Annotated in this window: 111 protein-coding genes, 1 tRNA gene, 1 pseudogene and 1 riboswitch (2 of these 114 running past the window's edge); of the genes and pseudogenes, 60 read left to right on the top strand and 53 right to left on the bottom strand. The window is 71.2% G+C overall.

The genetic code is table 11. The features are described from left to right. On the bottom strand, positions 1-157 hold the beginning of the coding sequence (locus OG329_RS31420) for a TetR family transcriptional regulator (RefSeq protein ID WP_405799762.1). 527 nt of this gene lie to the left of the window's left edge; only the first 157 of its 684 coding nucleotides appear in the window; its start codon is at positions 155-157; the stop codon falls past the left edge of the window. Between the two features lie 56 nt (positions 158-213). Between OG329_RS31420 and OG329_RS31415 the strand changes: the two genes are divergently transcribed. After that, positions 214-1,149: an SDR family NAD(P)-dependent oxidoreductase gene (locus OG329_RS31415; protein ID WP_405799761.1), complete on the top strand. Its 936-nt coding sequence runs from the start codon at positions 214-216 to the stop codon at positions 1,147-1,149. Here OG329_RS31415 and OG329_RS31410 read toward each other — a convergent pair. The 5 genes from OG329_RS31410 to OG329_RS31390 all read right to left on the bottom strand — a co-directional run bounded on the left by OG329_RS31410 (position 1,142) and on the right by OG329_RS31390 (position 5,981). Further along, positions 1,142-1,987: a GNAT family N-acetyltransferase gene (locus tag OG329_RS31410; RefSeq protein ID WP_405799760.1), complete on the bottom strand. Its 846-nt coding sequence runs from the start codon at positions 1,985-1,987 to the stop codon at positions 1,142-1,144. The two genes, OG329_RS31415 and OG329_RS31410, sit on opposite strands and share 8 nt — an antisense overlap. Before the next feature lie 38 nt (positions 1,988-2,025). Further along, positions 2,026-3,258: a bifunctional RNase H/acid phosphatase gene (locus tag OG329_RS31405; protein ID WP_405799759.1), complete on the bottom strand. Its 1,233-nt coding sequence runs from the start codon at positions 3,256-3,258 to the stop codon at positions 2,026-2,028. Beyond that, the gene (locus tag OG329_RS31400; RefSeq protein ID WP_405802119.1) at positions 3,259-4,002 is read right to left on the bottom strand and encodes a zinc ribbon domain-containing protein; all 744 of its coding nucleotides are present in this window, start codon (positions 4,000-4,002) and stop codon (positions 3,259-3,261) included. Further along, positions 3,999-4,835 (bottom strand): Nif3-like dinuclear metal center hexameric protein, encoded by an 837-nt coding sequence (locus tag OG329_RS31395; protein WP_405799758.1) that lies wholly within the window; start codon positions 4,833-4,835, stop codon positions 3,999-4,001. The genes OG329_RS31400 and OG329_RS31395 overlap by 4 nt, the downstream gene beginning before the upstream one ends. Before the next feature lie 111 nt (positions 4,836-4,946). Further along, positions 4,947-5,981 carry an ABC transporter substrate-binding protein gene (locus OG329_RS31390; protein ID WP_405799757.1) on the bottom strand — a complete coding sequence of 345 codons (1,035 nt, stop codon included), beginning with the start codon at positions 5,979-5,981 and terminating at the stop codon, positions 4,947-4,949. A gap of 429 nt (positions 5,982-6,410) precedes the next feature. Between OG329_RS31390 and OG329_RS31385 the strand changes: the two genes are divergently transcribed. The 3 genes from OG329_RS31385 (at position 6,411) to OG329_RS31375 (ending at position 8,297) form a co-directional block, all read left to right on the top strand. Continuing rightward, positions 6,411-7,664: a helix-turn-helix domain-containing protein gene (locus OG329_RS31385; RefSeq protein WP_405802118.1), complete on the top strand. Its 1,254-nt coding sequence runs from the start codon at positions 6,411-6,413 to the stop codon at positions 7,662-7,664. Between the two features lie 88 nt (positions 7,665-7,752). Then, complete coding sequence (locus tag OG329_RS31380; protein WP_405799756.1) at positions 7,753-7,968, top strand: hypothetical protein; 216 nt, start codon at positions 7,753-7,755, stop codon at positions 7,966-7,968. Beyond that, complete coding sequence (locus OG329_RS31375; protein ID WP_405799755.1) at positions 7,965-8,297, top strand: hypothetical protein; 333 nt, start codon at positions 7,965-7,967, stop codon at positions 8,295-8,297. The genes OG329_RS31380 and OG329_RS31375 overlap by 4 nt, the downstream gene beginning before the upstream one ends. A gap of 7 nt (positions 8,298-8,304) precedes the next feature. Here OG329_RS31375 and OG329_RS31370 read toward each other — a convergent pair whose 3' ends face one another. Continuing rightward, the gene (locus OG329_RS31370) at positions 8,305-9,180 is read right to left on the bottom strand and encodes an NAD(P)-dependent oxidoreductase (protein WP_405799754.1); all 876 of its coding nucleotides are present in this window, start codon (positions 9,178-9,180) and stop codon (positions 8,305-8,307) included. Between the two features lie 248 nt (positions 9,181-9,428). Here OG329_RS31370 and OG329_RS31365 point away from each other — a divergent pair, with 248 nt between their 5' ends. The 6 genes from OG329_RS31365 (at position 9,429) to OG329_RS31340 (ending at position 14,601) form a co-directional block, all read left to right on the top strand. Then, a complete protein-coding gene (locus tag OG329_RS31365) occupies positions 9,429-10,670 on the top strand; it encodes a hypothetical protein (RefSeq protein WP_405799753.1) in 1,242 nt (413 codons plus the stop codon). A 112-nt stretch (positions 10,671-10,782) separates the two neighbouring features. Then, positions 10,783-10,953, top strand: coding sequence for a hypothetical protein (locus OG329_RS31360; protein WP_405799752.1), 171 nt, complete (start codon positions 10,783-10,785; stop codon positions 10,951-10,953). A 168-nt stretch (positions 10,954-11,121) separates the two neighbouring features. Then, the gene (locus OG329_RS31355) at positions 11,122-12,051 is read left to right on the top strand and encodes an ABC transporter ATP-binding protein (protein ID WP_405799751.1); all 930 of its coding nucleotides are present in this window, start codon (positions 11,122-11,124) and stop codon (positions 12,049-12,051) included. Further along, positions 12,051-12,779 carry an ABC transporter permease gene (locus tag OG329_RS31350; RefSeq protein ID WP_405799750.1) on the top strand — a complete coding sequence of 243 codons (729 nt, stop codon included), beginning with the start codon at positions 12,051-12,053 and terminating at the stop codon, positions 12,777-12,779. Before OG329_RS31355 ends, OG329_RS31350 begins: the two co-directional genes overlap by 1 nt. A gap of 11 nt (positions 12,780-12,790) precedes the next feature. Continuing rightward, a complete protein-coding gene (locus OG329_RS31345; RefSeq protein WP_405799749.1) occupies positions 12,791-13,999 on the top strand; it encodes a sensor histidine kinase in 1,209 nt (402 codons plus the stop codon). Next, positions 13,996-14,601 carry a response regulator gene (locus OG329_RS31340; RefSeq protein WP_405799748.1) on the top strand — a complete coding sequence of 202 codons (606 nt, stop codon included), beginning with the start codon at positions 13,996-13,998 and terminating at the stop codon, positions 14,599-14,601. Before OG329_RS31345 ends, OG329_RS31340 begins: the two co-directional genes overlap by 4 nt. 21 nt (positions 14,602-14,622) lie before the next feature. Here the strand turns inward: OG329_RS31340 and OG329_RS31335 are convergent, their stop codons facing one another. Next, positions 14,623-16,098 (bottom strand): MFS transporter, encoded by a 1,476-nt coding sequence (locus OG329_RS31335; protein ID WP_405799747.1) that lies wholly within the window; start codon positions 16,096-16,098, stop codon positions 14,623-14,625. Positions 16,099-16,298: 200 nt separating this feature from the next. On the opposite strand from OG329_RS31335, the gene OG329_RS31330 reads away from it, so the two are divergent. The 5 genes from OG329_RS31330 to OG329_RS31310 all read left to right on the top strand — a co-directional run bounded on the left by OG329_RS31330 (position 16,299) and on the right by OG329_RS31310 (position 21,491). Then, a complete protein-coding gene (locus tag OG329_RS31330; RefSeq protein WP_405799746.1) occupies positions 16,299-18,101 on the top strand; it encodes an MFS transporter in 1,803 nt (600 codons plus the stop codon). A gap of 104 nt (positions 18,102-18,205) precedes the next feature. Continuing rightward, positions 18,206-18,895 (top strand): class I SAM-dependent methyltransferase, encoded by a 690-nt coding sequence (locus tag OG329_RS31325; protein ID WP_405799745.1) that lies wholly within the window; start codon positions 18,206-18,208, stop codon positions 18,893-18,895. Positions 18,896-18,926: 31 nt separating this feature from the next. Continuing rightward, positions 18,927-19,922 (top strand): N-acetylmuramoyl-L-alanine amidase, encoded by a 996-nt coding sequence (locus OG329_RS31320; RefSeq protein WP_405799744.1) that lies wholly within the window; start codon positions 18,927-18,929, stop codon positions 19,920-19,922. A gap of 280 nt (positions 19,923-20,202) precedes the next feature. Beyond that, entirely contained in the window at positions 20,203-21,060 is an 858-nt protein-coding gene (locus OG329_RS31315) for a hypothetical protein (protein ID WP_405799743.1), read from the top strand. A gap of 137 nt (positions 21,061-21,197) precedes the next feature. Beyond that, positions 21,198-21,491 carry a hypothetical protein gene (locus OG329_RS31310; protein ID WP_405799742.1) on the top strand — a complete coding sequence of 98 codons (294 nt, stop codon included), beginning with the start codon at positions 21,198-21,200 and terminating at the stop codon, positions 21,489-21,491. A 45-nt stretch (positions 21,492-21,536) separates the two neighbouring features. Here OG329_RS31310 and OG329_RS31305 read toward each other — a convergent pair whose 3' ends face one another. From OG329_RS31305 to OG329_RS31295, 3 genes are all read right to left on the bottom strand, one after another. After that, positions 21,537-22,625, bottom strand: coding sequence for a prenyltransferase (locus OG329_RS31305; RefSeq protein WP_405802117.1), 1,089 nt, complete (start codon positions 22,623-22,625; stop codon positions 21,537-21,539). A gap of 2 nt (positions 22,626-22,627) precedes the next feature. Next, positions 22,628-23,362 carry a class I SAM-dependent methyltransferase gene (locus OG329_RS31300; protein ID WP_405799741.1) on the bottom strand — a complete coding sequence of 245 codons (735 nt, stop codon included), beginning with the start codon at positions 23,360-23,362 and terminating at the stop codon, positions 22,628-22,630. Between the two features lie 152 nt (positions 23,363-23,514). Next, entirely contained in the window at positions 23,515-24,831 is a 1,317-nt protein-coding gene (locus tag OG329_RS31295; RefSeq protein ID WP_405799740.1) for a glycosyltransferase family 4 protein, read from the bottom strand. 306 nt (positions 24,832-25,137) lie between these two features. Then, positions 25,138-25,210: riboswitch (cobalamin riboswitch) on the top strand. Positions 25,211-25,381: 171 nt separating this feature from the next. Here OG329_RS31295 and OG329_RS31290 point away from each other — a divergent pair. The 5 genes from OG329_RS31290 to OG329_RS31270 all read left to right on the top strand — a co-directional run bounded on the left by OG329_RS31290 (position 25,382) and on the right by OG329_RS31270 (position 31,421). After that, positions 25,382-26,695 (top strand): prenyltransferase/squalene oxidase repeat-containing protein, encoded by a 1,314-nt coding sequence (locus tag OG329_RS31290; RefSeq protein ID WP_405799739.1) that lies wholly within the window; start codon positions 25,382-25,384, stop codon positions 26,693-26,695. Next, positions 26,692-27,372 (top strand): SCO2322 family protein, encoded by a 681-nt coding sequence (locus tag OG329_RS31285; protein WP_405799738.1) that lies wholly within the window; start codon positions 26,692-26,694, stop codon positions 27,370-27,372. The genes OG329_RS31290 and OG329_RS31285 overlap by 4 nt, the downstream gene beginning before the upstream one ends. A 343-nt stretch (positions 27,373-27,715) precedes the next feature. Further along, entirely contained in the window at positions 27,716-28,870 is a 1,155-nt protein-coding gene (locus tag OG329_RS31280; protein WP_405802116.1) for an energy-coupling factor transporter transmembrane protein EcfT, read from the top strand. Then, on the top strand, positions 28,867-30,582 hold the full coding sequence (locus OG329_RS31275; protein ID WP_405799737.1) for an ABC transporter ATP-binding protein: 1,716 nt from the start codon (positions 28,867-28,869) through the stop codon (positions 30,580-30,582). Before OG329_RS31280 ends, OG329_RS31275 begins: the two co-directional genes overlap by 4 nt. Continuing rightward, complete coding sequence (locus OG329_RS31270) at positions 30,579-31,421, top strand: ECF transporter S component (protein ID WP_405799736.1); 843 nt, start codon at positions 30,579-30,581, stop codon at positions 31,419-31,421. The genes OG329_RS31275 and OG329_RS31270 overlap by 4 nt, the downstream gene beginning before the upstream one ends. 26 nt (positions 31,422-31,447) lie before the next feature. On the opposite strand, the gene OG329_RS31265 is transcribed toward OG329_RS31270, so the two are convergent. Both OG329_RS31265 and OG329_RS31260 read right to left on the bottom strand, forming a co-directional pair. Next, the gene (locus OG329_RS31265; protein ID WP_405799735.1) at positions 31,448-31,918 is read right to left on the bottom strand and encodes a GNAT family N-acetyltransferase; all 471 of its coding nucleotides are present in this window, start codon (positions 31,916-31,918) and stop codon (positions 31,448-31,450) included. A gap of 31 nt (positions 31,919-31,949) precedes the next feature. Continuing rightward, positions 31,950-34,019, bottom strand: coding sequence for a bifunctional glycosyltransferase 87/phosphatase PAP2 family protein (locus OG329_RS31260; RefSeq protein WP_405799734.1), 2,070 nt, complete (start codon positions 34,017-34,019; stop codon positions 31,950-31,952). Positions 34,020-34,303: 284 nt separating this feature from the next. Here OG329_RS31260 and OG329_RS31255 point away from each other — a divergent pair, with 284 nt between their 5' ends. Both OG329_RS31255 and cpt read left to right on the top strand, forming a co-directional pair. After that, the gene (locus tag OG329_RS31255) at positions 34,304-35,416 is read left to right on the top strand and encodes a DUF2330 domain-containing protein (protein ID WP_405799733.1); all 1,113 of its coding nucleotides are present in this window, start codon (positions 34,304-34,306) and stop codon (positions 35,414-35,416) included. A 35-nt stretch (positions 35,417-35,451) separates the two neighbouring features. Beyond that, positions 35,452-36,003, top strand: coding sequence for a chloramphenicol phosphotransferase CPT (gene cpt / locus OG329_RS31250; protein ID WP_405799732.1), 552 nt, complete (start codon positions 35,452-35,454; stop codon positions 36,001-36,003). Positions 36,004-36,010: 7 nt separating this feature from the next. Here cpt and OG329_RS31245 read toward each other — a convergent pair whose 3' ends face one another. After that, positions 36,011-37,468, bottom strand: coding sequence for an FAD/NAD(P)-binding protein (locus tag OG329_RS31245; RefSeq protein WP_405799731.1), 1,458 nt, complete (start codon positions 37,466-37,468; stop codon positions 36,011-36,013). A gap of 156 nt (positions 37,469-37,624) precedes the next feature. Here OG329_RS31245 and OG329_RS31240 point away from each other — a divergent pair, with 156 nt between their 5' ends. Then, positions 37,625-38,701, top strand: coding sequence for a response regulator transcription factor (locus OG329_RS31240; RefSeq protein WP_405799730.1), 1,077 nt, complete (start codon positions 37,625-37,627; stop codon positions 38,699-38,701). 46 nt (positions 38,702-38,747) lie between these two features. On the opposite strand, the gene OG329_RS31235 is transcribed toward OG329_RS31240, so the two are convergent. From OG329_RS31235 to OG329_RS31215, 5 genes are read right to left on the bottom strand one after another with little or no spacing between them, the layout of a single operon-like run. Continuing rightward, entirely contained in the window at positions 38,748-39,545 is a 798-nt protein-coding gene (locus OG329_RS31235; RefSeq protein WP_405799729.1) for a hypothetical protein, read from the bottom strand. A 39-nt stretch (positions 39,546-39,584) separates the two neighbouring features. Next, positions 39,585-39,779: a DUF397 domain-containing protein gene (locus OG329_RS31230; protein WP_405799728.1), complete on the bottom strand. Its 195-nt coding sequence runs from the start codon at positions 39,777-39,779 to the stop codon at positions 39,585-39,587. Continuing rightward, positions 39,776-39,973 carry a DUF397 domain-containing protein gene (locus tag OG329_RS31225; protein WP_405799727.1) on the bottom strand — a complete coding sequence of 66 codons (198 nt, stop codon included), beginning with the start codon at positions 39,971-39,973 and terminating at the stop codon, positions 39,776-39,778. The genes OG329_RS31230 and OG329_RS31225 overlap by 4 nt, the downstream gene beginning before the upstream one ends. Next, on the bottom strand, positions 39,970-40,167 hold the full coding sequence (locus tag OG329_RS31220; protein WP_405799726.1) for a DUF397 domain-containing protein: 198 nt from the start codon (positions 40,165-40,167) through the stop codon (positions 39,970-39,972). Before OG329_RS31220 ends, OG329_RS31225 begins: the two co-directional genes overlap by 4 nt. Beyond that, on the bottom strand, positions 40,164-40,967 hold the full coding sequence (locus OG329_RS31215; RefSeq protein ID WP_405799725.1) for a Scr1 family TA system antitoxin-like transcriptional regulator: 804 nt from the start codon (positions 40,965-40,967) through the stop codon (positions 40,164-40,166). Before OG329_RS31215 ends, OG329_RS31220 begins: the two co-directional genes overlap by 4 nt. Positions 40,968-41,189: 222 nt before the next feature. On the opposite strand from OG329_RS31215, the gene OG329_RS31210 reads away from it, so the two are divergent. Both OG329_RS31210 and OG329_RS31205 read left to right on the top strand, forming a co-directional pair. After that, positions 41,190-41,357 (top strand): hypothetical protein, encoded by a 168-nt coding sequence (locus OG329_RS31210; protein WP_405799724.1) that lies wholly within the window; start codon positions 41,190-41,192, stop codon positions 41,355-41,357. Next, positions 41,354-41,608 carry a hypothetical protein gene (locus tag OG329_RS31205; protein WP_405799723.1) on the top strand — a complete coding sequence of 85 codons (255 nt, stop codon included), beginning with the start codon at positions 41,354-41,356 and terminating at the stop codon, positions 41,606-41,608. Before OG329_RS31210 ends, OG329_RS31205 begins: the two co-directional genes overlap by 4 nt. Here the strand turns inward: OG329_RS31205 and OG329_RS31200 are convergent. Together OG329_RS31200 and OG329_RS31195 are read right to left on the bottom strand one after the other, a co-directional pair. Beyond that, positions 41,583-42,470, bottom strand: coding sequence for an NAD-dependent epimerase/dehydratase family protein (locus OG329_RS31200; protein WP_405802115.1), 888 nt, complete (start codon positions 42,468-42,470; stop codon positions 41,583-41,585). The two genes, OG329_RS31205 and OG329_RS31200, sit on opposite strands and share 26 nt — an antisense overlap. Further along, positions 42,401-43,807, bottom strand: a complete 1,407-nt coding sequence (locus tag OG329_RS31195; protein WP_405802113.1) for a GDSL-type esterase/lipase family protein — start codon at positions 43,805-43,807, stop codon at positions 42,401-42,403. Before OG329_RS31195 ends, OG329_RS31200 begins: the two co-directional genes overlap by 70 nt. A 38-nt stretch (positions 43,808-43,845) precedes the next feature. On the opposite strand from OG329_RS31195, the gene OG329_RS31190 reads away from it, so the two are divergent. After that, on the top strand, positions 43,846-43,980 hold the full coding sequence (locus OG329_RS31190) for a hypothetical protein (RefSeq protein ID WP_405799722.1): 135 nt from the start codon (positions 43,846-43,848) through the stop codon (positions 43,978-43,980). A gap of 26 nt (positions 43,981-44,006) precedes the next feature. Further along, positions 44,007-44,936 carry a cupin domain-containing protein gene (locus OG329_RS31185; RefSeq protein WP_405799721.1) on the top strand — a complete coding sequence of 310 codons (930 nt, stop codon included), beginning with the start codon at positions 44,007-44,009 and terminating at the stop codon, positions 44,934-44,936. On the opposite strand, the gene OG329_RS31180 is transcribed toward OG329_RS31185, so the two are convergent. Both OG329_RS31180 and OG329_RS31175 read right to left on the bottom strand, forming a co-directional pair. After that, positions 44,923-45,651 carry an SDR family NAD(P)-dependent oxidoreductase gene (locus OG329_RS31180; RefSeq protein ID WP_405799720.1) on the bottom strand — a complete coding sequence of 243 codons (729 nt, stop codon included), beginning with the start codon at positions 45,649-45,651 and terminating at the stop codon, positions 44,923-44,925. The two genes, OG329_RS31185 and OG329_RS31180, sit on opposite strands and share 14 nt — an antisense overlap. 22 nt (positions 45,652-45,673) lie before the next feature. After that, entirely contained in the window at positions 45,674-46,339 is a 666-nt protein-coding gene (locus OG329_RS31175) for an FMN-dependent NADH-azoreductase (RefSeq protein WP_405799719.1), read from the bottom strand. A gap of 190 nt (positions 46,340-46,529) precedes the next feature. Between OG329_RS31175 and OG329_RS31170 the strand changes: the two genes are divergently transcribed. Next, a complete protein-coding gene (locus OG329_RS31170) occupies positions 46,530-46,952 on the top strand; it encodes a winged helix-turn-helix transcriptional regulator (RefSeq protein WP_405799718.1) in 423 nt (140 codons plus the stop codon). A gap of 58 nt (positions 46,953-47,010) precedes the next feature. On the opposite strand, the gene OG329_RS31165 is transcribed toward OG329_RS31170, so the two are convergent. Further along, positions 47,011-47,229 carry a hypothetical protein gene (locus OG329_RS31165; RefSeq protein ID WP_405799717.1) on the bottom strand — a complete coding sequence of 73 codons (219 nt, stop codon included), beginning with the start codon at positions 47,227-47,229 and terminating at the stop codon, positions 47,011-47,013. A 99-nt stretch (positions 47,230-47,328) separates the two neighbouring features. Beyond that, positions 47,329-48,027 carry an alpha/beta fold hydrolase gene (locus tag OG329_RS31160; protein WP_405799716.1) on the bottom strand — a complete coding sequence of 233 codons (699 nt, stop codon included), beginning with the start codon at positions 48,025-48,027 and terminating at the stop codon, positions 47,329-47,331. A 32-nt stretch (positions 48,028-48,059) separates the two neighbouring features. Between OG329_RS31160 and OG329_RS31155 the strand changes: the two genes are divergently transcribed. Continuing rightward, positions 48,060-48,428, top strand: a complete 369-nt coding sequence (locus OG329_RS31155) for an ArsR/SmtB family transcription factor (RefSeq protein ID WP_405799715.1) — start codon at positions 48,060-48,062, stop codon at positions 48,426-48,428. 24 nt (positions 48,429-48,452) lie between these two features. On the opposite strand, the gene OG329_RS31150 is transcribed toward OG329_RS31155, so the two are convergent. From OG329_RS31150 to OG329_RS31135, 4 genes are all read right to left on the bottom strand, one after another. After that, positions 48,453-48,743 (bottom strand): serpin family protein, encoded by a 291-nt coding sequence (locus OG329_RS31150; RefSeq protein ID WP_405799714.1) that lies wholly within the window; start codon positions 48,741-48,743, stop codon positions 48,453-48,455. Beyond that, positions 48,715-49,611, bottom strand: a complete 897-nt coding sequence (locus tag OG329_RS31145) for a serpin family protein (protein WP_405799713.1) — start codon at positions 49,609-49,611, stop codon at positions 48,715-48,717. Before OG329_RS31145 ends, OG329_RS31150 begins: the two co-directional genes overlap by 29 nt. 52 nt (positions 49,612-49,663) lie before the next feature. Then, positions 49,664-53,389 (bottom strand): hypothetical protein, encoded by a 3,726-nt coding sequence (locus OG329_RS31140; RefSeq protein WP_405799712.1) that lies wholly within the window; start codon positions 53,387-53,389, stop codon positions 49,664-49,666. 162 nt (positions 53,390-53,551) lie between these two features. Continuing rightward, positions 53,552-55,600, bottom strand: coding sequence for a DHA2 family efflux MFS transporter permease subunit (locus OG329_RS31135; protein ID WP_405799711.1), 2,049 nt, complete (start codon positions 55,598-55,600; stop codon positions 53,552-53,554). Positions 55,601-55,800: 200 nt separating this feature from the next. Between OG329_RS31135 and OG329_RS31130 the strand changes: the two genes are divergently transcribed. The 3 genes from OG329_RS31130 (at position 55,801) to OG329_RS31120 (ending at position 58,822) form a co-directional block, all read left to right on the top strand. After that, a complete protein-coding gene (locus tag OG329_RS31130) occupies positions 55,801-56,805 on the top strand; it encodes a peptidoglycan-binding protein (RefSeq protein ID WP_405799710.1) in 1,005 nt (334 codons plus the stop codon). A gap of 174 nt (positions 56,806-56,979) precedes the next feature. Continuing rightward, entirely contained in the window at positions 56,980-57,669 is a 690-nt protein-coding gene (locus tag OG329_RS31125) for an HAD-IA family hydrolase (RefSeq protein ID WP_405799709.1), read from the top strand. Positions 57,670-57,820: 151 nt separating this feature from the next. Beyond that, positions 57,821-58,822 (top strand): aldo/keto reductase, encoded by a 1,002-nt coding sequence (locus OG329_RS31120; RefSeq protein WP_405799708.1) that lies wholly within the window; start codon positions 57,821-57,823, stop codon positions 58,820-58,822. Positions 58,823-58,922: 100 nt separating this feature from the next. Here OG329_RS31120 and OG329_RS31115 read toward each other — a convergent pair whose 3' ends face one another. Both OG329_RS31115 and OG329_RS31110 read right to left on the bottom strand, forming a co-directional pair. Continuing rightward, on the bottom strand, positions 58,923-59,954 hold the full coding sequence (locus tag OG329_RS31115) for a hypothetical protein (RefSeq protein ID WP_405799707.1): 1,032 nt from the start codon (positions 59,952-59,954) through the stop codon (positions 58,923-58,925). 131 nt (positions 59,955-60,085) lie between these two features. After that, entirely contained in the window at positions 60,086-60,826 is a 741-nt protein-coding gene (locus OG329_RS31110) for an ABC transporter permease (protein WP_405802112.1), read from the bottom strand. Positions 60,827-61,113: 287 nt separating this feature from the next. Between OG329_RS31110 and OG329_RS31105 the strand changes: the two genes are divergently transcribed. From OG329_RS31105 to OG329_RS31090, 4 genes are all read left to right on the top strand, one after another. Then, complete coding sequence (locus OG329_RS31105) at positions 61,114-61,776, top strand: HNH endonuclease family protein (protein WP_405799706.1); 663 nt, start codon at positions 61,114-61,116, stop codon at positions 61,774-61,776. A gap of 142 nt (positions 61,777-61,918) precedes the next feature. Beyond that, entirely contained in the window at positions 61,919-63,652 is a 1,734-nt protein-coding gene (locus OG329_RS31100; protein ID WP_405799705.1) for an alkaline phosphatase D family protein, read from the top strand. Between the two features lie 299 nt (positions 63,653-63,951). Then, positions 63,952-64,389 (top strand): DoxX family protein, encoded by a 438-nt coding sequence (locus tag OG329_RS31095; protein ID WP_405799704.1) that lies wholly within the window; start codon positions 63,952-63,954, stop codon positions 64,387-64,389. Positions 64,390-64,805: 416 nt separating this feature from the next. Next, the gene (locus OG329_RS31090; RefSeq protein ID WP_405799703.1) at positions 64,806-65,519 is read left to right on the top strand and encodes a DedA family protein; all 714 of its coding nucleotides are present in this window, start codon (positions 64,806-64,808) and stop codon (positions 65,517-65,519) included. Positions 65,520-65,588: 69 nt separating this feature from the next. Here OG329_RS31090 and OG329_RS31085 read toward each other — a convergent pair whose 3' ends face one another. Then, complete coding sequence (locus tag OG329_RS31085) at positions 65,589-65,813, bottom strand: DUF2277 domain-containing protein (RefSeq protein ID WP_405799702.1); 225 nt, start codon at positions 65,811-65,813, stop codon at positions 65,589-65,591. 64 nt (positions 65,814-65,877) lie between these two features. Between OG329_RS31085 and OG329_RS31080 the strand changes: the two genes are divergently transcribed. After that, a complete protein-coding gene (locus tag OG329_RS31080; RefSeq protein WP_405799701.1) occupies positions 65,878-66,342 on the top strand; it encodes a PaaI family thioesterase in 465 nt (154 codons plus the stop codon). Here the strand turns inward: OG329_RS31080 and OG329_RS31075 are convergent. Then, positions 66,339-66,890, bottom strand: coding sequence for a winged helix-turn-helix transcriptional regulator (locus OG329_RS31075; protein WP_405799700.1), 552 nt, complete (start codon positions 66,888-66,890; stop codon positions 66,339-66,341). The genes OG329_RS31080 and OG329_RS31075 overlap by 4 nt on opposite strands. 133 nt (positions 66,891-67,023) lie before the next feature. On the opposite strand from OG329_RS31075, the gene OG329_RS31070 reads away from it, so the two are divergent. Continuing rightward, positions 67,024-67,884: a hypothetical protein gene (locus OG329_RS31070; RefSeq protein WP_405799699.1), complete on the top strand. Its 861-nt coding sequence runs from the start codon at positions 67,024-67,026 to the stop codon at positions 67,882-67,884. Here OG329_RS31070 and OG329_RS31065 read toward each other — a convergent pair. Next, positions 67,881-69,206, bottom strand: a complete 1,326-nt coding sequence (locus OG329_RS31065) for a hypothetical protein (protein ID WP_405799698.1) — start codon at positions 69,204-69,206, stop codon at positions 67,881-67,883. The genes OG329_RS31070 and OG329_RS31065 overlap by 4 nt on opposite strands. Before the next feature lie 393 nt (positions 69,207-69,599). Further along, a tRNA-Val gene (locus OG329_RS31060) sits at positions 69,600-69,674 on the bottom strand. A 294-nt stretch (positions 69,675-69,968) separates the two neighbouring features. On the opposite strand from OG329_RS31060, the gene OG329_RS31055 reads away from it, so the two are divergent. From OG329_RS31055 to OG329_RS31040, 4 genes are all read left to right on the top strand, one after another. Next, a complete protein-coding gene (locus OG329_RS31055; protein WP_405802111.1) occupies positions 69,969-70,691 on the top strand; it encodes a DUF4097 family beta strand repeat-containing protein in 723 nt (240 codons plus the stop codon). Positions 70,692-70,763: 72 nt separating this feature from the next. Further along, positions 70,764-72,128, top strand: a complete 1,365-nt coding sequence (locus OG329_RS31050; protein WP_405799697.1) for a hypothetical protein — start codon at positions 70,764-70,766, stop codon at positions 72,126-72,128. Between the two features lie 122 nt (positions 72,129-72,250). Beyond that, the gene (locus OG329_RS31045; RefSeq protein ID WP_405799696.1) at positions 72,251-72,868 is read left to right on the top strand and encodes a DUF4383 domain-containing protein; all 618 of its coding nucleotides are present in this window, start codon (positions 72,251-72,253) and stop codon (positions 72,866-72,868) included. Between the two features lie 9 nt (positions 72,869-72,877). Next, entirely contained in the window at positions 72,878-73,102 is a 225-nt protein-coding gene (locus tag OG329_RS31040; protein ID WP_405799695.1) for a zinc ribbon domain-containing protein, read from the top strand. A gap of 41 nt (positions 73,103-73,143) precedes the next feature. Here the strand turns inward: OG329_RS31040 and OG329_RS31035 are convergent. After that, positions 73,144-73,330: pseudogene (locus tag OG329_RS31035) on the bottom strand (DNA-binding response regulator); the annotation flags it as partial. Positions 73,331-73,408: 78 nt separating this feature from the next. Between OG329_RS31035 and OG329_RS31030 the strand changes: the two are divergent. After that, positions 73,409-74,050, top strand: coding sequence for a DedA family protein (locus OG329_RS31030; RefSeq protein ID WP_405799694.1), 642 nt, complete (start codon positions 73,409-73,411; stop codon positions 74,048-74,050). On the opposite strand, the gene OG329_RS31025 is transcribed toward OG329_RS31030, so the two are convergent. From OG329_RS31025 to OG329_RS31015, 3 genes are all read right to left on the bottom strand, one after another. Next, positions 74,004-74,852 carry an HAD family hydrolase gene (locus OG329_RS31025; RefSeq protein WP_405799693.1) on the bottom strand — a complete coding sequence of 283 codons (849 nt, stop codon included), beginning with the start codon at positions 74,850-74,852 and terminating at the stop codon, positions 74,004-74,006. The genes OG329_RS31030 and OG329_RS31025 overlap by 47 nt on opposite strands. After that, a complete protein-coding gene (locus tag OG329_RS31020) occupies positions 74,849-77,377 on the bottom strand; it encodes a phosphoribosyltransferase (RefSeq protein ID WP_405799692.1) in 2,529 nt (842 codons plus the stop codon). Before OG329_RS31020 ends, OG329_RS31025 begins: the two co-directional genes overlap by 4 nt. 98 nt (positions 77,378-77,475) lie before the next feature. Further along, positions 77,476-78,639 carry an HpcH/HpaI aldolase/citrate lyase family protein gene (locus OG329_RS31015; RefSeq protein ID WP_405799691.1) on the bottom strand — a complete coding sequence of 388 codons (1,164 nt, stop codon included), beginning with the start codon at positions 78,637-78,639 and terminating at the stop codon, positions 77,476-77,478. Positions 78,640-78,838: 199 nt separating this feature from the next. On the opposite strand from OG329_RS31015, the gene OG329_RS31010 reads away from it, so the two are divergent. Continuing rightward, positions 78,839-79,792 (top strand): TerD family protein, encoded by a 954-nt coding sequence (locus OG329_RS31010; RefSeq protein ID WP_405799690.1) that lies wholly within the window; start codon positions 78,839-78,841, stop codon positions 79,790-79,792. Between the two features lie 97 nt (positions 79,793-79,889). On the opposite strand, the gene OG329_RS31005 is transcribed toward OG329_RS31010, so the two are convergent. The 6 genes from OG329_RS31005 to OG329_RS30980 form a co-directional block, all read right to left on the bottom strand. Further along, positions 79,890-80,627, bottom strand: coding sequence for a Tellurium resistance (locus OG329_RS31005; RefSeq protein WP_405799689.1), 738 nt, complete (start codon positions 80,625-80,627; stop codon positions 79,890-79,892). Positions 80,628-80,789: 162 nt separating this feature from the next. After that, complete coding sequence (locus OG329_RS31000; protein ID WP_405799688.1) at positions 80,790-81,923, bottom strand: DUF475 domain-containing protein; 1,134 nt, start codon at positions 81,921-81,923, stop codon at positions 80,790-80,792. A 51-nt stretch (positions 81,924-81,974) separates the two neighbouring features. Further along, complete coding sequence (locus OG329_RS30995) at positions 81,975-82,550, bottom strand: TerD family protein (protein WP_023542054.1); 576 nt, start codon at positions 82,548-82,550, stop codon at positions 81,975-81,977. A 198-nt stretch (positions 82,551-82,748) separates the two neighbouring features. Further along, entirely contained in the window at positions 82,749-83,324 is a 576-nt protein-coding gene (locus OG329_RS30990; RefSeq protein ID WP_405799687.1) for a TerD family protein, read from the bottom strand. Between the two features lie 216 nt (positions 83,325-83,540). After that, positions 83,541-84,047 carry a peroxiredoxin gene (locus tag OG329_RS30985; protein WP_405799686.1) on the bottom strand — a complete coding sequence of 169 codons (507 nt, stop codon included), beginning with the start codon at positions 84,045-84,047 and terminating at the stop codon, positions 83,541-83,543. Between the two features lie 172 nt (positions 84,048-84,219). Then, complete coding sequence (locus OG329_RS30980) at positions 84,220-84,657, bottom strand: DUF3052 domain-containing protein (protein ID WP_405799685.1); 438 nt, start codon at positions 84,655-84,657, stop codon at positions 84,220-84,222. Between the two features lie 624 nt (positions 84,658-85,281). Here OG329_RS30980 and aceE point away from each other — a divergent pair. Continuing rightward, entirely contained in the window at positions 85,282-88,026 is a 2,745-nt protein-coding gene (gene aceE / locus OG329_RS30975) for a pyruvate dehydrogenase (acetyl-transferring), homodimeric type (RefSeq protein WP_405799684.1), read from the top strand. Between the two features lie 115 nt (positions 88,027-88,141). On the opposite strand, the gene OG329_RS30970 is transcribed toward aceE, so the two are convergent. Both OG329_RS30970 and OG329_RS30965 read right to left on the bottom strand, forming a co-directional pair. After that, positions 88,142-88,528 carry a peptidase inhibitor family I36 protein gene (locus OG329_RS30970; protein ID WP_405799683.1) on the bottom strand — a complete coding sequence of 129 codons (387 nt, stop codon included), beginning with the start codon at positions 88,526-88,528 and terminating at the stop codon, positions 88,142-88,144. Positions 88,529-88,712: 184 nt separating this feature from the next. Then, positions 88,713-90,206 carry an MFS transporter gene (locus tag OG329_RS30965; RefSeq protein ID WP_405802110.1) on the bottom strand — a complete coding sequence of 498 codons (1,494 nt, stop codon included), beginning with the start codon at positions 90,204-90,206 and terminating at the stop codon, positions 88,713-88,715. Positions 90,207-90,471: 265 nt separating this feature from the next. Between OG329_RS30965 and OG329_RS30960 the strand changes: the two genes are divergently transcribed. From OG329_RS30960 to OG329_RS30930, 7 genes are all read left to right on the top strand, one after another. After that, positions 90,472-91,158 carry a TetR family transcriptional regulator gene (locus OG329_RS30960; RefSeq protein WP_405799682.1) on the top strand — a complete coding sequence of 229 codons (687 nt, stop codon included), beginning with the start codon at positions 90,472-90,474 and terminating at the stop codon, positions 91,156-91,158. A 216-nt stretch (positions 91,159-91,374) separates the two neighbouring features. Then, positions 91,375-92,586: an alpha/beta hydrolase gene (locus OG329_RS30955; RefSeq protein WP_405799681.1), complete on the top strand. Its 1,212-nt coding sequence runs from the start codon at positions 91,375-91,377 to the stop codon at positions 92,584-92,586. A 75-nt stretch (positions 92,587-92,661) separates the two neighbouring features. Further along, positions 92,662-93,552, top strand: coding sequence for a DUF4429 domain-containing protein (locus tag OG329_RS30950; RefSeq protein ID WP_405799680.1), 891 nt, complete (start codon positions 92,662-92,664; stop codon positions 93,550-93,552). A 120-nt stretch (positions 93,553-93,672) separates the two neighbouring features. After that, entirely contained in the window at positions 93,673-95,016 is a 1,344-nt protein-coding gene (locus OG329_RS30945) for a sensor histidine kinase (protein WP_405799679.1), read from the top strand. Beyond that, entirely contained in the window at positions 95,013-95,687 is a 675-nt protein-coding gene (locus tag OG329_RS30940; RefSeq protein WP_405799678.1) for a response regulator, read from the top strand. The genes OG329_RS30945 and OG329_RS30940 overlap by 4 nt, the downstream gene beginning before the upstream one ends. Positions 95,688-96,425: 738 nt before the next feature. Continuing rightward, on the top strand, positions 96,426-97,466 hold the full coding sequence (locus tag OG329_RS30935) for an alpha/beta hydrolase (RefSeq protein WP_405799677.1): 1,041 nt from the start codon (positions 96,426-96,428) through the stop codon (positions 97,464-97,466). Then, entirely contained in the window at positions 97,463-98,656 is a 1,194-nt protein-coding gene (locus OG329_RS30930; protein WP_405799676.1) for an acyltransferase, read from the top strand. The genes OG329_RS30935 and OG329_RS30930 overlap by 4 nt, the downstream gene beginning before the upstream one ends. 17 nt (positions 98,657-98,673) lie before the next feature. On the opposite strand, the gene OG329_RS30925 is transcribed toward OG329_RS30930, so the two are convergent. Further along, the gene (locus OG329_RS30925; protein WP_405799675.1) at positions 98,674-99,690 is read right to left on the bottom strand and encodes an aldo/keto reductase; all 1,017 of its coding nucleotides are present in this window, start codon (positions 99,688-99,690) and stop codon (positions 98,674-98,676) included. Next, entirely contained in the window at positions 99,690-100,157 is a 468-nt protein-coding gene (locus OG329_RS30920) for a MerR family transcriptional regulator (RefSeq protein WP_405799674.1), read from the bottom strand. The genes OG329_RS30925 and OG329_RS30920 overlap by 1 nt, the downstream gene beginning before the upstream one ends. A gap of 119 nt (positions 100,158-100,276) precedes the next feature. Between OG329_RS30920 and OG329_RS30915 the strand changes: the two genes are divergently transcribed. Beyond that, the gene (locus tag OG329_RS30915) at positions 100,277-101,092 is read left to right on the top strand and encodes a serine hydrolase domain-containing protein (protein WP_405799673.1); all 816 of its coding nucleotides are present in this window, start codon (positions 100,277-100,279) and stop codon (positions 101,090-101,092) included. A 250-nt stretch (positions 101,093-101,342) separates the two neighbouring features. Here the strand turns inward: OG329_RS30915 and OG329_RS30910 are convergent, their stop codons facing one another. Next, on the bottom strand, positions 101,343-102,014 hold the full coding sequence (locus tag OG329_RS30910; protein WP_405802108.1) for a pirin family protein: 672 nt from the start codon (positions 102,012-102,014) through the stop codon (positions 101,343-101,345). 60 nt (positions 102,015-102,074) lie between these two features. Between OG329_RS30910 and OG329_RS30905 the strand changes: the two genes are divergently transcribed. The 5 genes from OG329_RS30905 (at position 102,075) to fabF (ending at position 107,000) form a co-directional block, all read left to right on the top strand. Next, positions 102,075-103,256, top strand: a complete 1,182-nt coding sequence (locus OG329_RS30905; RefSeq protein WP_405799672.1) for a PucR family transcriptional regulator — start codon at positions 102,075-102,077, stop codon at positions 103,254-103,256. 89 nt (positions 103,257-103,345) lie between these two features. Continuing rightward, the gene (locus OG329_RS30900) at positions 103,346-104,275 is read left to right on the top strand and encodes an ACP S-malonyltransferase (protein ID WP_405802106.1); all 930 of its coding nucleotides are present in this window, start codon (positions 103,346-103,348) and stop codon (positions 104,273-104,275) included. A 16-nt stretch (positions 104,276-104,291) separates the two neighbouring features. Beyond that, complete coding sequence (locus OG329_RS30895) at positions 104,292-105,293, top strand: ketoacyl-ACP synthase III (RefSeq protein WP_405799671.1); 1,002 nt, start codon at positions 104,292-104,294, stop codon at positions 105,291-105,293. Positions 105,294-105,403: 110 nt separating this feature from the next. Beyond that, entirely contained in the window at positions 105,404-105,652 is a 249-nt protein-coding gene (locus OG329_RS30890) for an acyl carrier protein (protein ID WP_356593394.1), read from the top strand. A gap of 85 nt (positions 105,653-105,737) precedes the next feature. Further along, positions 105,738-107,000 carry a beta-ketoacyl-ACP synthase II gene (fabF, locus tag OG329_RS30885; protein ID WP_405799670.1) on the top strand — a complete coding sequence of 421 codons (1,263 nt, stop codon included), beginning with the start codon at positions 105,738-105,740 and terminating at the stop codon, positions 106,998-107,000. A gap of 155 nt (positions 107,001-107,155) precedes the next feature. Here fabF and OG329_RS30880 read toward each other — a convergent pair whose 3' ends face one another. Further along, complete coding sequence (locus OG329_RS30880) at positions 107,156-108,031, bottom strand: NAD(P)-dependent oxidoreductase (RefSeq protein WP_405799669.1); 876 nt, start codon at positions 108,029-108,031, stop codon at positions 107,156-107,158. A 43-nt stretch (positions 108,032-108,074) separates the two neighbouring features. Further along, on the bottom strand, positions 108,075-108,569 hold the full coding sequence (locus OG329_RS30875; RefSeq protein WP_405799668.1) for a DUF3145 domain-containing protein: 495 nt from the start codon (positions 108,567-108,569) through the stop codon (positions 108,075-108,077). Positions 108,570-108,851: 282 nt separating this feature from the next. On the opposite strand from OG329_RS30875, the gene OG329_RS30870 reads away from it, so the two are divergent. Continuing rightward, positions 108,852-109,805: a GDSL-type esterase/lipase family protein gene (locus tag OG329_RS30870; RefSeq protein WP_405799667.1), complete on the top strand. Its 954-nt coding sequence runs from the start codon at positions 108,852-108,854 to the stop codon at positions 109,803-109,805. A gap of 11 nt (positions 109,806-109,816) precedes the next feature. Beyond that, entirely contained in the window at positions 109,817-110,803 is a 987-nt protein-coding gene (locus OG329_RS30865) for an aldose epimerase family protein (protein WP_405799666.1), read from the top strand. Here OG329_RS30865 and OG329_RS30860 read toward each other — a convergent pair. Further along, a protein-coding gene (locus OG329_RS30860; protein ID WP_405799665.1) for a beta-glucosidase crosses the window boundary here: on the bottom strand, positions 110,800-112,466 show its 3' portion. 832 nt of this gene lie beyond the right edge of the window; 1,667 of the gene's 2,499 nt are visible here — the last part of the coding sequence; its start codon lies off the right edge, out of view — the gene reads right to left on this strand; its stop codon occupies positions 110,800-110,802. The two genes, OG329_RS30865 and OG329_RS30860, sit on opposite strands and share 4 nt — an antisense overlap.

Here is a 112,466-nt window from a genome sequence, read left to right as displayed (position 1 = left end):
TCTCGTCGTAGCCGCGCTCGACGAACATCCCCAGGGCCAGCTCGGTCAACTCCGCCTGCATCGCGCGCCTGGCGCGCGCCCGCAGTCCGCCGTCGTTCTCGCCACTCGCGCCCGCACTACCACTCGCACTCGCACTCGCACTCGCACTCGCACTCATGCACCCGAGTCTACTTTGCATCACCGGCTGCCTATAATGTCACCAGGTGACACGACATGAATGCGACGGGAGAGGCAGCCATGACGCCCACCACGACCACGGCCACGACCATGCTCGGCAGGACGGTCCTGGTCACCGGGAGCACCGGTGGCATCGGCAAGGAGACCGCGCGCGGTCTGGCGAGACTCGGCGCACGCGTCGTACTCGTCGGCCGCGACCCCGCACGTGCCCAATCGGCGGCGGCGGAGATCAACCACGACATCGGCACCGACCGCGCGGAGTCGGTCGCGGTGGATCTGACCGTACGGCGGGGCCTGCGCCAACTGGTGGACACCGTCGCCGAACGGCACACCAGCCTGGACGTCCTGATCAACAACTTCGGCATGAATCCAGCGGCGCGCCAACTCACTTCGGACGGCGTCGAGTTGGCCTTCGCCGCGAACGTACTCGCGCCGTACACCCTCACCCTGCTCCTCGAACCCCTGCTGCGCGCGGCGCCCTCGGCCCGCGTCGTCAACATCACCGGCGGCATCCCCGGCGGACCGGTCGACCCGGACAACCTCCAGGCCGAGAAGGGTTACGTCGGCTGGACGTTCAGCCAGTACAACCACACCAAGGCGGCCTTGATGGCGGTCAGTTACGACCTGGCGCGACGCCTGACGGGGAACACGGAAGGCACAGCCCCCGGCGTCACCCTCAACGTGGCCTATCCGGGGCACGCGTACACACCGGGCAACAGGGCCATGGCGCCCAGCGCCTTCCCCCTGGTGTACCGGCCGCTCGCGCCCCTGCTGCGGGTGCTCGGCCCCGTACTGCTGTCCGACCTGGCCAAGCCCGCCCGGTCCAGCATCCTTCTGGCGGCCGGCCCCGAGGTCGAGGGGGTGACCGGTGCCTACTTCAACACCAAGGGGAAGCGGGTGCCCTGGCCCGCCTTCGTGCGCGACGAGCGGATACGCACGGCGGTGGGTGACCTGTGCGCGCGGCTCATGTGAAGGTCATGACCTGACTGTCCGTCAGCGGCCGGTATCCCAGCCGCCGGTAGAGCGCGTTGCTCGTCGGATTCGCCAAGTCCGTGAAAAGCACCACCTGTTCGGCCCCGGCCTGCCGCGCCGCCCCGCTGATCGCCGCAGTGACCGCGCCCCCGTAGCCGCGTCCGCGCAACCGCAACGGTGTGTAGACGGGTGCCACCCGCGCCTGGCCCGCGACGACCGGCGAGACCGACGCCATCGATACGGGAGCGCCCGCGACGTCCCACACCCAGAGCCGCCCCGCGGCGACGCGCTCCGCCGTGGCCCGCGCGTGGTCCCCGCCCGACTGGCCGGTGTCGGCGGCGAAGGCGCTCATCCACTCGGTGACGAGCGGCAGATCGCCGTGGGTGGCGAGCCGGGCCCGGCCGGCCGGGGCGGGGTCCGGCGGGGTGAGTTCGCCGAGGCGCAGCAGCCGTACCCGGTGCGAGACTTGCCAGCCGTCCGCCCGCCCGGTCCACTCGGCGGCGAACGCCCGCGCACTCGCGTTCTCGCCGTGCACGGAGTTCAACTCCGGGTCGACGGCGCGCAGTACGGGAACGAGTTCACGCGCCGCCCGGTCCGGCATCGGACCGAGCAGCGGGCGCAGGGGCGGCGTCTGGACGAAGCAGGCACGGACCGGGGCGCGGGCGTCCTCGGTCTCGGTCTCGCGCCAGTAGCCGAACCGCGCGGGAGGCGTGGCCCCGTTGGTACGCAGCGACTCGCTGATCGTCAGCAGCAGCGTCGAACGGGCGGGCTCCCGCGCGAGACACGCGTCGGCCGCCGTACGGAACTCCTCGACGTCCTCGGTCAGTTGCCAGCCCACCGGACCACTCCCCCGCTCACCCCGCTCACCCCGTCCGCTCAGCGCAGATGCGACGTGTCGTTCAGCAGACGCAACGACGCGTTGCCGTCCGCGTAGTAGGCGACCGCCGACAGCGACGCCGCCGACAGTTCCATCCGGAACAAGGACTCCGGCGGCGCGCCCAGCGCCAGTCTCACCAGGGTCTTCACCGGCGTCACATGCGTGACGACCAGCACCGTACGGCCCGCGTACCGCGCCAGCAGCGTGTCACGCGTGGCGGCGACGCGCCTCGCGACCGAGTCGAAGCTCTCGCCGCCGCCCGTGGGCGCCACGTCCGGCGAGGCCAGCCAGGCGCTCAGATCGTCCGCGTACCGCTCCCTGACCTCGGTGAACGTCAGCCCTTCCCAGGCGCCGAAGTCCGTCTCGCGCAGCCCGTCCTCGACGCTCACGTCCAGTCCGAGCCGGCCGGCGACGGCGCCCGCCGTCTCGCGGCAGCGCAGCAGCGGCGAGGAGACGACGGCCTGGATCGTGCCGCGCGCGGCGAGCGCCGTCGCGACGGCGTCCGCCTGCCGGCGGCCGACCGCCGACAGCTCCGGGTCGCCGCCACCGCTGCCCGAGAAGCGCTTCTCGGGGGTGAGGGCGGTCTCGCCGTGCCGCAGCAGGACGAACGTGGCGGGCGCGGCGAGGTCGGCGGCGCCCCAGCCGACGGGCGGCGCGGCCTGCTCGGGGACGGCGGCGGACAGCTCGTACGAGGCGGCCAGCGCCGCGCGCGCCTTGGCCGCGCCGGCCGCCGCGTCGCCGGGCGGCCCCTCGGGGGCGGGAGCGGCCGGGCGCGCTTTCGCGCTCAGCTCCGCCGTCGACCGCGACGGCTCCCACTGCTTGCCCTTCTTGCCCGCGTCCATCGCCTCGTTGGCGAGCCGGTCGGCGTGCTTGTTCTTCTCGCGCGGGATCCACTCGTAGCGGACCTGCCCGGTGGGCAGGATCCGGCCTGCCTCGGCGGCCAGCGGCTTCATGTCCGGGTGCTTGATCTTCCAGCGGCCCGACATCTGCTCCACGACGAGCTTGGAGTCCATGCGGACGTGTACGTCCGCGCCCGGGTCGAGCGCCTTCGCGGCCTTCAGCCCGGCGATCAGACCCTTGTACTCGGCGACGTTGTTCGTGGCGACGCCGATGTACTCGGCGGCCTCGGCCAGCGTCTCGCCGGTCACCGCGTCGATGACGACGGCGCCGTAACCCGCCGGGCCCGGGTTGCCCCGTGACCCGCCGTCCGCCTCGACGACGAATTTCGGCATCTACAGACCCGATTCGGCGGTACGGATGAGGATGCGGCGGCAGTTCTCGCACCGCAGCACGGTGCTGGGGCTCGCCGCCTTGACCTCGTTGACCTCGGTGATGTTCAGCTCCAGCCGGCAGCCCTCGCAGCGGCGCTGGTAGAGGCGCGCGGCGCCGACGCCGCCCTGCTGCACGCGCAGCTTCTCGTACAGCTTGAGGAGGTCGGCGGGGATCGTCGCCGAGACGCTCTCGCGCTCCTTGGTCGCCGTCGACTCCTCGGCGGCAAGCTTCTCGGCGGCGGCGTCGCGGCGCGCGACCGCGTCGTCCGACTTGGCCTGGACGGAGGAGACGCGTTCGGTCAGCTCGGCGGCGCGCTCCTGCGCGGCCTCGCGGCGCTCCATGACTTCGAGGACGACGTCCTCCAGGTCACCCTGGCGCTTGGCGAGCGAGACGATCTCGCGCTGAAGGCTTTCGAGGTCCTTCGGCGAGGTGACGGCGCCCGAGTCGAGGCGCTGCTGGTCGCGTACGGAGCGCTGGCGGACCTGGTCGACGTCCTGCTCCGCCTTCGTCTGCTCGCGCGCGGTGTCGCTCTCCTCGGTCTGCGAGGCGACCAGCAGGTCGCGCAGTTGCGTGAGGTCCTTGTTCAGAGACTCGATCTCGGCGTGCTCGGGCAGCGAGTCGCGCCGGTGGGCGATCTGCGTCAGCCGCAGATCGAGGGCCTGGACGTCGAGGAGTCGGATCTGGTCGGCGGGTTCGGCGTTCAGTTGGGGGCTCCTGAGGAATGGTGGGAGGACCAGGGGTCGGTGACCGTCTTCGAGACATGGACCCGCAGGTCCCAGCCGTGGCGGTCGGAGATCTCGTCGAGCTGGGTGGCCGCCAGTTCGCACCAGGGCCACTCGGTGGCCCAGTGCGCGGCGTCGACCAGCGCCAGCGGTGAGTGCTGCGTGGCCTCGGAGACCGGGTGGTGGCGCAGGTCGGCGGTGAGGAAGACGTCCACGCCCGCAGCCCGTACGTGGTCGAAGAGGCTGTCGCCGGATCCGCCGCTCACGGCGACGGTACGCACGACGGTGTCGGGGTCGCCGGCCACGCGGATGCCCTGCGCGGTGGCGGGCAGCCGGTGCGCGGCGCGTGCGGCGAAGTCGCGCAGGGTGGCGGGGCGGTCGAGTTCACAGATCCGGCCGAGACCCCGGCGGCCCGCCGGGTCGGTCGGGTCGGGCACGAGGGGCCGTACGACACGCAGGTCGAGCGCGCCGGCGAGGGCGTCGGAGACGCCCGGGTCGGCGCTGTCGGCGTTGGTGTGCGCGACGTGCAGGGCGATGTCGTGCTTGATGAGCGTGTGCACGACGCGGCCCTTGAAGGTGCCGGCAAAGACCGTCGTCGTCCCGCGCAGATAGAGCGGGTGGTGGGTGAGGATCAGGTCGGCGCCCAGCTCCAGGGCCTCGTCCACGACGGGCCGCACGGGGTCGACGGCGATCAGGACACGGGTCACCGGGGCGTCGGGATCGCCGCAGACGGTGCCGACGGCGTCCCACTGTTCGGCCCGCTCGGGCGGCCAGAGGGCGTCGAACTGGGCGAGGACTTCGGACAGGCGGGGCACGGGGCAAAGGCTACCTGCCGCTCATGGTGCTCCCACCATGGCCGGTCGGCCCCGGCGAAGGCCGTGCGCCCGCGCCCCAGCCCCCTGCCCCGCCCCGTGCCCCGCCCCGCGTCACTTCGCGAGATACCCGCGCAGGTCGTCCAGCACCAGCTCGGCCGCCGTGACGCCCAGGCCCAGGTACCAGGTCTCGTCCGGTACGTCGACGGCCTGGCCCGACTCGACGGCCTTGAGGTTCTTCCACAGCGGGTTCGAACGCGCGGTGTCCCGCTTGGTGGCCTTGGGGTCGCCGTACACACCGGTGAAGATCCAGTCGGCGTCCGCCTCGTCGATCTTCTCGGGGCTGACCTCGACGGCGAGATCGTTGATCTGCTGGTTCGCGGGGCGTGGCAGACCGGCGTCGTCGAGGATCGTGCCGACGAAGGACGCCTTGGCGTACAGACGGATCTTGCCCGGCATGTAGCGCACCATCGAGACGGTCGGCTTGTCGGCGCCGATGTCGGCGGACAGCGCCTTGGCCTTCGTGCCGTACGCGTTGAGCGCCTTCTCGGCCGCCGCGTCGCGGTCGAGCGCGGCGGCGTTGAGCCGGAAGTTCTCCTTCCAGGTGAAGCCGGGGCGGATGGAGAACACGGTGGGCGCGATCTTCGACAGCTCGTCGTACTTGTCGGCGGCACGGAGCTGGCTGCCGAGGATGAGATCGGGCTCGAGCGCCGCGATGGCCTCCAGGTTGAGCCCGTTGATGGTGCCGACGTTCTTCGGGCTGCCCGCGCCCTTCTTCAGATAGCCGGGTATGCCCTCGTCGCCCTCGGTGGGCGCGTAGCCGACGGGCTCGACACCGAGGGAGACGACGTTGTCGAACTCGCCGACGTCGAGGACGATGACGCGCTCGGGACGCGCCTCGAGGACGGTCTCGCCCATGGCGTGGGTGACGGTACGGGGGAACTCACCCGGCTTGGCGTCGGTGCCGTAGCCCGCGGTCTTGGTGGCCGCCTCGGCGAAGTCCTCACCACCCTGCGCGACGGCCTTCTTGTCGGCGCCGGCGCCGGGGGACGACTTCTGGTCCGATCCACCGTCGCTTCCACAGGCCGCGAGTGAGAGGGCGGCGGCGAGGGCCACCAGTGCGGCGGTGCCGCGACGTCGAACGGACATCTACGCTCCAAGCGTCTTACTTAGGGGTGCCTTACTTGCGATCCACAGGAAACTAACAGGTCAGGCCCGCGTCGCGACAACCGGTCCCTGCGCGTACCGGTCCCTGCGCGTACCGGGGGCGGGGCGGCGCGGAGCGCTCCGGACCCGCCCGCCGTCACGTCAACCGGAGAGAACATCGGTCCGCGTCTCGTGGCGTTCGGCGCGCGATCACACCCACGCGCCGGGGAGCAACGCCCGAACCGACCGGCAGCGGAGACGGAAGCGGCCCGCGTCGCCAAGTGGCCTGCTGGTGACGGCAGTCGCATGGTCGGCGTCTTGCGTCCGTCGTCGGTCCGTATGTGAGCGCGTCCGTCTCACAGCACCACGGCAGAAGGGCCCTGGCCCCTACTCTGGCTGTGACGTAGCTGCGCGAGGAGAGGCAAGGCCGTGATGTCTCCAGATGCCACCCCTGACCCCTACACCGACCCGTTGGTCTTCGGCCGGCGCCTTCAGATCCTGCGCACGCGTAAGGGCGTGACCCGTGACCAGCTCGGGGGGTTGCTCGGGCGCACCGGATCGTGGGTCAAGGGTGTGGAGAGCGGACGGCTCAAGACGCCCAAGCTCGCGGTGATTCTGCGGATCGCCGAGGTCCTGCGGGTGCGGGAACTGTCCGAGCTCACCGGGGACGAGAGCGTCCGGATAGATCTGTTCGCCGGTCCGGGGCACCCACGGCTCGCCGCCGTCAGGGCGGCCGTGGACGCGTACCCCTTCGCCGTGCCACAGGCGCAGGCACCGCCTACCGCGCACCTTCACGCACGGCTCGCCCGCGCGTGGGCGGCACGGCACTCGGCGCCCAACCACCGGGACGTGGTGGGGGCTCTGCTGCCCGACCTGATCCGGGACGCACAGTCGGGCGTCCGGCAGGCCGAGCGGGCAGTGGACCGGCGCGCGGCGCAGGCCGTGCTGTCCGAGGTCTACTCGCTGGCGCAGTTCTTCGTCGCGTACCAGCCGGACGCGCCCCTGTTGTGGCGGGTCGCCGAACGCGGCCTGGTCGCCGCGCAGGAGTCCGAGGATCCGCGCGCCATCGGCGTAGCCGCATGGCTCGCCGCACAGGCGCACCGGGACTCGGGTCCCGCGCACTTCGACGCGGCCGACGCGGTGAATCTGGAGAGTCTGCGGTATCTGCAACCCCTGCTGCCGGACGCACCGGACCCCGTGCTGGCCATCGCGGGAGCGCTCACCTTCGAAGCCGGATACACGGCCGCACGGCGGGGTGAGACGGGTACCGCATGGCGCTACTGGGACCAGGCACGGGACATGGCTGCGCGTCTGCCGGCCGACTACTTCGACCCGGTCACGTCCTTCTCCCAGTCGATCATGGGCGCCCACGCGGTGACTGTCGCCGTGGAACTTCACGCGGGGGGCGAGTCCGTACGGCAGGCTGCGGCGACCGACGCCGCGACCATTCCGTCCCGCCCGCGCAGGGCACGGCACCGTATCGAGGAAGCGCGCGGCTACCACCTCGACCGGCAGCCTGACGTCGCACTGGCCACACTCGACAAGGCGCACGAGGCGGCACCCGAGACGATCAAGTACAACGGCTACGCGAAGCGGATCGTGTTGGAGGAGGCGGAGTCGAAGAGCCCTGCCCGCAGGCGCCGTGCGTCCGCGCTCGCCGTGAAGATGGGTCTGCTCGCCGCGTGAGCGAGGGGGCACGATCTGTGCCTCCGTCAAGTCCTGGCGCTCCTAACGTCGTTGGCCCGAAGCCGCCGCGACAGCAGGAGTGATCGACGTGTACGACACCCACCTCGTCTCACGTGACCACGAGTCACGCACGCCTCTGCCACCCCCGCTCCAACCACCCCTCACCGGCAGTGAGCTGATGGTGGTGCATCGCGGGTTCTTCTGGGAGCGCGAGGTACCGCCGTGGGTGCCGAACACCTACGCCGTGCCGACGCCCGGGATCCTGCGGTCCGTCGAGGCCGCTCTCCGCCGGATGCCGACGTGACCGCCGGGACGTTCAGCCCGTACGACCAACTGGCCGCGCTGCGAGCCGTCGGCGAACAGGCGCTCACGGACTACGTGAACCACTCGCAGAGGTGCCCGCACTGCCGCACCCCCGGAGTGGTCTGCCTGACGGCCGAGAGCATCCGCGCCGCCTGGCTGGACTCCAAGCGCGCCGCCGACGCCTTCGCCTGGACCGGGTTCCTCTCCCATACCCAGAAGTGCGCCGTCTGCCGGGCCACCGGCACGCTTTGCGAGATCGCCACCGAGTGGAAGGAGACCGTCCGCGTGACGCAGAAAGCGGTGGAGGCAGTGGCGGCGGCGGACGGTTGAACGACCGTCACCCCGGCTGCTTGATGCTTTCGATGATCCGGGCGAAGCCCTCCTCGCCGTGGCCCGCGTCGATCTGGCGTTGGATCAGCCTCTGGACCATCGCGACCACCTCGGTGCTGATGCCCTGGTCCGAGCTGGCGGCCAGCAGGTCGTCCAGGCTGGAGAACTCAAGGCTCTGCTGCCCCTCGACGGTGTAGTCCCCGCCGTCGACGACCGCGGCGAGCCCCTGGAAGGCGCCGGTCATCGCCGTCAGCCACGGTGCGGCCCGCTGGGCGAACTCGCCCGCCGTCACGCCGGCCGGGGCGACCATCGCGGCGCCGTGCAGGAAGCCGGCGAACATGACGTACATGCCCGCGAGCAGGGCCAGGTCGTACAGGGACGCCAGCCCCGGGTCCTCGCCGAAGTACGTACTGGTTCCCCACACATCGAGCAGCGGCTTGTGCTGCTGGAAGACATCGGCCGAACCGCTGTAGAGGATCGAGGACTCAGGCCGGCCGATCATGGTCGGTACGGCCATGATGCCGCCGTCCAGATACGCGACCCCGGCACGGGCGGCCCAGTCGGCGAACTCCCGTGAATGCGCCGGTGATGTCGTCGTCACGTTGATCAACGTGCGTCCGGCCAGTTCGCCGGCGAGCGGGTCCAGCACCTCGTGGACCGACGCGTGGTCCAGCAGGCACGCGATCACCAGTGGGCTCGCCCGCACCGCGTCGCCGGCCGTGGCGGCGGCCTTCGCGCCCTGCGCGACGAGGTCGTCCGCCTTCCCCGCCGAGCGGTTCCAGACCGTTGTCGCGTACCCGGACTTCACGAGGGCGCTCGCGAGAGCGCCACCCATCGCGCCCAGCCCGAGAACGCTCACCTGAACTCCGCTGTTGTCTGTCACTTTCGGGTCCCTCTCCTGAAGTCCGCATGTCGTCGTCCCGCTGAATCCTCCTTGCCACCAGTGGAGTTGACCAGTACCGACTAATTTGTCAGGTACTCACTTGCGGGTAAGCACCCCGCCGCCGTGCACACCCGCCCCCTCCCCCACAGCCGAACCCTCGACCGGCCACCCGTACGTGTGAAGCGGGTGGTCACCTGTTGTTCGGCAGCGAGTGCGAACCTAGCGTCGTCGCCGGAGGTGACGGAGCGATGACAGCCTGTGTCATTGAGAGCGTGCAGAGCGGGCCGGGCGTGGACGGCGTCGCGGCGGACGGGGGCGTCCCGCGTGCGGGGCTCGTGGTCGCGGCGGACGGTTCGTACGCGGCTCGGCTGACCCTCGGGAACGGCCCTTCGCACGGTGCCGGGGCTGCGGCGTGGTTCCCCGAGCGGTGGACGCTCGACGGGCCCGAGCCGTACGCCGTACCGCTTCCGCTCGACCAGCCCGAGGAGCCCGACGCCGGTGTGCTGCCGCTGGTCGACGGGCGGGTGTTGATCCATCGGCGGGTGGCGGACCGGCAGGCGTTCTCGCTGCTGTATCCGACCGGGCCGAGGACCGGCGAGCTGCCGCTCGGCGCGGTCGAGTGCCCGGAGCTGACGCTCCTGCCGCCGTCGCCGGACGGCACGAGGGCCTACGCGCTGGCGCCCGGCGAACACGGCACGACCGTCTGGCTGGTGGCGGGCGGCGCCTTCGGCCCGGAGCCGGTCGCGACCGTGCGCGGGCGCTGCTCGGGCGGCGTCTGGCTCGACGGTACGGGGCGGCTGCTCGCCGTCGACCGCGAACTGGACGGCGTGGTCAAGGCCGTCGCCGTCGACCTGGAACGGGGCGGCGAGGTGAGCCCGTTGCTCCAGATCGCGGAGGGCAGCAACGACCGGCTGCTGCTGGCCGACGCCGACAGCGGTCTGCTGCTGATCCGTTCGGACGCGCCGGGCCACGACCGCCTCGGCTGGGGTGTGCTGGGCAGCGCGCGGCCGGTGCGCTTCCCGGAGTGTCTGCGGCCGGCCGGCCGGTCGGTCACGCCCTTCGCCGTCCAGCCGGGACAGGTGCTGATGCCGGAGAGCTGCGCGGTCGCGCTGCGCGTCGACGGGCCGGCTGGTACATGGGTGGGGACATGGCGCCCTTCGGGCCGGCGGCTGCACCAACACGCGGCGCCGGAGGGCTGGTTGGCCGGTACGGGACTGTGGTCGCGGGACGGGGTGCTCCAACTGCCGTACGCGACAGGCGCGATGCCGTGCGGCGTCGCCCAACTGGAGGTGCCGCGCGACGTCCCGCAGGACGTACCGATGGACACCTGGCACGCGGCGCCGCAGGACGTACGGCCCGAATTGCCCACAGAACCCGCACAAGTGGAAGCCGCAGGTGGGGATGGGTCCGTGCGGCGTCCAACTCGCCCCGTGTGCAAGCCCGTTCCGTTGCAGCAGGCGCCTCTCACCGGGCGTACGGCCGCCGGATAGGGCTGGTTAGTATTTTGCCGCGGGTCCGGTCGGTCGGTACGGGGACGGCCGACACCCGTGCGCAGAGCACATACGCAAGCGATAGCAGCGATTCATCGGGGTGACTTCCCACATGTCTGAAAGCCGAACAGACACGGCCAAGGACCGTCCGCACCAGGCGGCCGGCGACCGGGACGACACCGGCCACGGAAAACACCGGGGCGGGGCCGCCGCGACGGACGACTCGCAGTCGTCGGCCCACGGACGCCACCGCCGTCCCGGGGAGGACATCGAGATGGCCTGACTTCCTCCCTCCGAGCCGCCGGACGGGGCCCGGACAGCCCCTCCGGCGGCCGGGGCAGGACACCCGGGCAGGACACCGGGGCAGGACACCGGGGCAGGACATTTGTCCCGGCCGAGTCCGTACATCCGCATCTGCCGCGGCCCGCGAAGCCTCCGTAGCGTCGTCGGCATGACACATCTCGCAACCGAGCACGAGCCTGAGCCCGCGCCCGAGCACGCCGTACGCGTCGAAGGCGTCGTCAAGTCCTTCGGCGCCGTACGCGCGGTGGCCGGCGTCGATCTCGACATCGCACGCGGCGAGACCATCGCCCTCCTCGGCCGTAACGGCGCGGGTAAATCCACCACCATCAGCCTGCTGCTCGGCCTCGACGAGCCCGACAGCGGACGCGTCCGCCTCTTCGGCGACACCCCCGAGCGCGCGGTCGCCTCGGGGCGCGTCGGCGCGATGCTCCAGGAGGGCGGGCCGGTCCGCCGTACGACGGTGCGCGAGCTGGTGTCGTTCGTCGCGAGCACCTACCCGCGCCCGCTGCCCCTCGCCGAGGCCCTGGACCTCGCCGGGCTCACCGAACTCGCCGGGCGCCGCGTCGACAAGCTCTCCGGCGGCCAGTGGCAGCGCGTCCGCTTCGCGATCGCCCTCGCCGGCAGCCCCGAACTGATCGTCCTGGACGAGCCGACGGCCGCGCTCGACGTCGAGGCCAGACGCGCGTTCTGGACGTCCATGCGGGCCTACGCCCGCCGGGGCAACACCGTGGTGTTCTCCACGCACTACATGCAGGAGGCGGACGACAACGCCGACCGGATCGTCGTCATCGACCACGGCCGTATCGTCGCGGACGGCAGCGGCGAACGGATCAAGCGCGCGGTCGGCGGCCATCTCGTCGCCTTCGACCTCGCGGGGCGCGGCACGCGAGGGCTCGGCACGCTGCCGGGCGTCGTGTCGGTGGAGATACGGGGCGACCGGGCCCACCTGCGTACGGACGACTCCGACGCGACCGTCATGGCGCTGTTCGGCCTCGGCAGGGTCAGCGGCCTGGAGGTCGCCCCCGCCACGCTGGAGGACGCCTTCCTCGCGCTCACCGGTACGCGGGAGATGGTGTGATGCTGAACTACGTCAGGCTCGAAGTACGGCGCACACTGCGCGAACCCGGCTTCGTGATCTTCAGCGCCGGGATGCCCGTGGTGATGTATCTGCTGTTCACCAACCTCGGCGCCGCCGACGACGGCGGCGGCAGCGCCTGGAAGACGACCGCCATGGTCGGCATGGCCGCCTACGGCGCGCTCGGCGCCGCCGTCAGCGTCGGCACGGGCATCGCCGAGGACCGTTCGCTGGGCTGGCTGCGCCAGTTGCGCATCACCCCCATGCCGCCCCGCCAGGTGGTACTCGGCCGCGCCGTCGCCGGCTCGGTGACCGTCCTGCCCGCGATCCTGACGGTCCTCACGGCCGGTGCCGTGTCCAACGGCGTACGGCTCGACGCGTGGCAGTGGGCCGTGCTGGTCCTGCTGCTGTGGGCGGGCACGCTGCCGTTCACGCTGCTCGGGATCGGCAACGGCTACCGGCTCTCCCCGCAGACCGCCGGAGTGATCAACACGGGCGCCCTGATGGGGCTGGCGGTGGTCGGCGGGCTCTGGTTCCCGATCGAGGCGTTCCCCGGCTGGCTGCGGACCGCCGCCGAGTACACACCCGCGCACGGCTTCGCCGAACTCGGCTGGGCCACGACGGACGGCCGCGCTCCCGGACTCGGGGCGGTCGCGGTGCTCGTCGGCTGGCTGACGGTGTTCGGTACGTACGCTGTGCTGTCCTACCGCACGTCTGCGAGGACGGTATGACCGAGGACGGTATGACCAACAAAGCGACCAAGGCGCGATGCGGGCGGCGGCAGCGGCAGCGACCGGGCCCGGCCTCGGGCTTCGCCATGCTGCCGTGGCTGCTGCTGGGACTGGGCTCGCTCTCCAATCTCGTCCGGGGCGAGACTCCCAACCCCTGGCTCGGCGGCGCCGGTCTGTTCGTCTTCAACTCCCTTTACATCTATGTGGTGTTCCGCGCCTTCCACCCGGTGGCCCGGCGCAGCCGGAGCACCGGGTGGGCGCTCGCCGGGATGGCCGTGCTGACGTTCGGTCTCGGCGCCGCCTACGGCGGCAGTTGGCTGCTGTTCTTCCCGCTGTTCGGACTGGCCTGCGGCACCGTGCTGCGCGGCCGGGCCCTCGCCCTGGTCGGCGCTCCGCTGACGGCGGCGGTCGCGGTGATCGCCGCCGTCCACGACGGCTGGGGCGCGGTGGCGGTCGCGTACGGCACCGCCATCTCGATGCTGGTGACGGCGGCGATCCTCGCCCTGTCCGAGACGGTCGTACAGCTCCGCGCCACCCGGCAGGAGCTGGCGCGCTCGGCGGTCGAGGAGGAACGGCTGCGCTTCTCGCGCGACCTGCACGATCTGCTCGGCCACACCCTGTCGGTGATCGTGGTGAAGTCGGAGGCGGCGCGCAGGCTCGCGCCGCGCGACATGGACGCGGCGCTCGGGCAGATCACCGACATCGAGTCTGTCGGCCGGCAGGCGCTGACCGAGATCCGCGAGGCCGTCACCGGCTACCGCGACACCAGCCTCTCGAACGAACTGGACCGGGCGCGCTCGGCGCTGACCGCCGCCGGGATCGAGCCGGTCGTACGGCAGTCGGGGCCGCCGCCGGGGCCGCGTGCGGAGGCGCTGCTCGGCTGGGTCGTACGCGAGTGCGTCACCAACGCCGTACGGCACAGCGGGGCGAACCGGTGCGAGATCACGGTGGACGGCGCGCCGGAGCGGATCCGGCTCGTGATCGCGGACGACGGTCGCGGCGTACGCTCTGGACCGGCCGACGAGGTGGGCACCTACTTCGCGGGCACCGGCCTCACGGGACTCACCGAGCGGCTGGCCGTGGCGGGCGGTTCACTCGAAGCGGGCCCGGTGGGCTCGGCGGGACGCGGCTTCCGGGTGACGGCCGTACTCCCGGTGGCCACGGAAACGGAGCCGCAAACGGAGCCGGAAACGGAAACGGAAACGGAGCGAACCGCATGATCAGAGTCCTTCTCGCCGAGGACCAGAACATGATGCGCGGCGCCCTCGCGCTGCTGCTCGGCATGGAGCGGGACATCGACGTGGTCGCCCAGGTGTCCACCGGTGACACCATCGTGTCGACCGCCCTCACCGCGCGCCCCGACGTGGCGCTGCTCGACATCGAACTCCCCGGCCGCAGCGGTCTGGACGCCGCCGCCGACCTGCGCGACGAGGTCCCCGACTGCCGGGTGCTGATCCTCACCACCTTCGGCAGGCCGGGCTATCTGCGCCGCGCCATGGAGGCGGGGGCCGCCGGGTTCCTGGTGAAGGACGGGCCGGTGGAGGAGTTGGCCGAGGCGATCCGGCGGGTGCTCGCGGGCGAGACCGTGGTCGATCCGGCGCTGGCAGCCGCCGCGCTGAGCGCGGGTCCGAGCCCGCTGACCGCCCGCGAGCGGGACGCGTTGAACGCCTCCGTGGACGGGGCGACCGTCGCCGACATGGCGGCGAAGCTGAGCCTGTCCGAGTCGACCGTACGGAACTATCTCTCGTCCGCGATCGGCAAGACCGGCACCCGTAACCGCATGGAGGCGGTGCGGGCGGCCCGTCAGCAGGGCTGGCTCTGAAGCCCGTACCCCGCGCCGCCGTTACGTCTGCGAGTCGCGCGGCAGCCAGAAGAACATCAGCACCGCCGCCACGAGCAGCAGCCCCGCCCCGGTCCGGAAGGCCAGCGCGTACCCCTCGGTGAGCGCCGCCGGACCGCTCCCGTGGGACGTACGCGCCGCCGCGACCGTCGACAGGACCGCGAGGCCGATGGCCCCGCCCATGGTCCGTGAGGTGTTGACGAGGCCGGAGACCAGACCGTCCTCGCCGGGTGCCGCGCTCGCCGTCGCGAGGGCGGCGAGCGGTGTGATGGTCAGTCCGGCGCCGACCATCATCAGGATGCCGGGGCCCAGGATCGTCCGCAGGAAGGTGCCGTCGGCGGTCATCATCGACTGCCAGCCGAATCCCGCGGCGCCCACGAGGGCGCCGAGGACCACGACATGCCGGGCGCCGACGCGTCGCATCAGCACGGGCGCCAGCTTGGAGCCGATGACCACGGCCAGCGAACTCGGTATGAGCGCGAGGCCCGCTTCGAGGGGCGAGTAGCCGAGGACGTTCTGCGCGTAGACGGTCATGAAGAACCACATCGCGAACGACGCCGAACCGGTCACCACCATCCCGGCGTTGGCCGCCGACACCGCCCGTACGCGGAAGAGTCTCAGCGGCATCAGCGGCAGCTTCGTGCGTGCCTCCACCAGAAGAAAGACCGCGAGCAGCAGCAGTCCGCCGAGCAGTGGCACCAGGGTCGCCGCGGCTGTCCAGCCCGCCTGTTCGGTCTGCACGATGCCGTACGCGACGACGGCGAGGCCGCCGGTGACGAGTACCGCGCCCGGCAGATCCAGCTTGCGCCGCGCCTCCTTCGCCCGGCCCTCCGTCAGCCACAGCACGGCGGCGAGAAGGACCAGCGCCCCGGCGGGCACGTTGATCAGCAGCACCCAGCGCCACGACAGCACGTCGGTCAGGATGCCGCCGACGAGCCCGCCCGCCGCGCCACCGCCCGCGCCGACCGCCGCCCAGGTGGCTATGGCCCGGGTCCGCGCCGGTCCGGCGGGGACGGCGGCGGCCAGGATGGTGAGCGTCGCGGGAGCCAGTACGGCGGCGCCGAGACCCTGCACACCACGGGCGGCGAGCAGTTGCCAGCCCTCCTGCGCGAGACCGCCGGCGAGGGACGCGGCGGTGAAGACACCGAGCCCGGTGAGGAACATCCGCTTGCGGCCGAAGATGTCGGCGGCCCGGCCACCGAGGAGCATGAACCCGGCGAAAGCGATCGTGTAGGCGTTGAGCACCCATTGGAGACCGATGGTGCTGAGACCGAGGTCGGTACGCATCGACGGCAGGGCGACGTTCACCACCGAGACGTCGAGTACGACGAGGAACTGCCCGGCACACGCGGCGAAGATGACGGCCCAGGTGCGGGCCGACCGCGCGGCGTCGGCGCGCCCGAAGGCGGGTTCGCGGCTGGTTTCCGCTTCGGTTTCCGCTTCGGTTTCTGCTTCGGTGACTGCCGGGACGTGGGACATGGCGGTAATGGTCGCAGCCGTACCCCTGTCCGTACATCGGGATATCGATGTACGGGGCACCAGCCACCGGACCTAGGACGTATCGCGAACCCACGGCCGATCCGGCGCGCGCTCCCGGAATACCGGGGCCACCCCAAAGCGTTTACCCTCAGCGCGGCCCACCGCCCTGCCCACCCTTCCCCTGCCCGGAGGCTCCACCTATGCCACAAGCGACACCCGACCAGTACGCCCGATCCGGATCCGGCCCCCTCCCCGGGGCCGTTTCGCGTAAGCGGCAAACGGGCGGCGTCGTCCCGGTGCTCGCGTTCGCCGGTATCACCGTCGCCGTCATGCAGACCCTGCTCGTCCCGATCATCAAGGACCTGCCGGCGCTGCTGCGTACCTCGCCCGACAACGCGACGTGGGTCATCACGGCCACGCTCCTCGCCGGTGCGGTGTCCACGCCGATCATGGGCCGGCTCGGCGATCTGTACGGCAAGCGCCGGATGTTGCTCGCGAGTCTGGCCGTCATGGTCGTCGGCTCGCTGGTCTGCGCGTTCACCGACAATCTGACGGTGATGATCGCCGGTCGCGCCCTCCAGGGCTTCGCGATGGGCGCGATCCCCCTGGGCATCGGCATCATGCGCGACGAGCTGCCCCGCGAGAAGCTCGGCTCGGCGATGGCGCTGATGAGTTCGTCCATCGGGGTCGGCGGCGGACTCGCCCTGCCCGGCGCCGCGTTGGTCGCCCAGCACGCCGACTGGCACACCCTGTTCTTCGGCTCCGCCGGGCTCGGCGTGCTGTCGATGGTGCTGACGGTCCTGATGGTGCCGGAGAGTTCGGTACGTGCGGGCGGCCGGTTCGACTGGTTCGGCGCGCTCGGACTCTCCACCGGCCTCGTCGCCCTGCTGCTGCCGATCACCAAGGGCAGCACCTGGGGCTGGACGTCGCCCATGACGCTCACTCTCTTCGGGGTGGCCGTCGTCGTCCTCGGGCTGTGGGGCTGGATGGAGCTGCGCCTCAAGGCCCCGCTGGTCGACCTGCGTACGAGCGCGCGCCGCGAGGTGCTGCTCACCAACCTCGTCTCGATGATGGTCGGCGTCGCGTTCTACGCGGTGTCGCTGATCCTGCCGCAACTGCTCCAGCTCCCCACCTCGACCGGTTACGGCCTCGGTCAGTCGATGGTCGTCGCGGGTCTGTGCGTCGCCCCGCTGGGTCTGACGATGATGCTCGTCGCTCCCGTCTACGCCCGGATATCCGCGCGGCGCGGCCCCAAGGTCTCGCTGATCATCGGCATGGCGGTCATCGCGGTCGGTTACGGCGCCGGGCTGTTCATGATGAGCGCCGCCTGGCAGACCGTCGTCATGTCGATGGTCCTCGGCGCGGGCATCGGGCTGGCGTACTCCTCGCTGCCCGCCCTGATCGTCGGAGCCGTGGACCCGACGGAGACCGGTGCGGCCAACGGGCTGAACACACTGGCCCGTTCGATCGGTACGTCGGTGTCCAGCGCCGTCATCGGCATGGTGCTGGCGCGTACGGCGATCGGTACGGGTCCCACGGCGGTGCCCAGCCTGCACGGCTTCCGCCTGTCGTTCATGATCGCCACCGCCGCCGTGCTCGCCGGACTGGCGCTGGCGGCCTTCCTGCCGGCCCACAAGACCTCGACCCGTACCGAGTTGCGGGCGAGCAGCGAGGACGACGCGCGGTCCACCGCCCTCCCCGCAGCCCTCCCCGGCGCCCTCCCCGCCGTCCGGGGCTTCCGCGGCCGGGTGCTGGACGCCGACGGGGCGCCCGTCACACGGGCGAACGTCACGCTGCTCGACTCCGGCGGCCGTCAGGCGGGCCTCACCACGACGGACGACGAGGGCCGGTACGCGCTCGCGGCCCCGGCCGCCGGCCGGTACGTCCTCGCGGGCTCGGCCACGGGCCACGCCCCGTACGCCCACCCGGCGACGTATCTCGGCGGAGCCCTGTCGGTGGACGTCGATCTGGTGCTGGCCCGCCGGGCGGCGGTCCGGTCGTAGGACGGCGTACGGCAGCATGGCCCCACCGCACACGCGCGGCACGCAGCACGCAGCACGTCGCCCGCAACACGCAGCACGCAGCCCGCAGCACGCAGGAGGAACAAATGACCGCCGGGACCGCCCCGTACGAACCGACCCCGGCTGCCGTCCCCTCCCTCACCCCCACCCCCGACGTCCTCGCCGCCTTCGAGCGCGCCAAGGGCTTCATGCCGACCGGTGAGGGCCTTGCCCTGTACGCCGCCGCCACCGAAGCCGCCGCCCTCGGGCTGCCGCTGCTCGAAGTCGGCACGTACTGCGGCCGTTCCACGCTCCTGCTCGCCGACGCCGCCCGCGCCGCCGGTGTCACCGCGCTCACCGTCGACCACCACCGCGGCAGCGAGGAGCAGCAGCCGGGCTGGGAGTATCACGATCCGACGCTCGTCGACCCCGAGGTCGGCCAACTGGACACGCTGCCGTCCTTCCGCCGCACGCTCCACGCGGCCGGTCTGGAGGACCATGTCGTGGCGGTCGTCGGCCGCTCCCCGCAGGTGGCGGCGCTCTGGGGCGGCCCGCTGGGCCTGGTGTTCATCGACGGCGGCCACACCGACGAGCACGCGAACGCCGACTACGAGGGCTGGGCACCGCATCTCGCCGACGGCGGACTGCTGGTCGTGCACGACGTGTTCCCCGACCCGGCGGACGGCGGCCGGGCCCCGTACCGGGTGTGGCGGCGCGCGCTGGCGTCCGGCGCGTTCGCCGAGGTCTCGGCGTACGACTCGCTGCGCGTCCTGCGACGTACCGGCGCAGGAACCTGACGCTCCGGCCCGCACCAACTAGCATCGCCGGGTGTCGTACGACGAAAGCCACCCCGCCGCCCGCCGCCGGACCTCGCGCCGCACGCTCACCATCGCCCTCGCGGCGCTGGTGCCGGGCGCCTTCGCCGGGTGGCTGATCTGGCAGGCCACCGGTGGGTCCGCCGACGGGGGTCCGGCCGGTCTCCCCGCGCCGGGCGCGAGCACGTCCGCCACCGCCGGCGCGGCCGACCGGCCCGCGTCGTCGGGTCCCGAGCCGAGGCAGTCCGTCTCGAAGTCACCGTCGGCATCGGCGTCGAAGTCCGCGCCGGACGACGACGCCGCTCCGGGGGACGCGCGGCCCGCTCCCGGTGACGGGCCGCTCGCGGGACGGATCGTCGTCATCGACCCCGGGCACAACCCGGGCAACTTCAAACACACCGCCGAGATCAACAAGCTGGTGGACATCGGAACCAATCGCAAGGAATGCGACACCACGGGCACCGCCGGCAACTCCGGTTACACCGAGGCCGAATTCACCGCCGATGTTTCACAGCGTCTGCGCACTCTCCTGCGTAAAGAGGGAGCGACGGTGAAACTCACCCATGAGAACGACCGCCCATGGGGACCGTGTGTGGACGAACGCGCGGAAATCGGCAACAAGGCCGGAGCCGATGCCGTGATCTCCATCCACGCGGACGGTTCGGCCGCAGGCAACCGCGGCTTCCATGTCATCCTCCCCGCCCTGGTGAAGTCGGGCGGTGCCGACACCTCGAAGATCGTGGCTCCCTCGCGCGATCTCGGCGAACGCGTCGCGGGCAAATTCGTACGCGCGACCGGAAGCGCTCCGTCCAATTATCTCGGCGGGGGCACGGGACTTGATGTGCGTGACGATCTCGGCGGGCTCAATCTCTCGACCGTGCCGAAGGTGTTCATCGAGTGCGGCAACATGCGTGACACGAAGGACATCGCCCTGCTGACGAGCGCCGAGTGGCGGCAGAAGGCGGCGCAGGGAATGGCGGACGGCATCAGCAGTTTCCTGAACCGATAGCCACACGCGGCAGGGGAACCCTCTGCGAACAGCCGCGAATGGCAACGGAATCACAACGAAAACACCGCGATCCATTCTTCGTCGCGCACTCCCGCAACCGTTGGGGGTCCGGTCGTGGTCCCCTCATCAGGCGGCCCGCAACCAAGGAGACGCCCGGCTCGGGCAGACGATAGATTTATCCGTACGATAGGGAGCCGCCCCCGAGCTTCGCACTTCGCGCCGTCGCCCTCCGCGCCGGTGGCGACCGCCCCGACGAGACGATCTACGAAGGACTTTTCACGTGAACATCCGCTCCCTCACACGAGGCGATGGCGTGGTGATCGGAGCAGCGGTGGTGCTGTTCATCGCCTCGTTCCTCGGCCTGTCCAGCATCGACTGCCCGTCAGGGGTGGACTGTTCGGGCTTCGACAGCCCGAACGCCTGGGACGTGCTCGGCCTGGTGATGAGCATGTTCATCACCGGCATCATCGGCGCCGGGCTGATCGCCGTCGGCCGGGGCATGCCGGGCCGCAAGGTGGTCGGCCTCGACATCGGCCAGTTCGGTGTCGCCCTGACCGTCTTCGCGCTGTGGACCGCGTTCTGGACCATCATCGACGCGGACAACGTGGGCGCCGGCATGATTCTCGGCCTGCTCTCCACCATCGTGCTCGCCGCGGGCGCTCTCGCCACCCCGCTCGTTCCCGCGCTCAAGGCGCCCCTCGTCGGCGCCCCGAAGCCGCAGGTCGCGTCGCCGTACGGCCAGCCGGGCCAGCCCGGCCAGGGTTACGGCTACCCGGGCGCCCAGCAGCCGCCGTACGGTGGCGGCCAGCCGGGCCAGCCCCAGCCGGGGGCGTACGGCGGTGTCCAGCCCGGTCAGCCGGGTCAGCCCGGTCCGGGTCAGCCCTCGCAGGGCGGGCAGCCGGGGGCGCCGGGTGCGAAGCAGGACGGCGCGCCCGCCGGGAACTTCGAGCCGTTCTGGTTCGCCGTGCCGGTGGCCCGTCCCCTGTTCGGCGAGGACGGCTCGCCGTCCCCGATCGCCGAACTCGCTCCGGGTACTTGGTACTTGGCCGTCGAGCAGCGCGGTCCGGGCCTGATCGCCCAGACGCAGGACGGCCGTCGCGGTCTGCTCCAGGACACGTCGGGCATCCAGCGAGGCTGAGCGGCGCGCACGGACACCAGCACGGAGATCAACAGCGGCCCCTCGCCCTTCCCGGGCGGGGGGCCGCTGACGTGCACCGGACCCAGCGGGTGGGGTCGTCGGGGTTTCACCCGCCCGGAAGCGGCAACACGGACGTCATGGCCTCACGTCAACGCAGTGGAAGCAGCGCAGCAGCCACGGTCCTCATCGTGATCGCGGATGTCATGGCCTTCATCCTGGGCCTGTGGATCGTGATGTACCTGCTGGACGCCAACCGCGCCAACGACCTGGTGAACTTCGTCCAGGACACGGCACGCTGGCTCGCCGGCTGGTCCTACGACCTGTTCACCTTCGACAAAGCATGGGCGCGGGTGGTGTCCGGCTACGGTCTGGCGGCCGTGGTGTACCTGTTCATCGGCCATGGACTGGCCGGCCGACTGCGCCGTATCTGACGCACCGTCATCAGTCGGCGTCAGCAGTCGTCTCAACGACCCGCCTCAGCCGACCCTTTCGCAGCAGTCCGGCTCAAGTCCGGACGGCAGCCGCTCACCGCTGAACACCGCCGTGGTCGCCTCGTCCCCACCGAGCGCGGCCACGGCCAGCAGCAGCGCCGCCGCCGTCCAGCTCGTCAACTCCTCGGGCCAGACGGCCTTCTCGCCCTCGAAGACATAGCCCGTCCAGTACAGCCCGCCGTCCGCGCGCAGGTGCTTGATGGACTGGAGTACGTCCAGCGCCCGGTCCGACTCGCCCACCACCCACAGCGCCAGGGCGAGTTCACAGCTCTCGCCGCCGGTCACCCACGGGTTGGGCAGTACACAGCGCACCCCGAGTTCCGGGACGACGAAGCGGTCCCAGCCCTCCTCGATCCGGGCCTTCGCCTGCGCTCCGGTCATCGCCCCGCCGAGGACCGGGTAGTACCAGTCCATCGAGTAGCGGCTCTTGTCGAGGAACCGTTCGGGGTGCTCGCGGATCGCGTGCGCGAGCGATCCGGTCGCCAACTCCCAGTCGGGCTGGGCCTCTTCGCGTTCCTCGGCGATCGCCAGCGCGCAGCGCAGCGCCTGGTGCACGGACGAACTGCCGGTCAGTAGCGCGTCGTTGACGGCGGTGCCGTCCGCCTCGCGCTTCCAGCCGATCTGCCCGCCGGGCCGCTGGAGTTCCAGGACGAACTCGACGGCGGAGCGCACAACGGGCCACATCCGGTCGAGGAACCCCTCGTCGCCGGTGGCCAGATAGTGGTGCCAGACGCCGACCACGGGATAGGCGCAGAAGTTGGACTCGCGGCTCGGATCGGTGGGCCGGGCCCCCTCGCCGTCCTCGTAGGCGGCGTACCAGGACCCGTCTTCGTTCTGGTGCCGGGCCAGCCACGCGTACGCCCGCGCCGCCGCCTCGTGTTCGCCGGACGCGTCGAGCGCCATGGCGGCCTCGGTGTGGTCCCAGGGGTCGAGGTGGTGGCCGCGAAACCAGGGGATGGCGCCGTCGGGGCGCTGTACGGCGAGGATGCCCGCGACGGTCTCGTCCGCCTGATCCGCCGTCAGGACACCGGGCAGGACGAGGTGTTCGGTGCGGTCGGGGCCGCGACCGGGCAAGGTCACTTGCCCTCCGCGGTCGGCAGATGCGGCTTGGTGGCGTAGGCGACGAAGCTCTTGCCGACGACGGGGTTGAGCAGTTGCTCCGCGAAGCGCGTCGCGAAGGGCTTCTTCATGATGTCCCAGACGAGCAGCTTGTGGTACGCGCGAACGGGCAGCGCCTGGTCGTTGTCCACGCCGAAGGCGCACTTGAGCCACCAGTACGGCGAGTGCAGGGCGTGCGCGTGATGGGTGCCGTACGGCCTGAGCCCGGCCTCCCGTATCCGGGCGAGGAGTTCGTCGGCCTTGTAGATACGGATATGGCCGCCCTCGACCTCGTGATACGCGTCGGAGAGCGTCCAGCAGACCTTCTCGGGGCCGTACCGGGGCACGGTCACGGCGATCCGGCCGCCGGGCCGCAGGACGCGGACCATCTCGGCGAGCACGCCCTTGTCGTCGGGGATGTGCTCCATGACCTCGGAGATGATCACGACGTCGAAGGACTCGTCGGGGAAGGGGAGGTTGAGCGCGTCGCCCTCCATCGCGGTGGCGGTGGCACCGGGTGGCGCCTCACCGGCCTCCTTCATCGCGGCGAACCAGGTGGCGACCTCGCGGATCTCCGCACCGTTCCGGTCGAGGGCCACGACCTGGGCGCCGCGCCGGTAGCACTCGAAGGCGTGCCGGCCGGCGCCGCACCCCAGATCGAGCACCCGGTCGCCGGCGGCGAGCGGGAAACGGGAGAAGTCCACGGTCAGCACGAGTTCCTGCTTTCGCGGTGGGAGGGGCGTCGGGGTGTTCGGGGTGGGTGGGAACGTCGGTCAGAGAGTGGAAGGACGCAGACGGGGAGGCGGACAGGGACGCAGACAGGAACGCGGACAGGGACAGAACCGCGGCCGGGCCGGGGCCCCCATCAGCGGGCCGCCCCCGCGCGGGCGGCGACGGCCGCGCGGTACAGCTCGACGGTGCCCTCGGCGGCCCGCGCCCAGGTGAACCGGCTCAGCACCCGTTCGCGCCCCGCCGCACCCAGCCGCTCGCGCGACTCCCGGTCGCCGAGCAGCCTGTTGAGCGCCCCGGCCAGGGCGTCCGCGTCACCGGGCGGCACGGCCAGACACGTCTCGCCGTCGGCCCCAGCGACCTCGGGGATCGCCCCGCCGGTGGTGGCGACCAGCGGGGTGCCGGTGGCCATGGCCTCGGCGGCGGGCAGCGAGAACCCCTCGTACAGGGACGGCACGCAGGCGATCTGCGCGCCGCGCACGAGGTCGACCAGTTCGGCGTCGGAGATGCCCTTGACGAACTGGACCGCGTCGCCGAGCCCGTACCGCTCGATGGCGCGGTAGACGGGCCCGTCCTCGGCGCGCTTGCCGACGACGACGAGATGGGCGGCGGGATGCTCGGTACGGATCTTGGCCAGTGCCTCGACCAGGTGGACGAGTCCCTTGAGCGGTACGTCGGCGCTGGAGGTGGTGACGATCCGGCCGGGGATCTCGGGTACGGCGGGGTCCGGCGAGAACAGGCCCGTGTCGGCGCCGATGGGGACGACCCGTATCCGCTCGGGCCGTACCCCGAGGTGGTCGGTGATCTCCTGCTTCGAGCTGCCGGAGACGGTGACCACGGCGGGCAGCCTGCGCGCGACGCGCTTCTGCATGCGGGTGAAGCCGTACCAGCGGCGCATGGAGGCGCGGGCGCGCCACCCGTCGGCGGCGTCGATCTCCAGGCGCCGGTCGACGGTGATGGGGTGGTGGATGGTGGTGACGAGGGGGGCGCCGAGGTCGCCCAGGAGCCCGTAACCGAGCGTCTGGTTGTCGTGGACGACGTCGAACTCGCCCCGGCGGGCGGCCAGATGGCGGCGGGCGCGCAGCGAGAAGGTCAGCGGTTCGGGGAAGCCGCCGGTCCACATGGTGGCGACTTCGAGGGCGTCGATCCAGTCGCGGTACTCGCCGCGTTTCGGCGTCCGGAACGGGTCGGGCTGCCGGTAGAGATCGAGACTGCCGAGTTCGGTGAGCGGGACGCCTTCGTCCAGTACGGGGTAGGGCTGGGCGCCGATGACCTCGACGCTGTGCCCGAGGCGGGCCAGCTCGCGGGAGAGGTGCCGTACGTAGACGCCCTGGCCGCCGCAGAAGGGGTTGCCCTTGTAGGTGAGGAGCGCGATGCGCAGCGGCCGGTCCGGCGCGCCGGAGGTGGTGGCGGGCCCCGTGGGGCTACCCGCCTCTACGGCCTCAGCGGTCACTCTCGGCCCTCACTTCTCACTTCACTTTCGGCGGAGCGTAGCCGCTCGCGTCAGTCCGGAACAAGTTCCCGCCGGGTGGGCGGGACGACACCGCGAGCCTCGAATCTACCGGCAGGTAGCGGTACGCGGCGGGGCGGCCCTGGTGATTCGCACCACGACGGGCCGGGGCGCCGCCGGCGGAGTCGGCGAGCGCGCAGGAACGGTGACGAGGCGTCAGATGACCCGGGTGCCCGAGCCCGGCGGCGGCGTCCGGGGCGGCCGAAAAGGGGCCGGTAGAGTGAGTGGGTCGTCATCATGCCCGTACGGGGGGAAGCCGGTGCGAATCCGGCACTGACCCGCAACCGTGAGCCGCCCTCACCGGCGGCGAGTCGGAGCACCCCGGACGCGGTCGTGACCGGCTCGTGCCACCGGAAACCCCCGGTGGCCGGCACCGTCGAGGCATACGGAGCCGGAGCCTGGTGCCTCACCGTGCCTGCCCGGTTCCGCGATCGCACGTCGATCGCACGTCGATCGCACGCTACGCGTTCACGCAGGAGAGGCCACACCCGCCATGACCACCGTTCGCCGCCGCGTGGCACGCGTCGCAGCAGCGTCCGCCGCAGCCACCGCCGTCCTGTGCGTGGCCGCTTTCCCCTCCCCGGCTTCCGCCGCTCCGGCCGGCACCCCGGCCGACACCCCCGCCGTTCCGGCCGCGCCGCCGGTCGAACTCCCCGCCGGGATGTACGGCACCACGGACCCGACCTACGACGGTGTCTGGCGCCAGTCGCTCGCCATGCTGGCGCAGCGCGCCGTGAACGTCATGCCCGCCGACTCCGCCGTGACCTGGCTGCTGGGCCAGCAGTGCGACAGCGGCGCGTTCCCGGCGTACCGGCCCGACACGACGAAGCCGTGCGACGCGACGACGGTCGTGGACACCAACTCCACGGCCGCCGCCGTACAGATACTGGCCGCGCTCACCACCCACCCCGACGCCATGAACAACGGACTGAACTGGCTCACCTCCGTGCAGAACGCGGACGGCGGCTGGGGCTACAGCGCGGGCGCCCCCAGCGACGCCAACTCCACGGGCCTGGTGATAGGAGCACTGGCCGCCGGCGGCGCCCCGGTGGGCACGCGGCTGTCGACGCGGGACAGGTCCCCGTACCAGGCGCTGAACAGCTTCGCGATCCCCTGCGACGCGAAGGAGGGCGGGGGCGCGTTCGCATACCAGCCCGACAAATCCGGCGCCTTGCTTCCCAACGCGGATGCCACGGCCGCCGGTCTGCTCGGCGGGATCGGGAAGCGGATGGTCACGACGGGCGTCGAGCCCGGCCCCGCGCCCGTCTGCCAGGACCTGCACCCGCTCACGCCGGAGCGCGCGGCGCGCAACGGCGCGTCGTATCTGGTGAAGGCGCTCGCCAAAACCGGCCACCTCGACCAGCCGCCCATGCCCGGCGCCGCCGACTCGGCGCCGCTGCCGGACTACGGCAACACGGCGGACGCCGTCGTCGCGCTGACGACCGCCGGATACGGCGAGCAGGCGGCGGCCCCGATGAAGTGGCTGGAGAAGAACGCGGCGGGGTGGGCGAAGGAGAACGGCCCGGCCGCGTACGCCCAGTTGATCTTCGCCGCGCATACGACGAGCACCGACCCGCGTACGTTCGGCGGCACCGACCTGGTGAAGGCCCTGAACGCGACGGGGCCCACACCCAAATGGATCGGGCCCAAGCCGCTGACGACCGACGAGCAGCAGAAGGTGCTCGCGGAGCAGAAGGCGGAGAAGAGCAGCATGTCCGGGAACCTGTGGACGATGGGCATCGGGATGTTCGTGGCGCTCGCGATCTGGGCGCTGTACGTGCTGCGGGCGAGGCGGCGCCGGTCATGAGGCGCGCACGGATACTCGCCGTCCTGCTGGCGTTCACGGGCGCGCTGACGGTGCCGGGTACGGGGACGGCGCAGGCGGCCGGCTACCGCTACTGGTCGTTCTGGGAGGGCGACGGTACGGCGTGGACGTACGCCACCCAGGGCCCGGCGCTCGCCCGCCCGGCGGACGGCACGGTCAACGGTTTCCGCTTCGCGGTCAGCGCGGACAGCCAGGACGCGGCGAAGCCCCGCGAGACACCGGACTTCGCGGCCGTCTGCGGGTCCACGCCCGCGAAGTCCGGCAGCAAGCGGATCGCGGTGGTCGTCGACCCCGGCACACAGGCGGACGCCCCGGACGGCGAGCGGCCACCGGCGCCGCGCGCCGAGTGCGCGCGGGTGGCCCCGGAGGCGACGAGCGCGGACGCCCTGGCGGCGGTGGCGAAGCCGCTGCGCTACAACAGCGACGCGCTGCTGTGCGGAATCACCGGCTACCCGAAGTCGGGCTGCGGCGAACAGATCTCGGTCGACGGCGCCGCGTCCGCGACCCCGTCCACGTCCACGTCCTCGTCCCCGACACCCACCGCGAGCGACGCCGACGAGGCCGGCGGCACCCCGTCCCTCGGCATCCTCGCCGGAGCGGCGGCGGTACTCACCCTGGCGACAGCCGCCACCTGGCAGGCCCGCCGTCGCCGCGCCTGACCCGGCGGCGGGGATCCGGGACGACGACGAGGCGGGCGCGCCCGACAACCCCGACGCCGACCGCCGCACGGGAACACGCCCGACCCCGGGACAGTCCGAGGCCGCACCCGCGCGCGCACCCGGCGGGCCGCATTTGGAGCCCGTCCGGCGATTGAGGACACCGGGCCCACCCGCCGCAACCAACCCAGCCCGTCCGCCGATTGAAGACAAACCGCCCCACCGACCGGACCCGACCCACCCCACCGACGCACCCGCAGGCACACACAACGGCCCACCCATCAAGCCCGCCCGGCGATTGAGGACACCAGGCCCACCCGCCGCAACCAAACCAGCCCGTCCGGCGATTGAGGACAAACCGGCCCACCGGACGGACCCGGCAAACCCCTCCCCCCTCCGCGCCCCCCGCGCCACCCGTAGCAACGCCCTGCACGCCGGAGCCTGGTGGCTGTGGGCCCTCGGGTTGGCCGTGGCCGCTTCGCGGACCACCAATCCGCTGCTCCTCGGGCTGCTCGTCGGCGTCGCCGGGTACGTCGTCGCCGTCCGGCGGACCGACGCGCCGTGGGCGCGGTCGTACGGGGCGTTCGTCAAGCTCGGGCTCGTCGTCATCGTCGTGCGGCTCGTCTTCTCCGCGTTCCTCGGCTCGCCGATCCCCGGCTCGCATCTGATCGTCACGTTGCCCGAACTGCCCCTGCCCGACTGGGCGAAGGGCGTGCGGATCGGCGGGCGGGTGACGGCGGAGCAGTTGGTGTTCGGGCTGTACGACGGTGCCAAGCTCGCCGCGCTCCTCATCTGCGTGGGCGCCGCGAACGCGCTCGCCAACCCGGCCAGGCTGCTCAAGTCCCTGCCGGGCGCCCTGTACGAGGCGGGGGTCGCCGTCGTCGTCGCCATGACCTTCGCGCCGAACATGGTCGCCGACGTCCTGCGCCTGCGCACCGCCCGCAGGCTGCGCGGCCGGCCCGCCGGTGGCGTGACGGCGGTCCTCCAGATCGGACTGCCGGTCCTGGAGGGCGCGTTGGAGCGGTCCGTGGCCGTCGCCGCGTCGATGGACGCGCGCGGCTACGGCCGCACGGCCGCCGTACCGCCCGCCGTCCGCCGCACCACCACCGCGCTGACCCTCGGCGGTCTGCTCGGCGTCTGCGCGGGCTCGTACGGGCTCCTCGCCGCCGAGGGCGCCGCGTACGGACTGCCGATCCTGGGCATAGGGCTCGCCGCCGCGCTCGCGGGTCTGCGGCTCGGCGGGCGCCGTTCGGTCCGTACGCGCTACCGCCCCGACCTGTGGGGCGTCCGGGCCTGGCTGGTCGCGGGGTCGGGCGCGGCCGTCGCCGTCGTGATGATCCTGGCGGGCGCGTACGACCCGGCGGGCCTGCACCCCGGCGTCGTACCGCTCGAAGCACCCGGTCTGCCGCTGTGGCCCGCCGCCGGCGTCCTGCTCGGTCTGCTCCCGGCCCTCGTCGCACCCCAGCCACCCGCCCGCACTCCCGAGGAGAAGACCCGGTGATCCGGTTCGAGCAGGTGTCGGTGACCTACACCGACGCACCGGCCCCCACTCTCCAGGGGGTTGATCTCACCGTCCCCGAGGGCGAGTTGGTGCTGCTCGTCGGGCCTTCCGGCGTCGGCAAGTCCACCCTGCTGGGCGCGGTGTCCGGGCTCGTCCCGCACTTCACCGGCGGCAGGCTGCGCGGCCGGGTGACCGTGGACGGCCGCGACACCCGTACGCACAAGCCGCGCGAACTCGCCGATCTCGTCGGCACGGTGGGCCAGGACCCGCTCGCCCACTTCGTCACCGACACGGTCGAGGACGAACTGGCCTACGGCATGGAGTCGTTGGGCCTGGCCCCCGACGTGATGCGGCGCCGCGTCGAGGAGACCCTGGACCTGCTCGGCCTCGCCGAGCTGCGCGACCGCCCCATCGCCACGCTCTCCGGCGGCCAGCGGCAGCGCGTCGCGATCGGTTCGGTGCTCACGCCGCACCCCAAGGTGCTGGTCCTGGACGAGCCGACATCCGCGCTCGACCCGGCGGCGGCCGAGGAGGTGCTGGCCGTGCTGCAACGGCTGGTGCACGACCTGGGGACGACCGTGCTGATGGCCGAGCACCGCCTCGAGCGCGTCGTGCAGTACGCGGACCAGGTCATCCTGCTGCCCGGCCCCGGCGAGGCGCCGGTCGTCGGCGAGCCGGAGCGGATCATGGCCCTCTCCCCCGTCTTTCCGCCCGTGGTGGCGCTCGGCCGGCTGGCCGGCTGGGACCCGCTGCCACTGTCCGTACGCGACGCCCGCCGCCGGGCGGCCGGTCTGCGCGCCCGACTCGCGACGACGGAGCCCCCGTTGGCGGCCATCGGGACGCCACCCGCCGCACCCGCTCCCCGGCCCGGCGGCACGCCTCGTACCGCCCTCGGCCGGCTGCTCCACCGCCGATCCCCGGAACCCGGAATCCCGCGCACCGAGATCGCGTCGGTCACCCGGCTCTCCGTGCGGCGCGGCAGGATCGAGGCGCTGCGCGGTGTCGACCTCACCGTCACCCCCGGCGAGACCGTCGCGCTCATGGGCCGTAACGGCGCGGGCAAGTCGACCCTGCTGGCCACCCTCGTCGGCATGGTCGAGCCCTCGTCCGGCTCCGTCGGCGTCGGCGGGCGCACCCCGCACCGTACGCATCCGCGCGAGCTGATCCGCGAGGTCGGGCTCGTTCCGCAGGAGCCGCGCGACCTGCTGTACGCGGACACGGTGGGCGCCGAGTGCGCGGCGGCGGACGCCGACGCGGGCGCGGCGCCCGGCAGTTGCCGCGCGCTGGTCGACGAGCTGCTTCCGCACGTGCCCGACGCGACGCATCCGCGCGACCTGTCGGAGGGGCAGCGCCTCGCGCTGGCGCTGGCGATCGTGCTGACGGGCCGGCCCCCGCTGCTGCTCCTGGACGAGCCGACGCGCGGTCTGGACTACGCGGCCAAGGCCCGCCTGGTGGACGTACTGCGCGCGCTGGCGGCCGAGGGGCACGCGATCGTGCTGGCGACCCACGATGTGGAGCTGGCCGCCGAACTCGCCCGCCGGGTGGTGATCCTGGCGGACGGCGAGATCGTCGCCGACGGGCCGACATCCCAAGTGGTGGTCTCCTCACCGGCGTTCGCGCCACAGGTCGCGAAGATCATGGCGCCGCGGGAGTGGCTGACGGTCTCTCAGGTCCGACAGGCGCTGGCAGCCGTCGCGAAGGACCCGGCATGAGCGGCACCACACCCGACCCCGACCCCCGGGCCCGCGCCGTACGCCTCGGTCCCCGTTCCGTCGCCGCGCTCGCCCTCGTCAGCGCGATCGGCGTCATCGCCTTCGGGTGGCCGCTGCTCGCCGACTCCGCCTCCGGGCTCGCCCACTCCCAGGACGCGCCCTGGCTGTTCGCCCTGCTGCTCCCGCTCCTGGTGGCCGTCGTCGTCGCGACGATCGCCGACTCCGGTCTGGACGCCAAGGCGGTCGCCATGCTGGGCGTGCTGGCCGCCGTGGGCGCCGCGCTGCGCCCGCTGGGCGCGGGGACGGCCGGTCTGGAGCCGATGTTCTTCCTGATGGTGCTGAGCGGCCGGGTGCTGGGCCCCGGCTTCGGTTTCGTGCTGGGCTCCGTCACGATGTTCGCCTCCGCGCTGCTGACCGGCGGCGTCGGGCCGTGGATGCCGTTCCAGATGCTGTCGATGGGCTGGTTCACCATGGGCGCGGGGCTGCTGCCGGGCGCCGACCGACTGCGCGGACGGGCCGAGTCGCTGATGCTCGCCGGGTACGGGGCCCTCGCCGCCTTCGCGTACGGCACGATCATGAATCTCCAGGGCTGGACCTACCTCGGCGGGCTGTCGTCCGGCATCTCGTTCCGGCCGGGAGACGCGGTCCACGAGAATCTGGTGCGCTTCCTCGCGTACTGCGCGGCGACGTCGTTCGGCTGGGACCTGGGGCGGGCGGTGCTCACCGTCGTACTGACGCTGACGATCGGCGGCACGATCCTCAAGGCACTGCGCCGGGCGACGCGGCGGGCCGCGTTCGACGCGCCGGTCACCTTCGACGCCCCGAGGCCCGCCCCGTAAAGCTCCCGCCGGCCCTGCAGCTCCCCCTACAGCTCCAGTTCCCCCACCGTCTCGTCCCCGCTCGTCTCCCCCGTCAGCCGGAACCCGAGCCCGAGATAAAAGCGCTCGGGCCCGTCGTCCCCCGGCTCCCAGGTGGCGGTCAGCCGGGTGCCGCCGCGCCGGCGGATCTCGGCGGCCACGGCGCCGACCGCGAAGCGGCCGTAGCCGCGCCCCTGTTCACCGGCCGCGATGTTGAGGCGCCACAGGCCCGAGCGGATGTCCTTGCCCGTCCCGTCGCCCGCGAAGTCGATGTCGAGGAAGCCCATCAGGAATCCGACGGCCCGGTCACCGTCGAGGATGAGCCGGGGCCAGGCGACGTCCGGCGGGTGGACGTACGCCTCGGCGAGCGACTTCACGACAGGGGCGACCAGATGCTCCTGGTCGGGGTGGACCTTGATACCGAGCGCGGTGTCGAGGTTGTCGGGGGTGATCTTCTCCAGCCGGAGCGCTGTGGTCATACGAGAACGATAGAAGTGCGGATCAACCGATTTACCGCGCCGTCGACTTCGCGGCCCCGTCCCGCGGCCCCGGCACGGCCGATTCACTTGGACCCGGCCCCGGTACGGCCCCCGGATTCGAGTCCGGCACCGGTCCGGGCGCCCGCCGAAGTCGTCGCGGCCCGGACAGGACGTACGTGAGGGTGAAGCCCGCGCCCACGACGAGCGCGCCGCCCGCCGCGTCCAGCACCCAGTGATTGGCCGTGGCGACGATCGCGCAGACGGTGAACAGCGGATGCAGCAGCCCCAGGAGCTTCATCCACAGCTTGGGCGCCAGCAGCACGATCACGATCCCGCACCACAGCGACCAGCCGAAGTGCAGCGACGGCATCGCCGCGTACTGGTTGGTGATGGTGGTCATCGGACCGTAGTCCGGGTTCGCGAGGTCCTGCGGGCCGTGCACCGTGTCGATGTAGTCCAGGCCCGGCATCAGGCGCGGCGGCGCCAGCGGGTAGAGCCAGAAGCCGAGCAGCGCGAGCAGTGTGGCGAAGGCGAGGGAGGCGCGCGCCCAGCGGTAGTCGGCGGGCCGCCGTACGTACAGCACGGCGAGGATGGCCAGGGGCACCACGAAGTGGAACGAGGTGTAGTAGAAGTCGAAGAATCCTTCCGCCCATTTCGCCTTCACCACCGCGTGGTTGACCCAGCGCTCGACGTCGATGCCGAGGGCTTCCTCGATGGCGATGACCTGGTGGGCGTGCGATTCGGCGGCCTCGCGTCCGCCGGTGGCGGCGGCGCGGATATGCGAGTAGACGGAGTAGCCGACACGGATGGCCAGCAGTTCGAGCAGCAGGTTCGGCCGGGTGACGAGCCGCCGCCAGAACGGTGCGAGCGGGACCCGTCTCCATCGCGCCGCGACGGGCTTCGCGTACTCGGTCGCGATCGGCCGCGCGAAGTACGGGGACGTACGGGTCTGGAAAGGCACGGCGCAGACGGCGGCCAGGGCCGCGATCAGCAGCACGTTGTCCCGCACCGGGTGCAGGACCGTCATGTTCGGCAGCATCATCCTGCCGGGCAGGGTCATGACTATCACCACGACCACCGGCCACACGGGCCGGTCGGCGGCCCGGGTGCCGACCCGGCCGACGAGCGCGAGCAGCAGCCAGAGCAGTTGGTGCTGCCAGGCTGTGGGCGAGATCGCGACGGCCACGCAGCCGGTGATCGCGACCGCGAGCAGCCACTGCCCGTCCAGGGCGTAGCGCGCGGCGCGCCGCAGCCCGACGAAGCAGACGGCGGCGGCCAGCACGACGAACAGCGCGATCTCCAGCGGCCCTTCGAGGCCGATCCGCAGCAGCGCGCCGTGCAGGGACTGGTTGGCGAGGCTGTCCGGGCTCTCGCCGAGGCCCGCGCCCGCGAGATGGCGCGAGACGTACGTCCATGAATCACTCGGCAGCACCAGCCAGGCGAGCGCCGTACAGGCCGCGAACGTGCCGGCCGTGGTGAGGGCCTGGCGTCTGCGGCCGGTCAGCCACAGGAGCGGGGCGAACAGCAGGACGGCGGGCTGGAGGGCGGCGCCGAGACCGATGAGGATGCCGGGGCCCAGTTGGCCCCGGTCGCCGCGCGCGACGAAGAATCCGAGCAGGACCAGCAGCACCGGGATGATGCTGGTCTGGCCGAGGTGGAAGCTGTTGCGGACGGGCAGGGACAGCATGAGCAGGCTGATCGCGACGGGGGCGGCGAGCAGTCGCGTACGGCGTGACACGGGGCCCGGCAGGGCGCGCGCCGCGACGAGGCCGAGGGCGACGACGAGCAGCAGCGTGCCGAGGGTCCAGGCGACTCCGAGGGCCTGTTCGGCGGCCCGGCCCAGTGGTTTGAGAACGAGGCCGGCGAAAGGGGTGCCGGTGAATTTCCCGCTCTCGTACAGCGAGCCCGACACATGCAGTACGCCGTTCTCCCCGATCCAGGTCTCCAGATCGAGCAGCCGCTCGCCGGGCGGCAGCCGTAGGACGGCCACCGCCTGCCGTACCGCGAGACCGGCCGCCAGCGCCCAGAGCACCGCGCGCGCGGCCCCGAATCCGCTGCCTGCCACCGTGCTGCCCCGCACACCCTGCTCCGCATTCGCCACGCCGCGCCGACCCTCCGTTTCCAATCCCGACCCTGGGCCATGAGCCTCGCATTCCCCCACTGTGGAGACTCAGGCAACCCCCTCTTCGCCTGAGTGTCATCCCTGTTTTGTCCAAATGCCGATGAAAGCACCGATGAAAGCACCGATGACACCACAGCCGGTACCAGGAACCGGAACGGCGGCCGGTGCCGTCTGAGGCGTTGGGTTGACGCGCCGGGTGGACGGCGCGCGACACGGCACGGGGAGGGCTACGGGGGATGCGGGGGATGCGGGGCGTACGGGGGATGCGAGGCACGCGGAAGGCTCGGCGGGCGCTGCTGGTGGTGTGCGCGCTGCTGCTGACACAGCTCGGATCGCTGATCGCACCGGCGTACGCGTGCGGCTGCGGTGCGATGGTGCCGGGCGCGCGGTCCACGATGGGGGTCGAGCGGGAGACGTCGGTGGTCCGTTGGGACGGCACCACCGAGGAGATCGTGATGCGCTTCACGGTGAACGGGAACGCGCCCCAGGCCGCCTGGATCATGCCGGTGCCGAGCCGCGCCGATGTGGAGCTGGGCGATCCGGCCCTCTTCGGCGAGCTCGACACCCTGACGGAGCCGCAGCGCCGTACCCGCCACTACTTCTGGCCGCGCGACGACGACTGGCCGTTCGCCTCGGGCGGCGAATACATGTCGGACGGCGCACCGCAACCGCGGTCCACGGCGCCCCCGGTCGGTGTGGTCGGCCGCGAACGCCTCGGCGACTTCGACGTGGCACGCCTGACGGCGACGGACCCGGACGCGCTGCGCGACTGGCTCGAGACGAACGGCTTCGAGCTCCCCTCCGACCTCGCGACGGGGCTCCGGCCCTACGTGGACCAGGAGTGGGAGTACGTCGCGGTGCGCCTGGCCCCCGAGGAGGAGGGCGCGACCCTGCGCGGGACGCTGGACCCGCTGCGCCTGAGCTTCGCCAGCGACCGGCTGATCTACCCGATGCGCCTGTCCCGCCTGGCGGACCAGCCGCAGTCGCTGGGCCTGTACGTCCTGGCCGACCACCGGATGGAGCCGCGCGCGTCGATCGGCGGGGACGAGCCGGAGGTACGTTTCGCGGGCCGGGTCTCGCCGGACGGCTCACCGGCGCTGGCCGAACTGACCGGCACGGGGCGGCCGTTCCTCACGGCGATCGACCAGTACTTCCCGCGGCCCGAACGCATCGACGCGGACCACGAACTGCGCGCGACGGCGTCGGACACGCCGTACCGGCAGGTGTACTACGACGACGAGCTGCGCATGATCGCGGGCGTCCCGGCCTGGCTGGCGACGGTGGGCGGCGTGTTCCTGGTGCTGATCCTGCTGGTGGTGGCCGGGGCGGTGCGGCGGGTACGGCGCCGGGCGGGCGAAACGCGTTTCGCGCGGTGAGGGAAGCGTCCTGCTGTGGCGCGGTGACGACTCGGATGATCATTCTCAACGGCGGTTCCAGCTCGGGAAAGTCCGGGATCGTACGGTGCTTGCAGGCCGTACTGCCTCACGCGTGGCTCGCGTTCGGGGTCGACTCGCTGGTCGACGCCATGCCCGCGAAGACGCGGGGACCGGGCGATCACCAGGGCGGGGGAATCGACTTCACCTCGGATGGGGAAGTGCGGGTCGGGGCGGATTTCCGGGCGCTGGAAGCGGCCTGGATGGCGGGCGTCGTGGGGATGGTCCGGGTCGGCGCCAGGGTCATCGTCGATGACGTCTTCCTCGGCGGAACGGCATCCCAGGAGCGATGGCGGACGGCGCTCGGCGGGGCGGACAGGGTGGACGGGGCGGACGTGCTGTGGGTCGGCGTCAGGTGCGACGGCGCGGTGGCCGCCGGCCGGGAGATCGCCCGAGGAGACCGGGTCCGGGGGATGGCGGCGGCGCAGGCGGAGGTGGTCCACGAGGGCGTGTTCTACGACCTGGAGGTGGACACGACGCGCACCGAGTCCCTGGCGTGCGCACGGGCCGTCGCGGCGCGCGTCACCTGAGCCGGGTTCAGCCTCCGGCGGCAGCGGCGGCGATCGTCCGCGCGGCCCGTGCCGCTTGGGCCGCTATGCCCGCAACGCTGGACGTGATGAACGAACCGCCCCCGGCGAGGTCGCCCACCACATGCAGGCGGGGGTCGACCGGAACCAGCCCACCGGCCGGGTGCGGCTCGGCCGAGCCGTCGGCCAACAGGGCGGTGACCAGCGGTCCGGCCGCCGTGGGGATCGCCTGCGGCGGCGGATTCACGGCATTGACGACGACGTCGAAAGTGCGTCGGCCGGTGTGGCCGTCGTCGCCGTCGTCGCCGTCGTCGCCGTACACGTGGAACACCCCGCCCGCCGCCTCGATCTTGCGGACGCCCGCGACAAGTGCGAGCTGCCCGGAGTCCAACAGCCGCGTCATCGCGGCGGCGTTCACCGGAACCATCGGTGAGGCCACGCTCGTCGCCAGGCGGAAGTGACGCCGCAGCCACCCGCGTTCGGGCTCGGGCAGCAACCGCCACGCGTACGGGCCGACGCTGTGCGCCGTCTCCTGGAGGACCCGGCGGCCTATCCCGGGGTCCTCGACGGCGGCCAGTTGGGCCCGCAGGCGCCGGACCGGATCTTCGGTCCCGGCCGCGAGCAGTTCCGCCACGAACGCGTCGAAGTCCTCGCCGCTGTCGGCCAGTTCGGTGCGCAGCAGCCCGATGAGGTCGTCCAGGGTGGCGGCACCGTGCTCGTGGTGCAGCGCCGCCACCCGCTCGGCGGTCACGTGCCGGGGCCGGTGGTCGACCGGGCGCTGCCAGACGTGGGGCAGCACACCGCTGCGCGACAGCAGCGTGATGGGCCCGGTGTGCCCGCGCGCGGCGAGCGAGACGACGACATCCACCGCCGTCAGGCCGCTCCCGACGACCGCGACATCGCTGCCGGGCGGGACCCGGTCGAGTGTGCGTGCCAGCGGGTACGGATCGGCCACGAAACCGGGGGCGCCGTCGAGACCGTAGTGGTCTCGCGGCGCTCCCCCGCCCACGCACAGGGCCAGTTGGTCGGCCTCGTGTACGCGCCCGTCCGCGGTACGCAGCGAGAAGTGGGCCCCGGACCGGGCCGCCTCGGTGACGCCCGCGTGGACGACGCGCACCCGGCGGCCCGCTTCGCGCAGGGTGGACAGCGCCGTCTCGGCGGTGTGTGCCAGGTACTCCCCGTAGAGCGCGCGCGGAACCAGCGGCTGTCCGAGCCGTTCGTCGAGGTGTGCGGTGCCGCGCGTGCCCAGCCAGTGCGCGTAGTGCCCCATGTCCTGGTGGCGGATGGACATGATGGCCGGTGGTGCGTTGACGAGCACCGTGTCCAGATCGGGGCCGTAGGCGCGGCCTCGCCACAGAAGCGGGGACGGGTCGAACACCGTGACGGCACCGTAGTTGTCGGCGGTGGCCGCCAGCCTGTCCAGCATGCCGACTGCGGCGGCACCCGCCCCGACGATCGCGATGTCCATGCTTCTTCCTCTCACGTTGCGGGCCGCCGCCGGCAGGCGCATCGGCGTCTTCGAGCCTCGCCGCCGCCGACCGGGAATTGCCCCCCGCGAACGGGGGGTTGGCGCAGGACGGGACGGCGGGCAGGCTGGCCCGTATCCAGACCACGGGGGATCTCCATGTCCAAGGCGCTGTCAGCTCACGCCAAGGTGCTGTCGGGTGCGGAGCGGGCCACCGACACACGGGATCTCTTCAGCCGTACGTCCGCCGGGCTGCGACGGCTCGTGCCGTTCGACTCCGCCGTGTGGGCGGCCACCGACCCCGAGACGGGTCTGGTCACCGCGCCGATGCTGGTGGAGAACCTTGGTTCCGGCGAAGGCTGCGCCGCGTACTGGGAAAGCGAACTGCTGGAGGAGAACGTCCTCCCGTTCCGGGACCTCGCCCGCGCCGCTGTCCCGGTGGCCGGTCTGCGCGCGGCCACCGGCGACCTGCCCACGCGCAGCGCCCGCTTCCGCCGGCTGCTCGGGGGCCAGGGCGTGGACGACGAGTTACGGGCGGTGCTGCGGGTCGGCGAGCGGCCATGGGCCGTGGTGAGCCTGTTCCGTATGCGCGGTGGCGCCCCGTTCGGCCCGGCCGAGACGACGCTGCTCGCCGGCCTGTCCGGCCCGCTGGCCGCGCGCGTACGCCGGTTCGCCCGCCCGTCCACGGCACAGGGCACGACCGACGCACCCGCGCCGGGACTGGTGCTGTTCGACCCGACCGGCGAGCCGACGTCGATCAACGACGAGGCTCGGCAGCATCTCGCGCGGCTCCCTCAAGGCCCCTCCATCCCCTCTCGGTTGGGCCTGAGGCTGCCGATCTGGGTGGTCACCACCGCGCTACAGGCCCGCGCGATCGCCGGGGACCGCGAGCGGGCGGGCGGAGCGCGGACGCGCATCCGCACCGTCGACGGCCACTGGCTGACCTGCCGCGCCTCGTGTCTGAGCGGCCCCGGTGGGCAGCCGGGCCCGGTGGCACTCGTGATCGAGCCGGCCGCCGCCGCCGACCGTGCGGTCCTCGTCGCGGAGGCGTACGGCCTGACGCCGCGCGAGCTGGAGATCACCCAGCTCATCACACGCGGCCTGCCCACCACGGGGATAGCCGAGACGCTGTTCATCTCGCCGCACACTGTGCGCGACCACGTGAAGGCCGTGTTCGCCAAGGCGGAGGTCTCCAGCCGGGGCGAACTGGTGGCGCGGCTGCTGGCGGAGCGGTGACACGGGGTTGTGGGCCGGCGGAACCAGGACTGGCGGCGGGGTTCGGTCAGTCGCTCTCCTGGTAGTTCATGAACGAGTGGGTGTCGAAGTGGCGGGCCATCGTGAACCGGTGGTGCGGGTCGATGAGGATGCGGCAGACGAACTCCGCGGCCGAGCAGTCGAAGGGGACGTCCTCGCCGTCGAAGGTCTGGACTGCGACGGGCCAACGGTCGGGGTCGTCTCCGTCGACCCTCCAGCAGTAGAGGTCTTCGTCCTCAGTGCCCGCCCAGATGAGGAGGCCGTCCTCCCTGAGATTCGTCCACGGCTCCTGGTTCAGGTCCAGCCATGCGTCAAAGGCGCCCTCTCCGAACGTCTCGACCATGCGCTTGTAGTCGCTCGGCAACGCGGTGCCCAGACGCGACTCCACCGGTGCCCAGTCCACGTCCGGCCGCTGGGCGGGCTGCGTCCAACCCGTGATCCGGATGAGCCGCTCCATCCAGTCGACGTCCTCGCCCGGAGCGACCGCCAAGGGTTCTGGCACCCCCCGGCGAGCGACCACCAACACCGGCCGCTCGGCCCCCTCGGCGTCCCGCGCCGTACCCGTGCCGACCCACTGATCCCCGTACGCCCACGCCCGCATCTTCACTGCCCTGCCCCCGAAAGGGAGGAGGAGAGCCGCGCTCCCGGACACGTCGACCGTCGGATCGGTGAAGCCGTCGAGCACGAGGGTTCGCGGCACCCCGTACCTGCTGCTGAGCAGGTCGGTCAGGTCCTGCGGGTCCACGTCACCGGGCAGATACGTGTAGCTGTCCCCCGGGCAGAGCTGGGCCAGCAGGTCGCTGACATCCGCTTGCGTGAGTTCCATGGCGCACAGTGAAACGCACCGCACTGACAATGGACATGCTCACAGAGCCGCTACGAACGCACGCCAACTCACGCGAGAGACCGTGAGCACCGGCCCGCCGGTGACCTTGCTGTCCCGAACGGGGACGACGCCATGCGATTCGGCGAAGGCGGGCGACCACTCGACGCAGTTGCCGCCGTCCTGGCTGCTGTACGTCGACTTGGCCCAATCCTCGGGCGCCGGGGTGACATTCACAGCGCCTCCACGAAGGCACGCCACCCGGCGGGCGAAACCGTGAGCACGGGGCCATCGACCAGCTTGCTGTCCCGGACGGGAACGACGCCGTGCGATTCGGCGAAGGCGGGCGACCACTCGACGCAGTTGCCGCCTTCACCGCTGCTGTACGAGGACTTCACCCACAGGTGCGGGCCAGCAAAGTTGCGGGTCACAGCGCCGCCACGAACGCACGCCAACTCACGCGAGAGACCGTGAGCACCGGCCCGCCGGTGACCTTGCTGTCCCGAACGGGGACGACGCCATGCGATTCGGCGAAGGCGGGCGACCACTCGACGCAATTGCCGCCGTCCTGGCCGCTGTACGAGGACTTCACCCAACCGTGCTGCGGGACAACCGATACGGTCATGACGCCTCCATGAGATCACGGATCAAGTCTGCGGACGCGGCTGGTGACAGAGCTGATGCTGTCAGTACATCGTAGGCCCGCTCCAAGTCCCGTACCACAGCCACTTCGTCAGTGATCGTAGCGGACCGAACTCCCTCGGCGTAGACGATAGACGTCCCATCAGGACTGGTCAGGATCGACATTGAGCCGTCCATGAGACCGTGCGTCGCAGCGTGCAGCGGCAGCACCTGAAGCACGTTGGTGTGCAAGGCCCCTCGTGCGAGCAGAACACCGAGTTGTTCCTGCATCACTTCCCGGCCGCCGACGTTGCGTCGGAGCACCGACTCGCAGACGACGACTGACAGGTAGGGCGGGCTGCTCCCCTTCAGCACATCCTGGCGCGACATGCGAGCCCCGACCATCGTCGCAATCTCCCGGTCACTTGCCCGGAGATCACCGTTTCTGAGCAGTTGCTGAGCGTAGGCCGACGTCTGGAGCAATCCAGGGACGACAGTTGGTGACCACTCGGTGATCTTGACGGCGCGCAGCTCCACCTCCATCCGGCGTCGAGAATGCGCTGGAAAGTCGTCCGCCCGCGACTTCTCGTACAGAGCCTTGAACAGCCCGTCCGTCTCGAATACCTGGTCGAACAGCGGCGGCAGGTTGCTGGGGATCGGCCCCTCCCCGCGCTCCAGGCGCGAAATCGTGGACGCGGAAGTGCGCACCTCTCTGGCGAGTTGCTTTTGCGTCCATCTGCCTGCCGGGCGTAACTCGCGTGCGTCGCGCAGGGCTTCGCCGAACTGCTGTCGGGGACTGTTCATCGCATTCGCCCACCTTCCGTCAACTTCCCGCTGACGCCGCAAAGAATTCCGCCGCAACCACCGCCCCGGTAAATCGTGCTGGCCATGACATCAGCGCAGGTCAGACCGGACTGCATATGCCGTCGCAACCAGAGCACAGGTTGAACCGCGATTGCCTTCCAAAGGTACATCCACCCGTCGCACTCTGAACACCCCCGATTACTCCGCGTAGAAGGGTGCGACGTGGACGCAGCTCCCCCTCCCCCAAACGACCAACTCACCACCCTCATAGAGGAAGGCCACTTCTACCGGCTCCGCCCCCACACCCCGCCCGCCGCAGGCGAATACGCCGTGGTGACGGTCGACCTCCTCCAACAACTCCTCCACGGACTGAAAGGGCTGCCGGAATGACCCGCAGCAAAGCGCGACAGTTTCTGTCCCAGCTCTCCGAAGCGAACGGCGTGGACGGCATCGTCGTCGTACGGAAACTGGAACAGGGCCCGGAGGGGGCCGACTTGAGCCCCGGGGCCGTACTCGCGTGGCCGCCGTGCGAATGCGGGCACCCCAAGTGCCCGGATTTCAAGCCCGGTTCGGCCACCGAAGAACTCCGCTCGCGCGTGGCCGAGAGAAACAGGCTCAGTCGGCGCGACGGCAGTCAGTGAACGACGCGGCGGTTTCCAGGAGAACGTCGTCCAGTGGGGTGGGGGTCAGGCCGAAGGTCTTCGCCGTCAGTGAGGCGTCCAGGACGAACGGGCGCCGGTACTGGTACTGCATCTCCCACGTCTGCGCGATGACGGGGTCGGCGAGGCCGGCGTTGTGCAGGTCCAGGGGGGACATGCTGGTCAGTTGGGGCACGGGGGCTCCGGCCAGTTCGGCGAACCTTTTCGTCACCGCGCGGACGGGGGCGTCGGAGACGGGTGGCACATGCCAGGCCCGGCCCCACGCCCGCTCGTCGCGGCTGAGGGTGACCAACGCGTGTGCGGCGTCGCCGGGGTGGCTCCAACTGTGCGGTGCGTCCAGGTCCGCCGGTACGACCACGGGTTCGCCGGCCAGTACCGGCGGCGCGATCAGCAGATTGAACATCGATAGCTGGCCGGGTCCGATGAAGTCGCCGGGCCGCACCTCGGTGAATCGGATCCGTCCCTCGTCGTGGGCGGTGATGGCGTCCTGCCACATCTGCGCCCGGACCCGTCCCTTGATGGTGGTCGGCGACATGGGGAGATCTTCGGTCAGGGGCTCGCCGGGGGCCGCGGGGCCGTATCCGTAGGTGTTGCTCAGGTTGACGTACCCCGCGCCGCTGCGTTCGGCGGCGGTCAGCAGCGCGACGGCCAGCGCCGGGGTCTCAACGGGCAGCAGGGCGTAGGCCGGTGTGGCGCAGTTGAACAGTGTCGTGGCGCCGCTGGTCAGCTCGGTGAGCCGGGCGGCGTCGCGGGCGTCGGCGGCTATCGGTTCGATCAGCGGATGTTGGGGCCCGCCGCCACGGCGGCTGAGGATACGGACACGCTCACCGGATTCGGCGAGCAGGCGCGCGGTGGCGATACCGGAGGCGCTGGCTCCGACGACAACGTGAAAAGGCACCGTAGGACTCCTTCGTAAAGATGCAGAGTGTTCAGCCGACGTCGGACAGGACGTCGGACAGCTCGATGGCATCGGCCATGGCCCGGTATCCGGCGTCGTTGAGGTGCAGGTGGTCGCCGGAGTCGAAGGCCGGGTCGAGCCGGAGCGCGTCGTCGGGCGAGCCCACCGCGCGGTCGAAGTCGATGACCGCGTCGTACTCGCCCGAGGTACGGATCCACGCGTTGACGGCGGCACGTTTGGCCTCGCTCCTCGCTGCGCGCGGTGGAGAACGCCGAGGGCCCTGCGGGCGTCACGGTGGCCCCGACGACCCGCAGCCCTGCGGCGCGGGCCTGCTGGATCATGCCGCGGAGACCTGCGATGACCTGGTCGGCGGAGACGTCGGTGTACGGCGCGAAGATGGGGAACGGCGACGCCTCGGCCACCTCGCTGATACCGATGTCGTTGACGCCCAGCAGGATGACGACCGTCCCCACGCCCGGCCGGCCGAGGACATCGCGCCGGAACCGGGACAGCGCGCTGTCACCGAGCCAGGCCGAGTCGACCGTCACCCGGTTACCGCCGATGCCCTGGTTCAGCACGGCGCGGGGACGACCGGCCGAGACCAGGCGCTCGGCGAGCGCGTCAGGGAAGCGGCGGTCGGCGTCCGGGGTGCTGCCCACACCCTCGGTGAGGGAGTCGCCGAACAGCACGATGCCCGCGGGTCGCGCCGGGCCGCCGCCGCCCGTCACGTCCAGCCCGCTCAGGTAGTACCAGGACTGCGAGGTGTCGGCGAACGCCGTGCCGCCGGCGTCGGCGCGGTGGTCACCGTCGGCGCGGTAGCTGGTCGCATGCGCCTGGGCGTGGAATGTCGCGGGGCCGGTCGGCCCGGCCGCGTAGAACGTGATCGTCACCTTGTCCAGCGGCGCCGTCCTGAACGGCGTCAGGTCGCCGGCGACTTCCGCACCGGCCGCGATCGTGAACGTCCGCTTCCCGTCGACGGTGAGGTGCTGAAGCGTCTCCTCCCGGATGTTGGCGCCACCCGCACAGGCGGCGACGGTGGCCCCGGTGATCGTGAGCGGGCCGGTCCCGTAGACGTTCGACAGCCGGATCCGGACCGCGTCGCCGCCGATGGTGACCCGGACCACCTGACGGACCGTCTGGCCCGCGAAGCCCTCCTCGGACCAGTGCGGGGTGAAGCTCGCACTCGGACGCTGCATCGAGGTGGTCCAGGCGGCGGCCCAGGTGGTCGCGGTCGCGGCAGGAGCAAGGCCGGTGTCGGCCGTATCGGTGTTGGTGGGTTGCATGACAGACACAGGCGCAGTCCCCAGGCATCGAGATCGACGTGATCGACGTGATCGACGTGATCGACGTGATCGACGTGATCGACGTGATCGACAACGTGTTCGCGATCAACCGTAGGGAGTCGATGACAGACGCTGAATATCCTGTGGTCCAGAAAAAATGTCTCTGCGTCTAATCTGATCCTTGGTAAGTTTCGGCGGTATGGACATTCTCGGTGACATCCTCACCGCGATGCGCGCCGGACGGTCGTACGCGGCCCGCACCAGAAGTTGGGAACCCTGGGGCCTACGGTTCCCGGCCGACGACTCGGCCTGCTGCCACATCGTTCTCCAGGGCGCGTGCTGCGTGATCTCCCCGGACGGCACGCCGTTGACGCTCGGCGTCGGCGACGTGCTGTTCATCGCGCCGGGGCAGGGGCATGTGCTGGCGGACCGGCCGGGCAGCCCCGTCGTCGACTTCCGTCCCGTCCACGACAGCACATCGTTGATCACCGACTTGAACATTCCCGGCTCGGGCGCCGCCACCGAGATGCTCTGCGTCTGCTACCGCTTCGACCGCGTCCGCCCGCATCCGCTGCTCGGCGACCTGCCGCCGGTGATTCACCTGCCTGCCCGCGTCGGGCACCACCGCTCGCTCCGCGCCACCGTCGAACTCGTGGGCGACGAACTACGCGAACCCCGCGTCGGCTCCGAAGCCATCTTGAGCCCGCTCATCGACATGCTCCTGCTGTACGTCCTGCGGGCCTGGCTCGACGAGCAGTCGGGCCCCGGCGCCACCGGGTGGGTCACCGCGCTGACCGACCCGGCCATCGGCACCGCGCTGCACGACATCCACCGGCGCCCCGAACACCCCTGGACCGTCGCGGAGTTGGCCACCCGGGCCGGCGTGTCCCGCGCCACCTTCGCCAAACGGTTCGTCACGGCCGTCGGCCAGCCGCCCCTGGCCTACCTCACCTGGTGGCGGATGAGCACGGCGTCCCGACTCCTGCTCGGCACCGACGCCCCGCTCCAGACCGTCGCCGAACGCTGCGGCTACGGCTCGGAGTACGCGTTCGCCAAGGCGTTCAAACGCGAGCACGGCATAGCACCGGGCCGCTACCGCCGAGAAGTCCGGCCGGTCAGCCGGCCTTGAAAGCGGGGTGGACTTCCTCGACGCGGTCGCGCTCGGTGTACATGTCCCAGTAGAGCGCGGCGAGGTCGGCCGGGTCGACGACCGGGAACGCGGCCGTCAACTCCGACGCGCCTGATGCCGCTGCCGCCGCTGCCGCCTCTGCCGCCTCGCTGCCCGCGATGAACGCGGCGATCGAGAGGGTGCCCGCGTAGATGCCCGACTCGGTGAGTTCCCCGTTGAGGGAGTAGAGCCAGTTCCGGGCGGCGGCCATCAGCGGGCCGACCCCGCTCGCCTGCGGCATGGGGTGGACCGCGGTGGCGCCGGTGGTCATCAGGAACGCGCCGTCGCCGCGTTCCTTCCACTCCGGCAGCACGGCCTGGACGACGGCCAGCGGTGTGAGCAGGAGCAGCGGGATGCCCCGGGCCAGGGTGTCCGGGTCCAGCTCGGCGGCCGGGGTGAACCGGGCACTGGGCACCGGGCCGTACTCGACCACGTCGATCCGGCCCAACCGCTCGCGAATGGCCTCGATCAGGGCGGGGATCTCCTTGGGCGCGGAGAGGTCGGCGGTGAAGCCGGTCGCGTCGACGCCCTCGGCACCGAGCTGGTCGACCAGGGCGTCGAGGCGGTTTTTGCGACGCGCCACGAGGGCGACACGGAAGCCCTCGGCGGCGAAGCGTCGGGCGACGGAGGCGCCGAGACCAGGGCCGGCGCCGAAGACAGCGATCACTTTGGACATGGGGTGCTCCTGGAGAGATGAGTCAGGCGGCACGAGCTGTGCCGAAGGTCGTGCGGACGGTTGTGGCGAAGGTCGTGGCGAGCGTGCGGGCCGTGTCGTGGGCGGCCGTCATGGACGCCTCGTGCAGGGGAAGGAGCGGGGCCAGGGCCGGAGCCTCGGGGGCCATGGTCAGCTCGGGTGTCACGGCGGTGACGTCCAGGCCGAGGAGGTTGCCCAGGACGGCCTCCAGGGTGGGCACCACGTAGTCAAGGCCCTCGTTGGGGGTGCCGGGGCCGTAGCCGCCGCCCCGGGCGGAGATCAGCACGGCCGGACGGCCCGCGACCGGGGAGGGGCCGTTGTGGAGGATCAGGGTCCGGTCCATGACGATGATCTGGTCCAGCCATGCCTTGAACACCGACGGCATCGAGAGGTTGTACATCGGCACCGTGAACAGGTACGCGCCGGCGCCCAGGAACTCCTCGATCAACTCGTCCTGGAGCGTGGCCGCCGTCGCCTGCTCGGGAGTGTGCTGGGCGGAATCGGTGACGCGGGCCGTGACGCCCGCGGCGCTCAGATGCGGCACCGGCGAGGCGGCGAGGTCGCGGTGGACGACCGGGCCCTGCCACCGGTCACGGAAGGACTGAGCGACCTGATGGGAGACGGACGCCTCGCCGAGCGAGGAAGAGTCGATGTGCAGCAGGTACGACATGGCTGTGCGCCTTTCACACAGAGGGGGGGGAGGGGATGGGGGTGACGCGTCAGGGACGGGCCGGGACGGCGCAGCCATCCTTCCCGGCCTGACCTCCTGACCTCCAATTCCTCTTATTTGTTCGTAGCGCCATGATGCGCCAGTATGGAAGCCGGTACAAAAGGCACACGCGTGTGCGCGACGGAGAGGAATGGGTGCCATGCAGGACAGCGCCGGTACGCGGACGGCGGCCGCGATCGGGCCGTGCGCGGGCATCCCAGCCGACCGCATGGCCTTCATCCGGCAGGTCCTCGACCGGGTCGGCGACAAGTGGAGCATGCTGATCATCGCCGTCCTGGAGGACGGCCCGTTGCGTTACACCGATCTACAGCGTCAGATCCCGGGCATCTCCCAGCGCATGCTCACCCACACGCTGCGCCAGCTCCAGGAGGACGGCCTGATCACGCGCGCCGCCTACGCCGAGGTGCCGCCGCGTGTGGAGTACGACCTCGCCCCGCTCAGCCGCGGCCTGCACGAGATCGTCATGCGGCTGATCGGCTGGGCCGCCGACCACCACGACGAGATCCGCACCAACCGCGCCCAGGCCGGTACCGCGGCCTCCTCCCGGCCCTGAGTCGCGGCGGCCCCCGGAGGTTGACGGACGACGGAGCCTCAGCGACTCCAGATGACCCTTACGTAGCGGAAGGCGTACGCAGCGGGGTGCGGCCGAACTCAATGGCTTGCGCTGCCTCCTCCTCGTCGTAGCTCACAGTTCCTTCGCCGCGGCACTCGTCGCACTTGTCCCACACGAGCTCGGGTTCATCGTCGTCGGTGCCCTGAACAACTTGCACAGACCCGTCGCCCTCACATTCGTCGCAGGTGAACTCGTACTCGCCCGGCACCAGTTCCATCGCGCTGTCCCTCCCCAGGAGCGTGTGTGGGCTGTGATCCTAGTCAGCTACTGCGGTAGATCGTCACGGAGCGTACAAGCGCACGATCTGACGCGCGGGTCAGATCCACCCCTCCAACGCCCGTATGGTGCCGTCGAGATCGTCGTTGTGCAGTACGTGTCCCGCCCCCGGCACGGTCCGCACCGTGTAGCCGAGCTGTGGCAACCGCAGCGCCAGCGCCTCGGGGACCGTGGGGCTCGGGTCGGCCAGGACGACCAGGGAGGGCGCGGCGGGGGGCTCGGGCGTCACGCCGGGGAAGCCGGACTGCGCGTCGAGGGTGGCGGTGTCCCAGCGGCGCAGCGCCTCCAGCCTGGCCGCGACCGCGTCGGGGTGCCAGCGGGGGTTCGCCGCCGTCAGGGTCGCGAGGTCCCAGCGGGTCTGGTCGCGTAGCGCCTGGGCGAAGCTCTCGTCGGCCACCGGGCCCCACGACGGGTCCAGATACACGTAGCGCTCGGCGGGGATCCGGTCGCGCGCCATGAGCAGCAGCAGGCCGCCGAGGCTGTGTCCGATGGCGACGGTGTACGGGCCGGGCGCGGCCTCGGCCAGGGCGTCCGCCTCGGCGTTGAGGGTGTACGAGTCCAGCGGGCCGCTTTCGCCGTGCCCGGGGAGGTCGGGCGCCAGGGCGCGGTAGCCGCGCGCGGCCAGCTCCGGCCCCAGTCGTACGAAGCTGGTCGAGGCCGACGTGAGCCCGTGCACCAGCAGCGCGGTGCGGTCACCGTCGCCCCAGACGCGGGTGTGCAGCGGGGTGGAAGTGGGCATGTCTGCGCCTTTCGCAGCGAGGGCTTGTTTCAATGATCATTGAAGCAGTGCTGGCGGACACCGAGGACCCGACGGACGCCGGAGCTGACTCCGCCCCCGCCCCCGACCCCGACCTCTCTCCCGGTCAGTTGCTCTCCCTGCTCGCCGATCCGCATCGGCGGATCATCTTCCGGATGCTCGCGGAGCGGGGCGAGGTCTCCTGTACGCAGGCGATCGCCGACCTCGGCCTCAAACCACCTGCCGCCTCGCACCACTTCAACGTCATGCGTCTCGCGGCACTCACCGACACCCGCCGCGAAGTCACCCACCGCTACATGAGCCTGCGCCGGACCGCCCTCGACGCCCGCTTCCCCGGCCTCGTCGCGGCGCTGCTGCGAGCGATGGCCTCAGAGAAGGGGTGAGGGGCGGCGGCACCGGCCAGGCCCCTACTCCCCCACCACCGGCCCGCGAGGCGCGCTCGCCTGCCAGGCCGTGAACAGGGGCACCTCGCCCGTGCCGTCCAGGACCACCACGCCGAACGGCCGGTCGAAGGCGATCGGCACCACGCGAGGCGGCCGGGCCGCCCCCGCCGCCCGCATCACGATCGCCGTCACCGCCGCCGCCTCGACGCCCAGTTCGGCGACCTTCACCACCGCTTCCTGGACCACCTTCTCGATCTTGAGCCGTTCCGGCGACAGCGCGGAGAAATCAGCGAGGTCGCTCGTCGCGAACGTCACGCCGAGCGCGGCCAGTTGGGGGCGTGATCTCGATCGTCGTACGCAGTTCGAGCCGGGGCAGCGCGAGGGCGATCAACTCGGTGTCGATCGGGGTACGGCGCGACTCGGGCGCCCACCCGGCGGCCAGGACGTCCGCCGCCCGCGCGCCCTCCTGCCCGAGCACGAACCGCACGCGCACCGCCGACTCGCCGCCCTCGCAGCGCAGTTCGACCACGTGCGCGCCGTCCACCGTCCATCCGGAGCGCGCGCCGATGTGCTGGTGCATGGTCGGCACGTCACGTACCGACCCGGCCGCGTCCGTGAAGGGCCGGGCCACGGTGGCGCGCGCCTCGAAGGGCGTGTGCCAACGCGCTTTCAGCACGAGGACGTTGACGAGCGCGAGCAGCGAGTTCTCGTCGATCTCCGTCGGCAGTTTCTCGATCAGCCCGCCGGTCGACTCCCGTACCCACGCGTCGATCTCGGCCGGGTCCAGACGACCGAAACCGATGTCGGGAAGGGCTTCCCGATACGCGCGGTAGACGGGCGTACGGCTCCATACCCGCGTGGCCACGCCCAGTTGGTCGGTCCGGGCGAGCGCGCGGGCGCTGTCGGTCACAGCCCCGGCGACATCACCACCGCCACCGCCACCGCCACCACCGACGCCCGCACCGCCCGCACCGCCGAGCCCAAGCAGCGCCTCCAGCTCACCGGCGGTCTCCCCCCGCGCCCCGGCGGTCACCGCGCCGAGCGCCAGCCACAGCCCGGCGGGCGAACAGACGAAGTCGCCGTCCACTGCCCGCTGTTCACCGTCGCCGCGCACCCGCAGCCACCGCTCGGCGAGTGTCCGCATCGCCCCGGCGTGTGTCGTCAGTCCTGTCGCCTGTCCCATGCGCCGAGCGTACGACGGGCAGGGCACGCCCGCCGGCCCGCCGGCCCGTCACTCAGAGCCCGGCACCCACCGCCTTCCACGCCGCCGCCAACCGGTCCGCCGTCGCCGTCTGGTCCCACAAACCCGCCGGGTTGTCGGGCATGGCCGCGTCGTAAAGCTCCAGGCGGTCGACCTCCGGTATACGACGGAACCAGTCGCGGGCGTTCGCGGCATCCGCCACCTTCAGGCCCAGGGTCTTGCGCGTCTGCGCCGGAAGGAAGTTGCGGTCGTCGTTCGCGATGTGCGGGAGACCCGCCATGAGCAGGGCCGCCGCCGCCGGGTCGAGGCCGGTGGCCCCGGCGAGCCGTACGGCCGAGGCGGGATCGAACGGCACCGGTCCGACGCGCTCCAACTCACCCACCAGCCGGTGCAGTTGCTCGGGCGTGGCCCAGCCTTCCGGCACCGCCCGGATGTCGATGACACCGGCGGGGCGGGGCACGGTCCCTTGTTGTACGAACGCCGCGAGGTCCCGGGCGGCACCGGAATGAGACCGGCCCCACGCGCCATGGCGCATCGTCATGCTCAGCGGCAGCAGAGCGCCGTTCTCGCCGGACACGGCGGCCCGCTGATCCCCGTCCCACAGACCTCGCCGGAGGCCCGGCCGGGCCAGCGGCGACAGCGCCCAGAACCTCAGCAGTCGGGCCAGCGCCCGGCGGTGCTCCGCACTGGTGACGGCGCTGACCGCGCGGACCGCGAGGCCCCCGATCCGTCCCGCAAGCTCGGTCCAGTCGATGGCACTGCCGTTGTCCAGCCAACTTTCCATCGCGGTCTCGGCGTCGATCGTGCCGGTGAAGAAAGCCGAGGTCAGCTCGATCTGTGTCACCGTGCCACGGCAACCGCTGCTGTTGTATCGGCTGACCAACCCCTCCAGCGCCCCGGTCAGGTCCTCCTCCGACACCTTGATCCGCGCCAGGCGGGGCCGCTTCAAACGGGCAAGTAGGTTGTTTCGCTGGGAAATCAGCTCGGTGGCCGCCCGGACGCACCCGGCCACGCCCCGTACGAGCAGCGGGTGGCCCACCTCGGGCAGCAGCTTTCCGACGGCGGTCCGCAGCGCCTCGTCGGAAGTGGCCGCCGCCTTCAGCAGCCGCCGCACGGTGTCCTCGGTGACCTCCCGCAGGGCCCGTGATCCGGCGGGGTCGCGCGGGGTGAGGAAGTGCCAGAAGGCGGGCGGCGGGATGAGCCGGGTCCCGGCGGCCACCGGGTCGGGCTTGTTGTCCACCCAGCCGTCGTTCTTCAACTCGGCCTGCCAGTACAGCTCACCCGTTTCGGCGTCGCGGGCGAGAACCGGACGGTATTTGCCGACACCCCCGCTGAGCACCAGCCGCTTCTCGGTGCCCGGCACATCGAGCAGGCCCCAGATGGCGGTGATGCCGGCCTCGTCCAGCACGCCGTTGACGCCGTCGACACGGTGATAGCGGACCTGCCCGAACGGCCCCTCCTGGGAAACCCGCATGCCCACCCGCGTACCGTCGCTGCCCAGCGGGGACTCCTTGACGCCGTACGGCAGCGGCGCCAGGGACGAGGAATCGAACTCCCATTGCTCGCCCTCGCCGAGCAGGGCCGGGTCGAAGAAGTCCGGCAGGTCGCCCCGCTCCAGCTCGCCGGTCGCCGGATCGATACGGTCCACCCGCGATCGCAGACCCTCCGTGGTGGTCCACCAGAAGTCCCGGCCGTCATGGAACATATGGCCGTTCGGGCCGACGCGCTCCTCGTGCGGCTCGAGGACCTGATGGCCCATGAACCGCCGGCCGCTCGGCGCCATGAACGTATATCCGGGCTGGGCCCGTTCGTGCTGGAGCGACTTCCACATCCCGGGCCGTACGCCAAAGGTGTCGTCCGGCGCGTCCGACCAGTAGTGGCACTGCCTGCCGTTGACGTAATGCAGGACGAGGAACTGTCCGTCGGAGAAGTAGACCTCGGGTGTGTAGTGGAATCCGGCGGCTTCCTTCGGCACGCGCAGTCGGTGCTCCGCGATACGGCCGCCGGGCCCGATCGCGATGGCCTTCTTACGGTCGTGGACGGTCAGGACGGGCCAACTCGCCCTGCCCCAGAAGTTCTTGCCCGTCATCTCGGCGGCGGCCTCGTCCAGCGCCGCCCAGCCCAGCTCGTCCAGGATGCCCGCGCGCAGCGTACGGGTCAGCGGTGTCACCAGGTCCAGCTCCGCGATCCGGGCGGGCAGGTCGGGCATCTCCCGCAGCGTGTCCGTACGGATGTTCTCCTCCATCCAGCGAAACGCGACGGTCGCGTCCGCCAGGCCACGCGACCGGGCGCGCCGGAGGTTGCCGGCCACGATCGCGCGCATGACGGGCCGCAGAGCTTCCTTCCGCCACTGCTTGCTGAAATCGTCGCCCGTGTGCGGAACGGACCGGACCAGCACCGGCCCGAACCGTTCGTCGTCGATCAGCGCCTGGAGATCGACCCGCTCGGGCCCTTGCCAGTTCCGCAAGTACGCCTTGGGGCCGGGGTCCGCCACCGGGATCCCCGCCTCCAAGCAGCGGACCAGCGCGACCGCGTCGATCCAGCAGGTCTCCTCGGGCGCGCCGGGGCCGAACCGTACGGGCGTCCCCGCTTCCCGGACGCGGTCCGCCAGCAGGGGCATCAACCGCACCAACTCCCCGGGCACGGAGGGCGACGAGACCCCGCCGTACCGGCCGAGCATCGCGGACAGCCACCGCCCCGCGTCACCGGCGAGCTGGTCCAGCGCCCCGCTCTCCTCCAGGACGCCGCACCACCAGGCGTCCATGTCCGAGGAGTCCACGGACGCCACGGACTCCGCCTCGGTCAGCCGCCACAGCAGCCGCGTCCGCAGGGTTACGGAGGCGGCGATCGCGGGCACCAGCAGCTTGCGCTGCGTGGTCCAGAAACCGTCCGCCGTCCGCCACAGCGCCGGGGTGTCCGCCAGGCTCTCCAGCAGCGACCGGTGCTCGGTGACCACGTCCAGCCCGGCGGCCCCGGCGAGCTTGCCGATCTGTTTGAGCATGTCGGGCCAGGGGGCGAGCCCGGCGGTCGTGCGCCGCACGGCCAGCTCACGCAGCGCGCCGTACGCCTCCAGGGCGTCGGGCTCCTGGGCCAGCTCGCCCACATACGCCTTGATGTCCTTGGCCGACAGGGCTCCGGCCACCGCGAACTCCATGAACACCGACCGCCGTTGGGCCGGATCGATGCCCAGGGTGGTGTGCCGGTCGGCGGCCCGCGCCCGGCCGAACATCATCGCGCCCTGTTTGTCCCGCCCGGCCGCGAGGAACATCCGGCCGACCTCTTCCCAGAACGGCGGCAGATGGTCGGCGGGAAGCGTCGCCGCGATCCGCTCGAACTCCTCCAGCGCGGGGCCCGGCCGGGGACCGACCAACCGCCCGGCCCGCGCCATCCCGACGCCCGCCGACACCGCGACCGTGGCGTGCGCGAGGTCGTGGACCAGCGCCCAGACCGGATAGCGCGGGGCGGCCGGGCGATGCCCGGTCGCCACGGGCTCCCCCACGTCCGGCGCGGAATACCCGGCATCGGCCAGCAGCCCGTCCGATAACGGCGCGACCGTCCGCCCCGTGAGCCGGACCAAGGGGCGCGCGCCCAGCAGCGGATGGCTGTAGCGCCGGGCAGTGATGTCCTCACCACCCGGCGCCCCGGCCGGCGCCAGCCCCGCCGCCAGCGCCAGGGCCACTGCCGAAGGCGTGTCGTCACCCGGCGCGAGGCGCGCGCCGGGGCTCGTGCTCGTGCTGTGCTCTTTCGCGTCGTACGTCATCGGTGTTCAATCCCCCGTGCCTGATTTCCGCCGTACACAATCTCCGCCAACCGCCCACTGCCGACGACCAGCCCCCGCCCCACAGCGGTTCGCCGACATGCCCTCGACTGTGCCATGCCCCACTGACAACGGACCTGACGGACCAGGACGAACGAACCTGACTCACACCGAGTGATCGCCCCGCGGCTCGGCCGACCTGGGCCGCTCCTCGTCCGATCCGCACAACTCGGCGCTCAACTCCCCCACCAGCTCCACCAGATCCGTCGGCCGGTCCGGCCCCCACCAGTCGCCCAGCAGCTCCGTCAGCGACTCCTCCCGCGCCCGCGCCAGCACCTCCGCAACCTCCAGGCCGTGTGCGGTGAGCACCAGCCCCACCCCGTCGCGCCGGGCCAGACCGCGCTCCTCGATCTGCCGGGACGCCTTGTTGACGACCGTCAGCGGTACAGGGTGGTCCTCGGCGAGGCGCGCGGGCTCGACCACGCCGTGCCGTCTGATGCGCAGCAGCATCCAACTGGCCGCCGGGAGCAGGTCGTACCCCGACTTCTCGGTGATCGTCTCGTAGATCCGCCGGCGCCCTTCGCGGGTGCCGAGCACGGACAGCATGCGGGCGCACTCCTCGCGCGAGGAGCGTTCGACCGGGTTGCTGGCGAGGGTCTCGCTGACCTCGGGGGCGGTCACCGAGCCGCGCAGCGTGTCCTCCTTGAGGAACCACGCGAAGACGAAGGCCACCAGGACGACGGGTACGGCGTACAGGAAGACGCTGGTGATCGACGAGGAGTACGCGTCGAGCACCCCGGACCGCACCGCGGGCGGCAGTTGGCCGACGGTCCGGGGGTCGGCGGCGAGTTCGTCGGGGTTCACGCCGGGCGGCAGCCGCTGTCCGGCGAGCGAGTCGGTGAGTTTGTTCTTGAGCAGGTTGGCGAAGATGGTGCCGAAGATGGCGACGCCGAACGAGGCGCCGATGGAGCGGAAGAAGGTCGCGCCGGAGGTGGCGACGCCCAGGTCCTCGTAACGCACGGCGTTCTGCACGACCAGCACCAGCACTTGCATGACCAGGCCGAGCCCCGCGCCGAAGACGAAGAAGTACGCGCTCATCTCCCAGGTGCCGCTGTTCACGTCGAGCTGATGGAGCAGCAGCAGTCCGATCGCGATGATGCCCGTGCCGAGGATGGGGAAGACCTTCCAGCGGCCGGTACGGCTGACGATCTGCCCGGACCCGGTGGAGGTGATCAGCAGCCCGAGCACCATCGGCAGCATGTGCACCCCGGACATGGTGGGGGTCACGCCCTGCACGATCTGGAGGAACGTCGGCAGATAGGTCATCGCGCCGAACATGGCGAAGCCGACGATGAAGCTGATGACGGAGACGAGCGCGAAGGTCCTGATACGGAAGAGGCCGAGGGGCAGTACGGGCTCCGCGGCCCGCCGCTCGGCCCGGACGAAGAAGACCAGCAGGACGACGGCGAGGACGGCCAGTCCGATGATCTGGCCCGAGCCCCAGGACCAGGTGGTGCCGCCGAGCGAGGCGACGAGGACCAGGCAGGTGGCGACGGAGGCGATGAGGAAGGTGCCGAGGTAGTCGATGGTGTGCTTGGTGGCGCGCACCGGGATGTGCAGGACGGTGGCGATGACGAACAGCGCGACGGCGCCGATGGGCAGATTGATGTAGAAGACCCAGCGCCAGCTCAGATGCTGGGTGAACAGTCCGCCGAGCAGCGGGCCCAGGACGCTGGTGGCGCCGAAGACGGCGCCGAACAGGCCCTGGTACTTGCCTCGTTCGCGCGGCGAGACGATGTCGCCGACGATCGCCATGGACAGCACGATGAGCCCGCCGCCGCCGAGGCCCTGGAGAGCGCGGAAGGCGATCAGCTCCACCATGTTCTGGGAGATGCCGCAGAGGGCGGAGCCGACGAGGAAGATGACGATCGCCGTCTGGAACAGCCTTTTGCGGCCGTACTGGTCGCCGAGCTTGCCCCACAGCGGGGTCGCGGCGGTCGAGGCGAGCAGATACGCGGTGACGACCCAGGACAGATGGTCGAGGCCGCCGAGATCGCTGGCGATGGTGGGCAGCGCGGTGGAGACGATGGTCTGGTCGAGCGCGGCGAGCAGGAGGCCGAGCAGCAGAGCACCGATCGACACGAAGATGGTCCGCCGGCTCTGGCCCTCGCCGGGTACGGGACTCGTGGGCGGGGTGCTCACTTCCTGAGCCATCGGCATCTCCTCGCGTCTACGCCTTTCCCCATCCTTATGGCTCTGCTCGCTTATGGCCTGTTATGTCCTGCCGAACGCGGGGCGTACGGGGGCCTGGACGGTGGGCCAAGGCCGGTTCGGCGGTCGGTCTGCCGACGTGGCGCCCGGTGGCGCGGGGCGGGGCTGCATAATCGCTGACAGCCCAAGGGAGGGGACCCACGTTGACCGGACAGCACTGTCCCGAATGCGGTACGCCGCGGGACGCGTACGGCCGATCGGGCGCCAACTGCGACTGCGCGGAGCGGGCGGCGGCAGCGGCGGCCGAGGACGTCGACCCACTGCGAATACGGCCGTATGTGACGCTGGAGGACCCGTACGGAGCCGTACCGTCCATCCCGCCACCGCCACCCCGGTCGCCGTCACCACCACCGCCGCACGACGCCGTACCGTCCATCCCTCCGCCTCCGCCCGCGCCGTTCGGCGGCGGTGGCGGTGGCGGAGACCGGTCGGAGGGCACCGATCCCGCCGAGACGATGCAACTGTCGCTGCCGGGACTGCGGACGACGGCGTCGCGCCGGGCGGCCGACCCGGAGCGTACGGGCGGGCGCAAGACGTTCGCGATGGTGGCGCTGACTGCGGCGGCCGTGGCGGTGATCGGTACGGCGTCGTTCGCCGGGGGGCTGTTCACCGGTGACGACGGTGGTGACGAGTCGACCTCGGACCTGAATTCGGGGCTGTCGACGGCGAGTGTGGAGCCGGAGCCGTCCGCGTCCGCCTCGAAGCCGGCGTCGGCGTCGACGTCGCCGAGTACGAGCGCGTCCGCGCGGAAGCCGGCCACCAGCGGCCCGCCGTCGGCGAGCGCGAAGCCCGCCGCACCGAGCCGGCCACCGGCGAACGCGCCGGAGCCGGACGTGACGGCCTCCACGAAAGAGGAGACGGCGCCCGGTCTGCGGCGCGGGGACAGCGGGCCGCAGGTCGAGGAACTTCAGCGGCGGCTGTCGGAGGTCTGGCTGTACAACGGCGGTTACGACGGTCAGTACAGCGACGGCGTGGAGGCGGCGGTCCGTATCTACCAGTCGTACAAGAGCATCGAGGGCGATCCGAGCGGTGTGTACGGCCCCAACACCCGGCGTGCGCTGGAGGCGGAGACCAGCGGGGAGGGCCGGGAGCAGGGCGAGGGCGGAGGCGGAACGGGTGGTGGCGGACCGGGTCGGGACCGGGACTGAGGGGGGCCGAGGGAGAGGGCCGAGGGAGGGGACTGAGGGAGGGGACCGGGGCCGGGGTGGCGTGATCCCCCGCCGACTTTGTATAGTTGTTAAACAAAGCGGTTCCCGTCTGTGTCCCTGACCGGCGGGCGGGAGCCGCTCTTGTCTGTGCTTCCCCCTTCTTGGAGTCCGCCGATGCCGGCCAACGCCCCGACCACGACGACCACGACGACATCCGTCCTGACCGCCCGCGCGCTACTGCTCGACATGGACGGGACCCTCGTCAACTCCGACGCCGTCGTGGAACGCTGCTGGCGCCGGTGGGCGATCGAGCACGGCCTGGACCCGGAGGAGGCGCTGAAGGTCGTCCACGGCCGCCAGGGCTATCTGACGATGGCGGTACTGCTGCCGGACCGGCCGATGGAGCTGAACATCGCCGACAACCGCGTGATGCTGGCGCAGGAGACGGCGGACCTGGACGGGGTGGTCCCCATCACGGGCGCGCCCGCGTTCATGGCGGCGATCGCGGCACTGCCGCACGCGCTGGTGACCTCGGCGGACGAAGCGCTCGCCACGGCCCGCCTGACGGCGTCCGGCCTCCCGATCCCCGTGACCCGTGTCACGGCGGAACACGTCACCGCGAGCAAGCCGGACCCGGAGGGCTTCCTGAAGGCCGCCGCCGAACTGGGCGTCGACCCGGCGGACTGCGTGGCCCTGGAGGACTCCGACGCGGGCATCACGGCGGCGTTCGCGGCGGGGATGCGGGTGCTGGGAGTAGGCCCGCGAGCGGCGTCCCTGTCCCCGACGGCCCACACGCACGACCTCACGGACGTCAAGGTGACGTCGCTCCCGGACGGCACGATCGAGATCCACGTCGGCGCCTGACTCCCCCTCACCGGTCGCCGATCGCCGGACCCCGACCCCGACCCCCAGCTCCGGCTCCGGCTCCGGCTCCGGCTGTGTGACGTCGGCTCGGCTTGTCTTCGAGCGCACTCCAACTGCCGGCATGCCGGGCAGCGACGGAGGGGAAGTGCCGATGGAGGCTCGTCAGTTGGGCGGTTCGGGGCCGGCCGTGTCCCGGTTCGCGTTCGGGGCGATGACGTTCGGCGGTGACACGGACGAGGCGGCGGCCCACGAAATGCTCGACGCGTACGCCGACGCGGGCGGCACGCTGATCGATACGGCCGACAACTACGGCAACGGCACGTCGGAGCGCGTCGTCGGCCGCTGGCTGAACTCCCGGCCGGGCGTGCGCGAGCGCGTCCTGCTCGCGACCAAGGGCCGCTTCGGATACCCGGGCGCGAGCCTGACACCGGCGTACCCGCGCCGCGCGATCGACGCCAGCCTCGCCCGGCTCGGCGTCGACCAGGTCGATCTCTACCAGTTGCACGGACCGGACGACGAGCACCGGGTCGACGAGATCGTCGAGTTCCTCGCCGAGATCGTCGGCGCGGGCAAGGCCCGCCACGTCGGCGTCAGCAATTTCCCCGGGTGGCAGGTCGCCAAACTCGCCCGGCTGCTGGCGGAGCGCGGCGGCCCGCCGCTGGTCTCCCAGCGGATCCAGTACAACCTGCTGGCTCGGGCGGTGGAGTGGGAGGTCGTTCCGGCCGGTGTGGACGCCGGCCTGGGCACCCTGCTGTACGGCCCGCCGGCCCAGGGCTGGCTCACCGGGAAGTACCGGCGCGACCGGCGGCCACCGGCCGGCACACGGGTCGCCCAAGCCGGGGAACAGACGAGTGAGGCGTGGCACCGACGCGACACCGACGAGGTCTGGTCGGTCATCGACGCGCTCCGCGAGGTCGCGCGCGCACATGGTGTGACGCCTGGCCAGGCGGCCCTGGCGTGGGTCGCCGACCGTCCGGGCGTCACCGCGCCGATCGTCGGCGCGCGTACCGTCGCGCAGTTGCGCGAGTCGCTTGCCGCGGCCGCGCTGCACCTTGACGGGGAGGCGATCGCCCGACTCACCGAAGTCAGCGCGCCGCCGACGCCGAACTACCCGTACCAGATGATCGAACGGATCGCTGGTTGGCACGGTTGACACCGGCCCTGGGTCGGGGCCGGGGCCGGGGCCGGGGCCGGATCAGGCCCGGACCGGGGCCCGGCCGTGCTGGGACGTCAACCGCCGCCACGGCAAGCGATCAGCGGTCGAGGGCCCATACGCGTACAGACGCATCGCGGCGCCCCACCGTGACGGCGAGCGGCCGACCGTCCAACTCGGTGAGCCGGACGCCGATCATGCCGCCCACGTGCGCGGTGACCGGCCGTCCCAGTGCGCGACCGCGTTCCAGGTCCCACGCACGTATCAGGCTGGTGAAGTCCGGGGCGGGGTACGGGTCGTCGGTGCCGGTGACGGCGATCGGCAGGCCGTCCACGGCGCCGACGCTCACCATCGTGTCCATCTCGTCGTGCGGCTCGCTCCCGGCGAACGGCTCGCCCCACGTACCGCGGTCGAAGTCCCCCAGCACGAGAGTGCCGCACCCGCCGGCGGCGACCGGGCGAGGGCGGCCACCCACATTGGTGAGAGCGAAGGACGTCAGCATCTCCGCGCCGGCCTCGGTCGCCAACTCGGTGTCGAAGTTCCCAAGACGTGCGCGTTTGTCGAGATCCCACACCCAGATGGGACCCCCGTCTTCGTCGCGGGTCACCAGTGTCGGCCGATCGTTGAGCATGCCCGTCGCCGCGGTGCGGTCGTACCTGGCGTTGAGGTCCCCGGAACGCTCACCGGTGCCGCCGTCGGCGGCGGCGTCCCACACCGCGACGGCCTCCGCCTCGGGGGATACGAGAAACAGTGACCGGCCGGGGAGTTCCGGCGCGCCGACCGCCTCCACGCCGTAGTCGTCCGGGTCTGCGAAGACACGGACGGCACCGCTGTCCAGATCCCACTGCGCGAACGGCTGGTCGTCCGAACCTCCGCCGACCACCAACCGCCCGTCGACGACCAGGGCCCCCAGCGCCGACAGCGCGGCGGGCCCGCCCGTTTCATCCCCCGGCCGCCACGGGCTGTCGAGTCGGTGCACCGCCCACCGATCCCGCAACGGATCCCAGGTGCACACCCCGCCTGCCGGATGCGTGCCCACCAGCAGTGGCCCCGCGCCGGTCGTGACGAGATCGAAGTCCGCGAGGCGGCCGAACGGTATCTCGGCGGTCTGAACGAGTAAGAGTTCCGTCATGACCGGCAAGCCTAGACATGCCCGGCCGGGACCTCGGCACTGCCCAAGAAAGGGACGCGTACGACGAGACGAGGAGACGAACGAGACGACGAGACGACGAGACGACGAGACGAGGAAACGTACGAGGCCCCCTACGCCACATCCCGATGCACCCGCCCCCGCGCCACCAACTCCAGCACCACGCTCACCGCCACCGCCTGCACCGCCATCAGCGCCACCAGCACGAACAGTTGCACCGCCCCCGCGAACACCGGCGACGCACCTCCCAGCAGCATGCCGACGAAGGCACCCGGCAGCGTGACGAGCCCCACCGTCCGCGTCTGGTCGAGCCCCGGCAGCAGCGCGTCGGCGGCGGCCGGCCGCGCCACCTCCAGCCGGGCGTCCCGCTCGGGCAGACCGATCGCGAACCCGGCCTCCACCTCGCCCCGGCGCGCGCCGAGTTCGTCCAGCGCGCGCCGCCCGCCGAGCACCGTCGCCGTGAGCGCGCCGCCGATGAGGATGCCGGTGACGGGGATCAGGGCGATGCCCTTGACCGGTACGAGCCCGGTGAGGAGCAGCGCCGTGACCACCGGCGCCACCCCCGCCCCGATGGGCAGCGCGGCCCACCACCATGTCCGGTTCGCCGTGATGCGACGCCCGGCGGTGCGTACCGCCACCGCGTACATGAGCACGATGAAGGCCAGCAGCGCCGGTAGGGACCCGACGACCCACCCGATCACCAGGGAGACCGCGCCGAGTTGGACCGCCGCCCGCACTCCCGCCGTCGCGATCTCGCGCGCCCGCCCGAGATGCGCGAGCGCCGCGGTGCCGGCCGCGGCGACGAGCAGGACGGCCAGGACGACCCCGAACGTGACATCAACCTTCAGCAGCATGCGCCCACCCCAACCCCAATCCATGGCGGACATTTTTCTCCTGCCGCCAGATAACACCCGCGCGCGAGGCGTTGACACCCCCGGACCGACAACGGACCCGGCCAACGGACCTGGCAGCAGAACTGACGTCGGAATGCCCGAAGGTCTTGATGTGACGTGCCCATGTCGTCACCCTGTTACCTGGCGCCCACCTCACGGCAATCCGGCGCCACCACCATGGGCGCTCGGGCCCCGGCCCCAGAACGGTCTCCGAACGGTCAGCTTCCCCCCACGACAAGGGAGTTCTCATGTCAGGTATCTACGCGCGTCAAACCCGCCCCGCCGGCCGAATAGCTCTCATCGCCGCAGCCGCCGCCCTGGTGTCCGCGACCGCGCTGCTCAACGCCCCCACCGCCCAGGCCGCCCCGCCCACCCCGATCAGCGCCTCCACCGCCCGCACCTACCTCGGCCAGTTGACCGTGGCCGCCGAGGGCTCCACCAGCGGCTACAGCCGTGACCTGTTCCCCCACTGGATCACCCAGTCGGGCTCCTGCGACACCCGTGAGACCGTGCTCAAGCGCGACGGTACGAACGTCGTGCAGAACTCGAGTTGCCAGGCCACCAGCGGCAGTTGGTACTCCCCCTACGACGGCGCCACCTGGACCGCCGCCAGCGACGTCGACATCGACCACATGATCCCGCTCGCCGAGGCGTGGACCTCCGGCGCCAGCAGTTGGTCGACCGCCCAGCGCCAGACCTTCGCCAACGACCTCAGCCAGCCGCAGTTGATCGCGGTCACGGACAACGTCAACCAGTCCAAGAGCGACCGCGACCCGGCGGAGTGGATGCCGCCGAGCGCCTCGTACCACTGCATGTACGCCCGGATGTGGGTGGACGTGAAGCACCACTACAACCTGCGCGTCGACTCGGCGGAGAAGATCAAGCTCCAGAGCGTCCTGAACGGCTGCTGAGCAACCGCAACCCCGGCCACGACCGAGGGCTGAGCCGGCCGAACGCCACATCAGCCCGACCAACCACACCCGACACAACAGACCGGAACCTGGTCGGCCCCCTCCGTCGTTCCGTACCGTACGGGGCGACGGAGGAGGCACCATGACCGGGCTGCGCCTGGGACCACTGCTGCGCTATGTCGACGGGGAATCCGCCGGCACGGCCACGATCTGGGTCGAGACGGACCGGCCGTGCACGGCCGAGGTCCGCTGCGAGGGCGGCGCGTACGGCTCGTCGCGTACGTTCCTGATCGCCGGGCACCACTACGCCCTGATCCCGGTGACCGGGCTGACCCCCGGCACCGCGGTCGCGTACGAGGTGCTGCTGGACGAGGTCCGCGTCTGGCCGCCCGAGGACTCGCCGTTCCCGCCGAGCGTGATCCGCTCCCCGGCGGCACACTCCTTCTCCGAGGGAACCCGAACCCCCGCACCCGAACTCACCGCCCCCGAACTCACCGCGCCCGAACCCCCCACCCCCGCACTCCGCGTCTCCTTCGGCTCCTGCCGCTGGGCCTCCGCGCCGGTCGGCGAGCCCGACCCGGTCGGTCCCGACGCCCTGCACACCCTCGCCGCGACCCTCGCGGCCGACCCCGAAGCCGTACGCCCGGACGTCCTGCTCCTGCTCGGCGACCAGGTGTACGCCGACGAGACGTCGAAGGCCACCCGCCGCCAACTGGCCGACCGCCGCGATCTGTCCGAGCCGCCGGGCGCGGAGGTCACCGACTACGAGGAGTACACCCTCCTCTACGACGAGTCGTGGAGCGACCCCCAGGTCCGCTGGCTGCTCTCCACCGTCCCGAGCTGCATGATCTTCGACGACCACGACGTGATCGACGACTGGAACACCAGCGCGTCCTGGGTGGCCGAGATGCGTACGGAGCCGTGGTGGCGCGAGCGCATCCTGAGCGGCCTGATGTCGTACTGGGTGTATCAGCACCTCGGCAATCTCTCCCCCGCCGAGCTGGCGACGGACAAGCTGTACGCCGCCGTACGGGCCGAGCCGGACGGCACCGACCGGCTGCGGGAGTTCGCCGCCGAGGCCGACGCCGATCCGGCCGGTGTGCGCTGGAGCTACCGCCGCGACTTCGGCCGTACGAGACTGCTGATGGTCGACTCGCGGGCGGCCCGGGTCCTGGCGGAGGGGCGCCGGGAAATGCTGGACGCGGAGGAGGCGCGGTGGGTGCGTGACCAGGCGCTGACCGATCCGGGCGCCCGCGACCACCTGCTGATCGGCACCTCCCTGCCCTGGCTGCTGCCGCCGCTGGTGCATGACGCGGAGAGCTGGAACGCCGCGCTGGCCGGGGGCGTGCGCGGGCCGCGCTGGGCCCGCTTCGGCGAGAAGCTGCGCCGGGCGGCGGACTTGGAGCACTGGGCGGCGTTCCCGACGTCGTTCGAGAAGCTGGCGGGGCTGATCGCCGAGGTGGGCGACGGGCCCGAGGCGCCGGCGACGGTCTGTGTGCTGTCGGGCGATGTGCACCACGCGTACGTCGCCGAGCCCGTCTGGCGCACGGGACAGCCCCGGTCACGGGTCGTCCAGCTCACCTGCTCCCCCGTGCACAACTCCATCCCGCTGTCGATCCGCCTCGGTTTCCGGTTCGGCTGGAGCGGGGTGGGCCGGCGCGTGGGCCGCGCCTTTGCCCGGCACGGCCGGGTGGACGCGCCGTCGGTGACCTGGGGGAAGACCGGCGGGCCCTGGTTCGGCAACCAGTTGATGACCCTGACGTTGCGCGGACGCGCGGCGCGGCTGAGTCTGGCGCAGGTGCGGACGCGCGACGGCGGGCCGGGGGCGGGCGCGCGGCTCGTGACCGTCGATGAAAGGGATGTGGCCCCGGAGTGACGCCGAGGCCAGCAACTCACCCCAATTAATGCCATTTCCCCCTCTCACCCTCATTGCCTGGTTCCTCCGTACCGGTCAATGGTCCATCCCTGCCCTCCCGAACGGGATCTCCGTCGCAGTCGCGACAGGGCCATGCGAAACCGCAGGTCAGACGTTACGGTCGGAATTCGCTGCGGAGAACGGACGCGGGGCCGAGAAACACCCGTCCGCCGGATGTTGAACTTGCAAGCATTCTTGAGGGCCGCCTAACGTGAAGGCACTCGTCGGTTACGTCCCGAACCGAAGGAGACTCACCCCCCATGTCCGTACGTCTCAACCACGCGCAGCCGTACGCCGCCGGACTCTTCCGCATGGTGATCGGACTGCTTTTCGCCTGCCACGGCGCCGCGACACTCTTCGGCGTCCTCGGCAAGGACACCGTCCAGGCCGGCACCTGGCCCGGCTGGTACGCCGCCGTCATCCAGCTCGTAGGAGGCAGCCTGGTCCTCCTCGGCCTGGGAACGAGGATCGCCGCGTTCGTGGCCTCGGGTTCCATGGCATACGCGTACTTCAACGTCCACCAGCCCGACGGGCTGTTCCCCCTGGAGAACGGCGGTGAAGCCTCGGCGATCTTCTGCTGGGCCTTCCTGCTGATCGTCTTCAACGGCCCCGGCGCGCTCTCGCTGGACCGGCTCATCGGCGCGCGCGGCACACGCGAGCCGGAGCGCCGGGAGCAGCCGACGGTGGTGACCGCCTGACCGACAGTCAGCCAGTCGGCAGTCGGCAGACAGGCGGGCAGGCGGGCAGGCGGGCGAGTGGGCGACCTGGTCGATTTGTCGACCGGACAGACTCGGCCAACTCAACCGGCCCCGGCCTGCCCGGCCGGCCGGCCCGCCGAGCGGCACACGGCGCCCGGACCCCGTTTCGACGGGGTCCGGGCGCCCGCGCGTACGGAAGACGTCGGCCGCGCGCTCACATTCGGCCATTCCACGATCTCGGCCATTGAGCAAACAGGAGGTGGACAACACCCGACCCGTGGGAAGGTGGTCCACCACACAGGCGTACGCTGTATGGCTGGCAGCCACCCCCAATCGCCTTGCGCGAGGGGGCCGGTGGTCGGGGGGATACGAGGCCGGGGGATTTCGGCCTCGTCACGGAAACGGGGAATGAGAAAGTGCTGGAGAGTCTGGGCGCGCTGACCGGCAGCCCATGGATCTACGCCGTGGTGGCGCTCTCCGTGCTTCTGGACGTGTTCCTGCCGATACTGCCCAGCGGTGTACTGGTGATCACCACCGCCACGGCGGCGGCAGCGGGGACCTCGGCGGTCGCGGACGCGGCCGACAAGGTGTCGCACGTGGCCCATGTGCCGCAGGAAGTGCCCTCGTTGCTCGTGCTGATGGTGTGCGCGGCCGTCGCCTCCGTGCTCGGCGACTTCGTCGCGTACCGCCTCGCCTGGCGCGGCGGGGACAAGCTGGCCCGCGCGATCGCGCGCTCACGCCGGCTGACCACCGCACAGGAACGTCTCGGCGCGTCGCTCACCGGCGGCGGCATCCTCGTCGTGATCGCGCGCTTCGTACCGGCGGGCCGCTCGGTCGTCTCACTGAGCGCCGGCGCCGCGCACCGCAAGGTGAAGGAATTCCTGCCCTGGTCGGCGCTGGCGGCCGTGGCGTGGACGGGCTACAGCGTGGGCCTGGGCTACTTCGGCGGCCAGTGGCTGGGCGCGAGCTGGTTCGGCGCGGCGGTGTCCGTGCTGGCGCTGTTCGCGGCGGGGACGGTCGCCGCGTACGTCGTACGCCGCCCGGCGCGGATACGCGGCGCGGCGCCGGAAAAAGCGCCGACACCGGAGAACGCACCAACGCCGACGGCCGCACCCACGCTGGTCGCCTGAGACGCCCTGGCGATCCGGTCTCCAGGCGCGACGCCTCGGCACCCCTCGGCACCCCTGAGCACGCACGCGTCAGGTGCGGGCCGCCGCGCCCCGTACCTCGAGGCCGTCGAGCAGCCGCATCGTGGAGGCGGCGATCTCGTCGACGGCCTGGTCGAACACCTCGCGATTGTGGGCGGCGGGCGCGCGGAAGCCGGACACCTTGCGTACGTACTGGAGGGCGGCGGCCCTGATCTCATCCTCGGTGGCCTCTTCGGGGATGACGGGCGGACGGAGAGTCTTGATACTGCGGCACATACCTCCAGTGTGACCGATGATTGCCCATGGTGGGTTCAGAATCAGAACTGATAACTTCTGCGGCATGACGACTGTCGACCTCAGCACGATGTCCGGCCTGGAACTGCTGCGCTGGGCGGCCAAGCAGCCCACCGACCCGCCCTCCATCGGACGGCTCCTCGGCATGACCTTCGACGAGCTGGACGAGGGGCGGGTCGTGCTGTCGCTCAGCACCAAGCCCGACTTCGCCAACCCGCTGGGTGTGGTGCACGGCGGCATCGCGGCGACGCTGCTGGACTCCGCGCTGGGCTGCGCGGTGCACACGACACTGCCGGCGGGTGTCGGTTTCACCACGCTGGAGCTGAAGGTGAACTACATCCGCACCGTCACCGTGGACGCGGAACGGCTCACGGCGGTGGGCACGACGATCCATGTGGGCCGGCGTACGGCGACGGCGGAGGGCCGGGTCACGGACGAACGCGGCAAGCTGATCGCCCACGCCACGACGACCTGCATAATCCTGCCGCCCGAAGGACGCCCGGCTCCCTAGGAGTTGACCGGGCGCGCCCGCGAAGTCGCCCGGGACGCCCGGGAGTCGGCGTCGTGGTCGGCGTCGTGGTCGAGGTCGGGGGCCACGTCGGCATCGAGGTCGGGGGCAGCCCTCAGCCTCGGCCGTACGTCCCGTGGGTCGATCGTCTCGCCACAGTCCGGGCAGGCCAGTTCGGGCGTCATCGTGTGCCCGCACGTCGCGTGACGCAGGCGTACGGGCGGACCGTCGTCGCCCGTCATCCACCGGTCGCCCCAGGCGAGGAGCGAGACGATCACGGGGTACAGACCAACGCCCTTCTCCGTCAGCCGGTACTCGTAGCGCTCGGGCCGCTCCTGATACCGCACCCGCCGCAGCACCCCGTGCTCCACGAGCGTGGCCAGCCGCTCGGTGAGCAGGGGCCGTGACGCGCCCGTGTTCGCCCGGAAGTCCTCGAACCGCCGTACACCGAGGAACGCGTCGCGCAGCACGAGCAGCGTCCAGCGGTCCCCCACCACCGACAGCGCTCGCGCGACCGAGCAGTCGACCTCACCGATCTCGTTCCACCGCATGCGCCCGAGTGTAGGAGCCCGGCACCACGGCGGTCCGGCCGCGCGACCTGCCGGGACCCGGCAACCACCGCCGGCCCGACATGCCCGGCCCCGGGCCTGACGGGAGGGGCCCGGGACCGGCCATGCTCGCGCCATGGTCCATCTTCAATACACCGTGACCGTCGAATCGGTTCCACGCCGCTGGTTCGAGCAGGCGGTCGTCACGCTGTACGACCTGGTGGCGGAGACCCGCGCCGACGGCGGGCGGCTGTTCCTCGCGGACGGCCGGCAGGTGCCGGACATCCGCCTGGCGCAGGGGGGTCATCTGCGCGCGGGCGCGGTGTACGAGGTGGACGGCAACGCCCGTATCCACGTGAAGGAGTGGGACCGGCGTGCGGCGGTGCGCGTCGCGCAGAGCGTGACCGACGGCGCGGTGACGGCGGAGATCGAGGCGGAGCTGCGCGATGTCGAGCGCCCGCGAGCGGCCGAACTGCGCGGCTCGGTGCGTCCGAGCAGGACGGACGGGACGGACGGGACCCGCGACCGCTGGGCCGCACTGATGCGGGCCACCGGCACGTCGCACCTCCGCCTGGACGACTGGTGGGACGCGGCGGCGAAGGCGTGGCCGAGCCCGGAATCCGGGAAGAAACCCCCCGTACGGCAGCCGCCCTCGCCCGCGCCGTCCACGCCGACGTCCACGTCCGCGCCGCTCGAAGCGCGACTCGACCACCTCCTGGGCCGGGCGACCGTACGCGCGACGCCCGGCCAACTCCCGGACGGCCGCTGGGCGATCCGGGTCTCACTGACCGCGCGGGGCCGCTCCCTGCTGCGCCCGCTGACGGCCGTGGCCCTGCGCGTCGTCTCCCGCGCCCTGAACCGCAACTTCGCCCGCTCGCTGGACACGATGGCCGCCCGCTGGAACGGCGTGGTCCCCGATCTGGTGTCCCAGGACATGCCCCACCTGCGCGCACGCATACTCACGACGGCGCTGGAGGCACCGCAGGACGAGCGTTAGGGACGCACGGCGACGGACCAGCCCGGGTTGTACGTGTCGGGCACCGGGCGGCGCGGCCAGTCCCGGGCCCAGCGCGGCGGCTCCGCGCGGCGCAGGATCACGGCGGTGGTGTCCGCCGGATCGTCCATCCCGGCCGACGCGCAGCCCGCCGTGTACGCGACGGGGATCGCCGAGCTGTTCCCCTTGATCAGGCACGGCGGCCGTACGCCCTCCTCGCGCAGTACGGCGGTGATCCGCTGCCAGTCGCCCCGCGCCCGTTCCTGGACGCCCACGTGCGTCCGTACCTGCGTGATCTGTACGGCGCCATGCCCCAGCAGTACGAGAGCGAGCGCGACCGCGAGCGGACGCGACCCGCGCGCCCGCCGGGCCACGGCGAGCAGCCCGACGGCGGCGGGCAGCACCAGCAGCGCGTAACCGGGCAGAAGGAAACGGGGCGCCGCGTACGGGACGAGGAAGAGGTACGGCAGCGAGGCGGACGCCGCGACGGCCACCGCGAGCCACATCGGCGCTCGCGCGCGCCCCGCGCGACGCAGGCTCCACAGCCCGAGCACGACCAACAGCGGGAGCAGCAGCCACCATTCGACGACCCCGGAGGCGACGGTGTCGTCCGTGCACGGCCGGCAGAGCAACGGGCCGTCCAGGGCGGTGAGATGGGCCTTCAGTGACAGGACGGGCCGCATACCGCCCTGGGTGTCGCTCGCCTCGGAGAGCCGCCGTGCCACTCCCCCGAACCGCAGCCACGCCTCCACGACCCACGGCAGCGCCCCCGCCCCGACGCCCGCCACGACGGCCACGAGCCGCCCCCGGCCGCGCCAGGCGGGCACCAGCAGGGCGGCGACGAGCAGCGGAAGGGCCACGGCCGCACCGTCGTTGGGCCGCATCAGCGTGACGACGGCCAGCCCGGCGACGATCCCGGCGTACGCGCCACGACCGGGGTCCCGGCGCAGAAAACAGCCGGTGGCGGCGGCAGCGCCCATCGCCGTGTAGTGGTTGGGCATGGCGGAGTTGGCGTAGAACAGGGCGAACCACAGGCTCCCGTACAGCCCCGCGGCCACCCACACGCCCGCCGGCCGCCGCAGCACCCCCAGCCACGGCCGGAAGCCCAGATAGAGCGCGCCACCGGCGAGGACCGCCATCCAGAGCCGCAGAAGCACGATCGAATCGCTCCACGACGCGACGGGCACGAGCAGCAACGGCACCCCGCGCGTACGCGGCGCGCTGAACGGCACGGCGGGCCCGTAGGGACCGAACCTGCTGGCATAGACGATCTCGTCCCACCCGAGCGGCAACCCGTACGGCACGAGCACCCCGGCGACGACCACAAACCCCAGACACACCCCACCAAGCCCCCACCGCCCCCCGCCCGCCCGTCGACCACCATCCCCTGCGGCGGGTGGAACGGCAACGCCGACGGGCGGCATGAGGTCTGTCTGCACGCGTGGTACTCCCCCGTATTGCGCGACGACGCATCGCGCCGCCCCTGTCCCGCCGCGTCCCGGGGCCGGTGGTCAACCACCCCCTGCGGATCACTCCACACAACACGGCACTTCAGCCCAACTCAATCCAATTCCCCGCCATCCTGCCAGCCGCCCGACGGGGAGGCCGAACGACGGGCATCACGGAGATGTGGACTCTTGGCGGACCCGGTCATGGAAAACGGCCCCCCGTCCGTGACTGGACGGGAGACCGGAACAGGTCTCGCCTGCGGTTACCTCTGGTGGGCGCGGACGGTTTCGAACCGCCGACATTTGCTTTGTAAGAGCAACGCTCTACCCCTGAGCTACGCACCCGTGGATGAGGCAACAGGGTACATGGCACACGCCCCGCGCTCATAAACGACCTTCGCGGGCCGGGGTGCCCGGTACGGCCCCGCGCGGGGTGGCGACCGGGGGTTACCCCCACCACGGAGACGGTGGCCGACCGGATCGTTCGGGGCGTCCGGGATTCGTACGGTGGAGGCACGCCAGCAGGACCATCTTGGGGGACCGATCACCGTGGACGCACGCCGCACGCACCTTGCCCGCCACACCCGTCGCAGCCATCGCAGCCGTCGCGCTCGCGCGCTCGTCGCCGCCGGGGGCGCTGTGGTCGCCGTGGTGGCCGTCAGCGGGTGCGGGGGCGCCGACGCCGACGACGCGCCGGTGGAGAAGCGGTCGTTCGCGTTCAGCGGGGAGACGCTGACCATCGCGTCGGGGAACTCCTCGATCGAGTTGGTGCCGGCCGATGTGAAGGACATCGAGGTGACGCGGCAGGTCGACGGCTGGGCCCTGTTCGGCTCAGGGCCCGATCCCGTGTGGAAGATGGACGACGGCACCCTGACCCTCAAGGTGAAGTGCAAGGCGGTGGTGAACAATTGCGAGTCGCGGCACCGGGTGAAGATCCCGCACGGGATGGCGGTGAAGGTGCTGAACGACAACGGCAGGGTGAGCGCCGACGGCTTCGAGACCGCGCTGAACCTCCGCTCCGACAACGGCTCCGTCGACGTACGCAACTCCAGCGGCGCGCTCGATCTGTTCAGCGACAACGGCAAGGTGACGACCGAGGGTGTCTCGTCCAAGTCGGTGCACGCCCGGTCGGACAACGGAGCGGTGCGGCTGAAGCTCACCTCCGTACCCGACAAGGTGGACACGTTCAGCGACAACGGGTCCGTCACGATCGACCTGCCGAAATCCGACACCCGCTACGCGGTGAGCGCCAAGAGCAACAACGGGAGCGTCGATGTGGACGTGCCCACGAGCGACGACAGCGCCCATGTGGTGAAGGCCCGTAGCGACAACGGCAAAGTCACAGTCCGAAGCGCGAACTAACCGACCCGTGTGTTCGTCCCTTCCTGGTGGGAGAATGAACAGGGCAGGGCGTAATCGGCACGGGAGAGGGATGTGACGGCGACACACGCGCAGCCGCACGCACGAGCGAGGGCGGGTGGCGTCCGTGATGTCCTCATCCTGATGCTGCTGCCGGTGCCTTTGGTCGTCGCGACCCTGCCGGGAGCCTTCGCCGGCGGGGGTACGCGACGTTGGTTCGGCGGGCGCGGGGAGAGCCAGCGGGCCGACGCGCAGGCCGCTAAGGATGCGGCCGCCGCCGCTTTCTACGAGCTGGACACCGCCCAGCGGGACCTGCGGATCTCGATAGAGACGATCACCGCGGTGGACAGCTCGCCTGGCGCGCGGCGGGCCGTGGACGAGTTCGCCGCGCTGGGACAGCGGATCGACGAGGCCAGCAGCGGCTACATCAACGCGGTGGACGCCCACGATCTCGACAGGGACGATCTGGAACCGTCCACCGCCTCCACGGCCCGTACGGAGCTGACCAGGGCCAAGGATGAGCTGGTCCGGGTCAAGGGCGAGCTCGACCGCTTCGAGCGCGGGCTCGGTCCCCTGCTGGACAAGGCGGAGACGCAGCTCGCGCGGCTGGCACCCGCCGTAGAGCGGGCGCGGCAGACGCTGCTCGCGGCGAGCAACGCCCTGGACGCGGTGCGCGGCTCCGGGCTGCGGGCCGACGACCTCGCGGCGCGGCTCGCCACGCTCGGCCCGGAGCTGACCAAGCTCAACCAGGGCGCGGGCCGGCACGGCGTGGCCGAGACCCTTCAGCGCGCCGACCGGGTGCTGCGGGACGCGGAGGCCGTACGGGCCGAGGCCGAGCGGCTGCCCGAGCGCGCGGCGGAGATCGACCGGCGACTGGTGTCGCTGCGTACGCGCGCACAGGCCCTGACGACGCGCGCCGGGTCCGTGGAGCCCGTCCTGAGCGAGCTGCGGCGCCGCTTCAGCGCCGCGTGCTGGCAGGACCTCCAGCCCGTGCCCGATCAGGCGGCGACCGCGGTGCACCAGGCGGAGGAGAAGCTGAAGGAGGCCGCCAAGGCACGCGAGGAACAGCGCTGGCCGGACGCGACAGCCCTGCTGAGCACGGTGCGGGCGCTGCTGAACTCCACCGACGAGGCCGTCTCGGCCGCCGGTGACCGTCTGCAACGGCTCAATGCCGTCTCGAAGGACCCCCAGCAGGAGATCGACCGGACGCGGTTCGCCGTGCGGGACGCCCAGCGGCTGGCGATGGCGGGCCGCAACACGCCCGACCCCCGGCACGCGCGCCCGCTGGACGACGCCGTGGCCCGGCTGGACCGGGCCGTGGCCGCGCTGGAGGGCCGCCATCCCGACTGGTGGCATTTCCTGACGGAGACGGAAGCGGTGCGCAACACGGCGTCCCGCGTGGTCGGGGAGATCCGCGACGAGCGCGGCGCGGGCGCCTGACCGGCCCGCCCAGCCCCTCCCAGCCCCTCCCACGGCGTCCGATTTGTCCCGTGGCCGTGCCGGACGGATCCTTGATGTACGGACGCAGCACGCAGGTACGCACCGGCCGAAGGGGGCCGCTCATGTCCGGTTCAGGGACCCGTTCCCACCCCGCAAGGCAACGCCGGCGGGGGGTCAGGCTCGACGAACATCTACCCGTCGACCACCGCCTGATCCGGGTGTATCGCATCGGTGCCGGACTGATCGGCCTGGTGCTGCTCGTGTTCGGCATCCTGGGGCTGATCGACCAGATCGGTGTCTTCGGCACCGGCAGCCACACCACAGCCGGCCTGAACACCAACGGCGCGCTGAGCGTCCTGTCCATCTGCGTCGGCGCGCTGCTGCTCGTCGGCATGCTGATCGGCAAGAACTTCGCCTCGACACTGAACATGGTCCTCGGCGTGCTTTTCATCCTCAGCGGCTTCGTGAATCTCGCGCTGATCGCCACGTCGTTCAACCCCCTCGCCTTCCGCATCCAGAACGTGCTGTTCAGCTTTGTGGTGGGCCTGTTGCTCATGTTCTTCGGCATGTACGGGAGAGTCAGCGGCGGCCTGCCGCACGACAATCCGTACTGGCGCGCCCGCCACCCGGCCCAGGTGGAGGACGAACGGCGCAGCCGGGCCGCCGCCGGGCAGCGTGCGGTCCACGCCCACCGTGCCGTCACCTCCCACCGGCAGGGCGCTCACCGGGCGGCCGGATAGCCTGGCCCCATGCCTCGCTACGAGTACCGCTGCCGCCCCTGCGACACCACCTTCGAACTCAGCCGTCCCATGGCGGAGTCGTCGGCATCGGCCGCCTGCCCCGTCGGCCACCAGGACACCGTGAAACTGCTGTCCACCGTCGCCGTGGGCGGCTCGGCGAAGGGCTCACCGGCCCCCGCCCCCTCGGCCGGCGGCGGCGGAGGCGGCTGCTGCGGTGGGGGCTGCTGCTCGTAGACGAGTAGCACGAGCGGGCGGGCCCGCGGTGATCGGCAGACCTAGGTGTTCAGATAGCGCAGCACGGCGAGAACCCGGCGGCTGTATCCGCCCGTTCCGCTGATCTCCAGCGGCAAGTACTACTCCCCGCTCGCGCTCGGTGAGCCGCGACAGCGGATCCGTACGGTTGGAGCGGGCCGGCAACTGCCGTACGGCCTCCGGGTCGAAAGCCGCCTGGCCGGCCGCCACCGCACATTGCGGAAAACCTCAGCGATCCGTGCGGTCCGCCTCAATGTGCATGCCTGAGCAGGCAACTAGCGTGAAGTCATGATCGGAAGCAGTCCACAGCAATGGGTCAACACGTTGATGGACACGCTCGGAGCGCCGGGCGCGGGCATAGCCATTGCCCTGGAGAATCTGTTTCCTCCCCTGCCCAGCGAGGTGATTCTGCCGCTCGCGGGGTTCGCGGTCAGCACGGGCGAGATAAATCTGATCGCGGCCCTGCTGTGGACGACCGCGGGCTCGGTCGTGGGCGCGCTCGCCCTGTACGGGTTGGGGGCGTGGCTCGGCCGGGAGCGGACCGTAGCTCTCGCTTCCAAGGTGCCGCTCGTGAAGGCGAGCGACATGGAAAGGACAGAGGATTGGTTCAACCGGCACGGCATGAAGGCTGTCTTCTTCGGCCGGATGATCCCCCTCTTCCGCAGCCTGATTTCCGTGCCCGCGGGCGTCGAGAGAATGCCACTGCCCGTCTTTATCTGTCTGACCACGCTCGGCAGCGCGATTTGGAACACCGCGTTCATCATGGCCGGCTACGCGCTCGGCGAGAACTGGCGGAAGGTGAGCAGCTATGTCTCGACGTATTCGAAGCTCGTATTGGGCATTGTGCTGCTCGTACTTCTGACCTTCGTGGTCAGGCGGGTGGTCAAATCCCGGAAGCAGGGTCGTCGGCACCGACGGCGGCAAGACTGAGCCGTCGCAGGATCTCCTCCCCGGCGGCCACGCCGGTCTCGGTCAGCGTCTCCACGTGCGGGGCGCGCCAACCGGTGTCGGCCAATTCGCCGTGGCCGGGCCGCCAGCCACGGTCGGCGGCCAGCAGCAGATCGGCGTCGAGGAGCGAGTCCCCGGCGGCGAGGGTCAGTTCGGCGCCGGTCCGCCGGGCGACCTCACTCATGGCGGCGCTCTTGGTCAGCGGCCGGGGTACGGCGTAGATCTTCCGGCCTTGGAGGGAGACCGTCCAGCCGCGGCCGTCGGCCCACTCGGAGAGTTCCTTCACCCAGCCCTCGGGCAGCAGTGTGCGGTCGACCACGAGATACGCGAAAAGGTCCTCGGCGATCCGCTCCTTGAGCAGCCAGGCAGGGTCGGCCGCGGCGAGCAGATGTTCCCTGACTTCCTTCAGAGGGGCGCAGTTCGCGGCGAGACGTTCCCTCACCTGGGTGTGCCACGTGCGGTCGGACTCGCCGTCGACAAGGAGATGGCCACCGTTGGCGCAGATCGCGAACCGAGCGGCGGGGCCCGGCAGATGGATACGGAAGTACTGCTCGCGGGTGCGGGTCGTGGTGGGTACGAAGACCGTGGAGCCGGCGAGGTCTTCGAGCAGCCCGGCGGCGGTCTCGGTCATGTACGACAGCGGCCGGCGCTCGTAGACCTCGACACAGAGCAGTCGCGGGGCCCGCGCGTCCGGCATGGCGAGCTGGAGCGCGGCGGCCGAATAGATGAGAGTGCGGTCGAGGTCGCTGGCGACCAGGGCCGCCGAGGGGGTGGGCGCGTTCACGAGGCGGCCACCGCCGTGCCGTCGGCACCCGTGGCGCCTCGGGTGTAGCGGGGATGGATCAACCCGACGCAGGTGTAGGGAAGTCCGTCGACTTCCTCCACCGGCACACCGCGTTGCTCGGCCAGCAGCCGGACATGGTCGAGGTCGGTTCCCGCGCCGCGTTTGGCGAGGATCTTCCAGGGGACGCGGCGCAGCAGGACGCGGGTGGTCTCGCCGACACCGGGTTTGACGAGGTTCACGTCGTGGATGCCGTACTCCTCGCTGATCCGCTCGACGGCGGCCCAGCCTTCCCAGGTGGGTGCGCGGTCGGTGGAGAGGAGTTCCTTGACCTCACTGTCCACCGCATCCCTGACGTCGCCGAATCGGGCGGCGACGGTGTCCAGGAAGTAGCCGGACACATCGGCGTCGGTGAGTTCGCGGTAGTGCTTCGCCCCGTGGAAGTCGTCGGGGCCGACGAGGTCGGCACGCAGGACGGTGCGCGAGATGAGTCCGGAGACAGTGGAGTTGAGGCAGGCGGAAGGGATGAGGAAGTCCTCTCGGGTGCCGTAGGTCCGTACGCAGCCGCCGGGGTCGGCGAGTACCGCGATCTCGGGGTGGAAGCCGTCGAACTCGCTCAGTGCGTCCGCCAGTTCGCGGGTGATGGCGCCCTTGCCGGTCCAGCCGTCGACGAAGACGATGTCGGCGGGGTCGTGGTGGGCCGCGAGCCAGCGGATGGCGTTGGTGTCGATGCCACGGCCGCGCACGATGGAGATGGCGTAGTGCGGCAGATCCAGGCCGTGCCGGTGTTGGGCCCAGCGGCGCATCAGGACGCCCACCGGTGTGCCGGCTCGGGCGAGTGAGACCAGGACGGGCAGTGCCTGCGTGGCTTCACGCGAGGTGGGGTCGTCGTAGCGCTGCGGGTGCTCGGCCAGGACGGTCTCGGTGACGGTGCCGACCGCACGGGCGATACGGGCGGCGGAGATGCCGAGGGCGGACCGGAAGAGTTCCTGGTACTGGGCGCTCGGCTGGTACTCGACGGGCAGTGACTCCGCGTAGTGGGCGCCGCCGCTCTGGATCGCCTCTTCGCGTTCTTCCGTCGGGGCTTCCAGTTCCACGTCGGACAGGTCCTGGAGGAGCCAGCCGACGTCGTCGGCGGCGTACGAGGAGAAGGCGGGGCCACGGAGGGGGGCGGGCAGCATGGAGGGTTCCTGCCGGTCGGGGACGTACGAGGAAGCGGGGAGGTAGGAGGGGACGACGGCGAGCACGACACGAGGGACATGAGCGGCGAGCTGTGCGAGCAGGCCGCCGGGGGCGTGCAGCTCCGGGGAGTCCGCCAGGGAGTCGACGACCGTGACGACGGCGTCGAAGCCGCCGCCTGCGACGTTGTAGGCGTACCGGTCCCCGGTGCCGTCGCCTGCCGGGAAGGCCGCGGTGTCGTGGGCCGGGAAGACGAGACGGCTGCGTATCGCATAGCCGGGGTCGTCCACGGCAAGGACGGGCGAGCGGGTCGTGGTCGAGTAGCGGACCTCGATGCCGGTGACGGACCGCTCCAGCTCCAGGGCGAGGCGCAGGGGCGCGTACATCAGCTCCTCGAAGCCGAGGACGAGGACGCGTCGGGCATCGCCGAGTTCCTTGGCGAGCGTGGCGGCCATGCCGGGCACGGCGGACTCCAGGCGCGCGCGGTGGGCCGGTGTGAAGCCGTGACGCCCGCCGTCGGGCAGCCCTGCGGGCCAGCCGAGCGACACACGCGCGATGTCGCCGTCCGCCGTATCGGGGCGGGAGGTGGGTGCGGGGGTGGTGGGGAGGGGTGGGGGTTGGGGGGAGGGGGCCCCCACCCCAGCCCCGATGCCGCTCTCGTACCGCGCCACCAGTGCCTGGCCCCGGGCCAGGACGCCTTCCGGGAGGGTGACCGTGCCCGAGGACATCGCCACCAGGTCGACGCGGGCGCCGATGTCCTGGGCGAATTCCGCCAGCCGGCCCTGGTCGGCGGCCGAGCGCATGTCGACCAGCGCGACGATCACGTACCACCGGCGCGGGTAGCGGGCGTGCAGGGCGCGGATGGTGTTGAGGACCGTGTTCCCCGTGGAGAACTCGTCGTCCACAAGAACCAGCGGGCCCTCGCCCGCCAGCAGCGCGGGGTCCTCGGGCAGCAGCAGATGCGAGGTGGCGTGCGAGTGGGATTCCTCGAAACCACCGGCGGCGGCGACACCGGGCACCGGCCGGCGGGTGGAGTGCAGGTACGGGGCGCCTGCCACGCCGTCGGCCACCGAGTGGCCGAGGCCGGTCGCGGTCTCCGCGTAGCCGAGGATCACGGTCTGCTCGACGGTGTCGCCGAGCAGGTCCCGTACGCGTTCGCCGAGGGCGACGCCGGCGCCGTGGACGACGGAGGGCCGCTGTGGGACGTGCTTGCCGAGGACGTTCGAGACGAGGAGGTGGGCGCGCTTGGGGTTGCGGCGCAGGGCCAGGCCCAGCAGTTCGCGCAGTTCGTCCCCGCCGACGAGCTCTATGCCCAGCCGTTCGGCGACCCATGACCCCGACCACACCACGCTGACGCTCTCCTCTGACCTCTCGGATTCATTCCCGGTCCCGGTCCCGGTCCCGGTCCCGGTCCCGGTCCCAGGCCCGCTGTCTGCCACCTCCGCGCTCACTCCACCAGCCCGGCGGCCAGCAGCTCCACGAAGCCGATGTCCTCCTTGGCGACGCCGAAGACCTCGGCGCGCTGCATGGTGCGTTCGGCCCAGGCGCGGTGGGGCTTCACCTCGTTCATCTTGTTCGTGTACGAGGAGCGCAGCACCCCTCCCCCGCCCCGTTCCGGCCGCAGGATGTCCCGGGCGTCGCTGAACTCCTCGTGGCTGACGACCGACAGCGCGTGCACGGGCATGACGTGCGAGGGGTGGATGCAGGTCTTGCCCATGAGCCCGTTGGTCTGGTCGAGCTGGATCTCGCGCAGCAGCCCGTCGAGGTCGTGCTCGATGAGCGCGGTGCGCAGTTCCTCGGCCCGTCCTTCGAGGAAGGGGCTGCGGCGCAGTTGTGGTTTGAACATGCGCTCATGGAGTCGGAAGTACTCCCACACGGGGCCGGTGATCGTGAAGCCGGTGCCGTCGGCGCGGCCGAGGACGTTCACCACGTCGGCGATGACGGCGGCCACGATGCGTACATCGTACGCGGTCATGTCGGGCGAGCGGCGGAGCCCGTACGCGGAGCAGAAGTCGGTGACGCCGAGCCGCAGGGCCAGTACCCGCTCCCGGTACTTGTCGACGGTGCGGGCGATGCCGGTGAGGGTGTCGGCCCGGGTCTCCAGGTGGAGCAGTTCGGGGGATTCGAGTACGGGCATGGCGAAGAGGCGCTGCCCGCTCTCATGTTCGGCTGAAATCAGCGCTTCGAGGAAGGGGACTCCGCGCTCCTCGGTGAACTTCGGCAGTACGAATCCGGACAGGACCTGGGAGGCGGGGCCGAGTCTGCGTACGAGGTCGGGTATCTGTCCCGGTTCACGGACGCGGACGAACAGCAGCGGCAGCTCGAGTCCGCGCCGTCCGAGGTCGGCGAACTGCCGGACCAGGTTCTCCTCGGCCCATTCGACCTCGGAGTCGTCGATGGAGTCCTCAAGGCACAGCACCATCGAGACGACGCCCCGACCGGCCAGTTTGACCACGTCGTCCGCCAGCCGAGGTCTGGTGGCGGGGCTGTAGAGGGTGGCCCCGAGGGCCGCCGACAGCATGCGGGCCGGGGAGGCGGCGGTGAATTCGCTGGGCTCCTGGTGGAACAACCCTCGCCGGGCAGTGGGCGGTATGTGCCCGAAGTGACGCATTTACATCCCCCGTACTGCCACGGTGGTCGCGTTGACATGTGGCCGGTAATAGTACGTATGGACGGGAGTCAACAGTTCCACACGTGCATGAATTTCAGGTAACTCGTCCACTTCTCGCCCCTGTCTCACCGGTGTCTCCCTTCTATCCACCATGCCCCCACGTTGTCCGCGCGGCCTGCGGGAAGGCAGGATGACGGGCATGACGCACGCGATGGTGAAGGGCTCGAACGTTCCTCTCGATGCCATGGCCGTAAGGGCCGTGCTGCGCTGGACGCCGGGGGCGGGGGTGCCCGACGTGGACGCGTCGGCGCTGCTGCTGGGGCCCGAGGGACGTGTGCGCTCCGACGAGGACTTCGTCTTCTACAACCAGCCGCGTCATCCGTCGGGCCTGGTCAGGCGGCTGCCGAAGAAACAGGTGCCGGAAGGGCTCACCGACACCGTCGAGGCGGATCTGGCCGCGCTCGACCCGAGCGTCGATCAGGTGGTCCTCGCCGCGTCCTCGGACGGGGCGAGTTTCCAGTACGTGCACGACCTGCGGATCCTGCTGTACGACGCCGGCCAGGCCGACGGCGAACCGCTGGCCGTCTTCGATGTGCGCCCGGAGACGGGCGAGGAGACCGCCATCATCTGCGGTGAGCTTTACCGGCGTGGGAACCACTGGAAGTTCCGCGCCGTGGGCCAGGGGTATCCGACCGGTCTGATCGGGCTGGCGACGGCCTTCGGCATCTCGGTCGACGAGACGGACGGAGCGCAGGGACCGCGGGGACCTCAGGCAGCCAACGGGGCGCAGGGCGCGGAGGGGGCGACCGCCCAGATTCCCGGCGGGTCGGCACCGGTGCACGGCGCGCCCCAGGCGCCGCCCGAGCCGCAGCCGCGTTTCCCGGTCCAGCCGCAGGGGCAGCCGGGCTACGGGTATCCCCAGCCCGCGGCCGCCCAGCCGGCCTACGGCTATCCGCAGCCGGCGTCGGCGCGGCCCGCTTACGGCTATCCGCACGCGCCCGAGCCGGGGCCGGGCCCGCAGCCGCCACTGGCACCGCCGGTGCCGCAGGGGGCTCCGGCCTACGGCTACCCGCAGCCGGCCGCCGCGGCGGCTCCCGCACCGGACCCAAATTTCCGGCTGCCGCCGATGGGTCCGCAGTTCGTACGGCCGTAGTCCGTACGCCCCCAGTCCGTACGCCCCCAGTCCGTACGCCCAGAGTCACTACGGCCGTAGCCATTGCGGCGCCGCAGTCGCTACGGCGCCGCAGCCCTCACGTCTTCGTCTTGTATCCCCGGCCCCACTGGAGGCCCCACCCGTACAACCGGTCCAGCTCCGCCTGGAAGCCGTACACGAACTTCACCTCGCGTCGCACCACCAGGTCGCCCTTGACCGTCTCCATCGAGAACACCGCGCAGGACCGGGCCTGCGGGGCCCTTTCGTCCAGCTCGATCTCGACGCGCGGGCCGTTGCTCGGGTACAGCGTGACGTTGGCGTGTGTCCGGTCGAAGGCCGGGGTGCGGTCGTAGATGTAGACGAAGACAAGCAGCCGTTTGATCTCTTCCCGGTGGTCGAGGTTGATGAATATCGTCTCGCCGGAGGGCGCGCCGAAGCGGTCGTCGCCGCTCAGCTTCACATAGGGCGGCTCGTTGAGGCTGCCGAAGAATCCGCCCAGTGGCTGCACAACACCCTTGGTGCCGTCGGCCAGTTCGTACATGCACCCGATGTCGAGGTCGACGTTGACCACGCCCAGCGTGTGCGCCTGCACCACATCGGGCTTGAAGAGTTTGAAGGGGTGCCGCAGCAGTCCGCCGCCCTGCCTCGACCGGCCCTCGATGTCCGAAGTACGCATCCGCCAGGACAGGTTGACCCGTAGGTTTCCGGTGGCGGCCCCCTGCTTGGTGAGTGAGACCGTCGGATTGCGCTTGGTCAGTTCGATCGAGTTCGTCGAGGCGCTGCCCGAGTCGAATTGTGATGCCTTGCCTCGCCATAGGTTGTCCCAGAAGGCCATCCCCGCCCCACCCCCATCATTTCCCACGTGTCGGACGCCCAACGGGACGCCGTACAGGCCCTGCAGAACGTGAACAGCGGGGCGGCCGGAAGGCTTCCGCCTCAGGCCGCCCCGCTCAGAGCGTTCCCGCTATCCCCGCCTGGTCACACCCCGGAGGGGGTCTCAGACGTGGACTGTTGTCTTGTCTGGCGAATCTTCGCCACCTCCGGCCGCAATTCGCCTGTTGCGCATCACGGATGACCAGAAGGAGGCACCGATCAGGACGATACCCACGAGGCCGGTGATGAGCTCGTGGATCTCGTGCTCGATGGTGATGAGCAGGATCACGGCGAGCGCGCCGATCGCGTAGTGCGCGCCGTGCTCCAGGTAGACGTAGTCGTCGAGGGTGCCCTGGCGGACGAGGTAGACGGTGAGCGACCTGACGTACATCGCGCCGATACCGAGGCCCAGCGCCATCCAGAAGATGTGGTTCGTGATGGCGAAGGCGCCGATGACTCCGTCGAACGAGAAGGAGGCGTCCAGGACTTCGAGGTAGAGGAAGAGGAAGAACGCGGCCTTGCCGGCGAGGCCGACGGCCGAGACCTGCTTGCCTTCGGCCTTGGCCTTCTCCTCCTCCTCGTGTTCGCGCTCCTCTTCCTCTTCGAGTTTGTTCTCGAAGAAGCTGGAGAGCCCGTTGACGATGAGGTAGGTGACCAGACCGGCGACGCCGGAGAGCAGTACGGTGGCGGACTTGTCCTCGTACCCGGTGCTGGTGTGCGCGTTGGTGGCGAACGTCATGGCCGTGACGAGCAGGACGATCAGCGCGACGCAGACCGACAGCATGTCGACCTTGCCGAGCTTGGACAGCGGGCGCTCCAGCCAGCCGAGCCATTTGATGTCACGCTCGTCGAAGATGAAGTCCAGGAAGATCATCAACAGGAACATGCCACCGAACGCGGCGATGGCCGGGTGCGCGTCGGTGACGAGCGCCTCGTACTGTTCGGGCTTGTCCAGCGCCAACTGGACGGCCTCGATGGGACCGACCTTGGCACTGATCGCGACGATGGCGACGGGGAACACCAGCCGCATTCCGAACACGGCGATCAGGATGCCGATGGTGAGGAAGATCTTCTGCCAGAAGGCGTTCATCTTCTTCAAGATCCCGGCATTGACAACGGCGTTGTCGAACGACAGGGAGATCTCAAGGATCGACAGGATCAGTACGACCCCGAACGCCTCCCACCCCCACTGCCAGGCCGCGAAGGCAAGGCCGCCCGCCGTGATGGCGAACGACCAGCCGAAGGTTTTCAGGATCACTGGCTACCCCATCTGGTGTTTAACGGGTTATCCCCCGCGCAGAGCACTGCTTTACGAAACGTTGACCCCGAAGTCTAGAGCGATCCCGCGAAGCCCCGACGCGTACCCCTGCCCCACAGCCCTGAACTTCCACTCGCCGCCGTAACGGTAGAGCTCACCGAAGATCATCGCGGTCTCCGTCGAGGCGTCCTCGGTGAGGTCGTACCGGGCCAACTCCTGGCCGTCCGCCTGATTGACGACGCGGATGAACGCGTTGCTCACCTGGCCGAAGGTCTGGCCTCGGGCGTCGGCGTCGTGGATCGACACCGGGAAGATGATCTTGTCGACATTCGCGGGGACGGCGGGGAGGTTGACGAGCAGGGACTCGTCGTCGCCGTCGCCCTCACCGGTCAGGTTGTCGCCCGTGTGCTCGACGGAGCCGTCGGGGCTGGTGAGGTTGTTGTAAAAGATGAACCACTCGTCGCCGAGGACGCGCCCTGACTGGCAGAGCAACGCGCTGGCGTCGAGGTCGAACGGCGCTCCGGTGGTGGAGCGCGCGTCCCAGCCGAGACCGATCAACACCTGGGTGAGGTTCGGTGCGGCCTTGGAGAGGGAGACATTGCCCCCCTTGGCGAGTGTGACGCCCATGATGGTGAGTCCTCCCCGAGGTGACGTGATGCCGGGCACGGCGCGCCTGACGCCGTGCTCGTCGTGCGTGTACGTGTACCTGGTGCTCGTCCCGCGCGTAACGCGTACGTCGTGCGTGTACGGGGGCGCAACCCCGCACGGTGAGGCGCGTCCGGCGCCGCACTGGGATGTGCGGCGCCGGACGGACGGATCAACGGCTCAGACGTTGACGCCGAAGTCCTGCGCGATGCCACGCAGGCCAGAGGCATACCCCTGTCCGATGGCGCGGAACTTCCACTCGGCGCCATTTCGGTAAAGCTCTCCGAAGACCATGGCGGTCTCGGTCGACGCGTCCTCCGTCAGGTCGTACCGCGCCAGCTCGTTGTTGTCCGCCTGGTTGACGACGCGGATGAACGCGTTGCGCACCTGGCCGAAGGACTGCTGGCGGCTCTCGGCCTCGTAGATCGAGACCGGGAACACGATCTTGTTGACGTCCGCGGGGACGGCGGCGAGGTTGACCTTGATCGCCTCGTCGTCGCCCTCGCCCTCACCGGTGGTGTTGTCGCCGGTGTGCTCGACGGAGCCGTCGGGGCTCTTGAGGTTGTTGAAGAAGACGAAGTTTCCGTCGCTGGTGACCTTGCCCTCGGCGTTCGTCAGCAGGGCGCTGGCGTCGAGGTCGAAGTCGTTACCGGTGGTCGTGCGGACGTCCCAGCCCAGACCCACGGTGACCGCGGTCAGGTTGGGCGCGGCCTTGGTCAGCGAGACGTTTCCGCCCTTGCTGAGGCTGACTCCCACGAGTCCTCCCTTGATGAGTTTCACAGGGGCGGGCGGCCTCGGCCCGGCCGCCTCGGCAGCCGTCGCCGCGTCGCACGCGCCCCCTGGTGCAATTGGCATCGGATCAACGAGTAAATCCTAGTGACCGGTTCCCGCCCCTTGTGCGGTTTACGGGGTGCGACCCCGCTCCCACAAGGCTTTTCGCCGGGGACCGTGACCGTGAGTGGCGAGTTGTCGTCACAGAGCGGCGAGCGCCTTGACGTACTCGTCGACATCGCGTGCGTCGGACAGCCCGTTGACGACCGACCAGCGCACGATGCCCTTCCTGTCGATGACGAAGGTGCCGCGCAGCGCGCAGCCCTTCTCCTCGTCGAAGATCCCGTACGCCCGTGAGGTCGCGCCGTGCGGCCAGAAGTCCGACAGCAGCGGGTACTCAAGGCCCTCCTGCTCGGCGAAGATCCGCAGGGTGTGGATGGAGTCCGTGGAGACGGCGAGCAACTGGGTGTCGTCGTTGACGAAGGCCGGCAGCGCGTCGCGCAGTGCGTGCAGCTCGCCGGTGCACACGCCGGTGAAGGCGAACGGGTAGAAGACCAGCACCACGTTCCTGCCGTCACCCTCAGAGCCACCGCCACCGCTGCCGCGCAGCTCCGACAGCCGTACGGTCCGCCCGTGGTTGTCCTTCAGCGTGAAGTCGGGCGCCTGGCTGCCCACCGCGACCCCCGTGCCCGCACCCGTCCGCGCCATCCGTCACGCCCCTCGTCTCCGGTCTCTCCGGTCCCGGCCCACCGCCTCCGCCACCCTACGCAAGGGCCCCCGGCGGCTGATGCCGACGGGGGCCGTCAGTGCGTGCGAGGCTTGCGAGGCAGGTCTGCCAGGCCGCCGCTTCGGCTTTCGCGCTCGGATGCGGCGCCTGTCCTCAGCGCTTGGACTTCGCCGCCTTGGGCGTGACCAGCCGGCTGCCGGTCCAGTCCTTGCCGGCGTTGATGCTCTTGGTCTGCGCCAGGCCCGCGGTCTGGGCGGCCTCGTTGATGTCGCTGGGCTCGACGTAGTTGGCACGGCCGGTCTTCGGCGTCAGCAGCCAGACCGCCCCGCCTTCGTCGATCAGACCGATCGCGTCCACCAGCGCGTCCGTCAGGTCGCCGTCGTCGTCGCGGAACCACAGCACGACGGCGTCGGCCACGTCCTCGTAGTCCTCGTCGACGAGCTCCTGGCCGATGACGGCCTCGATGGACTCACGGAGCTCCTGCTCGACGTCGTCGTCGTAGCCGATCTCCTGGACCACCTGTCCGGGTTCGAACCCAAGCCTTGCGGCGATGTTGGTTCGTTCCTCCGCGTGGTCCGCGGTCGCGCTCACGGATTGCCTCCTGATCATGTTTCGGAAAATGCTTCAGCCACGCGCGTACGCGGGGCGCTGGCCGTAGTCCACACGGGCCGGGCGGATCGCGCAAGTACCCGACGGCCGAGACCGCCGAAACGGGTACGTTCCGGGCTGCTTCATCGCATCTCCTGACACCCCGATAACACCGGGCGTGATGCCTGCCAGGAGTTTGCGCCCTGTTTGTCATCCTACGCGGCTTCGATACGCCATTCAGGTCCGAACGACCGAACGAAACGCATAGTCGCCTTGGGCGTAAGATTGCGATTTGGCCGAACCCCGGACAGGGACCTGGAACACGGCGGACGACCGTGCGGGGGACGGGACCTCCCGGAATTCGTCGCGGTGTGAGGGTTACCCCCCGGTAGAGGTGACGTTTCCGTCGCCGCGGTACACGATGGATATGCCGTACGGCCCGCTCCTAGTGCCTGTTCCCTGGCGGCAGAAGAGGCAAGCTCCACAGACCCGAGCTCCACAGACCAGCACTTAACGACAGCAGCAGTACCCGCAGGACCCACAGGCGTGCCCAGCGTGCTGACACGACCGGTCGTACGGCCGGCCCGGACGCGGGGTGCGACACGACCCGAACAGCGAAGGAACAGTGTGGCTTCCGGATCCGATCGCAACCCGATCATCATTGGCGGCCTTCCCAGCCAGGTCCCGGACTTTGATCCCGAGGAGACCCAGGAGTGGCTCGACTCGCTCGACGCCGCCGTCGACGAACGGGGGCGTGAGCGCGCCCGCTATCTGATGCTCCGCCTGATCGAGCGCGCGCGCGAGAAGCGCGTGGCCGTGCCCGAGATGCGCAGCACCGACTACGTCAACACGATCGCCACCAAGGACGAGCCGTTCTTCCCGGGCAACGAGGAGATCGAGCGCAAGGTCCTCAACGCGACCCGTTGGAACGCCGCGGTGATGGTCTCCCGCGCGCAGCGCCCCGGGATCGGCGTCGGCGGTCATATCGCCACCTTCGCGTCCTCCGCCTCCCTGTACGACGTGGGCTTCAACCACTTCTTCCGGGGCAAGGACGGCGGTGACGGCGGCGACCAGATCTTCTTCCAGGGGCACGCGTCCCCGGGCATCTACGCCCGCGCCTTCCTCCTCGACCGGCTCAGTGAGGCGCAGCTCGACGCCTTCCGTCAGGAGAAGTCGAAGGCGCCGGACGGGCTGTCCAGCTATCCGCATCCGCGGCTGATGCCGGACTTCTGGGAGTTCCCGACGGTCTCGATGGGTCTGGGCCCGCTGGGCGCGATCTACCAGGCGCGGATGAACCGCTACATGGAGGCGCGGGGCATCGCCGACACGTCCCGGTCGCATGTGTGGGCGTATCTGGGCGACGGTGAGATGGACGAGCCGGAGTCGCTGGGTCAGTTGTCGATCGCGGCCCGTGAGGGTCTGGACAATCTCACCTTCGTCGTCAACTGCAATCTTCAGCGGCTCGACGGCCCGGTGCGCGGCAACGGCAAGATCATCCAGGAGCTGGAGTCGCAGTTCCGCGGTGCGGGCTGGAATGTCATCAAGCTGGTCTGGGACCGTTCCTGGGACCCGCTGCTGGCGCAGGACCGGGACGGGGTGCTGGTCAACCGGTTGAACACGACGCCGGACGGTCAGTTCCAGACGTACGCGACGGAGACCGGCGCGTACATCCGTGAGCACTTCTTCGGTGACGACCAGCGGCTGCGCGCCATGGTCGAGGGGATGACCGACGAGCAGATCCTGCATCTGGGCCGTGGTGGCCACGACCACAAGAAGGTGTACGCGGCGTACGCGGCGGCGAAGGCGCACAGGGGTCAGCCGACGGTGATTCTCGCGCAGACGGTGAAGGGCTGGACGCTGGGTCCGAACTTCGAGGGCCGTAACGCGACGCATCAGATGAAGAAGCTGACGGTCGCCGATCTGAAGGGTTTCCGGGACCGGCTGCATCTGCCGATCACGGACCGGGAGCTGGAGGACGGGCAGCCGCCGTACTACCACCCGGGCAAGGACTCGGAAGAGATCCAGTACATGCACGACCGCCGCAAGTCCCTGGACGGTTATGTGCCGACCCGTGTCGTGCGGTCGAAGGCGCTGACGCTGCCCGGCGACAAGACGTACGCGGCGGCGAAGAAGGGGTCGGGGCAGCAGTCGATCGCCACGACGATGGCGTTCGTGCGGGTGCTGAAGGATCTCATGCGGGACAAGGAGATCGGCAAGCGTTTCGTGCTGATCGCGCCCGACGAGTACCGCACGTTCGGTATGGACGCGTTCTTCCCGAGCGCGAAGATCTACAACCCGCTGGGGCAGCAGTACGAGTCGGTCGACCGCGAACTGCTCCTGGCCTACAAGGAGTCGCCGACCGGTCAGATGCTGCACGACGGCATCTCGGAGGCGGGCTGTACGGCGTCGCTGATCGCGGCGGGCTCCGCGTACGCGACGCACGGCGAGCCGCTGATCCCGGTGTATGTCTTCTACTCGATGTTCGGTTTCCAGCGGACCGGCGACCAGTTCTGGCAGATGGCCGACCAGTTGGCGCGCGGTTTCGTTCTGGGCGCGACCGCCGGTCGTACGACTCTGACCGGTGAGGGTCTTCAGCACGCGGACGGGCACTCGCAGTTGCTCGCCTCGACCAACCCGGGCTGTGTCAGCTACGACCCGGCGTTCGGCTACGAGATCGCGCACATCATGGAGGACGGGCTGCGCCGGATGTACGGGCAGCCGCACCCGGGTGAGGACCCGAACGTCTTCTACTACCTGACGGTCTACAACGAGCCGATCCAGCACCCGGCCGAGCCCGAGAACGTGGACGTCGAGGGCATCCTCAAGGGCGTCTACCGCTACAAGCGGGGCGAGGGCGGCTCCATCCCGGCGCAGATCATGGCGTCCGGCGTGGCCGTGCCGTGGGCCGTCGAGGCGCAGCGGATCCTCGCCGAGCAGTGGGACGTGCGCGCGGACGTCTGGTCGGCGACGTCGTGGAACGAGCTGCGCCGTGAGGCGGTCGACGTGGAGCGGCACAATCTGCTGCACCCGGAGGAGGAGCAGCGCGTTCCGTATGTGACGCGCAAACTGTCCGGCGCCGACGGCCCGTTCGTCGCGGTCTCGGACTGGATGCGTGCCGTACCGGACCAGATCTCGCGCTGGGTACCGGGGACGTATCAGTCGCTGGGCGCGGACGGTTTCGGCTTCGCGGACACGCGTGGCGCGGCTCGCCGGTTCTTCCACATCGACGCGGAGTCGATCGCTCTCGCGGTGCTCACGGAGCTGGCGCGGGAGGGCAAGGTGGACCGCTCGGTGCTCAAGCAGGCGGTGGACCGCTACCAGTTGCTCGATGTGGCGGCGGCGGACCCGGGCGCTGCGGGCGGCGACGCGTAACGAGTGAAGGTGGTCGGTGGCCGGTTCCGTGGGTACGGGACCGGCCACCGCGCGTAGGGGGCCGTACGGCGCTTGCGGCCCCCTACGTCTCCCCCGCGCTCGGTCTCCCCCGCGCTCAGCGCTCCCAGACCTTGAACGCCCGTACGCGGTACGGCGACTGGGGGACCCAGGTGCCGTCGCCGGGGTACGTCTCGAACTCGGCCGTCTCCTCGCACTCGGGCGACTGGTAGGTGGTGACGGGCCGCCCCAGCCGGTTGACCAGGGACTGGGCGTCGGTGCCGGGCGGCAGCGGGACACAGTTCTGGATCTCGGTACCGACAAGCTCATGGGTGTGGCGGGCGCCCCGGAAGTCCGGTTTGTCCCACAGGCAGAGTTCGCCGGGCCCGCAAGCCCCGCGCGGTACGGCGGCGGCGCCGGCGGTCGGGACCGCGGCCGGCAGCAGGACCGTGGCGGCGGCCAGGGTGGCCGCGGTGAGCATGGTGGCAGGCGTGGTCGTACGCATGATGGTGAACCCCCGTGTCGTGCCGATCAGTTGTCGGCACTCTCGCCCGGCGGCCCCCTCCACGGGAAGAGAATCTTGCCGCACTCCACCCGAACAGGCGACGGCCCCGCCGGGATGTCCGGGCGGGGCCGCCGTGGTCAATCGCGCTGTGTTGACGCCGCCTCGTGCGACGACGCCGGTCGCGTCAGATGTGGACGCCGCCTCCGGAGGCGTCCGCGTTGTCGCCGCGCTTGGTCTTGGTGGCGACGAACGCGGCGATCACCGCGACCCCGCCGGCGACCAGGAACGCCAGGCTCATCCCGGACACGAAGGTGTCCTGCATGACCCCGGTGATCTTGTCGAAGATGTCGGGCGTCACGCCGGGCGCCTTGGCCAGCTCGGGCGGGGCGACGCCGATCTCGGCGGCCTGCTCCAGCGACGGGTCCAGCGGCAGCGGGACGCCGGCGTCGTGCCAGTTGCCCTCGAGTTCGGCGCTCACCTTGGCGGACATGACGGCGCCGAGCACCGCCGTACCGAGCGCGCCGCCGACCTGCATGGCGGCCTGCTGGAGACCGCCCGCGACGCCGGACAGCTCCAGCGGCGCGTTGCCGACGATCACTTCGGTGGCGCCGACCATGACCGGCGCCAGGCCCATGCCGAGCAGCAGGAACCAGATCGACATCACGAACGTGCCGGAGCCGGGCGACAGGGTGGACATGCCGAACATGGCGACGGCCGTGCAGACCATGCCGCCGACCAGCGGGACCCGTGGCCCGAACTTGGTGATCAGCATGCCGGCGACGGGCGAGGCGACGATCATCATCGCGGTCAGCGGCAGCAGATGCAGACCGCTGTCGACGGGGCTCATGCCGTGGACGCCCTGGAGGTAGAACGTCACGAAGAACAGGCCGCCCATGAAGGCGAAGGCCATCAGCACCATCAGGACGGCGCCGGCGCTGAGCGGGACGGAGCGGAACATGCTCAGCGGTACGAGGGGTTCCTTGACCTTCGTCTCCCACACGGCGAACAGGACGAAGCACAGCACGGCCGCGCCCAGGAACGCCCAGGTGCCGCCCGAGGTCCAGCCCCAGGACTCGCCCGCCTTGATGATCGCCCAGATCAGGGAGAACATCGCGGCCGACAGCAGCAGGATCCCGACGACGTCGAAGGACTTGGGCGCCTTCGCCGCGCGGTGGTCCTTGAGGATCACCAGGCCGAGCACGAGGGCTGCGATGCCGACGGGCACGTTGATGAAGAAGACCGACTGCCAACTGACGTGTTCGACGAGCAGACCGCCGACGATCGGGCCGCCCGCGGTGGAGGCGCCGATGACCATGCCCCAGATACCGATGGCCATGTTCAGCTTCTCGGCGGGGAAGGTGGCGCGCAGCAGACCGAGGGCGGCGGGCATCAGCAGGGCGCCGAAGACGCCCTGGAGCACGCGGAAGGCGACGACGAACGCGACGCTGTCGGAGAAGCCGATGACGGCGGAGGCGGCGGCGAAGCCCGCGATGCCGATGAGGAAGGTCTGGCGGTGGCCGAAGCGGTCACCGAGCTTGCCCGCGGTGATGAGCGCCACGGCGAGCGCGAGAAGATAGCCGTTGGTTATCCACTGCACCTGGGCGAAGCTCGCGCCCAGGTCCGCCTTGATCACCGGGTTGGCGATCGCGACGATCGTGCCGTCGAGCGCGACCATCATCACGCCGATGGCGACGGAGAACAGTGTCAGCCAGGGGTGGCCACGCAGGCCCTTGGTGGCTCCCGGAACCGCGTCCCGCGGATCGTTCGGCGCCGATTCGACGGTGGTCTGACTAGTCATGTCGCGAGGTTAATGTCAGCGTCTGACAGTTGACAAAGCATTTCACCAGTCTGTAACTGTCACGTGGATCACATCTCATTCGGGGCCGGCATCAGCGTACAAAACGCGACTGGACCGGAAGTGACGGGAAAGAGGCGGCGCGGCGATGGACGGGCAGCGGGCGGCGGAGCATCCGGCCGGACTCCGGGAGTTGAAGAAGCGGCGGACGCACGACGCCCTGCTGCGGGTGGCTCTCGACCTGTTCACGACGCGGGGGTACGAGGAGACCACCGTCGACGAGATCGCCGAGGCGGTCGACGTCTCCCAGCGCACCTTCTTCCGCTACTTCGCCAGCAAGGAGGAGGTGGCGTTCACGATCCAGGAGCTGGTGGAGCGGCGTTTCCTGACGGGGCTGCGTCAACGTCCGCCCTCGGAGCCCCCTTTCGAGGCCATGCACCGCGCGGTGCTGGTTTCCTGGAACGACGTCAGCGAGGCGATCGAGGAGCTGGTCCCGGTCGAACTGCACTTCCGTGTCTACCGGATGATCGAATCCACCCCCTCCCTGCTGGCCGCCCATCTGAGGCGGGCCGCCGAGCTGGAGGAGCAGGTGGCCCGGGTGATCGCCGAGCGCGAGGGACTGGACGTGGAGAGCGATCCGCGTCCGCGCGTGGCGGTCGCCGCGTTCTCCGGGGTGATGCGGGTGTCGGGACGGCTGTGGGGGCAGGGCCGGGAGACCGGTCTGGACGGGCTGCTCGAGTTGACGGAGCGGTATCTGGAGCAGTTGGTGCCGGCGCTCGCGGGCGACTGGAGCGCTCCGCACAAGCCGTCGAACGGCGCCCGGCAGGCCCACTGAGCCCGTACGACCGCCCGCGCTCAGCACCCTTGCATACAGGGCCGATTCGCACCTTCCGCCCCATTATGTACGCCACGCATGTGCGCCGAAACGTGCTCCGGTGCGTGCGCGTTCCCCCGACGGAGCGTGAACAAACGCCAGTTCGCCCCTCGACCGGGGGTGATCTGTCTCACGCTCGCCCTGAGCGCCGCCGAACGTCTCCTAGGGTGTCGCGCAGTGACTTCCTTCGACTCCTCCCCGTCCCTCACCGCATGGCGCACCCTGCTGGCACTCGCGGTCGTCTTCGTGATGCTGGCGACCACCGGGTGGACCGCGCTCCAGCAGCACGGCGAGAACGGCACGGCGCGCGCCAGGGCCCTGTCGGCCTGGGACAAGGGCCGCATCGGGGCCCTCGACCTGCCGGACCCGGGGTCGTCGCCGCAGCGTTTGGCCGCGTTCTTCGCCTCGCTCACGGCCGCGCAGCGCGTCGCGCTCGCCGACCGCTACCCCCTCGTGGTGGGCAACCTCAACGGCGCGCCCCTGACGCTGCGCTACCGCGCCAACCGGCTGGCCGTCATCCAGGCCCGTGACGTCGAGCGCGAACGGACCCACGACAGCCGGCTGTCCTTCGACGGGCGGCAACAGGCGGCCCTGCGGATGCACCGCTTCGAGTCGATGGCCAACAGCGACCGCCATATCCTCGCCTTCGATCCGACCGGCAACGGCCGCGCGGCCGAGGTCTTCGGCGATCTCGGCACCGCGCAGCGGGTGTCGGTGGTCGTCCCGGGCTCCGACACGAACCTGCTGACGTTCGAGCGGACCGATCGCAGCTTCAGCGCGCCGGTCGGTATGGCCAGGTCGCTGTACGACGCGGAGCGCGAAGCCTCGCCCGGTACCCGTACCGCCGTCATCGCGTGGGCCGACTACACGGCGCCCGACGGGTTCGGCGTGGACGCGGCGATCGGGAAGCTGGCCTCGGACGGTGCCGTACGGCTCAACGCGCTCACCGCCGCGCTGCCCGGCGACTCGCGCGTCTCGCTGTTCTGCCACAGTTACGGCTCCGTGGTGTGCGGCATCGCCGCGCGCCGACTGCCCGCCCGGGTCACGGACGTGGCGGTCGCGGGCAGTCCCGGCATGCGGGTCGACTCGGCGGGGCAACTGGGCACCGGGGTACGGGTGTGGGCGATGCGCGACCAGGACGACTGGATCCAGGACGTGCCCCATCTGGAGGTCGTCGGGTTCGGCCACGGCGCCGATCCGGTGACGCCGGACTTCGGCGCGCGGGTGCTGTCCGCACGCGGCGCGGTCGGCCACAGCGGCTATTTCGAGCCGGGCACCGACAGCCTGCGCAACTTCGCGGACATCGGGGTCGGTTCGTACCGCGACACCGTCTGCGCGGACGACGGTGACGCCTGCCGGAGCGGAATCTCCGGCGCGGAAGTGATCTGACGCGCGTAGAACCCGGTGGGCCGAGGTGGGCTCCGAGGGGCGACGTGGGGTCTTTCGCCGCATACGATGAGGCACATGGGTGATGTGCTGGCCGGAATTCATGCCACCTGGGAGTTCGAAAGCGATTCCGTGCTCATCCGCTTCGAACGGGGGATACGCACGCCGAAGCTCCTCCAGGCACTGCGCGAACGGCGCGTACCGCACGAGGCGTTGGCGTCGGTGACGCTCACCGAGGGCAGACGCGGGACGGTGGTGCTGCACGCCGTGCCCCGACCGGGCGCCGACCCGCTGATGGAGGCGGCGGCCGGCCAGCTCAAGGACATCTGCGATCCGTACCGGCTGGTGCTGCCCGCCGAGCGCGAGACGCTCGCGGAGTACTACGCGGACGAGTTGCGCGCCGCCCTCAACGCGACCTCGCCGCTCGACGAACACGAACCGGCCGGCCGCTATCTGGTGGCCGCTCCCCCGGCGCCGCTGCACTTCAAGGCGTACGACGGCAAGGCGTCCTTCGACGGGTCCAAGGTGTCCTTCCGCTGGTTCTGGACGGGTGCGTCGTCGGCGAAGTGGAAAGCGGGCGACCAGCGGTTCGGCGTCTCGGAGCTGCACGGCGTCGAATGGCGCTCCCCCGAGGTCTTCGACGGCTACCTGCGCCTCCTGCGCCGCGCCGACCAGCAGCAGCCCGCACAGGCCGACCACGACCCGGCGGCCGTCGTCTTCGGTCTTGGCTACGGGCCGGTCCACGAGTCGCTGCCCTTCGCGGCGGCGGTCCTGGCCGCCGTACGGACGTCGGGCTCCGGGCCCGCCCTCGACGCCGGTCCGGTCCCGGTGCCGGTGATGGCGACGGGCCGGCGCGACCCGGCCGACATCGCCGAACGAATCCGGCATCTGGGAGAGCTGCACGACGCGGGGCTGGTGACGGACGACGAGTTCAGCGCGAAGAAGGCGGAGCTGCTGGCCGAGCTGTGACGCGCGTAGCGCGGTGCCCGTGACCTGCCGGGGCCCGCCACCCCCTACTGGGGTACGAGGCCGGGTCTGGCTCCTGGGTATGACGCCGCCGGTGCGCGCGCTGCATACGCTGAACCGGCCATGAGTACCGAAGAACCGTCCCCTCCCCCGGCGCCCCGCGCCGCCGGAGCGGTCCGCGCCCGCGAGTCGCTGCGCTCGCTCGGCAGCGCCCTGCGCACCCCGGCCGCGTCCACCGAACCACTGCTGGCCCATGCCGCCAGACCCTGGCAGCGCGTCGCCCCGTACGTCCTCGCCCTCGGCTTCGCCGCCGCGCTGCTGCCCGTCACGGTGACCGTCCTCGTCCAGGACTACCGACTGGCCGGCGGCTGGGCGGGAGCGCTCGCCACCGCGCAGGCCGCGCCGCTGCTGCTCGCCGTGACCCGGCCGCTCCAGGCGTGGTGGATCATCTTCACGGCGGACATCGTCGGCGCGGTGCTGCTCCTGACCACGGCGGACGGGCTCGACGGCCGGTCCTGGCCGTGGCCGCCGACCGTCGTCGTCGGGTACCTCCTGCTGATGGTGTGCCTGGGGCTGCGCGAGCCGCGCCGTACGCTGCTCGCCGTCTGGCTCGCGACGGGGGCGGCGGGGCTGGTCTTCGAACTCGCCTCGCAGCACCGCAGCGACGGCACCCATCTGCTGCTGTTCGTACTCAGCGGCATGATCCTGCTCGTGACGGCCGCCCTGCGCGAGCGCGGCGACGCGCAGCGCAGACTGCTGGAGCAGGAGACCATCAGCGAGGTCGAACGCGCGCAGCGCACGCTGCTGGAGGAACGGGCCCGTATCGCACGCGAGTTGCACGACGTGGTCGCCCACCACATGTCCGTGATCACCGTGCAGGCCGACTCGGCGCCGTACCGCATCGAGGGCCTGCCGGACGCGGCGCGCGAGGAGTTCTCCACGATCGCCGCCGGGGCGCGGGAGTCCCTGACCGAGATGCGGCGGCTGCTGGCGGTGCTCCGCAGCGACGGCTCGGCGGGCGAACGGGCCCCGCAGCCGGGGCTGAGCCGCGTACAGCAGTTGGTCGAGGCGACGGTAAGGGCCGGGGTGCCGGCGGAGCTGTCCCTGGCGGCGGACCTGGGGCCCGTCCCGCCGTCGGTGGATCTGTCGGCGTACCGCATCATCCAGGAGGCCCTGTCCAACGTCGTACGGCACGCGCCCGACGCACCGACCCGGGTCTCGGTGACCGGCGACGCGAACTGGCTGACCGTGCTGGTCGTCAACGGGCCCGCGAGCGCCCGCACGTCACCGCTGGAAGCCACCGGCTCCGGCACCGGTCACGGGCTGATCGGCATGCGTGAACGCGTACGGTTGACCGGCGGCACGCTGGACACCGGACCGCTGCCGGACGGCGGGTTCCGGGTCGCGGCGAGGCTTCCGCTGGCGCCGGATCCTGTCATCGACCCGACCGTGAAGGATTCGTCTTGACCATCCGCGTGATCATCGTCGACGACCAGGCCATGGTGCGGGCGGGGTTCGCCGCGCTGCTGTCGGCGCAGGCCGACATAGACGTGGTCGGCGAGGCCCCGGACGGGCGCCAGGGCATCGACGTCAGCCGCCGCACCCACCCCGACGTGGTCCTGATGGACGTCCGCATGCCGGAGATGGACGGCCTGGCGGCGGCCCGCGCGCTGCTGGACCCGCCGGTGGGGGTGGTGCACCGGCCGAAGGTGCTGATGCTGACCACGTTCGACGTGGACGACTACGTGTACGAGGCGCTGCGCGCGGGGGCGTCCGGGTTCCTCCTCAAGGACGCACCGCCGGCCGACCTGATCTCGGCGGTCCGCGTGGTCGCGGCGGGCGAGGCGCTGCTGGCGCCGTCCGTGACGCGCCGCCTGATCGCGGACTTCGCCCAGCAGCGGCCGGCACCGCGCAAGGACCGCTCGCTGCGGCTGAAGGGGCTGACGCCGCGCGAGACGGAGGTGCTGGAACTGATCGCGCGGGGCCTGTCGAACCAGGAGATCGCGGACCATCTGGTGCTCGCGGAACAGACGGTGAAGACGCATATCGGCCGGGTGCTGGCGAAGCTGGGGTTGCGGGACAGGGCGCAGGCGGTAATTTTCGCGTACGAATCCGGGCTTGTCGCGCCCGGGGGCTGACGTCGTGCGCCGACGGCGGCGCGTGAGGCTTGCGCTGTGCTGTTGCCGGTCCGCGGCCTGCGGGCCGGTGGTCGGGTGTCCTCAAGCGCCGGACGGGCTTGGTGGTTGCGGTGGTGGCCGGGGGCCGCTCCGGGGTGGCCCGGGGGTGCGTTCTCCGGGTGCGGGCCGGTGGTCGTTGGCCTCAAGCGCCGGCCGGGCTTGGGTGGTTGCGGTGGTGGCCGGGTGCCGCTCCGGGGTCATGCCCGGACGGCATGATTTACGGCGCCCAACGGTCCTGGGAAAGCACAGGGCCGGGTTGCGCCACAAATCACGCTTTAGTGTCCGGACACGACCCCTGCGCGTCCCCCTTCCCCGCGCGGGAGGTGGGGTCTGCCTGAACTGCGGGCCGGGGCGGCGTGAGGGGGGCGGGGTCGGAGGGTGGGTGTGTTCGGACACTCAGGCTGATTTGTGTCGCGTGGACATGCCGGTCTCATCGAGACCAATGAGCCCTGCACGCGGCGTAAATCACGCCGTCCGGACATACCCACCCGGAGGGCCCGCACCCCGCCCCCGGCAACGAGACCGCAACCACCAAGCCCGTCCGGCGCTTGAGGACGAAACCGACCCGCAGGGTCAACGCAACCCACCCCCTACCCCAGTCGCACGCGCGACTTGGCTCCTCGGTGTGACGTCACCCCGCCCGTCGTCTTCCTACCTTCCTCTCGCCACACCCCGTGGCCACGACGAGGGAGACGCGAAATGCGCCGCTACAGAAGGACCTTGGTCGCCACCGCGCTGATGGCCACCCTGGTGTCCGGTACCGCCGGATGGGCCGCCGGGAGTGGGCAGCGGGCGGTCGACGGACCGCCGCCCGGCACCGCCGCCTGGCGGGACGACGCGTCGTTCGGGCGCGCGCTGCCCGACCCCGCGAGTGCAACACCCGCCCAAGTCGCCGCGTTCTTCGGCACGTTGAGCGCGACGAAGCGACGGGAGCTGACCGAGCGGCACCCCTCGGTCGTGGGCAACCTCGACGGCGCTCCCGTCCAACTCCGTTACCGCGCCAACGAACTGGCCATCGCCAAGGACCCCCGCTACAGCCGCCTCGCCGAGCCCGGCCGGCAGATCCTCGCCTTCGACCCCAGAGGTCGCGGCACCGTCGCCGAGGTGTACGGGGATCTGCTGACGTCCCGTCATGTCGCCGTCGTGGTACCGGGTTCGGACATCGACGCGGGGACATACGACCGGTCGAAGGACCCGTACGGCACCCCCGCCGGGATGGCCACGTCGCTGCGGGCCGCGACCGACGGCCGTACCGCCGTGGTGGCATGGGCCGGTTACACGACGCCCGTCGGCGTCGGGATGGACGCCGCCACCGGGGGGCTCGCCGAGGTGGGCGCGCGGCGGCTGGCGCGGTTCACCGAGGGGCTGACCGCCGCCGGGGCGCGGACGCCCGCGCTGTTCTGCCACAGCTACGGCTCCGTGGTGTGCGGGCTCGCCGCGAGCGAGGTCGCGGCAAGCGACATCGTGGCCGTCGGCTCCCCCGGCATGCGCGCCGACAGCGCGGACGCGCTGCGCACGGACGCCCGGGTGTGGGCGGCGAAGGACCCTTCGGACTGGATCTCCAAGGTGCCGAACGTGGAGTTCCTGGGCCTGGGCCACGGCCCGGACCCGGCGGCGAAAAGCTTCGGGGCGCGCCGGGTCCCCGCGCGGACCGCGCACGGGCACACCGGATACTTCGCCCCGGGCACGGACTCGCTGCGCGCCTTCGCCTCGATCGCCACGGGTGGTGACGTGCGATGAGGCTCGTCGAGAAGATCGAGGCGCGCACGCCCGCGTCCCGTGACCGTGCGATCGACGGTCTGCGCGCGCTCGCGCTGCTCGCGGTGCCGACCGGGCACTGGCTGCTGGGCGGATTCACCCTGGACGGCGGCGCGTTGCGCAACGCGAGCCCGCTGGGCACGTTCGGTTTCCTGTCCCCGGTGAGCTGGGTGCTTCAGATGCTGGGCATCTTCTTCCTGGTCGGGGGTTACGCGTCGGTGCTGTCGTACCGGCGCAGGAAGGGTTCCACGGCGGCGTGGCTCCGGCAGCGCGTCGTGCGGCTGGGGCGGCCGGTGCTGGGGGTGACGGCGGTGTGGGCGGTGCTGATCCCGGTGCTGTACGCGGCCGGTGTGCCGGGGACGACGCTGCGTACGGGCTCGACGCTGGTGGTACAGCCGCTGTGGTTCGTGGGCGTGTACGTCGTGGTGACGGCGCTGACGCCGTACTGCGTGCGGGCGGCGCGGCGTCTGGGCGCGTGGGCGGCGGTGCCGTTGCTGGGGGTGGTGGCCGTCGTGGATGTGCTGCGGTACGGCCCGTGGGGCGAGGCGATGCCTTCGTGGCTGAGCGTGGTCAACATCCTGCCGGGCTGGCTTTTCGCGTATCAGTTGGGCGTGTCGTGGGGTGAGGGCAGGATCGGGCGGCGTGGCGCGCGGGTGCTGCTCGTGGGTGGCGCGGTGCTCTTCGCCGTACTGCTGCTGGTCTTCCACTACCCGGCGTCGATGGTCGGGGTGCCGGGTGAGGCGCGGACGAATTCGCATCCGCCGTCATTGCTGGTGCTGGCGCTGGCCGCCGCGCAGAGCGGCGCGGCGATCCTGCTGCGGGACCGGCTCGCGGGTGTGCTGCGCAGGCCCGCGCTGTGGGCGCCGGTCGTGGTGGTCAATCTCTCGGCGATGACGATCCTGTGCTGGCACCAGAGCGCGATGCTCGCGGCGGCGGTGCCGGGTTCGTATCTGGGGGCGGTGCCGGGGCTGACGACGGCGCCGGATTCGCTCGGCTGGATTGTGGGCCGGGTGCTGTGGATGCCGTTGTTCGCGGTGCTGCTGGTGCTGATCGCCCGGTACGCGCGGGTCTTCGAGACGCCGTGGCCCTCGGGGACGCGGGGCGCGAAAGCCCGCCGGGCGGCGGCGGGGCTGCTCGCGGCGGGCTTCGCGGTGTACGCGCTGGCGTCGTGACGTACGACGACGTGGTGCTATTCGCGGGCGACGGCCGTGAACGTCATGTCCGGGTAGCGGTCGCCGGCGACCTGAGCGGCGATCGGCTCCAGGAGCGCCAGCTCGTCGGGGGTGAGGGTGATACGGGTGGCGGCGGCGTTCTCCAGCAGGCGCGAGCGCTTGCGGGTGCCGGGGATCGGTACGACGGTCAGAGCGTGCACCTGGGCGCGCTGCTGCACCCAGGCGAGTGCGATCTGCCCGAGGGTGGCGCCGTGTGCGGCGGCGACGGTGCGCACGGGTTGGAGGAGCGCGGCGTTGCGGCTCGCGTTGTCGCCGGTGAAGCGGGGCTGGGTGTGCCGGATGTCGGCGCCCTTCAGTTCCTGGTCCGCCTGGGTGAACGAGCCGGTCAGGAAGCCGCGTCCGAGCGGTGAGTACGGCACGAGCGCGACGCCCAGCTCGGCGGCGGCGCCCACGGCGCTCGTCTTGACGTCGCGGGAGAACAGCGACCATTCGGACTGGAGCGCGGTGATGGGGTGCACGGAGTGTGCCTCGCGCAGCTCCGCGCCGGTGACCTCGCTCAGGCCGAGGTGTTTGACCTTGCCCTCGGCGACGAGTTCGGCCATCGCGCCGACGGACTCGGCGAGGGGGACGGCGGGGTCGCGGCGGTGCATGTAGTAGAGGTCGATGACGTCGACGCCCAGGCGCCGCAGGGAGCCTTCGACGGCCTGCCTGATGTAGGCGGGGTCGTTGCGGATGCCCCGGTAGGCCGGGTCGTCGGTGCGTTCGATGGCGAATTTGGTGGCGAGGGTGATCTCGTCGCGGTGTGCGGCGACGAAGGGGGCGAGGAACCTCTCGTTGGCGCCGCGACCGTACGCGTCGGCGGTGTCGATGAGGGTGACACCGGCTTCGAGGGTCGCTTCGAGGGTGTCGCGGGCAGCGGTTTCGTCGGTGTCGCCGTAGAACTCGCTGATGCCCATGGCGCCGAAGCCCTGAACGCCGACAGTGGGTCCGGCGGTGCCGAGCGTCACCGTGGTGATCTTCTGTGTGGTGCTCATCAGGAAGCCCTTTCCGACGCGCGGTGCCCACCGGCGTAGTGGTCGATCTTGTAGTCGAGTACGGCGAGGGTGTCGTGGAGTTCGGCGATCCGGGCGCGTACGTCGCGCCGGGTCCGCTCCAGCAGCTCGCGCCGCCGTTCGTAGGTGTGGTCGCCCTCCCGGACGAGTTCGGCGTAGCGGACCATGTCGGCGACCGGCATGCCGGTCAGGCGCAGTTTGCCGACGAGGGCGAGCCAGTCGAGGTCGCGGTTGGAGAAGCGCCGCTGTCCGGTGTGCGAGCGGTCGACGTGCGGCATGAGTCCGATGCGCTCGTACCAGCGCAGGGTGTGCGCGGTGAGGCCGGTGAAGGCGACGACTTCGCTGATCGTGTAGTAGTCCTGGCCGGCGGGGCGGGGATGCGTCTCGGGGGCCGTTGCGCAGGGGTCCTCGGTTTCCGTCCGGACGGGGGTGCTTTCGATCAGCGTCATGCCTTCAACGTAGAACCCTGGAGTGCACTCGAAGCAAGTGGAACCGGCGACGATTTTCCCGTGTCGCCGTACCGGGGCCGGGGTCCGGCGCCCGGCCGGGCCGGTCTACGCTCGTGGCCATGCAGAGCCTGGCGATGATCGAGAACTGGCCGGTGCCGGCCGCCGCGGCGGCCGTCGTACGGGCGGACGGCACGGTGAGCGGGTCGCACGGCCCCACGTCGCGCCGTTTCCCGCTGGCGTCCGTGACGAAGCCGCTGGCCGCGTACGCGGTGCTCGTGGCGTACGAGGAGGGGGCGGTCGAGCTGGACGAGCCGGCCGGGCCCGAGGGCTCGACGGTGCGCCATCTGCTGTCGCACACCAGTGGTCTGGCCTACGACGAGCACCGGGTGGCGGCGCCGCCCGGCACCCGGCGGCTGTACTCGAACGCGGGTTTCGAGGTGCTGGGGGACCATGTCGCGAAGGTGACGGACATCCCGTTCGGCGAGTATCTGCGCCAGGCGGTGCTGGAGCCGCTGGGCATGGCGTCGACCACCCTGGAGGGCTCGCCCGCGCGGGACGGCGTCTCGACGGTGGACGACCTCCTCGCGTTCGCCGCGGAACTCCAGGCGCCGCGGCTGCTCGATCCCCGTACGGTGCTCGAGGCGATGACGGTGGTCCATCCGGGGCTGTCGGGGATTCTGCCGGGTTACGGGCATCAGAAGCCCAACGACTGGGGCCTGGGTTTCGAGATCAGGGACTCCAAGTCGCCGCACTGGACGGGGAGTTCGTCGTCGCCGCGTACGTTCGGCCACTTCGGTCAGTCGGGCACGTTCCTGTGGGTCGACCCGGACGCGGGCGCGGCGTGCGTGGCACTGACGGACCGGGACTTCGGCCCGTGGGCGGTCGAGGCGTGGCCGCGGTTCACGGACGCGGTGCTGGCGGAGCTGCGGGACTAGGTCCTGTCCGGCGGATCTTGGGCCGCGCTTGTCCTCAATCGCCGGACGGGCTTAATAAGCCCGTCCGGCGATTGAGGACAGGGCACGCAGCCCGTCCGGCGATTGAGGACAAGACACGCAGCCCGTCCGGCGATTGAGGACAAGACACGCAGCCCGTCCGGCGATTGAGGACAAGACACGCAGCCCGTCCGGCGATTGAGGACGAACCGGCCACCGGACGGACCCGGTGAACCGGTTCCTGCGACCCGCGCTAACCCCTGTCCTGCGGATCCGGCCCCAGTTCCCAGAGCAGCACCTCGGACGGGGCCCGCGCGGTCAGTTCGAGGCCGTCGCTGGCCGTGATGCGCGCCGAGTCGCCGGGGCCCAGTTCCACGCCCGCCAGCACCACCAGGCCGCGTACCACGTGCAGATACGCGTGCGCCGCGTCGGGGATCGCGGTCCGTTCGTACGTCTGAAGGCGGCGTACGTGCAGCATGGCGCGCGCCTCGGGCAGGGCGTACGGGGTGGAGTCGGCGATGCCGCGCACGATCTCGTACCGGGGGGCGCCGCCGGGTGCGAGCGGGGCCAGCCACATCTGGACGAAGACCAGCGGGTGTTCGCCGTCGTTGCGCTCCACATGGCGCACACCGCCGCCCGCGCCGAGCCGCTGGACGTCGCCGGGCCTGACCAGCGTGGCGTTCCCGGCCGAATCGCGGTGGGTCAGCTCGCCCTCGACGACCCAGGTGACGATCTCGGTGTGGCTGTGCGGGTGTTCGCCGAAACCCGCGCCGGGCGCGAGCCGTTCCTCGTTGCAGGCGATCACCGCGCCGAACCGGAGGTTGTCGGGGTCGTAGAACTGCCCGAAGGAAAAGGCGTGGAAGGACTCGATCCCGGCGGACGGGTCACCGCCGGGATAGCGGTCGTCGGCGTACCGAACGGAAATCACGCCCCCACGGTAGACCCGCCCCGCCGCCCGGCCGTCCCGATAAGGCAGTCTTGTCCCGTGCCTGAACCCGCGAACGAAGCCCATCCGCATCCCGCGACCCTGCGCCGACTGGAGAAGTCGGCGGGCAGGCTGGCCGCGAACGCGATCGCCCGCATGGACGAGAAGCTGCCGTGGTACCGGGCGATGCCACCGGAGAACCGTTCGTGGATCGGTCTGGTGGCACAGGCCGGAATCGCGGCGTTCACCGAGTGGTTCCGGCACCCCGAGGCTCCGCAGGCCATCTCCACCGATGTGTTCGGTACGGCTCCGCGCGAGTTGACGCGGGCCATCACGCTGCGCCAGACCGTCGAGATGGTGCGCACCACCATCGAGGTGATGGAGTCGGCGATCGAGGAGGTCGCGGCGCCCGGTGATGTGTCGGTGCTGCGCGAGGCGCTGCTGGTGTACGCGCGGGAGATCGCGTTCGCCACGGCCCAGGTGTACGCGCAGGCCGCCGAGGCACGCGGCGCCTGGGACGCGCGGCTGGAGTCGCTGGTGGTGAACGCGGTGCTGTCGGGCGAGGCCGACGAGGGCGCGGTGTCGCGGGCCTCGGCGCTGGGCTGGAGCTCGCCCGAGCATGTGTGTGTGCTGCTGGGCACGGCGCCCGACGGGGACAGCGAGCTGACGGTGGAGGCGATCCGCCGGGCGGCGCGGCACGCCAAGCTTCAGGTCCTCACCGGGGTGCTGGGCGACCGGCTGGTGGTCATCGCGGGCGGCAGCGACAATCCGCTCCAGGTCGCGAAGGCGCTGATCGGGCCGTACGCGGCGGGGCCGGTGGTGGCGGGACCGGTGGTGCCCGACCTGCTGGCGGCGACGAGGTCGGCGCAGGCGGCGGCGGCCGGGTTGAAGGCGTGTTCGGCCTGGCAGGACGCCCCGCGTCCCGTACTGTCGGACGATCTCCTGCCGGAGCGGGCGATCGCGTCGGATCCTGCCGCGCGTGAGCAGTTGGTGGAGGAGATCTACAGACCGCTCGAAGAAGCGGGCTCGGCGCTCCTGGAGACTCTGAGTGTGTATCTGGAGCAGGCGAGCAGTCTCGAAGGAGCCGCCCGGATGCTGTTCGTACACCCCAACACCGTGCGCTACCGGCTTCGACGTGTGACCGACGTCACCGGCTGGTCGCCTTCCGACGTCCGTTCCGCTTTCACTCTGCGGATCGCGTTGATCTTGGGACGGCTGGCCGACGGGGAATCGCCCTCCTAGGCTTTTGTGGGACTTCAACAATTACCCCGACGGTTCTTCGTCCCTGTCCCCACGGGCGGCGAAGGCCGTCCGCAAGAGAGAGTGTGAGAGTGCTCGTACTCGTCGCTCCCGGCCAAGGCGCCCAGACGCCCGGCTTCCTGACTCCATGGCTCGACCTTCCCGGCGCCGAAAACCGGCTGCGGGCGTGGTCGGACACCATCGATCTCGATCTGGTCCACTACGGCACGAAGGCCGAAGCGGACGAGATCCGTGACACCGCGGTGGCCCAGCCGCTGCTGGTCGCCGCGGGTCTGCTGGCCGCCGACGCGGTGCGCGCTCTCGTCGGCGACGGCGCGCGGGTCGGCGCGGTCGCGGGGCACAGCGTCGGCGAGATCACCGCCGCCGCGTACGCGGGTGTGCTGAGCGAGGACGCGGCGCTGCGTTTCGTCCGTGCGCGCGGGCTGGCCATGGCCGAGGCGGCTGGCGTCACACCGACCGGCATGGCGGCGCTGCTCGGCGGCGAGCCGGACGTGACGCTGCCGCACCTTCAGAAGCTGGGGCTGACCGCGGCGAACGTGAACGGCGCCGGCCAGATCGTGGCCGCCGGCACGCTGGCGCAGATCGCCGCGCTGGAGGCCGACCCGCCCGACGGCGTACGGCGCGTGGTGGCCCTGAAGGTCGCGGGCGCCTTCCACACCGAGCACATGGCTCCGGCGGTGGCGAAGCTCGCGGACACGGCGGAAAAGCTCGACGTGTCCGACCCGGCGCTGCCGTACGTGTCCAACAAGGACGGGCAGACTGTGACCACGGGGGCCGAGGTCGTCGCGCGTCTGGTCGGCCAGGTCGCCAACCCGGTCCGGTGGGACCTGTGCATGGAGACGTTCAAGGAGCGGGGTGTGACCGCGCTGATCGAGCTGTGCCCCGGCGGCACACTGACCGGCATCGCCAAGCGCGCCCTGCCGGGCGTGCGGACCCTCGCGCTCAAGACCCCCGCCAACCTCGACGCGGCTCGCGAGATCGTCGCAGAGCACGCTTCCTAAGGAGCCCGAGAAGAGCATGGCGAAGATCAGGCCCAGCCAGGGCGCGCCGTACGCCCGAATCATGGGTGTCGGCGGCTACCGTCCGACGCGCGTGGTGCCCAACGAGGTGATCCTCGAGACGATCGACTCGTCCGACGAATGGATCCGCTCCCGCTCCGGTATCGCGACCCGGCACTGGGCCTCCGACGAGGAGACCGTGGCGATGATGTCGATCGAGGCGTCCGGCAAGGCCATCGCCGACGCCGGGATCACGCCGGAGCAGATCGGTGGCGTGATCGTGTCGACCGTCTCGCACTTCAAGCAGACGCCGGCCGTCGCGACGGAGATCGCCGACCGGATCGGCGCGGGCAAGCCGGCCGCGTTCGACATCTCGGCGGGCTGTGCCGGTTTCGGTTACGGGCTGACGCTCGCCAAGGGCATGGTCGTCGAGGGCTCGGCGGAGTACGTACTGGTCATCGGTGTGGAGCGGCTGTCGGACCTCACCGACCTCGAGGACCGGGCCACGGCCTTCCTGTTCGGCGACGGCGCGGGCGCGGTCGTCGTCGGCCCGTCGAAGGAGCCGCAGATCGGTCCGACGGTCTGGGGCTCCGAGGGCGACAAGTCGAACACGATCATGCAGACCGTGCCGTGGGACGACTACCGCAAGGGGACGGTGGAGAAGTTCCCCGCCCTCACTCAGGAGGGCCAGGCGGTGTTCCGCTGGGCCGTCTTCGAGATGGCGAAGATCGCCCAACAGGCCCTCGACGCGGCCGGGATCACCTCGGCGGACCTGGACGTCTTCATTCCGCACCAGGCCAATATGCGGATCATCGACTCGATGGTGAAGACTCTGAAGCTGCCGGAGCACGTCACGGTCGCCCGCGACGTGGAAACCACCGGCAACACCTCGGCCGCCTCGATCCCGCTCGCGATGGAGCGGCTTCTGGCGACCGGTCAGGCGAAGAGCGGCGACACCGCGCTCGTCATCGGCTTCGGGGCGGGTCTCGTGTACGCCGCGACGGTCGTTACCCTCCCCTAGTGCCGCGACCGGCGATGCTTGCCGGTCGCGGCACCAGGCACGCCGGAGCTTTCCGGACCGTGCTCGCACAAATCCCTCTGCTCACGCTGAATATCGAAGGAGCGCCCCACATGGCCGCCACTCAGGAAGAGATCGTCACCGGTCTCGCGGAGATCGTGAACGAGATCGCCGGCATCCCGGTCGAGGACGTCCAGTTGGACAAGTCCTTCACCGACGACCTGGACGTCGACTCGCTGTCCATGGTCGAGGTCGTCGTCGCCGCCGAGGAGCGCTTCGACGTGAAGATCCCGGACGACGACGTCAAGAACCTGAAGACCGTCGGCGACGCCGCCGACTACATCGCGAAGCACCAGGTCTGATCCAGGTCGCGCGGCTGACGCCACCCGGTGGTGGCGCCGTAAAAATTCCGCACCCGCACCCTCTACACGTGGAGAAAGAATTCCAGTGAGCCCGACCAATCGCACCGTGGTCGTCACCGGTATCGGCGCGACCACACCGCTGGGTGGCGACAGCGCATCGACCTGGGAGGGTCTGCTCGCCGGCCGCTCGGGCGTCAAGCCCCTGGTAAGTGAGCGGTTCGCCGACCTGCCGGTCCGGATCGCCGCGCTCGCCGCGGTCGATCCGGCCGACGTGCTGCCCCGCCCGCTCGCCCGCAAGCTGGACCGCTCGGCGCAGTTCGCGCTGATCGCGGCCCGTGAGGCGTGGGCCGACGCGGGCTACAAGGCCAAGGCGGGCGACGACGAGAACGTCGTCCCCGAACGTCTCGGCACGGTCATCGCCTCCGGCATCGGCGGCGTGACCACCCTGCTCGACCAGTACGACGTGCTGAAGGAGAAGGGCGTACGCCGCGTCTCCCCGCACACCGTGCCGATGCTGATGCCCAACGGCCCCTCCGCCAACGTCGGTCTGGAGGTCAACGCCCAGGCCGGCGTGCACACCCCGGTGTCCGCGTGCGCGTCGGGCGCCGAGGCCATCGGCTACGCCGTGGAGATGATCCGCACCGGCCGCGCCGACGTCGTGGTGGCGGGCGGCACGGAGGCGGCGATCCACCCGCTGCCGGTCGCCGCGTTCGCCAACATGATGGCGATGTCGAAGAACAACGACGAGCCCGAGAAGGCGTCCCGCCCGTACGACAAGGCCCGTGACGGCTTCGTCCTCGGTGAGGGCGCGGGTGTCGTGATCCTGGAGTCCGCCGAGCACGCCGCCTCGCGCGGCGCGCGGGTCTACTGCGAGGTGCTGGGCCAGGGCCTGTCGGCCGACAGCCACCACATCGCGCAGCCGGAGCCGACCGGGCGCGGTGTCGCGGCGGCGATGCGGAACCTGCTGGACAACACCGGCCTGAAGCCGTCGGAGGTCGTGCACCTCAACGCGCACGCCACGTCGACGCCGCAGGGCGACATCGCGGAGATCAAGGCGCTGCGCCGGGTCCTGGGCGAGGACCTGGACCATGTCGCGGTCTCCGGTACGAAGTCGATGACCGGCCATCTGCTGGGCGGCGCCGGCGGCATCGAGACGGTGGCGACGGTGCTGGCGCTGTACCACCGGCTGGCCCCGCCGACGATCAACGTCGACAACCTGGACGAGGAGGTCGACGCGGACATCGTGCGCGGCGAGCCGCGGGTGCTGCCCGAGGGCACGATCTCGGCGATCAACAACTCGTTCGGCTTCGGCGGCCACAACGTGGTGCTGGCGCTGCGCTCGGTCTGACCGACCGCTGTTTCCTCGATCGCCGGACGGGCCGCGTGTGCGGCCCGTCCGGCTGGCATCTCAAGCCCGTCCGGCGATTGAGGACACCACCCACCGGGCGGACGAATCTCAGCCCGTCCGGCGATTGAGGACAAGCCGGCACCGGACGGACCCGGTCAGGTGTCGAAGCTCGCGAAGTACGTCGCCGCCATGTCCTGCGCGCCGTGCCCCTGTTCCTCCGCCCGCGCGAAGCGGTTCACGCCCGCCTGCGCCACGTCCAGCCGGACCCCTTCCGCGGCGCCCGCCGCGACGATCAGCCGGGCATCCTTCGCGGCCGTGGTGAGAGCGAAGTTCGCGGTGTAGTCCTCCTGAAGGATCGCCGCCCCCTTGACGCGGAGGTATCCGCAGTCGAGGCCGCCGCCGGCGACCGCGTCCAGGAAGCTCATCGGGTCGACCCCGAGCCCCTTCGCCAGGGCCAGCGTCTCCGCCGTTCCATGAGTGAGCGTCAGGACCCAACTGTTGCAGACGAGTTTGAGTCTCGTCGCCGCACCGGACGCCCCGTCATCGCCCACCCACAGCGTGCGCTCCCCCACCGCCTGAAGAACTGACGTGACGGTGTTGCGCGCGTCCTCGGGCCCGGCGCCCAGGACGGTGAGTTTCCCCTGCTCGGCTGGGCCCTTGGTGCCCAGCACGGGCGAGTCGACGAAGACCAGTCCGTGCGCGTCGGCCAACTCCGCGAGCGGGGTGAGCCCTTCCGGGCCGACCGTCGTCGTCTGGAGCCAGACGGTGCCGGGCGCCAGCCCCGGGGCCGCCGCCGTCATCGTCTCCAGGGCGGCCGGGCCGTCGTACAGCATCGTCAGGACGACGGCCGCGCCGCGTACGGCGTCCGCCGGGCTGTCCGCGACGAGCGCCCCGTCGGCCGCCAGTGGCTCCGCCTTCGCGCGGGTACGGTTCCAGACCCGGACCGCGTGCCCGGTCCGGCAGAGGTTGCGGGCCATCGCGGCGCCCATGATGCCCGTGCCGAGAACAGCTACTTCGAGTTGATCAGCCATGCGCCCACGGTAGAACGCGGCCGCGCGTCGGTACGGTCCGCCCTCAGACGACCTGGTGCAGCCAGCGCACCGGGGCGCCCTCGCCCGCGTACCGGAAGGGCTCCAGCTCGTCGTCCCACGGCTTGCCGAGCAGCTTCGCGACCTCGGACTCCAACTGGGTCTCGCCGGTCAGCGACCGGGCGAGGGCGGCGCGCAGCCGGTCCTCGGGGACCAGGATGTCGCCGTGCATGCCGGTGACGGCGTGGAAGATGCCCAGCTCGGGGGTGGCGCTGTAGCGCTCACCCTCGGCCGTGGGGCTGGGTTCGGCGGTCACCTCGAAGCGCAGCATCTGCCAGCCGCGCAGCGCGGAGGCGAGTTTGGAGGCGGTGCTCGCCTCGCCGCGCCAGGAGAACTCGGACCGCCAGGTTCCGGGCGAGGCGGGCTGCCTGATCCAGTCGAGCTGGACGCGCAGGCCGAGGACGCCCGCCACCGCCCATTCGACGTGGGGGCACATCGCGCGCGGCGCGGAGTGCACGTACAGGACACCACGTGTGGTCACCGGGACCTCCAGTGTGGGACGAGGTTCGCCTTGCCCAGGCGGCCTCAGTAAACAACATCGGGCGCGAAGGCCCGCAAAACGGACAGCAGCAGACAGCATGTGACGGTATGTAACGTACCGGAACCAAGCGTCACGGTGGCTCGGGTTCGACGCCTGAAAAGCTACCTTGCGCGGGGGCCACGGGGGTGCCGTACTGTCGGTCCCAGGCGCGATATCCGCGAAGCTTTCACTCGCCAGGACGCCGCCGTACGCATGACGACGCCCACGCGGAGGGTTCAGACGATGCCGAGGAGCCCTCTGGGACGCGATGGGCGACGCTCCGGCGCACGCCCCCTGGGCCGCACTCCGTACGCACCCGTCGCCGCCGCCTGTGCCGGGCTGCTGGTCGCGGTCGTGGCCCTGGCGGGCTGCACCTCGTCGGACGGCTCCGGTGAGGGCTGGAGGACGACGAGAACGAGCCAGGCACCGCCGAAGCCGAAGCCGGTCTGGGACCGCAGTCCCACCTCGATCGCCGCCGTCGGCGACTCCATCACACGCGGTTTCGACGCCTGCGGGTTGCTCAGCGACTGCCCCGCGGCGTCCTGGTCGACGGGCACGGACGACACGGTGCGCAGTCTCGCGGTGCGGCTGCTCGGCGAGTCGGGTGTCGCGGACCGGAGCTGGAACTACGCGCGCTCGGGCGCGACGGTCTCCGCGTTGCCCACGCAGATCGGCAAGGCCGCCGCGCACACGCCGGATCTGATCACGGTGATGATGGGCGCCAACGACGCGTGCAAGGACGAGGTGGATCTGATGACGCCCGTGGACGAGTTCCGGGCGTCGTTCGAGGAGTCGATGCGCAGACTGCGCGCGGATTCCCCCAAGACACAGGTGTACGTGGCGAGCGTGCCCGATCTGAAACGGCTCTGGTCCGAGGGCCGGGACAATCCGCTGGGACGGCAGATCTGGAAGCTCGGGATCTGCGCGTCGATGCTGGGCGATTCGCAGGACATGGGCGCCGCGGCGCAGGAGCGCCGGTCGACGGTGCAGGCGCGGGTGGTGGCGTACAACAAGGTGCTGAAGGATGTGTGCGCGAAGGATCTTCGCTGCCGTTACGACGGCGGGGCGGTCTTCGACTTCCGGTTCACGGGCGACCAGTTGAGCGGCTGGGACTGGTTCCATCCGAGCAAGGACGGCCAGGGGAAGCTGGCCGACATCGCCTACCGCAACATCGTCGCGGCGAAGCCCCCGGCGTAGGGTCGGCGACCGTGGACGAGGTGACGTGTGAGCGCGCCGGTTCGGCGCCGGACGGCACCGCGGTGCATCGCTGGACCCTGGAGCGGGCCGGTGTGCGGGTGCGGGTGCTGACGTACGGCGGGATCCTCCAGTGCGTTCAGGTGCCGGACCGCGAGGGCGCGCCCGCCAACGTGGTGCTGGGTTTCGAGGATGTCGCGGGATACGTGGCCTGCCCGTCGCCGTACTTCGGCGCGCTGATCGGCCGGTACGCGAACCGGATCGCGGGCGGGACGTTCACGCTCGACGGGCGGACGTACCGGCTGCCGCGCAACAACGGGCCCAACTGTCTGCACGGCGGCGGGCGCGGCTTCGACAAGCGGGTGTGGGACGCGGCGCCGGCGGCGGACGGGCACGGGGTGCGGCTGTCGCTGGTGAGCCCGGACGGCGAGGAGGGGTTTCCGGGCCAACTGGAGGTCTCGGCGACGTACGCGCTGGACGAGGCGGGAGCGCTGCGGATCGGCTACCGCGCGGTGACGGACGCGCCGACGGTGCTGAATCTGACCAATCACGCCTACTGGAATCTGGGCGGCGCGGGCAGCGGCAGCGCCGCCGGGCATGTGCTGCGGATCGCGGCCGGTCATATCACGCCGCTGGACGGCGACTCGGTGCCGGCGGGCCCGCCGGCGCCGGTCGGCGGGACCCGTTTCGACTTCCGTGAGGCGCGCAAGGTGGGGTCGGGTTACGACCACAACTTCGTGCTGGATCAAGGGGGTTCGGTGGCGGCGGAGCTGTACGACCCGGCGTCGGGGCGGGTGTTGACGGTGACGACGAGCGAACCGGGCATGCAGGTGTACACCGGTGACCACTTCGACGCCGGGCCGTTCGGGCCCGGCGACGGCATCGCGCTGGAGACCCAGCACTTCCCCGACTCGCCGAACCGGCCGGATTTCCCGAGCACGGTGCTGCGGCCGGGCGAGGAGTTCACCTCGGCGACGACGTACGGGTTCGGGCTGCTTTAGGGCGCGGCCCGGCGTTCGACCGTCGCGCTCAGCCGGTGGTCCGTGAGGGAGCGGCCCGCCTGGATCTCGTACGTGCCCGGGACCGCCGTCCACGCGTTCGTGTCCTCGTCCCAGATCTCGTACGCGCGGGCCCTGAGCGGCACTGTGACCTCGACGCTCTCGCCGGGGCCCGCCTCGACGGAGGCGAAGCCGGCCAGCCAGCGCGCCGGGCGCTCGGGTGTGTCGGCGGCCTCCGGCGCCAGGTAGATCTGGACGGTCTCGCGGCCGGGGCGCGTCCCGGTGTTGCGCAGTCGTACGGTGGCGCGCTCGGCGGAGGCCCGCAGCGTCTCGTACTCCCAGTCGGTGTAGCCGAGTCCGTGGCCGAAGGGGTACGCGGGGGTGGTGCCGGCCCGCTCCCAGGCGCGGTAGCCGATGAACACGCCCTCGGTGTAGTGGAGTTCGCCGTCGACAGGCGTGGTGTCGCTGACGGGGACGTCCGCCAGGGCGACCGGCCAGGTGGTGGTGAGCCGGCCGCCGGGCTCCTCGGCGCCGGTGAGGACGTCGGCGAGCGCGGCGCCGCCCTCCTGGCCGGGGAACCAACTGAGCAGTACGGCGGCCACGTCCTCGCGCCACGGCAGTTCGACCGGTGAGCCGGTGTTGACGATCACGACGGTGTTCGGGTTGACGGCGGCGACGGCCGCGACGAGCGCGTTCTGGTGGCCGGGCAGCTCCAGGCTCGTACGGTCGAAGCCCTCGGACTCCACGGCCGTGGTGGTGGCGACCACGACGACGGCGGTGTCCGCGCCCCTGGCGGCCTCGACGGCTTCGGCGATCAGCTCCTCGGGGTCGCGCCGGGGGCCGAGGTGCAGCAGCGAGAAGGCGACCGCGTCCATCGGGGCACCGGGCAGCTTGGGCACGGTGAGGAGCAGCGAGACATCGACGGACTCGCCCTCGGTGAGGGCGACTTGGGCACGCTCGAGTGGGACGCCGAAGAACGCGGTGAACAGGTCGCTGCTGTCACCGAGTCCCTCCTCGCCCGCCCAGACCCGCTCGCCGTCGACGGTCAGGACGAGGGGACCGATGCCGCGTGTACCGAAGGTGTGGTCGCCGCTCTCGCGCGGGGTGAAGGTGCCGGTCAGCTCGACGGTGTGCAGCTCGTCGTAGCCGACGCCCTCGGGCAGGTCGACGCCGACCCACTGGACCAGGCCGGAGGGGACGCCGGTGGTGCCCAGCTCCCGTCCGTCCTCGGCCCGGCAGACGGCGCGCAGCTCGAATCCCTTTCCGGCGACGGCCAGTTGGTCGCTGGGGTCGGCGCCGACGTCGTAGCGCAGGGCGCCTTCGGGCAGGGCGGCGGCGAGGCCGTCGAGCGGCGAGACGACATGCGGCGGGAAGACGGTGGCCGAACCGCCGCCGAGGATCCGGGCGTCGCGGGCGGCGGCGCCGCTGAGCGCGACCGTGCGGGTCCTGGCCGGGTCGAGGGGCAGGGCGCGGTGCCCGTCGCGTACCCCGTCGCGTACCTCGTTGCGTACGAGGACGAAGGAGCGGCGCGCGATCTCACGGGCCAGCGCGTCGCCGTCGAGGGGCGCGGGCAGCGCGGACGCGGCCACCACGGCGGGCGCGTTGTCGAGGGCGCCGACGCGGGCGGCGAGCCGCAGTACGTTGCGTACGGCGTCGTCGACGAGGG

The sequence above is a fragment of the Streptomyces sp. NBC_01506 genome (genome assembly GCF_045040295.1).
Classification (GTDB): Bacteria; Actinomycetota; Actinomycetes; order Streptomycetales; family Streptomycetaceae; genus Streptomyces.
The sequence above is the reverse complement of the archived record's forward strand: the minus strand, read 5'-3'. Positions and strand labels throughout refer to the sequence as shown.

What these genes read in the sequence shown, in the direction of transcription:
- OG329_RS31145 (WP_405799713.1), bottom strand. Translation starts at nt 49,611, where the DNA reads ATGGGACAGGCGACAGGACTGACGACACACGCCGGGGCGATGCGGACA.
- OG329_RS30970 (WP_405799683.1), bottom strand. Translation starts at nt 88,528, where the DNA reads ATGCGTACGACCACGCCTGCCACCATGCTCACCGCGGCCACCCTGGCC.
- OG329_RS30960 (WP_405799682.1), top strand. Translation starts at nt 90,472, where the DNA reads ATGGACGGGCAGCGGGCGGCGGAGCATCCGGCCGGACTCCGGGAGTTG.
- OG329_RS31075 (WP_405799700.1), bottom strand. Translation starts at nt 66,890, where the DNA reads ATGCGGTGGAACGAGATCGGTGAGGTCGACTGCTCGGTCGCGCGAGCG.
- OG329_RS31080 (WP_405799701.1), top strand. Translation starts at nt 65,878, where the DNA reads ATGACGACTGTCGACCTCAGCACGATGTCCGGCCTGGAACTGCTGCGC.
- OG329_RS31325 (WP_405799745.1), top strand. Translation starts at nt 18,206, where the DNA reads ATGACCGCCGGGACCGCCCCGTACGAACCGACCCCGGCTGCCGTCCCC.
- OG329_RS31110 (WP_405802112.1), bottom strand. Translation starts at nt 60,826, where the DNA reads ATGCTGCTGAAGGTTGATGTCACGTTCGGGGTCGTCCTGGCCGTCCTG.
- OG329_RS30995 (WP_023542054.1), bottom strand. Translation starts at nt 82,550, where the DNA reads ATGGGCGTCACACTCGCCAAGGGGGGCAATGTCTCCCTCTCCAAGGCC.
- OG329_RS31390 (WP_405799757.1), bottom strand. Translation starts at nt 5,981, where the DNA reads ATGTCCGTTCGACGTCGCGGCACCGCCGCACTGGTGGCCCTCGCCGCC.
- OG329_RS31180 (WP_405799720.1), bottom strand. Translation starts at nt 45,651, where the DNA reads ATGTCCAAAGTGATCGCTGTCTTCGGCGCCGGCCCTGGTCTCGGCGCC.
- OG329_RS31310 (WP_405799742.1), top strand. Translation starts at nt 21,198, where the DNA reads ATGGCCTCACGTCAACGCAGTGGAAGCAGCGCAGCAGCCACGGTCCTC.
- OG329_RS31120 (WP_405799708.1), top strand. Translation starts at nt 57,821, where the DNA reads ATGGAGGCTCGTCAGTTGGGCGGTTCGGGGCCGGCCGTGTCCCGGTTC.
- OG329_RS31100 (WP_405799705.1), top strand. Translation starts at nt 61,919, where the DNA reads ATGACCGGGCTGCGCCTGGGACCACTGCTGCGCTATGTCGACGGGGAA.
- OG329_RS31030 (WP_405799694.1), top strand. Translation starts at nt 73,409, where the DNA reads ATGATCGGAAGCAGTCCACAGCAATGGGTCAACACGTTGATGGACACG.
- OG329_RS31155 (WP_405799715.1), top strand. Translation starts at nt 48,060, where the DNA reads ATGATCATTGAAGCAGTGCTGGCGGACACCGAGGACCCGACGGACGCC.
- OG329_RS31285 (WP_405799738.1), top strand. Translation starts at nt 26,692, where the DNA reads ATGAGGCGCGCACGGATACTCGCCGTCCTGCTGGCGTTCACGGGCGCG.
- OG329_RS31095 (WP_405799704.1), top strand. Translation starts at nt 63,952, where the DNA reads ATGTCCGTACGTCTCAACCACGCGCAGCCGTACGCCGCCGGACTCTTC.
- OG329_RS31160 (WP_405799716.1), bottom strand. Translation starts at nt 48,027, where the DNA reads ATGCCCACTTCCACCCCGCTGCACACCCGCGTCTGGGGCGACGGTGAC.
- OG329_RS31040 (WP_405799695.1), top strand. Translation starts at nt 72,878, where the DNA reads ATGCCTCGCTACGAGTACCGCTGCCGCCCCTGCGACACCACCTTCGAA.
- OG329_RS30985 (WP_405799686.1), bottom strand. Translation starts at nt 84,047, where the DNA reads ATGGCGCGGACGGGTGCGGGCACGGGGGTCGCGGTGGGCAGCCAGGCG.
- OG329_RS30930 (WP_405799676.1), top strand. Translation starts at nt 97,463, where the DNA reads ATGAGGCTCGTCGAGAAGATCGAGGCGCGCACGCCCGCGTCCCGTGAC.
- OG329_RS30920 (WP_405799674.1), bottom strand. Translation starts at nt 100,157, where the DNA reads ATGACGCTGATCGAAAGCACCCCCGTCCGGACGGAAACCGAGGACCCC.
- OG329_RS31385 (WP_405802118.1), top strand. Translation starts at nt 6,411, where the DNA reads ATGTCTCCAGATGCCACCCCTGACCCCTACACCGACCCGTTGGTCTTC.
- cpt (WP_405799732.1), top strand. Translation starts at nt 35,452, where the DNA reads ATGATCATTCTCAACGGCGGTTCCAGCTCGGGAAAGTCCGGGATCGTA.
- OG329_RS31170 (WP_405799718.1), top strand. Translation starts at nt 46,530, where the DNA reads ATGGGTGCCATGCAGGACAGCGCCGGTACGCGGACGGCGGCCGCGATC.
- OG329_RS31215 (WP_405799725.1), bottom strand. Translation starts at nt 40,967, where the DNA reads ATGAACAGTCCCCGACAGCAGTTCGGCGAAGCCCTGCGCGACGCACGC.
- OG329_RS30965 (WP_405802110.1), bottom strand. Translation starts at nt 90,206, where the DNA reads ATGATGGTCGCGCTCGACGGCACGATCGTCGCGATCGCCAACCCGGTG.
- OG329_RS31115 (WP_405799707.1), bottom strand. Translation starts at nt 59,954, where the DNA reads ATGACGGAACTCTTACTCGTTCAGACCGCCGAGATACCGTTCGGCCGC.
- OG329_RS30950 (WP_405799680.1), top strand. Translation starts at nt 92,662, where the DNA reads ATGGGTGATGTGCTGGCCGGAATTCATGCCACCTGGGAGTTCGAAAGC.
- OG329_RS31010 (WP_405799690.1), top strand. Translation starts at nt 78,839, where the DNA reads ATGACGCACGCGATGGTGAAGGGCTCGAACGTTCCTCTCGATGCCATG.
- OG329_RS31330 (WP_405799746.1), top strand. Translation starts at nt 16,299, where the DNA reads ATGCCACAAGCGACACCCGACCAGTACGCCCGATCCGGATCCGGCCCC.
- OG329_RS30890 (WP_356593394.1), top strand. Translation starts at nt 105,404, where the DNA reads ATGGCCGCCACTCAGGAAGAGATCGTCACCGGTCTCGCGGAGATCGTG.
- OG329_RS31105 (WP_405799706.1), top strand. Translation starts at nt 61,114, where the DNA reads ATGTCAGGTATCTACGCGCGTCAAACCCGCCCCGCCGGCCGAATAGCT.
- OG329_RS31245 (WP_405799731.1), bottom strand. Translation starts at nt 37,468, where the DNA reads ATGGACATCGCGATCGTCGGGGCGGGTGCCGCCGCAGTCGGCATGCTG.
- OG329_RS30870 (WP_405799667.1), top strand. Translation starts at nt 108,852, where the DNA reads ATGCCGAGGAGCCCTCTGGGACGCGATGGGCGACGCTCCGGCGCACGC.
- OG329_RS30935 (WP_405799677.1), top strand. Translation starts at nt 96,426, where the DNA reads ATGCGCCGCTACAGAAGGACCTTGGTCGCCACCGCGCTGATGGCCACC.
- OG329_RS31125 (WP_405799709.1), top strand. Translation starts at nt 56,980, where the DNA reads ATGCCGGCCAACGCCCCGACCACGACGACCACGACGACATCCGTCCTG.
- OG329_RS31185 (WP_405799721.1), top strand. Translation starts at nt 44,007, where the DNA reads ATGGACATTCTCGGTGACATCCTCACCGCGATGCGCGCCGGACGGTCG.
- OG329_RS30945 (WP_405799679.1), top strand. Translation starts at nt 93,673, where the DNA reads ATGAGTACCGAAGAACCGTCCCCTCCCCCGGCGCCCCGCGCCGCCGGA.
- OG329_RS31005 (WP_405799689.1), bottom strand. Translation starts at nt 80,627, where the DNA reads ATGGCCTTCTGGGACAACCTATGGCGAGGCAAGGCATCACAATTCGAC.
- OG329_RS31345 (WP_405799749.1), top strand. Translation starts at nt 12,791, where the DNA reads ATGACCAACAAAGCGACCAAGGCGCGATGCGGGCGGCGGCAGCGGCAG.
- OG329_RS31290 (WP_405799739.1), top strand. Translation starts at nt 25,382, where the DNA reads ATGACCACCGTTCGCCGCCGCGTGGCACGCGTCGCAGCAGCGTCCGCC.
- OG329_RS30880 (WP_405799669.1), bottom strand. Translation starts at nt 108,031, where the DNA reads ATGGCTGATCAACTCGAAGTAGCTGTTCTCGGCACGGGCATCATGGGC.
- OG329_RS31265 (WP_405799735.1), bottom strand. Translation starts at nt 31,918, where the DNA reads ATGACCACAGCGCTCCGGCTGGAGAAGATCACCCCCGACAACCTCGAC.
- OG329_RS31360 (WP_405799752.1), top strand. Translation starts at nt 10,783, where the DNA reads ATGTCTGAAAGCCGAACAGACACGGCCAAGGACCGTCCGCACCAGGCG.
- OG329_RS30895 (WP_405799671.1), top strand. Translation starts at nt 104,292, where the DNA reads ATGGCGAAGATCAGGCCCAGCCAGGGCGCGCCGTACGCCCGAATCATG.
- OG329_RS31175 (WP_405799719.1), bottom strand. Translation starts at nt 46,339, where the DNA reads ATGTCGTACCTGCTGCACATCGACTCTTCCTCGCTCGGCGAGGCGTCC.
- OG329_RS31195 (WP_405802113.1), bottom strand. Translation starts at nt 43,807, where the DNA reads ATGCAACCCACCAACACCGATACGGCCGACACCGGCCTTGCTCCTGCC.
- OG329_RS31405 (WP_405799759.1), bottom strand. Translation starts at nt 3,258, where the DNA reads ATGCCGAAATTCGTCGTCGAGGCGGACGGCGGGTCACGGGGCAACCCG.
- OG329_RS31135 (WP_405799711.1), bottom strand. Translation starts at nt 55,600, where the DNA reads ATGGCTCAGGAAGTGAGCACCCCGCCCACGAGTCCCGTACCCGGCGAG.
- OG329_RS31085 (WP_405799702.1), bottom strand. Translation starts at nt 65,813, where the DNA reads ATGTGCCGCAGTATCAAGACTCTCCGTCCGCCCGTCATCCCCGAAGAG.
- OG329_RS31240 (WP_405799730.1), top strand. Translation starts at nt 37,625, where the DNA reads ATGTCCAAGGCGCTGTCAGCTCACGCCAAGGTGCTGTCGGGTGCGGAG.
- OG329_RS30915 (WP_405799673.1), top strand. Translation starts at nt 100,277, where the DNA reads ATGCAGAGCCTGGCGATGATCGAGAACTGGCCGGTGCCGGCCGCCGCG.
- OG329_RS31335 (WP_405799747.1), bottom strand. Translation starts at nt 16,098, where the DNA reads ATGTCCCACGTCCCGGCAGTCACCGAAGCAGAAACCGAAGCGGAAACC.
- OG329_RS31340 (WP_405799748.1), top strand. Translation starts at nt 13,996, where the DNA reads ATGATCAGAGTCCTTCTCGCCGAGGACCAGAACATGATGCGCGGCGCC.
- OG329_RS31255 (WP_405799733.1), top strand. Translation starts at nt 34,304, where the DNA reads ATGCGAGGCACGCGGAAGGCTCGGCGGGCGCTGCTGGTGGTGTGCGCG.
- OG329_RS31350 (WP_405799750.1), top strand. Translation starts at nt 12,051, where the DNA reads ATGCTGAACTACGTCAGGCTCGAAGTACGGCGCACACTGCGCGAACCC.
- OG329_RS31070 (WP_405799699.1), top strand. Translation starts at nt 67,024, where the DNA reads ATGGTCCATCTTCAATACACCGTGACCGTCGAATCGGTTCCACGCCGC.
- OG329_RS30925 (WP_405799675.1), bottom strand. Translation starts at nt 99,690, where the DNA reads ATGAGCACCACACAGAAGATCACCACGGTGACGCTCGGCACCGCCGGA.
- OG329_RS31220 (WP_405799726.1), bottom strand. Translation starts at nt 40,167, where the DNA reads ATGACCGTATCGGTTGTCCCGCAGCACGGTTGGGTGAAGTCCTCGTAC.
- OG329_RS31415 (WP_405799761.1), top strand. Translation starts at nt 214, where the DNA reads ATGAATGCGACGGGAGAGGCAGCCATGACGCCCACCACGACCACGGCC.
- OG329_RS31015 (WP_405799691.1), bottom strand. Translation starts at nt 78,639, where the DNA reads ATGCGTCACTTCGGGCACATACCGCCCACTGCCCGGCGAGGGTTGTTC.
- OG329_RS31235 (WP_405799729.1), bottom strand. Translation starts at nt 39,545, where the DNA reads ATGGAACTCACGCAAGCGGATGTCAGCGACCTGCTGGCCCAGCTCTGC.
- OG329_RS31205 (WP_405799723.1), top strand. Translation starts at nt 41,354, where the DNA reads ATGACCCGCAGCAAAGCGCGACAGTTTCTGTCCCAGCTCTCCGAAGCG.
- OG329_RS31165 (WP_405799717.1), bottom strand. Translation starts at nt 47,229, where the DNA reads ATGGAACTGGTGCCGGGCGAGTACGAGTTCACCTGCGACGAATGTGAG.
- OG329_RS31365 (WP_405799753.1), top strand. Translation starts at nt 9,429, where the DNA reads ATGACAGCCTGTGTCATTGAGAGCGTGCAGAGCGGGCCGGGCGTGGAC.
- OG329_RS31140 (WP_405799712.1), bottom strand. Translation starts at nt 53,389, where the DNA reads ATGACGTACGACGCGAAAGAGCACAGCACGAGCACGAGCCCCGGCGCG.
- OG329_RS31270 (WP_405799736.1), top strand. Translation starts at nt 30,579, where the DNA reads ATGAGCGGCACCACACCCGACCCCGACCCCCGGGCCCGCGCCGTACGC.
- OG329_RS31045 (WP_405799696.1), top strand. Translation starts at nt 72,251, where the DNA reads ATGTCCGGTTCAGGGACCCGTTCCCACCCCGCAAGGCAACGCCGGCGG.
- OG329_RS31355 (WP_405799751.1), top strand. Translation starts at nt 11,122, where the DNA reads ATGACACATCTCGCAACCGAGCACGAGCCTGAGCCCGCGCCCGAGCAC.